Origin of the sequence: Mammaliicoccus sp. I-M35 (genome assembly GCF_022386455.1) — a bacterium.
Lineage (GTDB): Bacteria > Bacillota > Bacilli > Staphylococcales > Staphylococcaceae > Mammaliicoccus > Mammaliicoccus sciuri_A.
Genome location: NZ_JAJNIL010000007.1, coordinates 1 through 115,343 on the forward strand (window position 1 = coordinate 1; position 115,343 = coordinate 115,343).

Genomic DNA, 115,343 nt, shown 5'->3' on the forward strand with positions numbered 1-115,343 from the left:
CTGTTCCCATGCCGAACACAGAAGTTAAGCTCTTTAGCGCCGATGGTAGTTGGGCTTACGTTCCGCGAGAGTAGGACGTTGCCGGGCAAATGTTTATAAATGGATGCGATGAGCCGCACTCGAGACCTGTTAGGTCTCTTTTTTTATGTTTAAATTTAGTTGAAATAAAGTAGAAGATAAAGGGCATGTATACAGTATATAATAACTAAGCATATAGAATACGATTTATAACTAAAAAAACATCTCATTTCTTTCTGTAATAAACAGAGAAATGAGATGTTTTTATTTGGTTACGTACTTATATTAGTAATGAATAAAGCATTTTATTCTTATTAATATAGATGTATTTAGGATCAAATTCGCTAACGTTCTTATAAAGTTGGTCTAAATCATTATGATCTTTAAGTTGAATGCCTATAATAACAGAACCTGTATTTTGGCTCGATTTTTTTAAGTATTCAAATTTTGTAATATCATCATTTGGTCCAAGTACTTCGTTAACAAACTCTCTTAATGCACCTGGTCTTTGTGGGAAGTTAACAATAAAGTAATGTTTCATATCTTCAAATAAAAGTGAGCGTTCCTCAATTTCTTTCATTCGGTTAATATCATTGTTACCACCACTGACAATACAAATAACATTTTTACCTTTAATATCATTTTTATAATGATTAAGTGCAGTGACGCTTAATGCGCCAGCTGGTTCTGCAATAATAGCTTGTTTAGAGTACATATCTAGGATTGTACTGCATACTTCACCTTCATCTACAGCCACAAAGTCATCAACAACATTTTTTGAAATTTCGAATGTTAATTGTCCAACTTTTCCTACTGAAGCGCCATCTACAAATTTATCGATATCCGTTAATGTAACAATTTTATTAGCTTTAACAGATTGCGCCATACTACTTGCTCCAAGTGGTTCTACACCAATGACTTGAGTAGTAGGCATTGTATCTTTAAGATAAGTGCCTACTCCTGAAATTAAGCCACCGCCACCGATTGCAGCGAAGCAATAATCAAATTTGATGTTTTCTTCTTCTGCATAATCTACTATTTCTTTAGCAATCGTACCTTGACCAGCAATTGTATTAATATTATCGAATGGATCAATAAAGCTTAATCCAAATTGTTCAGTATAATCTAACGCATGTTTTAAGCAATCATCAAAAGTATCGCCAATTAATTCTATTTGTACAAATTCACCACCGAAAAATTTAACTTGATTAATTTTTTGAGCTGGTGTTGTTACTGGCATAAATATAACAGCTTTGATTTCGAGTTGTTTAGCCGTGAATGCGATACCTTGTGCATGATTACCTGCGCTCGCACAACTAACGCCATTTGCTCGTTCTTCGTCTGTTAACTGATTAATTGCATAGTACGCACCTCTTAATTTAAAGGAACGTACCCATTGCAAATCTTCTCTTTTTAAATATACATTACAGTCAAACTTCTGTGATAAATACATATCTTTTTCTAATGGTGTTTGTTTAACTGTATCTTTTAATTTTAAAAATGCTTCTTCTATATCTTCAGCACTTAAACGTGTTTTTAAGGTCATTCTACCACTCCCAATTAGTTGTGCATTTTTTCATATTGGTTGATCTGTTCTTCATAAGTTAATGTAATAGCAATATCATCTAAACCGTTAACCAATTTATTCTTCCATGTCGCATCTATATCAAAATGATATTTTGCTTCAGGTGTGATAATTTGTTGGTTAGGTAAATCAATCGTTATTTCACTATGTTGTGCTATTGCTTCTCTGTCTTCTTTATTTTCAATTACAATCGGTAACATACCATTTTTAGTACAGTTCATATAAAATATATCACTAAAACTACCTGCTATAATGATTAAGAATCCAAAGTCTTTTAATGCCCAAGCTGCGTGTTCTCTTGATGAGCCACAACCAAAATTATCACCTGAAATAAGTATGCTTGCACCTTTGTATTCTGGTTTATTTAAGTTGAAATCTGGATTATCAGAACCATCTTCTAAATAACGCCATTCGTCGAATAAGAAGGGGCCAAAACCAGTTTTAGAAATTCTTTTCAAAAAAGCTTTTGGAATGATTTGATCCGTATCAATATTATCATTGAGTAGGGGAACTGTTTTACCATTAAAAATATTAATTGGTTCCATTTAAATGACCACCTTTCTAGTATCTACAAATCTTCCGTTAATAGCTGCTGCTGCTGCCATTGCAGGAGATACGAGATGCGTTCTTGCGCCTTTACCTTGACGACCTTCAAAGTTACGATTACTTGTTGAAGCACAGTGAACACCGTTAGGAACTTGGTCAGGGTTCATTCCTAGACACATTGAACATCCAGGTTCACGCCAATCAAATCCTGCTTCTTTGAAAATTTTATCTAGACCAAGTGCTTCTGCTTGAAGTTTAACACTTCTAGAGCCAGGAACGACTATTGCTGTAATATCTTGATGGACTTTATGACCATCTACAATTTTACTTGCTTCAATAAGATCTGAAAGTCTTGCATTTGTACAAGAACCAAGGAAAACATAACCTAGAGGAATATCTCTAGCAGTTTGACCTGGTTGAAGGCCCATGTAATTATAGGCTCTTTCATCATTTAAATCTTTAATTTCTGGGAATGGTGTATTAAAACTAACACCCATTTCAGGACTTGTACCCCAAGTGACTTGTGGTTCAAGATCACTTACGTCTACAGTAATTACTTTATCGTAAGTAGCATCTTCATCTGAATACAAAGTTTTCCAATCTTCAATAGCTGCTTCAAAGTTCTCTGGTTGATATTTACGTCCTCTTACATATTCAAAAGTTGTTTCATCTGGCTTCATCATGCCATATTTAGCACCAGCTTCGATAGCCATATTACAAATTGTCATTCGCTCATCCATTGTCATATTAGAAATAGCTTCACCAGCGAATTCTAAAGCGTAACCAGTACCAAAATCAACTCCGTATTGATTGATTAAGTATAGGATAATATCTTTAGCATAAACACCAGTTGGCAATGTACCATCAACTTGAATTTTCAAGTTCTTTGGTTTAGTTTGCCATAGTGTTTGAGTTGCAAAAACATGTTCTACTTCACTTGTACCTATACCAAAAGCAATAGCTCCAAATGCACCATGCGTTGCAGTATGTGAATCACCACATACGATAGTTTTACCTGGTTGTGTTAAACCTGTTTCTGGGCCAACCATATGCACGATACCTTGTTCATCTGAACCCATATCAAATAACTTTACACCAAATGCTTCACAGTTTTTTTGCAAAGCACTAATTTGTTTATTAGCAATTTCATCTCTAATATTGAATATATCAACTGTAGGTACATTATGATCCAATGTTCCAAACGTTCGATCGGGACGTCTTACTTTCCTATTTTGTAATCTTAAGCCTTCGAATGCTTGAGGAGATGTAACTTCATGAATAAGGTGTAAGTCGATGTATAATAATTGGGGTTCACCTTCTTTACCAGCTATTATATGTCGATTCCATACTTTATCAAATAATGTTTGAGACATGTCGTTTTCCTCCTTCTAAATATTATTTTTGATTGCTTCGAAGACTTCAGATGTACTGTTATTTCCACCTAAATCTTTAGTTGCAATACCTTTCTTGATTGTGCTAAATACGATATCTTCTAAATACTGAGCGCATTCAGGTTGATGTAAACTTTCTCTAATACACATTGCTAATGATAGTAACATTCCACTTGGGTTTGCTTTATTTTGACCAGCTATATCAGGTGCAGAACCATGTATTGGTTCATATAAACTTGGTCCATTCTCACCAAAACTTGCAGAAGGTGAAAGGCCAAGTGATCCTGGGATAACTGAAGCTTCATCACTTAGAATATCCCCAAATAAATTTTCAGTTACAATAACATCAAACTGTTTAGGATTTGTAATTAAATGCATGCTACATGCGTCTACTAAAAGATGATTTAGTGTGACATCTGGATATTCTTTAGAAACTTGTTCTAATGTTTGTCTCCAAAGTTTTGAAGAGCTTAGTACATTTTCTTTATCTACTGATGTAACGATTTTATTTCGTTTAGTAGCTAATTGAAATGCAACGTGTGCGATTCTTGTAATTTCTTCTTTAGTATATGCAAGTGTGTCAATTGCTTTTTCATCATCAAAATATTTTGGTTCTCCAAAATACAAACCACCCGTTAATTCACGTACAATGATAAAATCAGTACCTTTTACGAGTTCTTCTTTTAATGGTGATAAATGTGCAGTTGATTCAGTAACAATAGTTGGTCTAATGTTAGCAAATAAATTTAATGCTTTTCTAATACCTAATAGGCCGTGTTCTGGTCTATTTTTTGGATCAGTCCATTTAGGACCACCAACGGCTCCTAATAATATTGCATCACTGTTTTGACAAGCAGTTAAAGTTTCTGGAGGTAAAGGCTCGCCATGTTTATCGATGGCGATACCTCCAAAATCTTTAGTATCTATTTCATAATCAAAATTAAATTTCTTTGATAATAATTCTAGTATTTCAATACTACCTTCTAAAATTTCTGGACCGATTCCATCACCGGGTAGGGCAGTGATTTTGTATGTCATGACTTTACGCCTTCTTTCAATTTGTTCTCACTGTGTTTAGCATGTGCTTCAACATATGCCTTACAAGAAGCATATAGAATATCGTAGTCAATACCGATACCTGTATATACTTCATCTTCGAATTCTACTTGAACGTGTACTTCAGCTTGAGCATCCGTACCTTCTGTAATAGATTCAATTCGATATTGTTGTAATTCAGGTGTGTAATCAAAAATTCTATCAATTGCATTATAAATTGATGTAATTGAACCTGAACCAATAGATGAGTCTTTATAAGTATTTCCTTCTTTATCTTCAATAACGACAACAGCGCTTTGTAAGCCATTTGATACAAATTGAAGTTGAAGTGCATTTACTTTATAGTATGCATTTTCTTCATGTTCACTACCTTGAAGGATAGCGTGTATATCTCGATCAGTTACTTGTTTTTTCTTATCTGCGACTGATTTAAATTGTTTAAATACTTCCACTTGTTCATCTGGTGAGAGATTGTATCCAAGTTCAATTAACTTTTCACTAAACGCATGTTTACCAGATAGTTTACCAAGTGGTAAAGAGTTTTTAACAACACCGACAAGTTGAGGTGTCATAATTTCATAAGTTTCAGGATTTTTCAAAATACCGTCTTGATGAATACCAGATTCATGACTGAAGGCATTTTGACCAACGATTGCTTTGTTTCTTGGGACTCGAAGACCTGAATATCTACTTACCATGTCGCTTGTGTTTTTAGTTTCAGCTAGATTGATATTAGTAGATAGGTTGTAATGATCTTGTCTAACGTGTAGTGCAAGTGCAATTTCTTCAAGAGCAGTATTACCAGCACGTTCACCGATACCATTAATTGCACCTTCAACTCTTCGTGCACCATTTTCAAAAGCAGATAGGGCATTTGCTACAGCAAGACCTAAATCATCATGACAATGAGAACTATATATCACTTCATGATCACTTTTAATTGTTTCAATAAGTGTCTTAAAGATTTGACCATATTCTGTAGGATAAGAATAACCAACCGTATCTGGAATATTGATAATATCTGCACCAGCATCAACTGCTGTTTGCACTGCTTTAATTAAAAATGGTAAAGGTGTTCTTGTAGCATCTTCAGGTGAAAATTGAACTTTTTCAAATAATGTTTTTGCATAAGTTACATTTTCTGTTATAGATGCTAATACTTGTTCTTCAGTCATTTTCAATTTATATTCCAAGTGGATAGGGCTAGTTGCTAAGAAAACATGAATTTGTCTATGTTGTGCTTCTTTTGTTGATTCATGTACAGCATCAATATCTGACTTTTTACATCTAGCTAATCCGCAAACTGCAGTTGTTGTTAATGCTTTAGCAATACTTTCTACTGATTTAAAACTACCTTCACTAGAAGCGGGGAAGCCAGCTTCTATTACATCGACTCCCCATTTTTCTAGTTGTATAGCAATTTTGAGGCGTTCATCAAATGAAAAACTGACGCCTGGTGTTTGTTCTCCATCTCTTAGTGTTGTATCGAATATTTGAATATGGTCTGACATAATAATCCTCTCCTTAAATTCTAGTACTTTTATTTAGTTTGAATACTTTTAGCTTTAACGAATGGCATCATGTCACGTAATTCTCTACCTACTGATTCGATTTGATGTCCTTGTTGCTCTTTACGCATTCTTAGGAATTCTTCGAAGCCATTTTCGTTATCTTTAATGAAGCGATCACTGAAAGCTCCTGTTTGAATATCTTTAAGTACTTCTTTCATATTTTCTTTAACATCAGGTGTGATAACACGTTCACCAGATACATAATCACCAAATTCTGCAGTGTTTGAAATAGAATAACGCATGTTTTCCATTCCGCCTTCATACATTAAATCAACGATTAATTTCATTTCATGTAATACTTCGAAGTAAGCAATTTCTGGTTGGTAGCCAGCTTCTACTAATGTTTCGAAACCTGATTGGATAAGTTTCGTTACACCACCACAAAGTACTGCTTGTTCACCGAATAAATCAGTTTCAGTTTCTTCTTCAAAGCTTGTACCGATAACACCAGCTCTAGTAGCACCGATACCTTTTGCATAGCTTAATGCTAATTGAGTTGCTTTGCCTGTAGCATCTTGATATACAGCGTATAGTGCAGGTACAGCACTTCCTTCAGTAAATGTACGTCTAACTAGGTGACCTGGTCCTTTTGGTGCAACTAAGAATACATCTACGTTTGCTGGTGGTTGAATAACTTTAAAGTGAATATTAAATCCATGAGCAAATACTAAAGCATTTCCTTCATCTAAGTTAGGTTCAATTTCTTCTTTATAAACTTGTCCTTGAATTTCATCTGGTAATAGAATCATTACAACGTCAGATTGTTTAACAGCTTCATCTACTGGATATACTTCAAAACCATCTTCTTTAGCTTGATCAAATGATTTACCTGGACGAATACCAATAACAACATCATATCCGTTGTCTTTTAAGTTCTGAGCATGTGCATGTCCTTGTGAACCATATCCAACTACTGCGATTTTCTTACCTTGTAATGCGTCCTCTGTTACCGTGTTGTCATAAAATACTTTAGTCATAATAAATGCCTCCATTAATTTGTTTTATTTTGTATTATAGTAATCCTGCAGAACCTGTTCGTGACACTTGTGTCACAGGATATATTTTTAAATCATCCAATAGATTTTCTATTGTTTGATGGGTTCCAATTGCTTGAATATAAATATAATCTTCTAAATCTTTTAAAATGGTTAATTGACCTTCATAAGGCTTAATGATTTTTTCGAACGTTTGATAATCGTCAGGATGTCCTAACTTGATTAAAATAAGTTCTCTATTAAATAGGTTGTTATCTGTAATATCTAGGGCAGATATTACATTTACTTGCTTTTCTAACTGCTTAATAATTGTTTCTGTACTACTTTCATCTGAAACATCCACAATAAATGTAATATTTGTAATGCCCTCTGTTTCAGTAGGCGTTGCAGAAAGAGAAACAATGTTGTATTGTCTCCTTACAAAAATACTTGTAAGTCGGTTGAGTGTACCCGCTCTATCGAGTACTTGAGTCTTAATTGTTCTTTTCATTATTCAACGCCCTCCATTTTGTAGTTTGGTTGTCCACTTGGAACCATTGGAAGTACTGGTTCAGAAGGGGAAATTCTAATTTCGATTAAGGCTGGGCCTTTATGAGCGAATGCTTCATCAAGCGTAGATTCTAATTTATCATTTGAATCGATCATGAAACCTTTAACGCCATAGCTTTCAGAAAGCTTCATAAAGTCAGGCTGCCCAGCAAATACTGAATGAGAAAAACGTTGGCTATAAAATTTATCTTGCCATTGTTTAACCATACCTAAAGCACCATTGTTGATTAATACGATTTTGATGTCATTATCAAATTCATTTAAAATGGCCATTTCTTGGTTAGTCATTTGGAATCCACCGTCACCAACAAAGGCAACAACTGTCTTGTCAGGATGTGCAAACTTGGCACCCATAGCAGCTGGGATACCAAAGCCCATTGTTCCTAAACCACCGCTTGTAATAATTTGACCATGTGTTTTAAATGGATAATATTGTGCAACCCACATTTGATGTTGACCTACGTCAGTTGCAACAAGGGCATCTCCGTTTGTAATCTTTCCGATATACTCAATTGCTTGTTGTGGCTTAATAAAGTCATCAGTTGGTTTGTCATATCTAAATGGATATGTTGCTTTATTAGATAAACAATGTTCATACCATTCATGATGGATAAGCTCATGAGCATCATATTCTAATAGTGCTTCTAATGTTTGTTTTGCATCGGCAATAATACCTAAATCTGTAGGAATGATTTTGTTAATTTCACATGGATCGATATCTACATGAATAACTTTAGCGTCTTTTGCGAATTCATCTGGGTTACTTGCTAGACGATCATCAAATCGGCTACCAAAGTTAATTAACAAATCACATTCTGTTAATGCCATGTTACTTGCATATGATCCATGCATACCGCCCATACCTAAGAATAATGGGTCAGAGTAGGGGATAGAACCTAATCCTAGCAAAGTGTTTACAACAGGAATTTTGTATTTATTAGCAAATGCTGTAAGTTCCTTTGAAGCTTCAGCATGGTTAACACCAGCACCAGCAAGTATAATTGGCTTCTTTGCTAAACGAATCATTTGGATAACTTGTTCAATCTCTTTATCTTCTGGCGTTAAGTTAATATGATATCCAGGTAAATTAAGCTCTCTTGGAGAAACTTCAACTGTTTCTAAAACACCGATATCTTTAGGAAAATCGATTACAACTGGACCTTTACGACCAGTTGAAGCAATATGAAATGCTTCATCAATAATCTTTGGAATATCTTTTACATCTGTAATTTGATAATTATGCTTTGTAATAGGTGTTGTCATAGAGAGTAAATCCGCTTCTTGGAAAGCATCTTTACCAATACCTGGTCTGTGAACTTGTCCTGTAAGTACAACTAGTGGAATTGAGTCACTCATAGCATCAGCTATTCCAGTAATTGTATTAGTTGCGCCAGGTCCGCTAGTAACGACTACAACACCAGGTTTACCTGTAACTCTTGCATATCCTTCAGCTGCGTGAACTGCACCTTGCTCGTGTCTCGTAAGAATATGAGGCACTTTACCTTCATAAAAGGCATCATATAAAGGTAAGACAGCACCGCCAGGATATCCAAAGATGTAATCGACTTCTTGATCAATAAATGATTGGACAAGTAATTCTGCCCCTGTGTAAGTTATTGTCTTTTCTTTAGTTGCTTCATCTGGTTCTTTGTATGATTTAGTAGTTAGTGCCATGCAAATCACTCCTTAAATTAGTTCGTCCGGTACTTTCAAGATGCCTCCTGTATTTGCACTTGTTACAAGGGCAGTGTATCTTGCAAGATAACCAGTCTTAACTTTAGCTTTAAATGGTTCAATGTTTTGTTTTCTAGCATGTAATTCTGCTTCAGAAACATTTACATCTAATGTACGATTCGTTAAATCGATGATGATTTCATCACCGTCTTGGATGAGTCCGATAGGTCCACCCGCGGCAGCTTCTGGTGAAATATGTCCGACAGCGATACCTCTTGTTGCACCTGAGAATCGACCATCTGTAATTAATGCAACATCTTTACCTAAACCTCTACCGACGATAGATGAAGTAGGTGCTAACATTTCCGGCATTCCAGGTCCACCTTTAGGGCCCTCATAACGAATGACAACAACGTGACCTTCTCTAACAGTGTGGTTATCAATTGCTTCAACCGCTTCATCATGTGAACTAAAGCAAATCGCTTTACCAACAAATTTCTTGATTGATGGATCAACACCACCAACTTTAATAGCAGCACCATCTGGCGCGATATTTCCAAATAACATTGATAAGCCACCAGTTTCAGAGAATGGATTATCTCTTGTATGGATAACTTCTGTATTTTTAATTTCACGATGTTCGTTATTTTCTCTTAATGTTTTGCCTGTGACTGTAATACGGTCAGGATGTAAAACATTATCGAGTTTGAGTAATTCACCGATGATAGCTGGTACACCGCCTGCTTCATGTACATCATGCATTGAGTATGAAGAACTTGGTGCAATTTTAGATAGGTAAGGTGTACGTTTAGCTATTTCATTTACTCTATTTAAGTCATAATCGATACCAGCTTCATTTGCTAAAGCTAAAGTATGAAGGACTGTATTTGTAGAACCACCCATTGCCATATCTAAAGCAAATGCGTCATCAATTGCATCTTTAGTAATGATGTCTTTAGGTTTAATGTCTTTTTTAACTAAGTCCATTAGTTTAAAGGCTGCTTCTCTAATTAATTCTCTTCTTTCTTCTCCTACAGCAATAGCTGTTCCGTTATAAGGTAATGCTAATCCTAATACTTCCATTAAGCAGTTCATTGAATTTGCTGTAAACATGCCTGCACATGAACCACAAGTAGGGCATGCGTTCTTTTCCATATCTAAGAATTCTTCTTTCGTCATTGAACCACCTTTGAATGATCCAACTGCTTCAAACATCGAAGATAAAGTTAATGCTTTACCAGTTGCAGATAGACCAGCTTTCATTGGTCCACCTGAACAGAAGATTGCAGGTACGTTTGTTCTAACAGATGCTAATAACATTCCTGGTGTAATCTTGTCACAGTTTGGCATGTAGAATACGCCGTCAAACCAGTGTGCGTTAATAACAGTTTCAGCTGCGTCAGCAATAACTTCTCTACTTGGTAATGAGTAGCGCATCCCGATGTGACCCATTGCTATACCATCGTCAACACCGATTGTATTGAATTCAAATGGAATACCACCTGCTTCTCTAATCGCTTCTTTTGCGATATCTGCCAATTCCCTTAAATGAACATGTCCTGGGACAATATCAATGTAAGAATTGCAAATCGCAATAAATGGTTTATTCATATCCGTTGGGCTCTTGATTTGTCCTGTTGCATGTAATAGGCTTCTTGCAGGTGCTTGGTGATCACCTTTTTTGATCATGTCACTTCTCATAATTACACTCCTCTAGAAAAATAAAAAAGCAACGTCCCAATAAATATGGGACGTTGCTTCGAGTCCCATTCAAGTAGAAATAGGACTTAAACCATACAGTAAATTGAAGCTTACTGTTGTTCGAGTCCTTCTGAGCGTAATAAAATCACTAATATGCTGTATTCGATTGTCGGTTTATTTGCCGTCATTGTGAAATTCATTACAACTCGTCCTTTCTTCTCAAATGTGAACCATATTTTTAGTTAAGATTTTTGAATAGTTAAAAAATTTATGTACTAAATTTAACGCATATCAGAATACATGTCAACAGAAGATTTAGATTTTTCTAAAAATTTAGATAATGAAAGCGCTTTACTGATAAATGAACCATTCATTACCCAATTAAATAAATATTTGTTATAATAGTTCAGTTAGTTTAAGTAAAGAAAAGGTAGGTGCCAAATTAGTGATTATTCAAGTTGACTCATTAGAAAAAACGCAGCAAATTGCTGAAAAATTAGCTCAAGTTGTAACTGAAAATGATATTATTTTGTTGAATGGAGATTTAGGAGCGGGTAAAACCACTTTTAGCCAATATTTCGGAAAGGCTTTAGGCGTTAAAAGAAACATTAATTCACCTACCTTTAATATAATAAAATCCTACAAAGGGAGATTGCCTTTTCATCATATGGATTGTTATAGATTAGAAGATAGTGACGAAGATTTAGGGTTTGATGAATACTTTAATGATAATGGTGTTACGATTATTGAATGGAGTGAATTCATTCAAGAATATTTACCTAAAGAGCGTTTAGAAATCAACATTAAGTATATTGACGCCGATAAAAGGGTGTTTGAAATTATTTCTAAAGGTGAACATTATAAACAGATAAAGGAAGTGCTAAATGATGACAACATTACTAATTGATACTTCTGATCAACCTTTAGCAGTAGCACTTGTTAAAGAGGGAAATGTATTAATCAATTATCAGTCCAATATAAAGAAGAATCATTCATTACAATTAATGCCCGTTATTGAATCATTAATGGATGAAGCGCAATTAACACCTCAAACATTGTCAGATATAGTCGTTGCTAATGGACCTGGTTCGTATACGGGGTTAAGAATTGGTATTACAACAGCAAAGACGATGGCATATACTTTGGATATTCCTTTATATGAAGTTTCATCTTTAAAGGCATTAGCAGCAACATATAACAACGAAAATGATCTTATTGTACCATTATTTGATGCTAGAAGAGACCATGTATTTGCTGGTGTTTATCAATATAAAGATGATAAATTAGAAACAATCAAAGAAGATAGTTATATTTCTATTGAAGCATTGAATCAATTTTTAAAATCACAAAATCATCCGTATATATTTATTGGTCACGATGTATTAAAGTTACAAGATAAGTTAGAAGGTAGAAGTCTTTCAAAATTACCTGATGCTTCAATAATGTATAAAATTAAGGAACAACCGGTGTTAAATGTTCATGAACTAAAACCAAGATATCTAAAATTATCAGAGGCGGAACAAAATTGGAAAAACAATCAAACGAAGCATTAGAAATTAGAAAAATGTCAATTGAAGATGTCCCTCAAGTATACGAAATAGAAAATCATAGTTTTACACAAAGTTCATGGTCTATTGACGCATTCTATCATGAGTTAGAGAAAAATGAATTTGCGCATTATTTTGTTGTATCTATAGGTGAAGAAATCATTGCATATTGTGGATTGTGGTTAGTTATTGATCAAGCACAAATTACGACAATATCTGTTGCCGAGCAATATAGAGGTAATGGAATAGGACAAATGTTATTAGAATATGCGATGACTTTTGCAAGTGCAACTTGTACAACGATGAGCTTAGAAGTAAGAGTGGATAATGAAGCGGCGAGACATGTTTATGAGAAAGCTGGCTTTACGTATGGTGGCGTTAGGAAAAATTATTATGGCGATGGAGAGGATGCTAAAGTGATGTGGGTGAGTCTAAAAAATGTCTGAATCAATTATATTAAGTATAGAAACAAGCTGTGATGAAACAGCAGCAAGTGTCATAAAAAACGGCAATGAAATTATCAGTAATGAAGTTGTTACACAAATGATGACACATAAAAAATTTGGCGGTGTAGTACCAGAAGTAGCGAGTCGTCAACATGTTGAAGTGATGACAACAGTGATTGATGAAGCTTTAAAAAATGCAAATATGCAAATGGATGACATTGATGCAATAGCCGTAACAGAAGGTCCAGGATTAATTGGTGCTTTACTTGTCGGTGTTGCAAGTGCTAAAGCTTTAGCATTTAGTCATCAAAAGCCACTTATTCCAGTTCATCATATTGCAGGGCATATTTATGCTAATCATCTCGTTAAACCATTAGAATTTCCTTTAATTGCATTAATCGTTTCTGGTGGACATACAGAACTGATTTACATGAAAGATCATTTAGATTTTGAAGTTATAGGTGAAACGCGTGATGATGCAGTCGGTGAGGCATATGACAAAGTTGCTAGAACAATAGGTTTACCATATCCAGGAGGTCCTGAAGTTGATAGACTTGCTCAAATCGGTCAAGATACTTTGAATTTTCCTAGAGTTTGGTTAGAAAAAGACAGCTATGATTTCAGTTTCAGTGGTTTGAAAAGCGCAGTTATTAATACATTGCATAATAAAAAGCAAAAAAATGAAGAAATCATAAAAGAAGATGTTGCGACTAGTTTCCAAAATAGTGTTGTTGAAGTACTTGTCGGCAAAACAATGGCTGCAGTTAAAGACTATGATGTTCAACATTTAATTGTGGCTGGTGGAGTAGCTGCGAATAAAGGGTTACGTCATGCACTAGAACAAGAATCAAATAAATTAGGAATAGATCTTAGTATTCCACCATTAAATTTATGTACAGATAATGCTGCTATGATAGGGTCAGTAGCTCATTTCTTATATGAAAATAACCGCTTTTCAAATATGAAATTAAACGGTAAAAGCTCTCTAGATATTGAAGCATTTTAATATACAATAATTTGTAATATTGCACTATAGACGTTATACTCAATATGATATAAAAAGATTGAGGAGGCGTTGTAAAGTGGAAGTTAATACTTATTTTAATTTTAAAAATAGTATTGAAGCATTAAAGTTCTACGAAGAAAAATTAGGTGCAACGGATATTATGAGAGTTCCGGGTAACCATGAGATGTTTAAAGATGCACCTGATGAATTTAAATTGCCCGAATCTTTTACAATGAACGCGAGCTTTAACTTATTAGGGAAGACATTTTTATGTAGTGACACTTGGCAAAATAAAGATATCAATAACGAAGGCGCTCAAGCATGTTTTCAGTTTAATTATAACGATGAGCAGGATAGAGAAGCTGTCATCGAATTGTTTAAGAAAGCTGAAGAAGCGGGTTGTAAAATTGATATGCCTTTAAACGAGGTAGAGTGGTCACCACTCTTTGGTTCATTCCAAGATCCATTTGGTGTAACTTGGATGGTAAATGCATATACAGAATAATATAAGAGGACGTTCAAAATTTTGAACGTCCTTTTTTATTTGCGTGCGTATTTGCCTTCACTATTCGTATAGTCAGTATAATCTTTTATACGTTGATCATATTCTTCTTTAGTTATAATTTTATGTTTCAATAGTTCCTTAGCTTTCGTTGTATAATTTTCAATGTTAGATTGTTTCATAAATCATCATCCCTTCTGTAGCATACACAAGACCAATTAATCAATGAAATTTAACTCTAAGCACATCATTAACTTCAAAATAAAAGTAGAATTTATAACTAAAGTCTATAAACAAGAAAATTGGTTACATAAATTATAAGTCTTAATTGATATTAAATCTAGCCTAATTGATAAATATATTAATATTTTAGTCATTTCAACATTTAGAATTTAAAATATTTACAAAAAATACATGAAGGTCACGTATTCATCATAAAGTCAATACAGAACATTTGTACTTGTGCACAAAGTCAAGCATGTTCGCCCAAACCCCTTGGTATCAAAGGGATTGAGCGTCGAATGAAATGACTTCCGACACTTCTTCCGACAGTATTTTTGAAAAAGCATCTGAAACGTCACGTTTGGCACTATCTATAATATGGCCATAAGTAGACTCAATCATCTTAGGTGTATTACCTAAACGTTCAGCAACATAGAATATAGACTGATTACCTTTTAATAGTAATGTAGCATGAGAATGCCTAAAAGCATGTGCATGGATTTTTATATTTAAATCCTCAGACATCTGATTGAATGCTTGATAAATGATTGTTCTAGAAATAGGCTTTAATCCATAATTACCAACAAAAATTGCTGAATGGATATCGATAGGTGTATTGCGATAAAAAGATTTATTCTCGATGTATTTTTGATATTCTTTCAACATTTTTATCAATTCAGGATCTACGTGAATAGTTCTTTTTGAACGTTTCGTTTTTGTTTTTGTAAAATTGTCATGGTCATTTCTAGATTCTCTAATACTGATCGTATTATTTTTGAAATCAATATCTGTCCATCTCAAAGCTTGTAATTCACCGATTCTCATACCAGTATAGGTAAGTGTATAAACAATGGTTTTATAAACAGGCTCCATACTATCAGCATAATGTAATATGCATTTTAAGGTACTTTGATTATAAAAAATTGGTTGGGTATCTTCTTCTTTAAAATGCATTTTTCCTGATATTTTATTTCGTTTTAATTTTTCGTTATCGACCATGAAATCCAGTATGGCAATAAAAGTACAATAGATGTTATAAGTTGTCCTATAATTCACTCTATCTTGAAGCGGATTGATTAGACTAGTTTGTACCTCATATGGTGTTAATCTGGATAAATAGGTTTTACCTATTAAAGGGATAATGTGATTATTAATATAGTTTTTGTTATTTCTTAACGTTGAGTTTGCCCAGCTGGGGCTTTTAAACTCGAAATACATTTCAGCCGCCTGTTTAACAGTAATCTTGTCTGCTTCTATAACTGAATAATCTTGTTCTTCTATATCTGTTTTTAATAACAAAACTTCTCTATATGCAGCTTTTTCAGTTAAGAATCCACTTTTTTGTTTCTCTTTTCGTTTACCATCCAAATAGTATTTGAGCCTATAGCAATAACGTTTATCACCATTTGTGGTCTTATAACTATATACATTTTCATATTTTTTCGACTTAATATATTTCATAGAAACTACCTCCAGTTAAGTTTGGAGACTTGGGGAGGTCGTTAAGTCTTAGGTTATCACCGCCTTTCAATGTATAAAACTACATTTATTTTTATAAGTAAAAATCACCTGTTATATGATTTATGTATAACTTTTACTTATGAACAAATAATTAATCTATTATTTGTTCTTATGTTATAATAGGGTAAAAAGTAGGTGATTGTATTGGAAATTATCTTGTTATTATCAAGTTCAGGTGTAGCCGGACTTCTAACTTATATTTATTTAGATTATTTGTCATTTTTTGATACAGAAAAAAATGAAATAAAGAAAATGATTTCTATTATGTTTTCGCTTGTTAACGTATCTATTTTCTTTCTAGTTCAAAATTGTATAAACGTACTCGAATGGGGAACATTAACTAAATATCTGGTTACCATATTATTAGCAATATTTATAATTATATTATTAAATATCTATGTTTATCCTAAAATGTTTAAGATGTTTAGGAAATATATGAATAAGCAAAGAATAGCTGAAGGCTATGCACCTTTTGTTAAGTCATCTGCAATAGATAGTATTTTACAAAAAAATGCTAAGTTTTATATAGAGCGGTATAATAACATAAAAGATGATCCTATTTATCAAGGAATATTGAATAAGCATGAATTAACAGAAAATCTTGATTCAATATTCATTATTGAACCGACTCCTAAATTAAAAGATAAATCGCATATATCTATTTCTTATATTTATCAACCAAACAATTCTGATTATTATTTTAAAATTTATCAAATTAACGATTAATCTTTGTTTTTATAATCATCACCAAATAAAGATTCCATTGTGGATTCTGAAGGACGTTGAAAATCAGAAGTTCTATTTCTATAATTTTTTCTTACATTGTCATTGTTTCTTTTTTCTCCATTACTTGGACCACTACCTAAATGACCAGGCTTTTTGTTATTACTATTTTGGTTATTATTTCCTTTACGCACACATAACACCACCTTTCAACGTCTAACATAGTTAGACGTTTTTATTTTCGTCTTTCATCATTTTGTCATAATCAGATGCAACCATCTCTAACCATTTATTTGTTTCCTTTTTGTTTTTATGGCCAGGATTTATAATCTTTAGTTGATGACCATCATTAGTCAAAATGTAAATGTGTGTAACTGTGTAGTTTAATACTTTCATATTTTACCTCCTTACAAGAAAACCTCACTAATTGTGAGGTTTATCAGATAGAATTTCATAATAAATAATATAGTTATCGATTTGATAGTCTTTTATAAGTTTCTTTGAATAACCAATAGCTTTTTCTTTTTTGAGTAAATGATAAAATTCCAATTCTAACTCTGTTGGTTTTTCTTCTTTAATTACGTCTTTTTTCTTCGCTACTCTGATAGGCTTATCTTCAAATACAAAATAACCAGAATGAGTATTTTTTGTATTGTTGACACCAACATATATTGATAATAGTAAGTTATAACCGTAATATGCATCACTTTGGTATTCTTCTTCAAGTTCATCAATTAGGAAAACGTGTTTATTAGTGTATATTTTTTTAATCATTTATAATCACCATTTATATAATTTAATAATTCCTTTTCGTTAATTAGTTGGATTTGACACCCTTTAGCTATAAGTTCTCTTGCTTTTCTTTGCTTTGAAACTAAGCCGTTCTCATCCATATATTTTTCATCTTGAACACCTTCAACTAAAATATGTGTTCTAGGCGATACGGTGCTGCGGATGTTTGCACCAATTTTTCTAGTAAGAATCATTAATTCTGATTTCGAAATATTGAATTCTCCTGTAAAAACAATGTTTTTGTTTTTTAATAATAGATTTTCTTCATTATCTGGAGTGATTTTGTTAATGTCAGATAGTTTCATATCCGGCTTGGTGAAAGCGACTTTTGAAAGTGACCTTTGTATATTAGTTAAATTACTAAAGCGTATATACTGTTTTTTCATACTTTGAATTAGTTCTAAAACACTTGAAGTTTCTTGAAATTTAGCAAGTTTTATTAAAATTGTAGATAAACTGTGAACATCATATTTTGCTGAATGCAACTTTGTTTTATCTATGTTATATAAATCACATAAACTATCCATACTCACAGATATATTTCCATGAAAATACTTAAATAAATTTACACTATCAATGTAAATAAAATTTTGTTTCTCTAAATTACATGTTTCTATAGTTGAATTTAATACTGAAATATCAAAGTTTGCATTATGTGCTATTACAATTTGGGCACTTTCTATTAAAGAAATAATTTTTGGATATATATTTTCAAATGTGGGAGAATTTAAAATTACTTCTTTTGATATTTTATGTATTTTAGCATTAGATAAACTATATTTATTATTAGGTGGATTAATATAAGTCGAAAATTCTTCTGAGATTTTTAAATCTTTAATCAACGAAATTGCTATTTCACAAGGGCTATTTGTATATTCGTTCATAGTTTCAAAATCTAGAACAGCAATATCATACTTTTTCATTCTACATTGCTCCTTTAATCAATATTTATATGTTTAAACACCTGCAATGGTTCAAATCTTATAACATAACCATTGTGATAAGTGGATAAGCCAAACTTCGTTTTATAATGCTCAATTACCTTAACTATGTATTTTTCTGTCACTTCAAAGTAATTAGCCATTTCATATAAATTGTGACAACTATTTTTATAAGCTTTTATAACTCCGTCTAAAGAAACAACTTGTTCCATAGAATATCTTCGGGCATAGTTCTCAAATTTTCTATTATTAAAATTGCTTTGATCTGTAATATTTCCGGCAGTTAATTTGTAATGAGCGAGCTCTTCAGCTAAGACTTCATGTTTTCTTGCTGTAGATAGAGTTTTATCAACTAATATAACGCCATTGTCATATAACCCTTCGAAGTTGCCTTCCAATTCAAAAGTATCTCCTATAGGAAGATGGTCATTTTTAATTAGCAGTTCTTCGTATCGTCCCATCAAATCCCCCTTACATATTACGGTGAGCTTTTCTAACCATTTCAGCATATTCTCTAATCTTTGCTAATTCTTCTTCTGTAAAGTCTCCGTCTAAGTGTGCTGCTAGGTTATCTAATTCTTCTTTATTTTCGTCTGTCAAATAAGACTTAGGAACATTGAAGAAGTCCGCTAATTGTTGAATATGTTGAATTCTAGGATATTTTTCTTCTCTTAACCAATTTGAAATAGTAGATTGGCTTAATCCCAGCGATTCAGAAAGTTTACTTTGGGTAACGTTATTATCGTCCATTAGTTTCTTTAAATTTTGAGATAAAATTTGTCTAACACTTTTATGTGACATGTAATTTTCTCCTTTAATATTACTTTTTGTAATATTAATTTATCACATTAGGCAAAATTAAACAACACTTTTTATTACTTTTACTCACTTTTTATCACTTTTTTGCTTGACTATGAACTTAAAGTGATATAAAGTGATATTCAGGAAGGGAGGTAAAGAAAATGCCAGAACAATTATCGATACGTAATTGGCGACAAATACGTGAAATGACACAACAAGATGTTGCAGATGTATTAAAAGTGAGCGTAAAAACGGTTGGAGAGTGGGAAAAAAACGATTCGAATGTTAAAGAATTAGTTATATATGCTCTTGCTAAACTATATGAAATTGAAATTGACCAAATTAAGGTCTAATTTTTTTAATATCAATATCACTTTTTATCACTTATGAAAACGGAGGTAACAAATGAACGAATTAAAAACGAAATCAAAAATCAGCGAAATGTTCAATATTCAAGAAAAAGAAAATGGAGAAATCGCAATAAGCGCAAGAGAGTTATACAAAGCGTTAGGTGTCAAAAAACGTTTTAGCGCATGGGCAGATATTAATTTAAAACATTTTAAAGAAAACCGAGATTTTACAAGTGTACTTACAAGTACGGTTGTTAATAATGGTGCTGTTAGACAACTAGAAGATTACGCTTTAACTCTTGATGTAGCAAAGCATATAGCGATGATGTCAGGTACTGAAAGAGGTTTTGATTTTAGAGAGTATTTCATTCAAATTGAAAAGGCATGGAACAGTCCAGAAATGATCATGCAACGAGCTTTAAAAATAGCAAATAGCACAATTTTTCAATTAGAAACACAGATTGAAAAGGATAAACCAAAAGTATTATTTGCTGATGCAGTTGCAACAACAAAAACATCAATCCTAGTTGGAGAATTAGCAAAGATAATCAAACAGAATGGTGTAGAAATTGGACAACGCAGGTTATTTGAATGGTTACGTCAAAATGGATTCTTAATCAAACGAAAAGGCATTGATTATAACATGCCAACACAATATTCGATGGAGCGAGAATTGTTTGAAATCAAAGAAACATCAATCACACATTCAGATGGTCATGTATCGATTAGTAAGACACCAAAAGTAACTGGTAAAGGCCAACAATATTTTATCAATAAGTTCTTAGGTGAACAGGCGTAGTAGATAAAGGAGGAAACACAGTGAATGAATTAAAGCTTAATTTGGAAGAAAGTGCAGTAGAACGTAAGATTTATCAATTAATTCACGAATACGGATTATCATATGAGCAATTTAAAAAAGTATTTTTGTTGGTTGATAGACGTATAGTACATCACATTCAAAACACCGAGATATCAAAAGAAAAAAGACCTCTTGATTTAACAAGAGGTCATGAAGGTTAGTTATTTAGCTCTAGGTCAAGATTGGAATCAACATAGCCCAATACTGGATGTAGCTTTTCTTTAAATTGATCGAAGTTAATCAAAGTATGTTGATGTGAATGATTGTCTCGAACACAATCTAGCGCCTCTTCATAGACTTCTGTAAAAGCTTTTACAACTTGAGTAAATTCGTAACGATATAAGTCTTCCTTACTTCTAACATAAGATTCTAAAGTTACAAAGTAAGAATTAGCTTTTGATAAGTAATGAAGTGCCAATAATTCATTGTCATTATCAACAATTTGTTCAATGGCTTCCTTTGTATCGTAATATCCAGTAACCACTAACTTTCTTAAATATTCTTTTTCTTCTGAGAAATCAAATATGCTCATAGTAAACACCTCCCTTCACATAGGGATAACTAAATTATACCAAAAGAAAAATAAAAGAGGATGTGATCTTTCATGCCGAAAGGAGACTGGCTAGTTGATGCAGAAGAAATTAAAGAACGAATGTGCATTGGAGAGAAATTCTTTAGAAATCACATCGTGAAAGATAGTCGGATGAAAGCAATTGAGATTAAAAAAACAAACAGAAAATCCTGGTGGCCATCTGACAAAGCAAAAGATATATGTATACAAATAATGTACGAGTATGATGCTTAAACAAATTGGAGACTTGGGGAGCATACTCTAAAGGAGAAAAAAGTATGAATATAGCATGGAACATTATCAAGTACCCAGCACTAACATTAGCAATTGTAGTTGAGTTTTTTATTATTTCGTCATTTAGTACAACACCTATTGAGCATTCGTTTCTATTTTGGATAGTGACAGTTGCAGGATTTGAAATGGCTGATCAAATATTTTTAGAACAGGAGGAAATGTAAATGTCATATTTTAAAATAGGTTCACAAGTCTCAAAGACAGAATATCATTATGGTTTTAAATTTTTGCATAGATATGAAGTTATAAACGAAGAATTAATTTTAGTGAAGGTATTTAGTACTAATCATGATTTGGTATTTGCTGCAGAAGTACATGTTGAAGATACAGCTGAAGGTCTTTTTGAAGAAATGAATGACACGATTATAAGTTGGATTGACGACAACACGAGTGAAGTAGATGCCCTAATGGTTGAAATACTAAAAGGCAGCAATAAACCTTATGACTTTAAAATTAAGACTCGATATTAAAAAAGCCTAATCCAACGGCAATTGGAAAAGGCACAATTTCAAATAAAAATACACGTACAGAATAACACGGAGGAGGACATTAAGCAATGCAATTAAAATTAAACAAATTAGTAATGGAGAATTTTGCAGGCTTTAAAAATCAAACTTTTGAATTTAATGGCCAAGATGCAGATATTTATGGCCAAAATGGTACAGGTAAAACAACAACGGCTACAGCATTACAATGGTTGCTATTTGATAAAGGATTAGATGGTTCAACAAAATCATTTAACCCAGTACCAGAAAATGAAAAAGGCGAAGAACAGTATGAGTTAATCCCTACAGTTATAGCTGAATTTGAGATTGATGATGGATTACTAACACTTAAGAAGGAATCACACCCTAAGTATTCAACGAACCAGAAAACAAATCGTAAAGAATACAACCGAAGTAGAACGAAGTATCAATATATAAATGATGAAAAAGTAAAGGTTACTGATTTTAAAAACAGGGTTGCTGAGATTATAGATGAAGATGTGTTCAAGCTTATTACAAACCCTGGTGCTTTCAATCAATTAGATTGGAAAGTACGTCGTAATTTATTATTCGAAATTGCTGATGATATTTCAGATGAAGATGTTATTTCAAGTGATCCAGAACTAGAAGGATTAAAAGAGTTACTAACTGAACACGATATCGAAACTAAGAAGAAAATCATTGCAGATAAGATTAAGCAAATTAATCAACAAATTAAAGATATACCAACACGTATCAATGAAGCATCACATTCATTGGTTGAAGTAGAACAATTGAACGAATCTGATTACAAGCAGCTTGAAGAGAATATTCAATCATTAGTAAATAAGAGATATGAATTACAAAATGGAAGTGCTGAAATTGAATTACGCAATCGAGTGAAAGATAAACAATCAGAATTAGAACGAATCAAAAGAGACCTCTCATCTACTACTGAATCAAAAATTCATTCACTTATGAATGAGTTTAATGCAGAAGAAAGTACTATTTTGAATTACAAGTCAAAAATGAAGAATAATCAAACTCAGATTCAATATGAAGAAGGTAGAAGAAAAGAACTTTTATCAGAGCATAAAAGATTAAAGGCTGATTTAGAAAAGGCTAAAAATCACAAGTTTGAACATGTAGATGAAAAAGTTTGTTCATGTTGTGGCCAAGAGTTGCCAACCGAAAAAGTGGAAGATGCAAGAGAAAATGCACTCATGAAATTCAATAAAGAAAAATCGAATGAACTTGAAGTTATTACTGGTTCTATTGAGCGAGTTTTGGAAGACGGTAAAAAGATTAAACCAATCATTGATGCACTAAACGAAGAAAATAATAAACATCAAAAATTAATAGATTTAGCTACAGAGAAGTCTAAAAGAATTAAAAGTAAGATTGATAACCTGAAATCACAAATAACAGATGTAACGCAATCAAGCGAATACCAAGAAGTTCAAAGAGATATTGACGAACTCAATAAGAAACGTATGAACATTCAAGAAGAAGTAGATGATCGCCTTGATGAATTAGATTCACAGTTAAATGAATTAAATGCTGAAAAAGAACATTTAGATAAATTGAAGTCTATTGCTGCATCTAATAAGAACATCGAAAAACGTATTCAAGAATTAAGAAATAAAGAAGATGAGTTATTAGACGAGAAAGAAATTTATTCTGGCCAACTTTACAAATTGAATAAATTCACGATTACAAAAATCAATAAGTTAACAGATAACATCAATCGCAAGTTTAAATATGTGACCTTCAAATTGTTCTATACACAAGTAGACGGAGAAGTTAAAGAAACGTGTGAAACGACTGTAAATGGTATTGAATATCACAGGGGATTAAATAGCGCTAAAAAGCTTAATGCAGGATTAGACATCATTAATACATTGTGTGATCACTACAAAATTAATGCACCAATCTTTATAGATAATGCTGAATCAGTAATTGATATTTTACCAACAAAATCACAACAGATTAGATTAGTTGTTAGTAAAGAAGACGATTCATTAAGAATGGAGAAAAGCGTATGAAATATGAATTAGGTGATTATGTACGGATTAACAAACGTTGGAAGAAGACGAATAACCATCCATTTAAATCTGAAGTGGATGATGACGGTTATCAAGAAGTAATTGTTAGAAAGAAAATTGACTGTAATGCGTCTGGATTCATCGCTGGATTCAGATATGGATTAAAACAATTAGCCACTTTTGAACTTAATGAAAATGACTTTATTGACGAAATGGTTGAAATAGAAACAAATTCAATTGATGTATACCTGGTAGCAACAAGAATGAATTGCATATATGAAGTAAGCAAAGAAGATATTCAATTAATTAAAGACGTTTCTGAGATTTATTGAAACAGTATAAAAAACAAACACTCTTAACCATATTATTAGCTACTGACTAAGAGTGTTATACCAAGTGCTATTCATCCACTAGTATAGCTTTAAAAAGTTCTTGGATAAGCAAACGTGTTGTAACGTCCCTAGCTTTCATCTGAGTCATGATTCGCAGCTCATTATCAGTTAAATTTGGAAAGTTAGAAACAGTACTCTCATAGAGAGTATTAAGGAATTCATCATCATTAAAAACTAAATCATCTACAAAATCAGATTTTGCATCGTATAAATTTTGAAATTGTTCTTCAGTCATGTTGTCACCACACTTTCATATGAAATTAATTTAATTATACACAATAAAAGGAGTTAGTATATATGACAAATAAAAATGAATTATTAGTAAAAAATCAAAAAATGGGAGATAGCGTATTAGCACGTGTTAAAAGTTTAGAAACACAGGGTGATCTAAAATTTCCTGAAAACTATTCTCCCGAAAATGCAATGAAATCAGCGATGCTAACTTTACAAGATTTAAAAGGTTCTAAGAAAGACGGTTATAAGCCAGCGCTTGAGTTTGCTAATCCAAATAGTATTGCTAATGCGTTAATGGATATGGTCGTACAAGGACTAAATCCAGCAAAGAATCAAGGTTACTTCATTATGTATGGAGATAAGGTTCAGTTCCAACGTTCATATTTAGGTACGATGGCTGTTACAAGACGAGTTACTGGTGCTAAAGAAATAAATGCTGAAGTTATCTTTGAAGGTGATGAAGTTAAATATAAAACAAAGAACGGTAAAATCGTCGATTTAGAACATTCTCAATCATTTGGAAACAGAGATAGTAAAAAAATCATTGGTGCATATGCAACAGTTGTATTTGAAGACGAAAGTAAAAACTATACAGAGATTATGAGCTTCGAAGAAATTGAAGAGGCATGGAAACAATCTCAAATGGTATATGATGGCAAGTTCAAGGAAGATGGAACGCATAGAAGATTCCCTCAAGAAATGGCCAAAAAGACTGTAATTAATAGAGCATGTAAGAAATTATTAAATAGTTCTGATGACAGTAGTCTATTATCGAGCGAAATTAAAAATAGAGACAACAGACAACGTAAAGAAATTTTAGATGCTGAAGAAGAAGCAAATGCCAATAAAGAATTATTAGAATTCGAAGAAGTACCACATAAAGAGGCAACAGATGTTACAGATTTTGAAGAAGTTGAAGAGATTAAAGAAGAACCTGCGCAAATAACAACAGAGGATGAAGAACCATTTTAATTGATGTTATAGCAACTGGTTCGAGTGGTAACTGCTATCGTATTTCAGATGGCAGAACCACACTTTTATTAGAAGCAGGAGTGAAGTTTGAAAAGGTGCAAAAAGCTCTTCAATACAGAACGAGAGACATTGCAGGTTGTCTCATCACTCATGAACATGGTGATCACGCTAAATATACAGATCAGTATTTAAAGAACGGAATTAATTGTTACATGACCAAGGGAACAAAGGAAGCAACGGAAATTCAAAGTCACAGACTGTATTCAGTAAAAGCTAAACAGGAAACAAGAATTGGGACATGGTCAATTTTACCTTTTGAAATAGAACATGATGCAGCTGAACCAGTTGGCTTTTTACTAAAAAGTACACAAGGTTACAAAGTCTTATATCTTACGGATACAAAATTTTGTAAGTACAGTTTTAAAGGTTTAACACACTTGATGTTAGAAGTGAATTATATCTATGAAAAAATGCAAGAGAATGTGCAAAAAGGCTTTGTTCATCAAGGATTGGCTAACAGGATAATGGATTCACATTTTAGCTTAGAATATGCATTAAAACTATTGAAGGTGAATGATTTAACACAGTTACAACAGATTCATCTAATACACCTTAGTAATACCAATTCTGATGCACAATTAATCAAACAGCAGGTACAAGAAGCGAGTGGTGTACCTGTCTATATTGGAGGTTTATAAATGGATAATAATGATTGTAAGTTTATTGGCCGAATAACAAAAGACTTAGAGATAAGAGAATCTACAAATGGGACAATGATTTTACCATTTGATATTGCCGTTCAAAGAAAATTTAAAAATAATCAAGATGAATATGAGAGTGACTTTATAAGTTGTATTGCCTTCAATAAAACTGCTGAATTTTTAACCAACTATGCAAAGAAAGGTTATTTAATAGGCGTTGAAGGTGAATTACAAAACAATAATTTTGAACGACAAGATGGCACGATGAATTACGGAATGCAATTAAAAGTAACCAAAGTTAATTCACAAATTCTATTTTTAAATAAAGATAAATCTACTAACAGTGCAAATCAAGAAGGTAGCACACAGCGTGGCCAAAATACAACAACTAACAATAATACTAGTCAAACTAGTAGCAATAATCCATTTACAAATGCTAATGGACCAATTGAAATAAACGATGATGATTTGCCATTTTAATTTAACCAGTTTTGAAAGTGAGGTGTGGAGTTATGGCTGGTTGGATTAGCTTGCATAGATCGATTGAGAATCATTGGTTGTACGAAGAAGAAAGAAAGTTTTCTAAGTTCGAAGCATGGATTGATTTACTTCTAATGGTTAATCATAAAGATAATAAAACAGTTATGGACGGTAAGTTAATCACTGTGAAAAGAGGTCAACGTATTACTTCACTCCGGAAACTAGGTGATAGATGGAAATGGTCATTAACTAAAGTTGATTCATTTTTAAGACTATTAGAAGAAGACAAAATGATAGTCGTAAAAAAAGACACCAAAAAAACGCTTGTAACCATTGTCAATTATGACGTTTACCAAAATGTGAATTTAGAAAAAAGACACAGAAAAGACAGTGAAAAGACAGAGAAAGAACACAGAAAAGACAGAGAAAAGACACAGAAAAAAACAAACAATAATGATAATAAGGAGAATAATGAAAATAATGATAATAAGGAGAATAAGAAGACGTCGAACGTCTACGACTTTTATCAAGAATCAGGATTCGGAATTATTAATCAATACACTGCACAAGATATCACTTACTATCTAGAAAGCTTTGAGAATGATTCAGATGAAATAGTGACAGCAGCATTAAAGTTAGCACTCGATAGAAATAAAGTGAACTGGGGATATGCTAAAGCTATTTTAAAAGATTGGTTAAAGTCTAATCTCAAATCAATAAGTGAAGTACGAGCATATGAACAACAAAAGTTGGCCAACTTCAAAAGTAGAAGTGGACAAAATAATAATCTCCAATCGAAAGAGAAAACACCTGAATGGTTATTAAGGCAAAAACAAAATAATCAAGATAATCACAATGAAGTAAATATAAATGCACCAGAATTTGAAGAAAAGAAAAAACAAATGGAAAAAGAAATAATGGAATGGAGTGAAGAATTTGGGCGTACTACTTAAAGGCAAAACTATAGGAGAAGTATTTGATTTACTACAAGAATTAAAATCAGTTAAAGCTGTTGCTGAAGAAATTGGTGTAACACCTGGAGCAGTTTATAGTTTTAGATCAGAACATCATAGAGCATTTAAAAAATTAAAAGATGAGTCGGAAGTTAAAGAAAATGAAAACAAAACAACTAATCCAGAATTAACTACAAAAATTATAGAACCAGAGAAGATAGTGAATAATCAACAAGATGATTCAACTAAAATAACTATTTCTAAAAAAGCCATTTTAGATGAGCAAAATAAATCACTTAATAAAAAAGTAAACAAGCTAACATCTGAAAAGAATCAATTGCATGGTCGGATTAATTTACTTGAAGATGAAATAAAAGTGATTAGTGATGAAAAGACGGAACTGAGAAATGAGTATGAAAAGCTGTCACGTGATTATCAGAAGATTAAAGAAGAAAAAGAGTCGTACAAGAAACAGTTAGATGAATTAGTTGAGGAATCTAATAATATTTTGGCAGAAGCCAAGAAATATCGTGAGGCAAACAAAGAATATCAAAATAAAATGGCGATGCTTAGCGAAAGAGACACAAGACAATCAGAAGTGAATATAGATCAAATACAAAAGGAACTAGCGTTTTATAAAGCACATGCGTTGTTATATTACCAGAAAGTAAATGAAGTATCATGACGGTTCATTCATTTACGATACTGTTCAAAAAAGACACAAAACATCTAGATAAACCAATGGCATCTCCTAGGCCGAGGTTTAGAAACGTTGGAAAGTTTATTCAAACATACATGCCAACTAACTACGTAAAACACAAACAATTTATAAAAGAACAAATGCCAGAACTAAATATCGATGATGCAATCAAGTTAACTTTACTGTTTGAATTTCCAATGAACAAGTCATGGTCAAAATCATTAATTAAAAGAATGATACATGCATTTAAAAAGAATAAACCTGACATCGATAATTTGGTTAAAACATTTATGGATGCAGCAAATGAAAAGATATGGACTGATGATGCATTAGTCGTTGAATTACATTGTGCTAAAAGATACGCAGAAGTACCAAAAATAAAAGTGAAAGTGGAGGAATTATGATGAGAAATATTCAATTTGCAGATGAATTAATTAAAAAGACTTTTGGAGAAAATGAACAAGATGGAGTAGTAAGAAAACAATTTAACGCTACTGATAAACATGTGACTTGGTCAATCGAGTTTTTCGCTTATGAAGCAACAATTGTGTGTACTGCAAGTAAAGCTGGAACTAAATTTAAAGTTTCTGGGGATAATGTTCCAAATGGTTTTATTACTCAACAATATCAAAGAGTTGAGTACATTAGACAAGAACTATTTAAAGATGAAGTAGAAAATCCAGATCAATTAACATTAGAAGATGTAGACAGTGAAGAAGAACAAGAGCAAACAGAAAATGAAACATTATTTGATGGCGGAGAAGAAAAAGTTGAAGAATTATCACAAGAAGAAATCGATTAATCAAAAGGGTGGCGAAAGTCACCCAGATATTTTAGATAAGGTAAAGGAAGTGTTGGGAAGATGATACCAAAGTTTAGAGCATGGGATAAAGTCAATAAAAAAATGATAGAAGACGTTGCTAGTATTCATTTTAAATCAGAAATGATAACAACAAGAAACTTGTGTTTTTATCCATTTAAGGATATTGAATTAATGCAATCAAGTGGATTAACAGACTATTACTACAGTGAATATTTTGAGGGGGATATTGCTCGAGATGTTACAAGCGAAGAAATCGGCGTTGTTGAATATGTAGATGGTGAATTTGTAATGAGGTTTGCCGGAGGAGATTCGGTGGATTTAAGCGACGTTAAAGATGAATTTGAAATCGTAGGTAATAAATTTGAAGATGGATATTTACTAGGGGAGGACTAACTTATGAAATCCTACAAGAAGAAACAAATCATTAAGCACGCGCTTATTCATTACATGAATAGAGAAGGTGCTACTAAATCAGATTTAAATACAGAAAATTTGGTATTGCGAGATATTGAAAGAGATATTGTATTGATGAAAGATGAATATGATATTCCGATGACAGATAGAGATAAACAAATTTGGGAGGAATTACAGCTATGAAACTTTACCTGTTCACATTAACACTTACTGCAATAGCATTATACACATTCATCAAACGATCATATAAGTATGCGAGTGTGCAAGATAGTATAGACGTCGAAAGTTACGCAAGTGATATGTCAGCACCAATCGATTATGATGACACACAAGCATATAAGGACAACGAAGTATGGTTCACAGGAATGGGGAGATGTTGAATGAAACGAGAACCAGTATTCGTAAAACCAACATATAAGTACAAAGGAGAAGTTAAAGAACATCCTATTGAACGATTAGAATTTAAAGATGTACCAGAGAACGATATCGAAAGTTTAGGGATAAGTTTAAGACGAGTTGGTAAGAAATTAAGCGAAGTATTTAGTGGAGTTGATAAACGATGTTAATCGCAGCAATATTGTTTGTGGTTATAGTATTATCACTAATTATTATTGCGCTAATGGAGGGATAAGGAATGCCATCAGTAGAAGAACAAATGAATAAAATTCAATCTAAAGATGAATTGATTAAATGGTTGAGTAATGAATATTTTATTTTATCTAACAAAGCATATGGTGATAATTTCGAAGAAGTAATAGTTTATGAAATAAATATCATTAAGTCTAAAGCTGAATTATTAATGAGGGATAAGAGGTGATCATAGTGAAGTTCCTTTTAGATGTATTATTGTTTATAATTTCGTTAATGATTGGTTTTATTATTTTAAATGTTAATGACACATTACTATTTGCATTTGCTGCATTTGGTGCTTATAAAATGATAGACTCATTTGTTAGAAATTTAATTAGAGGTGAAGCTTGAATGGAAAACAATATTTGGTACGCATTATCTACAGGAGTTTTTTTATACACAGTTAAAGAAATAGTAAGGCTTGGTATAGATACCAGAATTAATGTAATTAATTTTAATTTAGAGAAACTCTACCCTATTTATTCAGATGCTTTTGGAAAAGTGAAGTTTATGATTGGGCATCATAGAACACCTTTTTCGCAGAAAGACACCTTTCAGAATATTTATGATGATGTATTAAATAATATAGACAAAAAACAAAGAAATTTATACATTAACAATGATAATTATAGAAAAGTAATGAATTTATATAGACATATAGAAAAAATGGAGAATGCAAAATATGAATTCAATAACTTTTTTAGTGCCAATCAAGTCTTTTTTGAATATGAATTTGTAGTCGAAACAATTGTAATGGTAAATGAATTTGAGAGTGACATTTCATATTTAAGGTCCATGGTTAATAATTATATGAATAATTATGAAAATTTAATATGGAGCAATATCATAACTGACGCATATAAACATAAGGTTACACAATATGAAATTTATCTTGATAAATTTGAAGAAGAGTTTAGAAAGAAATTCAAAATTAAAAGAGAAAGTAGAATCAAAAAGTTTAGAAGAAATATTAAAAATAGGTTTAAGAGGTGACAATAATGGAGCTTAATAAGTATCAAGAGATAGCGTTAAGAACACATAACACTGATTCTAATTTGGCTGAGTCATTAACTAATTATACTTTAGGCCTAGCAGGCGAATCAGGAGAAGTAGCTGACATAGTAAAGAAACATATATTCCATGGCCATGAGTTAAACAAAGACGAAATGGTTAAAGAACTCGGCGATGTTCTTTGGTACTTATCTTCACTCGCTAGTATGTGTGACGTAACACTTGATGAAGTGGCAGGTCATAATTTAAATAAATTATCTAATAGATATCCAGGTGGATTTAATCAAAAGCATAGTATTAATCGAATAGAGAACATTTCACCAGGAGATAAAGTTTTATTTAGTAATAACCAATATATTGTGGATGATGTAATTGGAAATACATTATTGATTAGTAACGATAATGATGATCAGCAAGTTAATGTATATGATGTAAAGAAACTGTAAATGGTTTCTTCTTAAATAAAGGTGGTGAGATGTATTGTTCGAGTGGCTAGAGTTATACCAGAACTTGGATATGCAACAGCAGGCATTAGAGATAAAGAAAGATATATGCATTGAAGAAATGGAGAGGTGGCACTCAATAAGTTATGCACGAGCAGACTTAGGAAAGAAGCATGACTTTCATTCTCGCTTACAACAGGTCAGCCGTATTGAGGAGGAGTTAGAGGAATTGAATGAGAGGATAAAAAAGTTAGAAGAACAGAAGGAAAGAGTATTAAGTTTGTTGGACCGTTTCCAAGGTATAGAACACAAGATACTTAGAAAGAAATATGTAGATGGTATGACATTACAAGAGATTGCATATGACTTAGGTTACAGTGAACAATACATTAGAAAGAAACATGCTGAGTGTATTAAGAGAATCAAGTTCATTAGTTAGTAGTCAACGTTGTCAACAATCATGCTACACAAACTATTGATTAATCGTGATATTGTAATAACATAGAAAAATTATACGAAGGACTGACACATTGTGTTGGTCCTTTTATTATGCAACGAAGGAGTGATTGGTATTGGTATCATGAGACGTTGTAATCATCCAACATGCAACAAACTTATATCACACAATCAAACATACTGTGATGATCATAAGCAATACACTAACAAAGCATACAATGATGCAAGGCAAAGGAATAATCCTGAATACTTAAATTTTTATAAACGCAAAGAATGGTTAGATAAAAGAGAAATAGTATTAATCAAGAATGATTATATTTGTGCATCTTGTGGTGCAGTAGCTGAAGTAGTAGACCATATAATCCCAACAAAAGTAAATTGGTCGAAACGATTAGATGAAAAGAATCTACAGCCATTGTGCAATGAATGCCATAACAAAAAAACAAAAGAAGATTTAAAAAAGTACGGAATGTGAAAAAGATAAAAATAAAAATATGTAAAAAAATAAAAATAAAATACAAAAATTTTAAAAGTCCCCCACCAATTTTGACGGGGCATTGTCGAAATCTCTACGGAACGGGGCAGACCTTTCTTTCGGACTTTTTCCCTTTTTTAAACCGATTTTACAAAGGAGGTGGTTTGGTTGGCTGGAAGAAGACGTGTTGCGACTGATGTCACAAAAAAGAACTTAACAAAAGATGAAATCAGACAACGTAAGCAAGAAGAAGAACTTTTAAATGTCTTTGAGGGAGTACCCGAACGGCCACCGACTTGGTTGAGCAAATTGGCCAAAAAAGAATATAAGCGTATTGTTCCCTTAATGAAAAATTTGCCAATAGCAAACCTAGATTTACAGATTATATGTCATTATTGCGAACAAGTTTCAAGCTATTTAGAACTAACTAAAGACATACAAGAAAATGGATATAATATATTCATCAAAAATGATGAAGGGGAAATTATTAACGTTAAAATTAATCCTTCAGTATCTAAAAGACTAGAAGTGGCGAGAGAAATGAGAGCAGCAGCTAGTATGATTGGTATAAGTTTAGACAGCAGAATTAAAATTGTCGCACCAAAGAAAAACGAAGTTGTAGAGGACCCAATGGATGACTTCTTTAACTGACAATAAATTGATTGATCCAGTTACTTTTTATGCAAAAAAAGTGCTAAAAGGCGACATTTTAGCATCTAGGATGGTCAAAAAAGCGTGCAAACGTCACTTAAATGATTTAAAACGTGATGATTTAGCCTATAATTGGCAACCCAACAAAGCACTACATGTTATCAATTTCATTGAAAAGCTACCAGATATTAAAACAGGTGAACGTCATCCTTTAGCATTATTTCAAAAGTTTATAGTTGGTAGTATTTATGGTTGGCAGAATGATGAAGGACATAGACGATTTAAACGTGCTTATATTAGTATGGCCAGAAAAAACGGTAAGTCTATAATCGTTGCCGGTATTAACCTTTATGAATTGCTTTTTGGGGAAAATCCTAAATTAGGTAGACAGATATATTGTACGGCCAATGCAAAAGACCAAGCTAAGGTCGTATGGGAAATGTGCATGAAACAATTGAATTCATTACGAGAAGAATCGGCCAAAGTATACAACATTACTAAAATTACTGAATCTAAAAACCTGTTGGCAAATAAACGTGACGGTTCAATCTTAAAACCATTATCAAAAGATACAAAAAAACTAGATGGTTTTGATCCATACATTGGTATTCTCGATGAATATCACGAAGCTAAAGATGATTCAATGTTTGAAGTCCTACGTTCTGGTATGATTCAACAAGTTAATCGTTTAATAGCAATTATTAGTACTGCTGGGTTTAATTTGAATGGGCCGATGTATAAAGAATATGTATATTGCAAAGGTTTGATGAACGGAAAGTTTGAAAATGATAACTATTTTGTATATTGTGCAGAAATGGATAGCGACGAAGAAATAGACGATGAAAAGAACTGGATTAAAGCAAATCCTTTATTAGAAGTGGAATCATTTTATGATGTTGCATTACAAACTATTAAAGATGATATGCAAGAACAAATTGATAAAGGTGAAACACACAAAATTAAAACAAAGAACTTTAATATTTGGCAATCCAATAGTGAATCATCACTAGTTAATATAAAAGATTGGGAAAAAATAAGCGTTGATAGTGCACCTGATATTAAAAATCGGGATGTATATATTGGCGTCGATTTATCAAGATTAAACGATTTAACAGGTATAGGTTTTATTTATCCTATAGATAAAAAGTATTATGTTGATTCTCACGTTTTTGTTGGTACTAGAGGTGGCATAGAAGCAAAAATAAAACGCGACAAAATAGATTATTTGGAAATGGTCAACAGTGGCACTGCGACTTTAACACGTTCTGTTTATGGGATTATAGATTATGAACAAGTGATTGAATACTTAATAAATTATGTTGTCGAAAATAATTTGAATGTTTTAGGTCTTTGTTACGATCCTTGGCACTCAGAAACGTTTTTGACTGCTATAGAAAATCGGAAAGATATTAAATGGCCATTGATAGAAGTAGGACAATCATTCAAAGTAATGTCTCAACCTATTAAAGACTTTCAACTTGATGTAATTCAAGAAAAGATAATACATGCTAACAACCCAGCGTTGGATGTAGGGGTTAATAATGCAGTTCTTATTTTCGACAAAGAAGGTAACTGCAAAGTTGATAAATCTATGTATAGGGAAAAGATAGATAGTATTGTCTCAGTTCTTATTGCATGGACAGAAGCGAGAATGCATGAGTTCCAAGAAAATTGGGATGAAATTTATGCAAGTGATGAATTTGGATTTTAGGAGGTGCATCGATGAATTTAAGTAAAATTAAAGACTTCTTTTTGTTAATGGTTGCCAATTTAACAGGCATCCTTTTTTTATTAGGTTTAACCTTGGTTAATATTGCTATGTATTTAAGGTTTAATGAAACAATTGGACTTGTAGTGACAGGCTTAACATTAATTTTAATTGCATTGATTATTGACCATGAATCTAGACCAGAAAGGAGGTAAGATGATTGGGGATTTTTATTGGTAATAGAAATAGATCAATTGATATGGAACAAATAGATATAGTAAAAGCAACAAAGATATTTCCAGGAATTGAAGATGCTCCAGTACTAAATGAATATGACGGGGTAGATGCTATAAAAAATACAGACATTTTTACTGCTGTAAGTATGTTAGCAGGCGACTTAGCAAGAATGGATATTCAAATATGGAAGCAAGGTGTTCATGAAGAAAATAATTATTTGGAAAAGTTGATTAATGTACGACCAAATGACTATTACAATGGATATCTTTTCAAATTTATTGTTTTTGCTAATGCTATGTTAACAGGCCATGGATATTTCAGAATCATTAGGGATACAAAGTTTAATCCTAAAAAATTGGTATTCATGAAAACGTCAAAAGTAAATTTAAAAGTAGATGATAATGATACGCTCTACTTTGAATATAAACCAAATCATAAGGATGTTATAAAGTTAGATTACTATGATGTTGTTGATATTAAATTTCATTCATTAGATGGGTTTAAAGGTATCTCACTTTTAGAGTCCTTATTAAAGACTTTAGAAACAGATCATTACGGTAGACAATTTCTAGGTAATTTCTTAAAGAATGGTACACATGCAGGTGGAATTTTAAAAATGAAAGGTGTACTTGATAATAAAGCAGCAAGAGATAGAGCCAGAAAATCATTTCATGAACAATATAGCGGGACAAAACAAGCCGGAAAAGTCGTTGTTATGGATGAGTCGATGTCGTTCGATCAGTTAGAAGTCGATACAGAAATACTAAAGCTTATACGTGACAATAAATCATCAACACGAGAAATTGCAGGAGTTTTTGGAATCCCACTTCATAAGTTCGGTATTGAACCAACAAATATTAGTATTACAGATGCAAATTTAGAATACTTATCAACATTAGCACCATATATGAAAGCTAGTTGTTCAGCCTTAGAATTTTACTTTAATTCAGATTTAGATGATTTGGTCAAACGTTTTAGGTTTGATACTTCTGATTTGAGAGTAGTTGACTCAGAAACGCAGGCAAAAATAGATAAAATAGATCTTGAAGATGGCGTCAAGAACCTCGATGAAGTAAGAAAGACAAGGGGTTTGCCACCTATAGAAGGTGGATTTGGAGCAAAGCATAGAGTTGATTTGAATCATGTGAATATCGAAAAAGTTGATGAGTATCAAATGAATAAATCAATTGATAAGAAGCATAAAACTAATTTCGAAGGGGGGTGAGAAAGATGAAGGATGAAGAAAAAAGAACGATGAACAACATTGAAGTGCGAGCTAAACAAGATAATGAGAAGATGATTATTGGGGGCTATGCACTTAAATTCGATACCTGGTCTGAAGATTTAGGTGGTTTCAAAGAAACTATTTCTTCTAGTGCATTAAATAATACTAATCTAAATGATGTAAGATGTTTAGTTGATCATGAACCGAGTCAAATACTTGGTAGAAGTTCTTCTGGAACATTAAAGTTAGATATCGACGATATTGGTTTGAAGTTTGAATGTACATTACCAAATACTACATTAGCAAGAGATATATATGAAAATATTAAACTTGGTAATGTTAACCAATGCTCATTTGGATTTATGTTAGAAGATGACGGTGATGAGTGGATATTTGATGATGAGATACGTTCATATAAGCGTACTTTAACAAAATTTAAAGAATTAACTGATGTATCTGTCGTTACTTATCCAGCATATAGAGATACAGATGTAGCGCCAGCTTTAAGAAGTATTAAAAAAATGAATTTTAATTTCGAACAAGAAAAATTAAAAACTGAACTTGAATTATTATAAATCGGTGAAGGTTAACACCGTAAAAAATAGATCCAAAAGCTTGCTAAATATAGTGAAGCTTGTTTTTTATGCAATCAAAAATAAAATGAGGAGGTTCATTTATGAACAAGAAACAATTACTAGAAGCAATAAAAAAATTGAAGTCTCAACGTGATGAAAAGAGGAAAGAAGCATTAAAGTATGTAGAGTCTGACTTAAAAAAAGCAAAAGAACTTCGTGATGAAGTGAAGTCGTTTGATAAAAAAATAGCTGAGAAAGAAGAAGAATTAGCTATTATTGAAGATTTAGAAAATAAAAACTCTGACGAAGAATCTTCAAATAATGAGGAATCTAGTGATAAAAGTGCAGACGGTGGTGAAAAATCATCAGAAAATGATGAGAAATCAAGTGAACATCGTTCTATTAAACGCAATAATCCCAAAGCAACTAAGGATAAAGAAATTAGAAAACAAAAGGAATCTGAAGCGGTAATTAATTTCCGTAATTACCTTCTTACTCAAAATACACGTTCGGTAAAAACAACAGATGAAGGTGTTTTAGTACCTGAAGAAATTTCAAATAAAATAGAAGATTTTACAGATGAATTAGAAGCATTAGATAAGTTAGTAGATGTTAGAAACGTTAAAACACCAATTGGAAAATTCCCAGTCAGAACTGATGAAACGAAGAAAGCGGGATTACCTACTGTTCAAGAATTAGAAGAATCTCCTGAGTTAGGTTTAAGAAAGTTAGGAGAACAAAAATATGAAATCAATACTCACCGTGGACTTTTAAAAGTGTCTTGGGAAGCACTTGATGACGGCGTAGAAGTTGAAAATATTATTGTTGAAGAATTAGCTGAAGAAATTACCGCAACAAAAAACGTTAAAATTTTAGAAGCCTTAAAAGGGTTAACTCCTAAGTCAGTTACAACTATTGGGGAAGTTAAAACAATACTAAACGTTGAGTTGAAAAAACGTTATGCTAAAGAATTTGTTGTTTCATCTGATGTATATGATCAATTAGACCAAATGAAAGATAAAAATGGACGTTATTTATTACAAGAATCTATTACTTCAGCAACAGGATATAAAATGTTTGGTAAAGATATTAGAGTGCTTGATAAAGAAGTGATTGGTGAAAATACTATGTTTATTGGATCATTAAAAGATGCAGTAGTTTTATTCTTAAGAAAGCAATTATTAGTGAATTATGAAATTTGGAATCAATACGGAAAAGTATTCTCTCCAATTTTAAGATTAGATGCTCGATTAAAAAATGACAAAGCTGTTATCAAAGTAGACTTTAATGTTGATGGAGATAATCCACATGGTAATAGTGCAGCAGATGTTATTCCAGAGGCTTAATATTAAGCCTCTAATTTTAATAATTAGGAGTGGTTTAAATGGTTAAATTTAAAGCATTAGTAAAGTATAAAGATTTGGAAATGGATAAAGTAGTAGAAGTTGATGATGAATTAGAAATGACGGTAAAACGTGCAAATGAAATTAATAAAAAATTAAAAGAGCATGGGAAAGTACTTGAACGAGTTGAAGAATCGAAATAATGAGGTGATTTGAATGAAAATTACTGATCAAGATTTTGACTTGTTAAGAAAACATTGTAAGGTTGATCATCATTCTGAAGATGATTTGTTAAAAGCTTATTATGAATGGGCTTTTGATGATATAGCAAGTGCAGTTACTGATGATTATAAAAATCATATAGATTGGTTTGCTAATCAAACATTATTTAAAAGGGCGGTATTTCCTTTAGCTGCTTATTATTTTGAAAATAGAATTGCATATATTGAACGTAGTTTGAGTTATGCGCCTCATATGGTGTTAAGTACAGTGCATAAATTACGTGACATGTATGTGGTTGATATGGAGTTAGATAAAGATGAAAATAAGCATTAGGGATTTAAACGAAAGGGTTACTTTTAACGAAGATATCAGTAAATCAATCAATGGTTTACCTCAACGGCCAAAACGACGTGAATTATATAGTTGTTATGCGTGTATTCAAGATGCTAAAGAATCTGATACTCAAACTAGTATTAATAACAATAGTAAATTCATAAAAACGATTATTATACGTGACCCAAGAGGCGACTATAAACCTAGTAATAAGCACTATATTATACACGATGGTGTAAGTTACGATGTTAAGTATTATAAGCCTGATTATCGCGATAAGTCTTTCTTAAGAATATATTGTGAGGTGGTAATCTAATGGGTGCTAAAATCGAGAAAAACACAATGGAATCTGGATTAAGAAAGAAAATCCAAGAATTCCCTAGAATTCAAAACCGTGTTCTAAAAGCAGGGGCGTCGTCATTGATTCCAATTTTGGTAAAAAATACACCTAAAAGTGATAGAAGTAAGCATGCGAAAGAGCATGTAGCGATGTCTAATATTAGAACAGACAAAGGCACGTATGAAAAGTATGTGACGATTGGTTATGAAAAAGGTTATAGTCACAGGATGCACACCACTGAATTCGGAACTATGTACCAACGCCCACAATTATTTATCACTAAAAGTGAAAAAGAAGGAAGAAGTATTGTTAATAAGGCAATGGTAACAGCTATGAGAAGAGGCATGAGAAAATGAAAAACATTACAGATGAACTTTATCAACTAATTGTTAATAATGGAGATATTACAGTAAGTGATAATATTTTTAAATATGTTGTTCCACAAAATTTTCATGAAACAACTAATAAGCCCATCGTTAGGATTACACCTTTGCCATATACACCTCAAGATTATGCAGATGATCAGCAACTTTCAAGAGAATATGATTACCAGATTGATATTTGGTGGTCAGAGGATGAACCATTTGAACAAGCGGAAATGCTTGTTTTTTTATTGGAAAAAATGAATTTTCAAGCTTATTATCGTGAGCCTTTATATGAAGTAGAGACTTTTACATTTAGAGAGATTATTCGAGCTAAAGCAACGATAATTACATTAAAAACATAGGAGGCATTACAATGTTAAAAAACTTAAAAGAATCTGAAAGACTATTGAAATTAAATTTACAACACTTTGCAAGCACAGGTGTATCAGGTATCGCAATTGGGGTTTCAAACTTCTATTCGGCACCAATTGAGCAAGATGATGATAAAGGTATTAAATATGGCCCGGGTATGCGTACACGATTCCTTCAAGAAATTGAAGTTGATAGACCACAAGAATCAGAAGACGCATACGGCGATGATATTGTAGCAGCTACTGCTGTATCTAATGGTAAATTAGAGGTAAAAACGACATTTGTTACTGTTCCATCTGACCAAAAAGCATTCTTATCAGGTGCTAAAAAAGGTAAAGGTGGTTACAAATATAGTGCTGCGGATATTCCACCTGACGTAGGTGTAGTATTTGAACGTCGTAATCATGATGGTTCAAGCGAGTGGGTAGGATTATTCAAAGGTAAATTCACACGACCAGGAATTAAAGGACAAACAAAGCAAGATAAAGTCGAGTTCCAAAATGACGAAGTTGAAGGTAGCTTCATTGATCGCATTTTTGATGAAGCATCACATGTAACTGGATATGATGCAAAAGGTAAAACTGAAGGTCGCGATTATGTATTTATGGAAACATTCGGTAAAACGTATGAAGAGTTTATGAAAACTGTTGGAGAACCACAAGTAGAAGAAGCGAAGAACGCAATTGAAGCGTCTGGAGATGTATCAGAAGGAAGTACTGAGGAAGAAGGAAATACTGAAGGGGAAGGAATTCCTGAAGCATAAAAATAGGGGACGAAAGTCCTCTATTTATTTTTATTTTGGCCAAATTAAAAATTAGAAAGTAGGAAATCAAATGAAACGTACATCAATTGAATTAATTACAGGATTTACAAAAGCAGGGAAACCACAATATAAAAAGTATTTAGCAAAACCAATCCTTACATTGTTTGAAACAATTCAAGGCTCTAAATTATCTATGAAAATGCAAAAAGTATTTAAGGAGCCAGACTTCGATGAACTAACAGAGGAACAATACGAAGGATTATCTGAAACAGAGAAACGAGAATACGATAAGTTACGAGAAGAATATACAGAACAAGTAATGTCGCAAATGGACGTTCTAGATGAAGTGTTTGAATTCATAACTGAAGCATTTGATGAACAATTTACAACAGTTGAGTTACAAAAAGGTTTACCTAGTGGTCAAGAAGGTTTTGAATATTTAGGTTCTATATTGCGAAATATAACAAGTGGCGGAGAACCAAGTGAAACAAAAAAGTTTTTGAACGAGCAGAAGAAATAAATCCTGAAGATTTGACTGTTGAGGGTGCATATAAAAATTATATGAAACTTGCAAAGACGTTAATAGATGAAGGCATGGATCCTCAAAAAGTTGCTAATATGCCTATCCATTTCTTCTTAGAAGTAGTCGAATCACGTATTGAGACAAAACAAAAAGCTACAAGTTTTAAAGACATATTCTAGTCACTCAAAATGAGTGACTTTTTTATTTGCAATTTTTTAAAGAAAGGAGGAATTTTATGCCAAGTCCTATCGGGAATATGGTCATACGAGTTGATTTAGATGGTTCTGGATTTAATAAGGGCGCGACTGGATTACAGAGGCAGTTAAGAATGGTTAGTAAAGAAATGTCAGCTAATTTATCTAAATTCAGTCGTTACGATAACAGCTTAGAAAAATCAAAAGTAAAAGTTGATGGATTATCTAAGCGACAAAGGGTACAAAAAGAGCTCGTAAAAGAATTAAAGCAAAATTACGATAAATTAAGCGCAGAAACAGGAGAAAACAGTGCAAAAACACAAGATGCAGCATCTAAATATAATGAAGCAGCAGCTAAATTAAATCAATATGATCGCGAACTAGAAGATGCTACAAAGCACATGAAGGACCTACAGGCTCACCAAAATGCATTAAATACAACTTTGGGCAAGTTAGGGCATAGTTTTTCAAAGATTGGCCCACACCTTAAAAATGTAGGAGATGGAATGAAAAATGTCGGTCGTTCCATGGGAATGTATGTTACTGCACCAATTGTAGCAGGATTTGGTGCAGCAGTTAAAGCATCGATTGATTATGAGAGTGCTTTTGCAGGCGTTAGAAAAACTGTTAACGGCAGTGAAAAAGATTATAAAAAATTATCTAATGGCATTATCAACATGTCTAAAAATCTTCCTGTTGCAGCAACAGATATCGCAGAAGTTGGAGAAATGGCTGGTCAACTAGGTATTAAGAAAAGTAACATATTAGACTTTTCTAAAACAATTATTGATTTGGGTGAGTCAACAAACTTAACAAGAGAACAAGCTGCAACAGAATTTGCTAGGTTTGCCAATATCGTTGATATGCCACAAAAGTCATTCAGTAGATTAGGTTCAAGTATTGTTGCTTTAGGTAACAATATGGCTACAACTGAATCTGAAATCATGAGCATGTCTATGAGAATAGCTGCTCAAGGTAAACTAGTCGGGATGACTGAATCAGATATAACTGGTCTTGCTGCTACAATGTCTTCTTTAGGAATTGAAGCTGAAGCAGGTGGTACTGCTATGACAACTGTGCTTAAGAAGATTGATAAAGCAGTTGGTGCAGGCGGCAAAGAATTAAAAGCATTTGCTGATGCTAGTGGAGTTTCCTCAGCTGAGTTCAAGAAACAATGGGAGAAAGATCCGGTAAAAGCATTAGATACATTTATTGGTGGATTGGCCAAATCTAAAAAAGAAGGAGCCAATCTTTCTGAGATGTTAGCTGATTTAGGTATCAAAGGTATTAGAGAATCAGATACCATTTTAAGAATGGCCAATAACCATAAATTATTAGGAAAAGCAGTAAAAATTTCCGGCAAAGGTTGGAAAGAAAATAAAGCACTATCAAACGAAGCCAATCAAAGATACAAAACAATGGCATCTCAATTAAAAATATTGAAAAACAATGTCGTTGCTTTTGGTATTTCGCTAGGCGATGCTATCGCGCCAATCGTTGTAAAGTTAGCTAAGGGATTAACAGGCGTTCTAAAAAGTATGTCTAACATGTCAAATGGTATGAAGATAACAATAGCTGTTGTTGGTTCGTTAGTTGCTGCAATTGGACCGGTGGTGTTTATATTTGGTTCGTTTATTAGTGTCGTTGGTAGTGCGATGACAACATTAGGACCTCTATTAATTGGTATTTCAAAAGCAGGAGGACTAATGGCGTTTTTATCTGGGAAAGTCGCTACAGCAGTTAGACTATTTCCTGCTTTAGGAACAGCGATAAGTTTCGCAGGCGGTCCATTATTGTGGATTGTTGGTGGATTAACTGCTTTAGGTATTGGATTTACAATTGCTTATAAAAAATCTGAGACTTTCAGAAATATTGTCAATAAAGCCGTCTCAGGTGTTATGAACACATTTAAAGCAGCTAAGATTGCACTGCAAGGATTTTTCCAGTTATTCAAAGGCAATGGCCAAGATGGTGTCATTACCCTATCTAAGATATTTCCACCTAATGTAGTAGTTGGAATTACAAACTTTGCAGATAAAATTAAGCGTACCTTTATGCAAGTAGTAAATGCGATAAAAGGATTTGCTAATCAAGTTGGTAGTCAATTATCCACTTTTTGGAGTCAAAATGGTGCCCAAATTACAGAGGCAGTCCAAAATATAGCGAATGTTATATCGACTGTTTTCAAGTTTATTTGGAGTAACATAATACGTCCAATCATGACATTGATATGGAATCTCATGAAATTCATTTGGCCAGCTATTAAATGGCTAATAAAATCAGTTTGGGAAAATATCAAAGGCGTTATTAGTGGTGCTTTAAATGTCATCATGGGTACGATTAAAATATTTTCAGGTTTATTTACTGGCGATTTCAGAAAAATGTGGGAAGGTATTAAACAAATTTTTAAAGGTGCACTTCAATTAATCTGGAACGGCGTACAACTTATGCTCGTCGGTAAGATTTTAGGTGCTGGTAAAGTTTTTGTTCAACTGTTTAAAGGTGTAATCAGTGGTGGTTGGAAATTTATAGTTAATGTTTTCAGAAATGCATTAGGAACTATATACCGTGTAGTAACAGGTAGTTTTACGAAAACTTATAACTTCACCAAAACAATATTTTCTCTTATGAGAACAGCTGTAAATAAAATATTAGAATCTATGAGAAATGGAATTAAAAGAATAGTCCAATCTATATATACAAATATTAAAAATGCCTTCACAAGATCATATAATTCTTCTAAAAATATTTTTGGAAAACTTAAAGATTTCGCCGTTAATTTGTGGAGAAAATTACGCGACTCTGTATCTAATCAAGCAAATAGAATATATATAAATGTAAAAAATAGTTTTACAAGATTGTATGACAAATCGGCTAACTTATTCAGAAGGTTACGTAAATTTTTATCTGATTTATGGGACTCAATTAGAAGAAGAACAGTGGATAAAGCAGTTGCATTATACAGAGGAGTAAAAAGCCAATTCGAAAGATTATTCTCTAATAGTAAAACTATCAATCAGAGAATCAGAAGTTTTATGAGTAGTATATGGCAAGGTATAAGAAGCAAAACTACTGGTATAGCAACTAATATTAAAAATTCTGTTTTAAAAAGTTTTACTGTAATGAGAGATAGATTAAAAGGAATTATTGGTAAAATAAAAGGCCATATTGGTGGAATGGTCAAAGGTGTAAAAAGTGGTTTAAACAAATTAATTGATGGTGTCAATGCAGTAGCGACTAAAATCGGTATGGATAAATTCAAACACATTAAACTATCAACAGGTACTGTTCGACATAACCATGCTCTATCTGATAGCAAAGGAAGATTAAAACAGACAACTAGAGCAATTGTAGGTGATAAAGGACCAGGTAATGGACCAGGTGGATATAGGCATGAAATGATTGAGTATCCGAATGGACGCCTAGCAATGACACCTAAAACAGATACAGAGGTTATTTTGCCAAAAGGCTCAAAAGTTCATAACGGAACAGCAACTTATAATTATTTGAATACGCCACAGTTTAGCAGGGGTACATTACCAAGGTTTAGTCTAGGTAGTTGGCTTGATGACAAGAAAAAAGATGTAGGTAAATATGCTGGTAAGAAAATGGCTCAAGCAAATAATGCAGGTAAGCAAATTATTAATGGTACCAAAGACACTGCTAAAGCTTTGAAAAAAGGATTTGATAAAGCTATAGGTGATGTCTGGGACTTTGCATCCAATCCAGGAAAACTAGTAGATAAGGTCATGTCTCATTTTGGTGTAGATTTCGGTAGTCTACCTGAATTACCAAGAAAAATGATGGCAGGAATGTATAAAAAACTAAAAGAAGGCGTAAAAGATTTATTTGGCGGATGGCTTGAAGATAGTGGTGGTGGAGATGGTAGTTCATTCACGAAGTACGCTATTACAACACCATATAGTCCTAATAAAGCGGTAGCTGGATATGGATTTAACGGTGGACGTCATTATGGAATTGATTATGCAACACCAGTCGGTACAACACTGACAGCGCCAACTAGCGGTACTATTTCAAAATTAAGTAACTACGGTGGTGGTACAGTTGCTAAATTATTAAGTGGTAAGTTCACACAGTTCTTTATGCACTTAAAAGATATATTCAAGACAGGTAAGGTTAAACAAGGCGAAAAATTCGCACACACAGGTAACAGTGGTCATTGGACTACAGGACCTCACTTACATTATCAAGTAGAGAAAGGTCATTCAGCAGATATTACTAACAGAAATACAGTGGATCCTGCTAAATTCTTATCTGGAAAAAGTGGAGGTAAACAAGCACCTTCACAATGGCGTTCTACTATTCAAAGAGCAGCTAAAAGAATGAAAGTAAATCCAACCGCTGCTCAAATTAACGGTATTATTGCTCAGATTGAACGTGAATCTGGTGGGGATGCAGGCATTACCCAGGGTAATATCGGTGACATTAATAACATTCTAGGAACACCTGCCAAAGGTCTACTCCAATATGTACCTAGTACATTTAAAGCTTACGCTGTAAAAGGCCATGGTAATATTTGGTCTGGATATGATCAATTATTAGCGTTCTTTAATAACTCAAATTGGAAAAACGATATACAGTATGGTCGTTCAGGTTGGGGACCAAGAGGACATAGAAGGTTTGCTACTGGTGGCAAGGTATGGAACGGACTATATCATTTAGGTGAAGAAGGTTATCCAGAATGGATAGTTCCAACAGACCCAAGCAGAAGTAATGATGCCTGGAAAATACTAGCTTTAGCTGCAAAAGATTTAGAAAAAACATCACCTAGAAACAAACGGCCGAACAATCTTCCTAATCCTTTAAATCAATCAGGAACAGGAAATTCTAGCCTCGAACAAAAATTTGATGCATTAATAGGACTAGTGGCTAAATTAGTAGAAAGTAATAATGATATAGCAAATAAAGATTATGAGCCTGTAATAGATAAATATAGTTTGGAGAATGAAGTGTTTAAGTTGATTGATAAATATGAAAGAACAAAGCAAAGACGTAGCAGATATAATCCTGCAACGTAACAGGAGGTGTATAAATGCTTGATACAATTATTGTGAACAAGAAAAAACTTGATTGGTTGGTTGTAGAGAGAGGGTTTAATATACCCTCTTTTAATTTTATAACTGAACGAGAAAAAGTTAATGGTAGGGCAGGAAGCGTAAGAAAATCTAGAAATATTGAAGAATTAGAATTTGAGTTACCACTAATCGTGAGAAACGATTATTTATCGCCCGGAGGCAAGAAAAGTCATGATGAAATATTAAAGAAACTAGTCGATTTTTTTAAATATGATGAAGCGGTTGAATTAAGATTTAAATCACAATCTTGGTTTTGGAAAGCTTATTTTGATGGACCAATAGAATTACCTAAAAATCCAAGAGAATTTATTAAATTCACAATCAAAGTAGTACTTTTAGATCCATTCAAATATTCAACTAATGAATATGAAAACACAGCTATATCAGATGAAGTGGTCATAGTTAATAAAGGAACTGCTGATACACCTGTGACTATCGAGGCAAGAGCGCTTAAAAATGCGTCGTATTACATGATAACTAAAAATGATGAGGATTATTTTAAAGTTGGAGTAGACGATGTGAATGAGGTTGCTAAAGATTATTCACCTAACATATTAAGTGACGAATTTAGAACCACAACTGGTTGGACGAAAACTACAAGTGGCAATATACCCGACACACTTTTCGGAGGTATTGTTGGTGGAACATACAAAATAGAAAAAAACGGAGAAGGGTTCGAAGTATCAACTTTTCCTTCTGGAAGTGGATGGATTGGCTCGCAATATAAAAAAGCTTTCTCTAGACAAGCACAAGATTTCAAAGTGACTGTAAAAGCAATTATTTATCAATCAAACAGAGGCGCAGGTAAAGTAGCTTATCATTTGTATGACACAGATAACAGAATACTTGCATCACTAGGTTATATAAATACATCACCTGGTAATCCAAACGGTAAATTTGTGATTACCTTATTTAATCAGAGTGGCGGTGAATCAAAAGTACTTGAAGCAAGAAATGTGCCATTTGTTAACAAAATGAAAACTTTAATTATTTATATGAGCATTGAAAGAGTTGGCCAATTAATAAAATTAAAGACTTGGTTATTTGATCATAATAAAGACCCTAACAGAATAAAACCACTTCAAATTGTAAATAAGAGCGTAACGGATTCGGGTAATTTTTATCAACGTCCTGTATCGTCAATTGGTGTTTATCAAGCTAAGAGTACAACTATAAATAACTACATGAAAATGCATGCATTAGGCGCTTATGTGTCAGAAAAGTTACCAAAAAAGACTGGTGTAAAAGAACTGTTTATCAAACAAGGTGATTTAATTCAAATAGATACTGACTCTAAAGTCGTAATGTTGAATGAAGAACCTATTCTTGATAAAAAAACATTTGGTAGCGATTATTTTAATGTTGATAGTGGCAAATCTGAATTAATCATTTTCCCACAAGGGGTATTTGATACAACTGTAAAATGGCATGACAGATTTTTATAAGAAGAGAGAGGAGGTATATAGATGATTCATGTTATGAACTTTGATGGGGAAATAATTGATTTTATTTCAAGAAGTGATAATGCTTTAGTAAAAGCCCAGCATGTAAGAGATATAATAACCAGAGTAGAAACATTTGATTTTACTATACTTTCATCTCGCACTGAAAAAATGCAAGAAAAGAACAGAATTATCATTCAAGATAAGAACGGTCACTATCGTGAGTTTATTATTGAACGTATATCATCCGATATAGACGGATATACTGAAATTGAGACAGCCGCATCATATTTAAATGATATTTCTAAAGCTAAACCATATGGACCCGGTAAATTAGAAAAGATGACTACAGCACAAGCTTTGTCAGATGTGTTAAAAGACACTGGATGGAAAGTGTCTGACGATACAGAATACGGAGGAATAAGAACAACATCGTGGACTTCATATCAAACTAGATATGAAGTTCTTTTACAATTATGTACTACTTTTAACATGGTATTAGACTTTCATATCGATATAGGTGAGACTACTGTAAAAAATAGATATGTAACGTTAAAAAAGGCGAATCCGATATTTAATGGTAAGGAAATCACTTATGGTAAAGATTTAATAGGTTTAAATAGAAATGTTGATTTTTCAGAAATTAAAACAGCATTATTATGTATTGGTCCTGAAAAGGATGATGGTTCTAGGTTAGAACTAGTTGTAAAAGATGATATGGCTCAATCTTTATATGGATTACCTGGTCGATATAATTGGGGGATATATGAACCTGAATCAGACGACCAAGATATGACTGAAAGTCGATTGCGCACACTCGGTACTACAGAATTAAATAAAAGAAAATCCGAAGTTATTAGTTATGAAGTCACATCGATTGATATTGAAAAAGAGTTCGAGCATGAAGTAATTAATCTAGGTGATTTATTACGAATTAAAAATACAGATTTCACACCTCCATTATATGTAGAGGCAGAAGTGACATCAGAAGATTATGATTTGATCAGCAGAGACGTTACTTATAGTTTCGGAGAATATGTTGAATATAAAGAAGCAGATCTTCGAAATGAATTTATAAAGAAATTAAACGATATCCGTGAGAAATTGAACAATAATATAAGTAACTCAAATATGATTATTACTAACAGAATAGAAGAAGAGATAGAAAGATTACAAAAGAGCATTCATCGAGGTTCGACGCCACCTATAAATCCAGAAGAAGGAGATTTTTGGTACGATACAACGAATCCTAAAGTTGCAGTATTGCGTGAGTTTGTGGACGGAGAATGGCGCAATGCATCGGCTCATGATGTTGAACAAATTGGTGGAATGACAAAAGAATCTATTATTTTCAATGAAATAAATGGTACATTCATTTCTCTATCTGTACAACATGCTAACTTAACTAATGAAGTATACGAGACATTAAATAGTGAATACTTAGTTGATGAAGATATTAGAATATTGTTAAGCGATGAATTGGACGGTTTAAATAACATATTTGAAAGTATCAGCTCTTCAGTTAATAGTATGACATCTGAAACAGCAACGATAGGCAAATTGATGGATACACAATCTTTGATAGTTCAGTATCGCGAAAAAATATATACTCTTAATAACGCATTGCTAAATGCAAGAAAGGCAATTGAAGAACGTTTTAAATTACTACAATCACAATACACAGAACAAAAATACAACGAGGCAATGCAAAAAGTTGCAGATGTTATTGGGGGTACTTATAACGAAGAAACAGGACAATTAATTGCAGATATACCTAATAAAGAAATGCTTGAAGAAATGCGTGTGACAATCGAAAGTGCAATGGATGAAATGTCACAAGCCAATGAAGCGAAGTTACAGGAATTACAGAATGGTATTACTCAAACAAATCAACGTATAACCAACACAAACGAAGAATTAAGTGCTGGTATTTCTTCAGTTACCAGAAAAATTGAAGGTCTTAAAACAGATGGAAATAACTTAATTAGGTCATTTTTAAGTGACAGTCCAATGTTCGATAGAACAAGAGGCGCAATTTTTGAAAGTGAAACTAAAGCTATACTAAACAATGGTAAGAGATTAGATATTATGTTTTACGATGATTTTGAGAATGAGCTATTGCCTAACACAGATTACACTTTAAAAGTTGAAGAAAGTTCAAACGATATAGAAATGGGTGTGTTTTACAACAAAGGTGGAAATATTGTTGTGGGTTACGCTAACGTCAGAGAAATACAATTTAACACGAAAGACAAGAAAAATATTCTAATTGTTATTAGATCAAAAGCATCTAATCAATTTGTAAATAAAATTTCGTTATATAGAGGTTTAGTTGATTTAAGTTGGACACCTTCAAGTGATGATGTTGAGGAACAGATGAAAGAAATAAAAACATCAATAAAAGAGCAAAGTGCTGACATAAATATACTGAAAGACGGCATCAAATTAAAAGCAGATAGTAGCGAAGTAACGAAAATATACAATGAATATCTAGCACCAATTCAACATCAAGTAAATCAAAATAAAGCAGCGTTAGATATATGGCCAGATCAGATTAACTCGAAAGTATCTCGTGAAGAATATGTTACAAATTTCATGAACGTTGTAGAGATGTTGAATACCGCAAATTCAGAACGAACTCAACTAAGCAATCAGATTAAAGATAGAGTGACATTAAAAGATTATAAAGCAACGGAAGAAAAGCTAGAAACAATGGAAACTTCTATCGAACAAAATGGTCAGGAAATCAATTTAAAAGCAAGTAGTGAAGAACTAAACAAAAGCAATAAAACAATGTCACGTTTATTAGCTGATCTAACCATTAATACAACTACAGGATTATCTTTAGTTTTTGATGAAAACGGGACTATACAAAGTCATACAGTCGGTCCAAATGGAGTTAAAATTGATACTACCAAATTTGTAATTAATGATGGTGACGTAATTGTTCAAAATGGTAGAACTACAATTAAAGATGCTTATATTGATAAATTATTTAGTAAACAAGCCACAATAAATTATTTGAAAGCAATGGATGTTGATTTAAATAGAGCAACTGTTAGTGGTTCTCGTAATGGTGAATCAACAGTTTTAAGTGGTGGAAAAATTCGGTCGACTGGTTCGTTCGCACGAACATTTCCTCAAGGTAGTGTTACTTATGAGGCATTTACAGAATCATGGAATGGTGTTTACCGGTCTGGGTTGATATCGAAGCAGTTTGGGAATCGGAAATTAACTGATATTGAACGCTGGCTTGCTTTAACAGATAAAGGTATAACAACTCAAAGAGAAATTCATAGTCTGTCGCCTGACAAAAATGGCGCACGTTTTATAGATTTCTTTTCTGATGAAAGCTATAACAGTGACGTATACGGTCAAGGTATGCACATTTATTCAGGACAACAACTAACTATTGAATCTGAATATGGTTTGTATCTAAATGCTAACAAACGTTTTTATATTAGGACTGTTGACAGCGGGTTAGAAATAAATAGAGACGGTCAAAATCTAGTATTAAAAAGAACATCACCGTACACATCAGAAATCGGTTCTGGTGGTAGTTATATGGCGATTCAATCGTCTGACGGTGTAGAACAAGGTCATGTTGGTATCTTATCGAACAACCGTAATTTAAGTTTGTCATCTAGTTATGGAGAGGTTTTACTTAAAGGAAGCAAAGTTTTTGCGTTAGATAGTAACGGGAATAATCGAGTGCCTATGTATGCCCAATATTTTAGTGGCGAGAAAGTAATTGGTAACATTGAAGCTGCAGATACAAATATATACGCGATGTGCCATAGTGAATTAAGGGTGGTTAGTAAGGCAGGTTACAATGGTGGAGACATAACATATAAAAATATTCGTTTCAATTCATGGAACGCAATGTCTCATGAAAAATATAAATATGATATTGAAGAATGGAAGTACAACGTTTTAGATATTTATAAGAATGAACTTAAACTACATTCATATAAAGTCAACTCAGAAGCAGGCACTGAATATAATCGAATTCACCACGGAATTATCTTAAGAGAAAATAGTAAATTAGATACATTCCCAGTCGAATGGCGTAATTTAGATGGTTTTGATGGTAATGAAGTTATATGGTGGAATACAAAGGCAATTCAAGAACTTGCATTTGAAAACGAAGAACTGAAGAAACAAATTACAGATATGCAAGTGAAAATTGATGCAATATTGGAGATGATAAAATGATGAAAAAACTAGAAGAATTAACTAAGGAAGAACTTATCAAAGAAGTTCAGTACTTAAATGAATTAATACAAACCATGGTAAATAAAAACGCGCGACTTACATTAGAGGTTGCGAATTATGAAACACAAGAAAGAATGGCCGAACATAATAATCAAACGTCTAACAAATAAGTTAGGCGTTTTTTTATAAAATTAAAAAAGGAGTGTTTTAAATGGAACAATTCAAAGAATTTTATTTAGTTGAAGTAAATAAGAATGGTGAAGAAAGTGCATTAATGCAGAATTATTCAAACAGCTTTGTTAGAGGTGCTAATCCTAATACAGCATATAAATTTAAGGATGAGGCACAAGTCCAACAAGTATGTAAAATGCAAAACATGTTAGCTAGCATATTTCAAAATGGGACAAAAACTTATTATGTTGAACAAGATATAACACGAAACAAAAAACAAGAAGATGGACAAGAATACGTTGAGGATAAAGAAAAAACAGAAGAAACAGAATAATTTATAAGACACTTACCTTTTGGTAGGTGTCTTGTTATTTGTGAAAGTAGGTGCTTTAATGATGGGCAGAAAAGGATTAAACTTTTTTCATTTTTACGCAATCGCGTGGAATTTCGCTTTTGGAATATGTTGTATTGTTCGAGGTAGTTATTGGATTCTTTTTGCTGAGAAAGCACAATACGAAAGTGAACTCTACACAGCTATGCATAAGGTGATGCCTTTAACGATTTGGGGCATTCCATTTGTACTTGCTGGAATATTAATTATTCTTGCAGGAATCAAACTACCATATCATCAAACAAGTATTAGTTTTTATAGATTGACTGCATGGGGATATGCAATAGCATGTCCCTTTTATTATATTTTCTCAACGGCTGGTTTTGACAGTGGCTTAAATTTAGTCACACCAATTATGAATCTTTCCTTTTCTATCTTTGGCGGTGCAACTGCACTATTAGCTTACAAAAACGTTTCTGAAATGAAGTAAGAAAAGAGTAAGTAATGAACTATCTAACAACTGAGAAATATTATGAAGACGAACTACGCCGTGAGAAAGATAAAGGTAAATTACATGCAAGAATAAACGAAGTAGAAGATAAACACGATCAGAACTTTAATGCTTTGAATTTAACAATACGAACATTTATAGAAGGACAAAAACCAATTAATGAAAATATGAAAGGTATTCGTGATGATTTAAAAGAGGTTAATAACGTATTAATAGATTACGTAAAGAAAACAGACAGTATTGAAACTGAATTAAAACGAGTCCAAGAAAGCCAACAAGCAGGTGTTGTAGATAGAAACAAGTTTCTCATAACAATAATTACAGCTGGACTTGGGGCAGGTGGATTTGTGCCAGTTTTAATACAAGTCTTATTTAAATAAGGAGGCAATAGCATGAAAATTAACTGGAAAGTTCGTATTAAACAAAAATCATTCTGGATAGCCATTATATCGGCTATCCTTTTATTTGCTCAGCAAGTGTCGGGTGCATTCGATTATGACATCACAGTGTATACAGACCAAATAACGAATATCGTGAACAGTGTGTTAGGTGTGCTGGTGCTACTAGGTGTAGTGCAAGACCCTACAACAAAAGGGATAAATGACTCAACGCAAGCACAACAGTATAACGAACCAAAGTAATGTCGGCTAAATAGTCGGCTTTTAATTCTGCCTTGGTTATGACAGTGCAGTTATAACCAAGAAAAACTAAAACTTAAGGAGAGATTTATAATGAAAGATATTTTTTCAAAACACATTCAAGGTAGTAGATTAACAGGTAAAAAAGCTAGTATAGCTGGTGTTGTCATTCACAATGATTATGGTTCAATGACACCTAATCAGTATTTACCGTGGTTATACACGAGAGAACAAAACGGAACGCATGTTAATGGATGGGCTTCAGTTTACGTAAACAAAGATGAGACGCTTTGGTATCACCCAACAGATTATGTAGAATGGCATTGTGGTAATAACTGGGCTAATAGTAATCTGATCGGATTCGAAGTTTGTCAATCACACCCAGCAGCAGGTTTAACAGATGCCCAATTCAAATTAAATGAAGAGGCAACATTTAAAGTAGCAGCAGCTGTCATGAAGTCTTATGGTTTGCCAGTCAATCGCACGACAGTTAATCTTCATAGACAGTATTTTGGCACATCTTGTCCTCATCGTTCTTGGGATATGCATGTAGGAAAAAACGCACCAGATACGTTAGCTAATCGTAATAAGTTAAAAGATTACTTTATTTCTCGTATTAAACATTATTACAACGGTGACACAACAACTAAACCACCTAAAACAACTTGGAAATGGTCTGGTAAAGCGACAGCTAAGAAAGGTGTATCTCCAATCGCAGCTAAAAAGAAACCAGGTTTAAACGAACCGGCATTAGCACCACCAAATAACATCTTAGCTGGTCAATATATTAACTTCTTCTCGGTTACTAAAAAGGATAAATATTGGTGGGCAGAGTTTGAATATCCAACTAACCCTAAAGCTGGACGATTCTATTGTGCATTGGGGCCTATTACACACAAAGATGAGAAGTTAGAAAAAGAAACCAAATTATGGTTTGACTTGAAGATTACAAGTAAAAAGTAGTATTATATGTTTACCCTATTTAGTTTAACCGCTAGGTAGTTCATACACGCAAACCCCACTTCTTATTTGTAGAGTGGGGTTATTTTTTTATTATTTAATTTGTTTTGCAAGATAATTAATCGGGTATTTGTATCTTGTATCTATTATTAATACAAGATTAATTGAAGGGAATAAGTTTTATGAAAGAAATTAACTATCAAGATTTAAGCGATGATTTATTGTATGTTTCTATATTGTTAAATGAAAAATTAAATGGAGACTTCAACAATGATGTAGAAATAGCGATATTAGAAGAATGTATTACTAAATTAAAAAGTACTACCATACAAAGTCCTGATTTTAAAACAGAAGTGTGATTAAGTATGTTAAGATAACTTTAGACATATTAAACACAACTATACGGCGAGCCTGCTCATATAATTGAGTAGGTTATTATTTTGACTAGATTATCCATAGTGATATAATTAAATTAGTTTAAACCTATTATCTCCGTTTTAGTTTTAAACTCATATTTGGTAATACCTTTTTGCACCTCGCTAATAAGTGGGGTGTTATTTATTTGATTTAATACCTAAAGTGTAGTATTACTATATATAAGCACTTATATAGTGCTGGATTTTCATATATAAATAACCATTAACTTGCCCTGTCACTTTTTTGTGATGGGGTTTTTATTATGTTACAATGATTATAGGTTTGTTTCTCTTCCAAATATAAACAAATCTAATTAAGTTATCCTATGCCCTATCACAATAGTGGTAGGGTTTTATTTTTCAAAATACATTTTAGTTTTATAACAAAAAATTGTTCGATACATGTTCCGCCTTTTGTCCGATTTAATTTTAGTGTAATATGTATTTAATTAGACTAAAAAGGGGTAAAGAATATGGAAGAAAAAAATATTGAAATGAGTTTTACTAAAGAAGACGATTATATTCATGGTGAAAACTTTTCTATGTTTTATGCTAATTCGTTAGATGTACAAACTAGTATTACTGATTTTATTGTAAATTTTAAGCAAAGCACACCAAATGGCTTTCTTGATAATCAAAAAATAATTATGAATCCAAGTCTCGCTAAACAACTTAAAAATGCTCTTGAGCTAGGATTAAGAAGACATGAAGAAATACATGGAGAGGTAAAAGATATAGACACCCTTCAAGTTGAAATGAGTAATTTCTATTAAGAAGAATGATAATATTTATGTTATAAATAATCATCCTAAGTATAAGAAATATGGGGATAATTCTACAAGAACGTATACTTTAAATAAACAGACTGGTACTTTAGGCTTTCAAGAAGTGGAGGTAGATAGTATGAGTACAGATTATATAACTAGACCAGAATTCGAAGAACATAAAAAGCATATGGATACTAGATTTGATGGTATCGATCAAAAAATAAATTCTACAAAAGAAGTAATATCTAGAGATATAAAAAATGCAGTATCTGATTTAAAAATTGAAATAAATGATAAAAAAGTTACATCAAAGCGTTTTTGGATAGGTATTAGTGTACCAGCAATAATTAGTATTGTTGGTGTGGTATTACAATTTTTTACTTAAGTATAACTAAACCCACCTTAATTGGTGGGTTATTTATATGGATTGTTTTTAATATATTCTTGAGCCTTTTCTTGATTACCACCTGCAGCATTTATTGCTTCATATTGTTCAACTATTTTGTAATCAAAGTCTTTACCTAAACCATTTGCAATGTTTGTACGTGCAGTTTGTATAGTGCCATCATATTCTTTTTGTTCTCTACTTCCCTCAGGTAATGCATCTCTATTTAGTGTCATAAGTCTGAATGCATAATTTTTATCAGATAAGTGAGGTAAGTATTCGGGCTTTTCTTCTGACACTTCGTTGTTATCCTCTGCTATTTGTTCACTATTCATACTAGTATCGTTTTCGACAGTTTGATGTTGTTCATTAACACTGGTTGATACTTCATCCTTTTTTGTTATTGTGTTCTCATACACCATAAACGCAGCAAAAGATAATCCTATCATCAAAATAGCTATAACTAATAAAGACATTATAACTTTTAAAATGTTCATTCTACCATTCCCTTCATTTGTTTGAACTTCCATTATTATAATTTTACTCTATCTCCACAATACAATCCATATTTAATAACACTTTCTCACCATTCTCTAGTACCTCTAACTTGCTATGCTCACTATCAAACTTATTAATTTCACACTCATTAAACACCTCATATAGAATTAATAGTCACACTATAAGAACAAGTATTATTTTGATAGAATTTGATTCCTAATAGCAGCCTCATTTTTAACAAATCCCCAAGTCTCCGACATATTTTTTAAAATCTCATATTTAGCAAGCTCTTTTAATTCTAAGTGTGATGGTACTTATCAACAAACCCTATCTTACTTGTCCAAGTGACAATTGTGAATAAGTTTAGCTTCCGACAGTTGTTCCGACAGTTTAGGTATAAATAGGGGGTAAATAGGGATAAAATAAACATTTTGTTCGTATAAAAACGAACGCTTAAAAATCAATATAAAGACCGTTGTTATAAGGTTTTTAACGTATTCATGATAAAGTCAATACAGAACATTTGTACTTGTGCACAAGTTAACCACATTTTGTGGATAACATTAGTATAAGTTTTTAAATATTTGTGGATAAAATAGTTGATTCAGATCGATATTTTACATTTTACTTGTGGATAACTAGGATAACTTTGTGGATTACTTGAAAAATAAGACTTTTTGATGTGTATAAAGATGTGCTTAATTATTTCAGAAAAAAACGACTGAGGTGTAAAATTTACCTCAGCCGTTTTTCGTTAATTTAACTTACTTTCAAGTTCTTCCCATTTTTCCATATTTTCTTCGAGCAAACGTTCTGTTTCTATTCGTAACTTATTAATTTCATTGCTTTTTTCAATATCATTAAATATCTCTGGTAATGTCAGTTGATGTTCATAGTCAGAGATTTGTTCTTCATATGTCGAAATATTATTTTCAATTTCTTCTAACTGTCTTTCAAGTTTACGCTTTTCTTTTTTTAGTTGCTTTTGATTTGCGTAATATTGATCGTCTTTAGCCGTTTCAGTAGATTGGATGTCTTCTTGTTCATAACGACTAATAGCCTCACGTTGTTCTAGCTTTTCTAAATAATATTGGTAATCGCCTCTAAATAATTCATTTCCACTTTGTGTGATGTGGAAAATATTATTTGCTAGTTCGTTAATAAAATAACGGTCATGTGATACAAAGAGTAATGTACCTTCAAAATTTTGCAAAGCTTGTTCCAACATTTCTTTAGAATCGATATCTAAGTGGTTGGTAGGTTCATCTAGAATGAGTACATTGTTTTTTTCTAACATGAGTAAAGCGAGTTGAAGTCTAGCTTTTTCTCCACCAGATAAATCATTGATGACTTTTTTTACTTCTTCTTGAGTAAATAAAAATCTACCTAAAATCGTTCTTATATCTTTCTCGGGCATATGTGCATACTGATTCCAAACATAGTCTAAAATTGTCATATTAGAAGTGAATTCTGCTTGTTTTTGGTCGTAATAACCGATTTGAATATTAGAACCATAAACAATATTCCCGCCTAAAGCAGGTATTTTTTGTGCAATTGTTTTAATCAACGTAGATTTCCCAATACCATTTGGACCAATTATCGCAATACGATCATGTCGCTTCACTTCTAAGTTGATAGGTGGTGTAATGCTTTTAGAATAACCGATATCTAAATTTTGAACTTTAAGGACATCTTCACCTGTAGCTCTAGTTATTTCAAAATTTATTTGTGCACTTTTAGCATCAAGTCTCGGCTTTTCGATTCTTTCCATTCTTTCTAGTACTTTACGACGACTTTTTGCCATACCACTTGTTGAAGCACGTGTAATATTTTTTTCGACAAATGTTTCTAACTTTTTAATTTCATTTTGTTGTCTTTCATATTCAGCCATGACTTTTTCGTAATGTGCATCTCGTTCTTTTAAGAATTTACTGTAATTACCGACATACTTTTTAACAGAACCTAAAGCGACATCATATACTTGATTGACTATTTTATCTAAGAAGTATCTGTCGTGACTGATAATAACAATTGCACCTTTAAAGTGTGTTAAATAATTTTCTAACCATTCAGTTGTTTCCATATCTAAATGGTTTGTAGGTTCATCGAGTAACAGTAAATCAGGTTCACTTAATAACATTTGAGCCATAGATAATCTTGTTTTTTGGCCGCCGCTAAATGATTGAATTTGTCTATCAAAGTCAGATTCTTTAAAGTCTAAACCTGTTAATACGGTCTTAATTTTGCTTTCGTAATTATAGCCATCCATTAATTCATATTGATTAGATAACGCTTCGTATTGTGACAATTTTTCTTTATATATGTCTTGGTCATACTCATCAGCATGAATACTTAACCAATCTGTTAAAGTTTTCATTTTATCTTCAATATTGATTACGTCTTTAAATGGTTTTTTCATTTCATTCATAACAGTGTCATTAGAATCTAATGTCATTTGTTGAGTAAGGTATCCCATCGTAACTTGTTTACCTTTAGAAATATTTCCTTCATCATATGATTCAACACCAGCGATGATTTTCATTAATGTTGTTTTTCCCGCGCCATTTCTACCGACAATAGCGATTCTTTCACCGGTTTTTACTTCGAAATCTACATCAGAGAATATAACTTCTCCATCATAAGATTTCTCTAATTTATTTATTTGTAAAAGTATCATGTTTACACCTCTCTATTAGTTATTATTTTACATGAAAACGAGTGATAATTGTATGAAATCACATACAATATTTATATAGTTATTTTACGTGAAGTTTGTTATAATTAAGCCATTAGATGTGAACGCAATCACATTATTTTATATTGGAAAAGGTGAGGATTTTGGCAAAGAATGATGTGAAGATCCCTAAAGCAACTTTGAAACGTTTGCCTCTTTATTATAGATTTGTTAGCACATTGCATAATTCTGGCGTAGATCGTGTTTCATCGAAAGAATTAAGTGAAGGACTTAAAATTGATTCAGCTACTATTCGTCGAGATTTTTCGTATTTTGGTGAATTAGGTAAAAAGGGTTATGGTTACAATATTAGTTATTTACTTAAATTTTTTAGAACAACGCTTGAACAAGATGATATGACTAAAGTCGCAATCGTTGGTGTTGGTAATTTAGGTACTGCACTTGTGAATTATAACTTTACTGTTAATGATAGAATGCAAATTGTAGCTGCTTTTGATCAATCAGAAGATATCATTGGTAGTATGGTTGGTAAATTAACTGTAGATAGTATGGATGATTTTGAAAAGGTAGTTGAAGAAGTAGGTATACAAGTTGTAATATTAACAGTACCACAACAAGCAGCTCAAAAAGTTGCGGATCGTATAACATCTTCGGGTATTACTGGTATTTTGAATTTTACACCTCAAAGAATTAATGTACCTGAGAAAGTGCAGGTTCATCATATAGATTTAGGAATTGAATTACAATCTTTAATCTTCTTTATGAAGAATCAATAGGAGGGTATCAAATGGAAGCTTTAATGTTTATTAACACACTTGGTATTTCAGGACCAGTCAGTTTATTATTTATAGGGGTAGTTGCATTAATTATATTTGGACCAAAGAAATTACCACAATTCGGTAGAGCAATGGGTTCAACTTTGAAAGAATTTAAAGATGCGACTGATGGCATGACAAACTTTGATGAGAAGAAAAGCACTCCAGAAGATGGCAAAGATAAAGAAGTTAAATAGAATTTTATTTAACAGATGTTCCCAAGAATGTGGCGGGTTTCCTGCCACATCTTTTTTAGATTGGAGGTAAGATGGTGGATAAAGACAATTTAACATTTGTCGAACACTTAGAAGAACTTCGTGGACGTATTATGATTATTGCATATTTCCTTGTTGGTGGTCTCATTGTTGGCTTTTTCGTAGCTAAACCCGTTATTTTTTATATAACAAATGATGATTTTACACAAACATTAGAACTCAATGCATTTAGAATAACGGATCCATTAACGATATACATAACAATGATAATTGTGATTGCATTTATCATTGTATCGCCTGTCATTTTATATGAATTATGGGCATTTATATCTCCAGGTTTACATCCGAAAGAACAAAAAGTGACATTAAGTTATATACCATTTAGTTTAATTTTATTTGTAGGTGGTTTATTATTCTCATACTTTGTGATTTTTCCGTATTTAATTTCGTTCACAATGGGATTAGCTGATGATATGGGAATTAAGCAAACAATCGGGATTAAAGAGTACTTTAGTGAAATGTTTAAATTTACCATACCATTCGGATTTGTCTTTCAATTACCTATTTTATTACTATTTTTAACACGATTAGGTATCGTTACACCAATGTTTTTAAAGAAAAATAGAAAATATGCGTATTTTATTTTACTTGTTGTGGCTGCGTTAATCGCACCACCTGACTTTATGACACATATGTTGTTTACATTACCAATGATTTTACTTTATGAAATCAGCATTGTTATTTCAAAAATAGGCTATAAAAAATATTTAAAAGCCGAACAAAAATTAATGGAAGAAGAACTTGGGATGGATGAAGATGATAAGGAGCAGCTGTAGCTTATTGCTATGGCTGTTTTTTTATTGAATTGTCTGATATTTGTAATCAAATGTTAACTTGAATATGTGTTGTATATGATATATTATTATTCCTATCATTGTAATAGGAATAAGGAGTTGTTTATATGGTTTGGATGATTATAAGTGGACTTATAGTCGGAATATTACTTGGCTTTGTTATGCAAAGAACACGTTTTTGTTTAACAGGCGGGTTTAGAGATATGTATGTACAGAAAAATAATAAAATGTTTTATGCTTTATTAATTGCAATCTCTATTCAAAGTATTGGATTATTTACACTAGTAGGATTAGGTGTATTTAAGCTAGAAGCAGAAACATTTCCATTAGTAGGTACGATATTTGGATCTTTTGTATTTGGTATCGGAATTATCTTAGCTGGTGGATGTGCGACTGGGACTTGGTATAGAGCAGGCGAGGGATTAATTGGAAGCTGGATAGCCTTAGTATTATATGGTGTAACAGCAGCAATTATGAAATCTGGACCATTAAACCCTGTTCAAGAAAAAATTAATTCATATAGTGTTGTTAACTCAAATATGGCAGAAACACTTAATGTACCTGTATGGGTATTGATTGCTATTTTAGTGATTGTTACAGTTTATTTTGTTACAAAAACACTAAAAAAACCAAAAGTAGCAATTCCTCAATTAAAACAAAAATATACAGGTATTCGTCATATCTTATTTGAAAAAAGATATCACCCGTTTGCAGCTGCAATTGCAGTAGGAATAATAGCATTAATTGCTTGGCCAATGAGTGCTTCAACAGGAAGAATTGCTGGCCTTGGTATTACAACACCTTCAGCAAATATCGTACAATACTTAGTTACAGGTGATGCTTCATTAATAAACTGGGGCGTATTTTTAGTACTTGGTATATTTATCGGTTCATATATTGCAGCAAAAGGTTCAAGAGAATTCAAATGGAGAATGCCAGATACTAAAACAATAAGAAACAGTGTTATCGGTGGTGCTTGCATGGGTGTTGGTGCATCATTAGCAGGTGGCTGTTCAATCGGTAATGGTTTAGTTTCAACAGCAGCTATGAGTTGGCAAGGTTGGGTTGCTTTACCATCAATGATTTTTGGTGCATGGTTTATGAGTTATTTCATCTTTGTTAAACCTAGAAAAGCAAGACAAACAAAAGCACAAGTTAGCACACAAAGTATTTAATAAAAGGAGTCAATATATATGGTACATGAATTAGGTACAGTAGGAATGGTATGTCCGTTCCCATTAATAGAAGCACAAAATAAAATGGATGAATTACAAGTAGGCGAACAATTGAAAATTGATTTTGATTGCACGCAAGCGACAGAAGCACTTCCAAATTGGGCAGCAGAAAATGGCTATCCAGTTACGAATTATGAACAACTTGGAGATGCTTCATGGACAATAACAGTTGAAAAACAATAAATTATATTTAACCTAGAAACAAAGACATTTGGCTTTGTTTCTAGGTTTTTTTGTTTAAAACTGTATTTTATTTATAAAGTATTGGAAACGGTTTTATGATAAAATAAATCACTGAGAGGTGTATACATGAAGACGATTAAAGATATTGCTAATATGGCAGGTGTTTCTAAAAGTACAGTTTCTAGATATTTAAATGGCGGCTCCATTAGTAAAAGTACAAAAGAAAAAATACATAAAGTAGTAGAAGAAACAGGATATAAACCGAATCAATTTGCTCAAAGTTTAAAGGCTAAGAGAACAGGTCTGATCGGTGCAATTGTACCTAGGCTAGATTCTTATGCAACAACTGAAACGTTAAAAGGTATTGAAACAACTTTACTTAAACAAAATGTTCAAACAATGATTGTGAATACAGATTTATCAAAAGATAGAGAAATTGATTCTATTTATATGTTAGCTAAGCGTAAAGTGGACGGCATTATTTTGATGGCAACGAACATTTCTGAAGAACATATGAAAGCAATTGAGTCAGTTGAATGCCCGATTGTTATTGTTGGTCAATCTCATGAATCACTTTTATCGATTGTTCACGATGATTTCCAAGCAGGTAATCAAGTTGCAGAATGGTTATTGAAACATCAAAAGCACAATATTACATATATCGGTGTTTCTGAACATGACATTGCAGTCGGTAAAACTAGAAAAGAAGGTCTGTTTATTCCACTAAAGGAACAAGGCATCGAACCAACATTTATTGAAAGTAGTTTCAGTATTAAAGATGCACAAATATTAGGTAATGATATTAAGTTAAGAGAAGACGAAGTAATTGTCGCAGCTACGGATAATATAGCTTTAGGTATATACCATACACTTTTAAAAAGAGAAGTTGATATGCCAACGATTATTGGATTTGGCGGAAATAAGATGACAGAAATTGTGGCACCACATATTGGGACTGTAAAGTTTAATTATTATTTAGCTGGTGAGACAGCAGTTCATGTATTAAATAAAAGTATAAATCACGAAACGGTAGAAAAATTAAATATTATTGAAACACAATTTGAATGGTTAAAAAATTAAGCCTTTCAAGTATGCTAAAATATATATATTATGGAACCGGTCTAAATCGGATGTAAGGAGAATGATAATGGTAAATTGGACACGAGAAGAAAGATATAAAAAATTATCAGACATATCTGATGAAGAATATAATGAATTAATAGATAAAGTGAATGCGTCAAAATGGCGTCAAACTTTTCATATTCAACCAAAAACAGGATTGTTAAATGATCCAAATGGTTTGGTTTATCATAATGGCGTTTATCATATATTTCATCAATGGTTTCCGCTTGGCGCAGTACATGGTTTGAAGTATTGGTATCATTATACAAGTAAAGATTTATTAGAATATAAAGATGAGGGAATCGCTTTAGCGCCTGATACAGAGTATGATTGTCACGGTGTATATTCGGGTAGTGCCTTTGATTATGATGGTAAGTTATATTTAATGTATACGGGAAATGTGCGTAATGAAAATTGGGATCGTAAATCTGTCCAAATGATTGCTGAACAATTGGAAGATGGCACTTTTAAAAAGTTTGATCAACCAGCTATTCCAAACAAGCCAGAAGGATATACTGAACATTTTAGAGACCCTAAAGTATGGTTTGAGAACGGAAAGTACTACGCAATATTTGGGATTCAAAGAGAGAATGAAACAGGTACGGCTGTTATATATGAATCTGAAAATATTCAAGATTGGAACTTTAAAGGGGAGATTGAAACACAACTGCAAAACTTTGGTTATATGTGGGAATGTCCAGATTTATTTAAGTTAAATGATAAAGATGTATTTATCTTTTCACCTCAAGGTATTGAAGCGGAAAATAACCAATTCGAGAACATCTATCAATCTGGTTATTTAATTGGTGATTTTGATATAGATACGTTGAAGTTTGACCACCAAGACTTTGTTGAATTAGACCAAGGATTTGACTTTTATGCACCACAAACATTTTTAGATGAACATGGTGATAGAATTTTAATTGGTTGGATGGGACTTCCTGAAATAGATTATGCTACAGATGAAGAAGGTTGGGCACATTGTTTAACGATTCCAAGAGTACTAACAATTGAAGATGATAAACTGAAACAAAGACCTATAAAAGTACTAGAAAAATTAAGAACAAATAAAGAAACTGCTGAAGGTTATGCTAATAAACATTCAGTTAAACTTCACCCATATGAAGGTAAACAGTTTGAATTAATGATTGAGATTCTGGAGAATGAAGCTAGCGAAATATACTTTGATTTAAGAGTTTCTAAAAAATGTTCAACACAAATTATTTATAATACACGTTCTAAACAACTTACTTTAGATCGATTTGAAAGTGGTATTGTGAGTGAAGCGGTTGAGAAGACAACTCGTTCAACAACGTTAGATAACGACTTAAAAGAACTGAGAATTTATAGCGATACATCTAGTTTAGAAATTTTCGTTAACGATGGTGAAAAAGTATTAACAACGAGAATATTCCCTGATGAAGATGCTGTTAATTTCAGAACTTCTACAGAGTCTGGCCAAGTTTACTTGAAGTTTACGAAATATGACTTACAACTAAATAATTAAATGAATCAAAAACACTTGTTGTTCTGATACAGCAAGTGTTTATTTTAATATCAGTAAATTGTAAGAAATATGAATAAGTTATTACAAAATATTAATTCTGTGTAACATATGGCGTTCAAGCATAGAAAACAAAGAAACATTCCTTTATACTTTAACTATTAATTAATGTAGAGGAGGGGAAGAATTTTTATGAAGATATTTAAAAATGCTATGATTTCAACATTACTATTATCTTCTATGGCATTTGGAGTAGCACACGGGAATAATACAGATGCAATAGAAAGCAATGAATCTAGTACAAAAGATACTTCTCCGAACACAACTCAAGAACAATCGAATCAAAATATAGAAGCACAGCAATCCAAAGAAACTGATTCAAATAGCGAACAAAATAGTAAAACTGAGGAAACAACTACTGAACCGAAGTCAGAAGAAGATTCAAGCACTGAGGAACAGTCATCAGAAGAACCTACTAGAGATAAAAAGTCTGAACAAAAATCAGATGAAAAGCCAAGTAAAGAAGAACCAACAACAGAAGAACCAAGTACAGAGCCGAAATCAGATCAGAAACCAAGTACAGAAGAACCGAAGACTGATGAAAAGCCTAGTACAGAGGAGCCATCAACAGAAGAACCGAGCACTGAAGAGCCAAAAACAGATGATAAACCAACAACAGAAGAGCCAAGTACTGAAGAGCCAAAGACTGATGATAAACCAACTTCAGAGGAACCAACAACTGAAGAGCCAAGTACTGAACCAAAGTCTGGTGAAAAACCGAGCACTGAAGAACCTTCAAGTAATGATAACAATCATCAAGTACCACCACCGAACCAATCCAATAGTGGAAAACCATCTTCTGAAGAACCTAAAACTAATGAACCAAATTCAAATACCAATAACGAACAAAATGTAAATCAATACAAACAAACAATGCCAGCATATCCAAATACAAATGAAGTAGGGGATGGATATTACAATCCGCAATACACTGATGAAAAGGCGCCTAAATTTATACCTGGCCATTCAGAAGCGTATTATAGTAAATTGGATGAAGATGTACTAGCGCTCGTAACAAGTAAAGTTGGTAGTAGACCTGATTTAGCACAGCCAAAATTTAAAAAGACTAATAAAACGACGGAAACAACTTCTGTAGATGATGATGATACTAAAACAGAAACAACTCAAACAACGACAGAAAGTTTTGAAACAGCTTCTGACGACAAAGGTATTTCTAAACCATTCATCATTGGTATTTCAATCGCAATTGTACTAGCATTAGGAGCCATCATATTATTCATAATGCGAAGATTTTCAAAATCATAAATATAATAAAAGTATAAGTGAGTCTGGGACAGAAATGTTCTAGACTCTTTTTCATATTTTTAGAAATAGGGAGGCTGAACATTGCAAGTGAGGCGTGACAAGCAATGTTGGAGGTCTGAATATTGCAAGTGGGGAATGACTAGCAATGTTGGTGGTCTGAATATTGCAAGTGAGGTGTGACTAGCAATGTTGGGAGGCTGAATATTGCAAGTGGAGCGTGACTAGCAAAGTTGGAGGTCCTTGTATTTATCAAGACAGGCGAAACAAGATAAATATGGACTTTGTATTTATCAAGACTAGTGAAACAAGATAAATAGGGGCATTGTATTTATCAAGACTGCCCAAACAAGATAAATAGCCACTTTGTATTTATCAAGACTGGTAAAACAAGATAAATAGGGGCATTGTATTTATCAAGACTACCCAAACAAGATAAATAGGAGCGTTGTATTTATCAAGACACATCAAACAAGCAACATAGAACTCCTGTATGTTGCAGGACTCCCTAAACTAGCAACATAGGGATCCCGTATGTTGCAAGACAATGAAAACAAGCAATATAGAAACTCCCACTAATATTGGTTTTTCCAAATAAAAGAGACTGGCACATAATGAAATGTCTCAGTCTCTTCTATTATCTTGGAAGTAGATTTCTGTCCGGCTTCCACTTTTATTAAAATTCACTTTGATCAATATTCTGTGTTGCTTTGTATAATGTTTCTATAATGGATTTTACAGTACCTTCTTCAAATGGAGATTGTAACTGAACAGATGCCATAATATCAATAAATGATTGTGAACCGCCGATTTGACATATTTTTAAGTAATCAGACCATGCTTGATCTGGATCAGCTTCTTGTTTAATGAAAAATTGCATTGCACAAATTGTCGCTAATGTATAATCAATATAATAAAATGGTGATGCAAAAATATGACCTTGTCTATGCCAGAATGCACCATTTTCAAGATGTTGAATATTGTCATAGTCTACACTTGGGAAGTATTTATTTTCTAAATCTGACCAAGCTTTTCTTCGTTCTTCTGAAGAAATGTCTGGGTTCTCATAAACAAAGTGTTGGAATTCATCCACTGCTACACCATATGGTAAGAATTTAATATTGTCTTCTAAGTGTGCTAATTTAAATTTATCCGTATCTTGTTTGAAAAATAATGACATCCATGGATAAGTTAAATATTCCATACTCATTGAATGAATTTCACATGCCTCTGATGTAGGGAAGTAATATTCTGGAACAGAATACTTCAAGCTTTCATATACTTGGAAAGCATGTCCAGCTTCATGTGTCATAACTTCAATATCACCTTGTGTGCCATTAAAGTTTGCGAAAATGAATGGTGATTTAAAATCATTTATGATTGTACAATATCCACCACTTTCTTTTCCTTTTTTAGCTTCTAAATCAAATAATTGTTTATCAATCATAAAATCTATAAAATGACCAGTTTCTTTAGAACGTTCATGGTACATTTTTTTAGCATTTTTCACGATTTCCTCTGTTGATATTTGTGGTTTAGGCGATCCCGTTTTAAAAGTGAAATTATTATCGTAAGCTTTTAAACTGTCAACGCCAATACGTTTTGCATGCTGTGATTTGATGTCTTCAGTAATAGGTACGACATGTTCTTTAACTTGCTCTCTAAAAATTTTTACATCATTTGCGTCGTATCCAATTCTTTGCATTCTATCATAGCCAAGTTGAACAAAGTTCTCGTATCCTAATTTTAAAGCTATTTCATGTCTTGTTTTTACAAGATCATCATATATACGATCTAAATCCTCTAGATGATCTGCAAAAAACTGTTCTCTTGCTTTAAAAGCATCTTTTCTAATTTCTCTATCTTCATTGATTAAGTACTTACTGAATTGTGATAAGTTCAAATGTTCGCCGTTATATTCAATATCTGCTGAAGCAATTAATTTATCATATTCGCTTACTAATTTATTTTCTTTAACAAGTAAGTCATTAATAGAAGGATTATATGTATTGAGAGCAACTTCTGCTAAAGAAAATAGTTGTTGTCCAAAATGCTCAATTAAATCATTTTTAAATTTAGATTTTAATAAAGATTGATAGAATAAGTGGTCTAAATGTTGTATTTTAGGCATTGTTTCATCAAAGAAATCTCTTTCTTTATTATAATATTCATCATTTGTATCGATAGATGCTCTTATGTAAGCTAGGTTATAATGCGTATCTGTATGGTTTCTAATCTTATTAATTTCATTAATCGCCTCAATTGCTTGATCGACCGTTTCTGCATTATCGAATTCATTTAATAATGATTTGGTTTGTTTTTCTTTTTCTTCAATATTGATTTGTTCATATTGATAATCTTTAAAAGTTAACGTCATGTTAAAACCTCCCTTAATAAATTTATTATAACATTTCTTTGTTGTAATTTTATTGAAAATTGCGAAAATAAAGGTAAAAGCATATAATATGAAATGAAAAGAGGTGTATATAAATGACTAAAAATAATGAGCAATTATCTTTAGAAGTAGCAGCATTAACGAGGAAGACAAAAGAACTTGGAATTCCTATCATGATTGTATTTGAAGGTGTTCCCGCATCAGGTAAGACGAGACTATCAAATGAACTTCTTTTAACACTTGATGCTAAATACACACACTTTGTACCGATGAAATCACCTTCAGAAGACGATCTAAGATATCAATTTTTACAGAAATATTGGAACAGTTTACCTTCAAAAGGTGACATCAATATTTATTTTAGAAGTTGGTATGCATATTATATAGAATATCAAGCAAACAAAATAAAGCATTCTATATACAACAAATATCATGCTTTACGCAGACAAATCCAAGACTTTGAAACTATGGTCCAAGATGATGGCTACGAAATTATTAAGTTTTATATTGAGATTAGCGATAAAAAGAGAAAAGAACATTTAAAAGAAATGAAAGAAAATCCATTAACAAGTTGGAAAGCGCAAGAATACGAAAGTGCCATTAATGATGACGTATATCATAAAGAAATGCACAAAATACTTAAAGCTTCCCCTGATGAATGGGAAATCATTGATTATACGGAGAGAGAAGAAGCTATCAATTTGATGTATAAACATATCATCGATCGATTGAACAACGCGATTAAACTACATAAAAAGAAAGACAAAGTAATTGATGGCGATTTTACGGAAGATTTTAAAACAGACCTATTTGATCAATCTATAGATAAAGTAAATAAAAAGACATATAAATCTCTTATAGGTGACTTACAAGATAGACTGAAAGAATTGCAATTTGCATTATACGAAAGAAAAATTCCGTTAATATTAGTATACGAAGGCATGGATGCAGCCGGTAAAGGTGGTAATATTAAAAGAGTTAGAGAAAAATTAGATCCAACTGGTTATGAAGTAAATGCAATAAGTGCCCCAACAGATGTTGAGTTGAATCATCATTACTTATGGAGATTTGCTAAAGACATGCCAAGAAGCGGCCACATTGAAATATTCGATAGAAGTTGGTACGGAAGAGTATTAGTAGAAAGAGTAGAAGGATTTGCTACTAAAAAAGAATGGAAACGTGCCTATGAAGAAATCAATCAATTTGAGAAAATGTGGACGGACGAAGGTGCAATTATTCTAAAATTCTTCTTAACTTTAGATAAAGATGAACAATTAAGAAGATTTAAAGAACGAGAAGAAACACCAGAAAAACAATGGAAAATTACAGACGAAGATTGGCGAAATAGAGAAAAATGGGATCAATATATCGAAGCAAGTCATGATATGATTAAATTCACAAACACAGATCATGCACCATGGCTTGTCGTACCAGCTGACAATAAAAAATCAGCTAGAATCGAAGTTATCAAATACATTATTAAAAAATGTGAAGAAGTATTATGGGGTGTCAAACAATATTAGAGTATATTAGGGACAGAATTGTGAGAAATGTCCGTAAGAGCTGTCGTTAGGGACAGAATTGTGAGAAATGTCCGTAAGAGGTGCTGTTAGAGACAGAATTGTGAGAAATGTCCGTAAGAGGCGTTGTTAGGGACAGAATTCCGAGAAATGTCCGTAAGAGGTGCAGTTAGGGACAGAATTCCGAGAAATGTCTCTAAGAGGTGCTGTTAGGGACAGAATTCCGAGAAATGTCCGTAAGAGGTGCAGTTAGGGACAGAATTCCGAGAAATGTCCGTAAGAAGTGTCGTTAGGGACAGAATTGTGAGAAATGTCTCTAAATGAGCGCACATCTAACAACCACAATTCAGAATAATGGAAGTAACAGCGTTCTAACAACCACAATTCGGAATAATGGAAGTTACAGTGTTCTAATTACCAGAATTCAGAATAATGGAAGTTAGCCGCCCTCCAAATACAAAAAAATAAGCATATCACTTAAGACTGAGTTCTTCAGTTCGGTGATATGCTTATTTATTTACGCTTAGCTATACATGCTCAAGATTGTATGATATATCAGTTGTGAAATTTGAGATTGTTTCTCTAATTGTTCGTTTACTTGATCTTTAAATACAATTTGTCCTAAAACAACTATTCCGTTCATTCCCATATGTGCAACCATTGGTACGATGATACGTTTCGTTAATACATAAAGGCCGCTAAATACAGTTCCCATTACAACATATATTAATGTATGTTCTGGATCTGAATGTGCTAATGAGAAAATAAAAGAACTGACTAATACTGCTACGATAAAGCTTAACCACTTAGGTGCTTTAATCATATTGTATATTTCTCCGAAAATTAATTTACGGAATATTAATTCTTCTAATATTGGACCTGCTAATACGATATAAACGATTAATATATGTGATTGTTGTGCAATCTTCATGAGATTTTGAGTATTACCACTTTCTACTGGTTGATTAAATATATATGTATTAATCAAAGCGGCGATGATTTGTCCAAGCATGGCCATTATAATACCTGCAACACACCAGAAAATCACGTATACCCATGGTTCTTTCTTCTGTTGTTCTAATCGAGTTGGATTTTTAATATTTGAGTTCATATACCATAATAATAAAACAGTAATGATAGCTGTTGTTGCCATCCATGTTAAGCTGATTTCTAATCTTGTGACTTTAGATAATCCTGAATCAGCGTATAAACTATTTGGAATAATTGCGATTGTTTGTACAACACCAAATAGTAATAGGGTAGCAATATTAACAGTTAATCGATTAAATTGCATTTTCAATTCCTCCAAAAATAAACATGTAAACATTGTACCTTATTTAGCAGAAAAAGAGAAAAATTTAAGTTATATTGCTTGTAATTTTGACCAAATTTGATTATTATAAAAATGTAGTTAGCACTTAAGTATAAAGAGTGCTAACATTATTAGCGCCAAGGAGGATTTTATAAATGTTAAAACCATTGGGAGATAGAATTATTATTGAGAAAACAGAAACAGAACAAACTACAGCTAGCGGGATTGTATTGACAGATTCAGCTAAAGAATCGTCTAACGAAGGAAAAGTTGTTGCTGTTGGACCAGGTAAGCGTCTAGAAGATGGTACAAGACTTACTGTAGATGTTGCTGTAGGTGATCAAGTTGTATATCAACAATACGCAGGAACAGAAGTTAAACGTGATAAAGAAACATATATTATCCTTTCAGAAGATGACATTTTAGCAGTTATTGAATAATTTAGATAATATTTTTGAAGATATTTTATGGAGGTTTTTATAAATGGCTAAAGAACTAAAATTTTCAGAAGACGCTAGACGTTCTATGCTTGCTGGTGTTGATAAATTAGCAAATGCAGTTAAAGTAACTTTAGGACCTAAAGGACGTAACGTCGTTTTAGATAAAAAATTCACTTCACCATTAATCACAAATGATGGTGTTACAATCGCTAAAGAAATTGAATTACAAGATCCATATGAGAATATGGGTGCTAAATTAGTTGCAGAAGTTGCGAACCAAACAAATGATGTTGCAGGTGACGGTACAACTACAGCAACTGTCTTAGCTCAAGCGATGATTCAAGAAGGTTTAAAAAACGTAACAAGTGGTGCAAATCCAGTTGGTATTCGTGAAGGTATTGATAAAGCAGTTAAAGTAGCTTTAGAAGAATTACACAATATCTCACAACCAGTTGAGAAAAAAGAAGAAATTGCACAAGTTGGTTCTATTTCTGCTGCTGATGAAGAAATTGGTAAATTTATTTCAGAAGCAATGGAAAAAGTAGGTAATGACGGTGTTATTACAATTGAAGAATCTAAAGGATTCAGCACAGAATTAGAAGTTGTTGAAGGTATGCAATTTGATAGAGGATATACTTCTCCATACATGGTGACAGATTCAGACAAGATGACTGCTGAATTAGAAAATCCTTACATCTTAATTACAGATAAAAAGATTTCTTCATTCCAAGATATTTTACCTATCTTAGAAAAAATCTTACAAACAAATAGACCAATTTTAATTGTTGCTGATGATGTTGATGGAGATGCATTAACAAACTTAGTATTAAACAGATTACGTGGTACATTCACAGCAGTAGCAGTTAAAGCGCCTGGATTTGGTGACCGTCGTAAAGCTATGTTAGATGACTTAGCAATTTTAACTGGTGGTCAAGTGATTACTGATGACTTAGGTTTAGACTTAAAAGAAACAACTTTAGATATGCTTGGTGAAGCAGGTAAAGTTCAAGTTACTAAAGACGACACTACAATTGTTGAAGGACAAGGTGACTCAGTAAACATCGACGCTCGTGTTGGTCAAATTAAAGCTCAAATTGAAGAAACAACTTCAGACTTTGATCGTACGAAATTACAAGAACGCTTAGCTAAATTAGCAGGTGGCGTTGCAGTTATTAAAGTAGGTGCTGCAACTGAAACAGAATTAAAAGAACGTAAATTAAGAATTGAAGATGCTTTAAACTCTACACGCGCTGCAGTTGAAGAAGGTATTGTAGCAGGTGGTGGTACAGCATTAGTATCTATTTATAATAAAGTAGCTGAAGTTGAAGCAAAAGGCGATGTACAAACTGGTGTGAACATTGTGTTGAAAGCTCTTGAAGCACCATTACGTCAAATCGTTGAAAATGCTGGCTTAGAAGGCTCAATTATAGTTGAAAAACTTAAAAACGCTGACGAAGGTATTGGTTACAATGCAGCAACAGACGAATGGGTAAATATGTTAGACGCAGGTATTGTCGATCCAACAAAAGTTACACGTTCAGCACTACAAAATGCAGCATCTGTAGCTGCAATGTTCTTAACTACTGAAGCAGTAGTAGCAGACATTCCAGAAGAAGAACCAGCAGCACCAGATATGGGCGGCATGGGCGGAATGCCAGGTATGATGTAATTCGGTGAATATAACCGACATTACAAACTAAGAGATATGTATAATCCCCTTTCTAAATGGTATTAAACCATATGGAAAGGGGATTTTTATGTTAAAATGAATCTAATTTGTATTAAAGGAGTAGAAAATATGATTAGACCTGCTGTTAAAGAAGATGCAAAAAAATTAAGTGAGTTAATGTTTATGATTTGGCATGATATGGAGCTACCTTTAGTTGTTCAAAATGATAAAGAAACTGTTTTAAGATTACTTGAACAAGCGAGTGTTGAAAGTGAATATAGAAACCATTATAAACATAGTCAAGTATATGAAGTCGATGGAGAAGTAGCAGGCTTTCTTAATTGCTATAGTGGCAGTGACGAAAAACAACTTGAAGAAAATTGGCACAATATTGCATTTAAAGATTCATTTAAATTAGAAGGAACGCCGTTACCTGAACAAGAAGCGGATAATGGTGATTTATATATTGATTCAGTTGCGGTCTTTTCAGAATATAGAGGTAGAGGTATTGCCTCTAAACTTATAGAAGATGCTTTTGTACGAGCTAAAGAAAGAGGGTTTAAGCAAGTATCATTAAATTGTGAATTTGATAATGAAGGTGCAATGAAATTATATGAAAAACTTGGTTTTAAACCATCATATGATCGAAAACTAAGCGGACATGACTACAAATATATGATTAAACATTTATAACAAATTAAAAAAGTAACATCGGTTGAAAATATTAGCCGATGTTACTTTTATTTTTCTCAATATCAAGCAAGATTTCTTTACGCTCTATGCCACTAGAATATCCACCAATTGATCCATCAGCAGCTATCACACGGTGACAAGGTACAAGAATCGTAATAAAGTTCTTACCATTTGCATTAGCGACAGCACGAAAAGCAGTAGGTTTACCGATATTTTCAGCTAACTGCTTATAAGATATCGTCTCGCCAAACGGAATATCACATAAAGCACGCCACACTTTTTGTTGAAAAGGTGTGCCAAAGTTAAAATATATAGGTGTTGTAAAAGTAGAAAGATTACCTTCAAAATAAAGAGCTAATTCTTCCTCAAGTTTATCTAAAACATGATTACTTTCATCATTAATTTCTGAATTAAGTTGTTTACGTACAATATGTAATTCATCTTCTAACGAAGGTTTATTCGTAAAATGTAACATTAATAAATACTCATTATTAGCAATTGCTAACATTTCACCAGCATTCGTTTGAATTAACTTTTGATATAAAGCCATAATCATCACTCCTAATGAGAGTTTAACATATAGACAACTCATACTTTATGAATTTGAATAAAAATATATGTTCATATACAATTATGGTAATAAGTTTGAAAGGGTGATGTATTATGATGGATTTAAATCAATTGTTTCTTGTTAACTTAAGTATGGGTGGCCATAATTCCTAATTTATATAAATGGGGAGTTAAATGAAAATAGAACAATTAGGTATTAAAGAAGAACAATTATCATATTATAAGAATAATTTTAGTGATGAATTTAAAATTGGAAGAATATCTTTCGTCTCTAAAAATCATTTTAAAGTCATAACAACCACAAGTCAGTATAAAGCAGAAATTACACAAAAATTAGTTAATCAAAATTTGATACCTGCTATAGGAGACTGGGTTGTCGTTAATGAACTAGATGATTTTAAATTGATAATTGATATATTACCAAGAACTAGTGAGCTAAAACGGCAATCTAAAAAACATGAATCACTTGACCAATATATAGCAACGAATATTGATGAAGTGTTTATTGTAATGGGACTAGATGGCGACTTTAATTTAAACAGGTTAGAAAGATACGTGATTCAAATTAAAGAAAGTGGTGCATTACCTGTTATCATTTTGAATAAGATGGACACTGCTCACGATTATAAAGAAAAAGTTCAATTAGTTAGTAGAAGATTAAGTAATGTCCCAATTATCACAACTAGTGTGCTTGAAAATATTAATATGGATCAAATTACGAAAAGGTTCTATAAAGGTATGACAGCAACACTAGTAGGTTCGTCGGGTGTCGGAAAATCGAGTATAGCGAACTATTTAGTTGGCAAAGATATTTTAAAAACTCATTCAACAAGAGAAGACGACCAAAAAGGGAGACATACAACAACTCATAGAGGTTTGTATTTGATTCAGCCTAACGGTGTAATAATTGATACACCTGGAATGAGAAGCTTAGGTCTTTCAGTGGACCAAGATAATATAATAGACAGTTTTGAAGAAATTAAATTACTCTCACAAAACTGTAAGTTTAGTGATTGTACACATGAAACTGAACCTGGATGTAAAGTTCAAGAAGCTTTAAAAAATGGTGATTTAGATATAAGTCAATATAACAACTATTTAAAACTTAAAAAAGAAATTGCTTATAACAATTCGAAAGTATCTAAAAAAGCGGCTTCTGAAAAGAAAAATCAATGGAAATCATTAACTAAAATGAATAGAAATAAACCAAAATATTAAACGTACTAATAAACAGAATTCTTCAATAGAGGATTTCTGTTTTTTTATTATGTTATAGGTACAGTCATTTCACCAGCATTCGTTTGAATTAACTTTTGATATAAAGCCATAATCATCACTCCTAATGAGAGTTTAACATATAAAAATTTGATTGACTTTAGAATAGTAAATGATAATATAATAATTAAACAGATTAGTTTAGTCGGAATTAAGGGAGATGTTTTTATGAAGAGATACATATTTTTAGCTTTGACACTTATTTTATCAGTTGTGGTAGCAGCTTGTGGAAATAATGATGACAAAGAAAAGAAGGAAATTACTATTGCTACATCACCGGGACCTTATAGTGAATTATTCATAAAAGGTATTAAGCCTGAGTTAGAGAAGAAAGGTTATACTGTTAAAGATAAAGACTTCACAGAATTACTTCAAGCTGATGTTGCTTTGCAAGAAGGTAGTGTGGATGTTAACGTTGATCAACATAAAGCGTATATGGATACGTTTAATAAAGAAAGAGATGCTGATTTAACGAATATTACTAAAATACCAACTGTGCCTGCACAAATATTCTCTAATAAAAATAAAAATCTTAAAGGTATTAAAAAGGGAGATACAATAGCTATACCACAAGATCCATCAAATGCAGCTAGAGCGTATCGTTTATTAGAAAAAGCAGGATGGATTAAATTAAATGCAGATAAAAATGATATTAAAATCACGAAGAAAAATATTTCTGATAATCCAATGAATCTTAATATTAAAACGATGGATTCTGCAAATATTCCTAGAATTTTAGACGAAGTTGATTATGCAGTTATACCAGGTTCAATTGTTTACGCTTCGAAAGTTGATCCAGCTAAAGGACTTCTAAAAGAAGATTTAGTAGAAGATTTATATTTACAAGTTGTTGTAGATAGTAAAAATAAAGATGCTAAATGGGTTAAAGATATAAAAGAGGCATATCAATCAAAAGGATTTAAGAAAGTATTAGATAAAGAAAATAAAGATGATTATTGGAAAATACCAAAGCAATCATAATATAAATATAGAGACTAGGACATTACCTTATGTTCCAGTCTCTATATTTTTTACTTCTTTTTATTAGCTTTTTTACGGTCGCCATTTCTACTTATAAATGCGGCTATTAAAAATAATATTGAAGAGAATGTAAATTGAATGCCTGAGTTGCCGCTTATTTGAATGCCTATTCCGATAATTAAGCAGATTATAGCTAACCCAACGAGAACTTTTGTAATTGTAGACATATGTTTTGCTCCTTTACTTTATTTATTATATCAATTATTTCTTTGTTATCCAAAAAGGGATGATTTTCTAAAATTAAATGATGAAATTTAGTGAACACACTTTTAATTTTCATAATTCTCGTCTAGTATAGAAGTATCATAACAATGAAAGAGGATGACTTTCTATGAACCCACTAGCATTAGAATTAAATGAACAACTGAAAAAAGAATATCCTGTTGTATTAGATATGCTTTCCGATTTAGGTAAATCTATTTATTATCCAAAGGGTATTTTATCACAATCTGGAGAAGCAAAAGGTACTAAGTATAATGCAACAATCGGTATGGCAACTACTGATGAAGGTATTATGTACACAGATGCTTTATATAATCAATTTGGTGACCAAGATCCAAGTGATATATTCCCATATGCACCGCCACAAGGTGATGAACGTTTACGTACATTATGGCAACAGAAAATTTTAAAAGACAATCCTGATTTAAGTGTTGATGATATTTCTAAACCAGTCGTAACAAACGCATTAACACATGGATTATCTTTAGCTGGAGATTTATTTGTAGATGCCCAAGATACAATTTTATTACCTGAACATAACTGGGGTAACTATAAATTAGCTTTTGGTGTAAGACATAGTGCGAACATTGAAACTTACAAAGCATTTGAAGAAGATGGTAGTTACACTTTAGAATATTTCAAACATGCTTTAGAACAATATAATAAAGAAAAAGTTATTCTCGTGTTAAACTTCCCAAATAACCCAACTGGTTATACACCAGTAGTTGAAGAAGTTAAAGAAATGGTTGAAGCTATTAAACAATTAGCTGACAAAGGTACGCAAGTGATTACATTAGTTGATGATGCTTATTATGGATTGTTCTTTGAAGATGTTTATAAACAATCTGTCTTTACAGCATTAACAGCGTTAAATCACGAAAATATTATGCCAGTTAAAGTTGATGGCGCAACTAAAGAATACTTCTCATGGGGCTTCCGTGTTGGTTTCTTAACATTTGGTAGTCAAAATGAAGTTGTTAAAGATGTATTAGTTGCTAAATTAAAAGGTTTAATTAGAAGTAACTTATCAAGTTGTTCTTTACCTAGCCAAACTGCAATAATTCATGCAATGGAAGATCCTTCTTTCCAAGATCAAGTTGATCATAACGTGAATATTCTAAAAGAAAGATATGAAGTAACGAAAGAAGTCGCATATCGTGATGAATTTAAATCATTATGGACGCCATATGCATTTAATTCAGGTTACTTTATGGCACTTAAAGTGTTAGATGTAGATCCTGAGCAATTGAGATTACATTTAATTGATAAGTATAGTATTGGTATTATTGCTTTAAATAAAACTGATATTCGTATTGCATTTAGCTGTATTGAAAAATCTGATATAGAACATGTATTTGAATCTATTGCTAAAGCAATCAATGACTTAAAATAATAAAATCAAACAGAGTGTGTATATACAATGAGTATACACACTCTGTTTTTTTGTGTCTAAGAACATTGATTTATAAGCTTTTTAGTAAATGAGTTTGACAAATATGTATATAGTGTATATACTGTTTATACACAGTTAAAGAGAGGGAGGTTAAACATGAAGATTCTACTTCAAAATAATAGTAATCAGCCAATTTATGAACAGATTAAAGAACAAATCAAAGCACAAATATTACAAGGTAAAGTAGAACCGGGTGCTTCATTACCTTCTATGAGAGAGCTAGCAAGTGATTTAGGCGTCAGTTTAATAACAACTAAACGTGCTTATGTTGATTTAGAACAAGAGCAATTTGTCACGACGATAAGAGGGAAAGGTACTTTTGTAAAATCACAAGATCCCTCAATCATGAAAGAAAAACAATTTATTGTCATAGAGGATTTAGCAAGAGATTTAACTAAACAAGCAAAGTTAATCGGAATGGATGTTAAAGAACTCAATGAAATCGTTAATTTGATTTATGAGGAAGGTGAATAAAATGGACAATGCGATAGAAGTTAAAAATCTAAATTTTAATCATAAAAATCTTAAATTATCAGATGTTAACTTTGAAGTACGTAAAGGTTATGTAACAGGATTTATTGGTGCGAATGGTGCAGGTAAAACAACGATTATTCGTATTATTATGGGTCTACTTAAAGAACAAAGTGGAGATTTAAAAATACTTGGAGAATATTTAAGTGAGAACCCAGTTGATATTAAAAATAAAATCGGCTTTGTCTATTCTGAATTATATATGTATGAAAAATGGAATATTAAAACAATCGAGAAAGTCATCAGTAAATATTATAAACAATGGGATCACGAAATATTTCAAGGTTATATTAAAGAATTTAAATTACCTTATAAACAAAAGATTAAGCAATTTTCAACAGGTATGAAAATGAAATTGTCATTAGCAATCGCATTAAGTCACCATGCTGAACTCTACATTCTAGATGAACCAACTGCAGGACTTGATCCAGTCGTACGTAATGAAGTGCTTGAAATTTTACAAAGAGAATTAATAGATGAAGAAAAAACAATCTTTTTCTCGACACATATTATTTCAGATTTAGAGAAAATCGCTGATTATATTGTCTATTTGAAAAATGGATCCATTGTTATTAATGAAAGTGTAGAAGATTTAACAGATGGTTATCGAATTATTAAAGGAGACCAATCTATACTTGATGATGAATTAAGATCGTTATTAATCAGTGTGAAAGAAACGAAAACAGGTTTCTCAGGATTAACAAGACAAAGTTCAGTATTTGTTGAGTTATTTGGAAATGAAGTAGTCGTTGAAACGCCATCAATAGAGGATATCATGGTAAGAATTGAGAAAGATCAATTCGATAAGGAAGTGGTATAAATGAAAGCTGTTTTCTACCGAAACTTTCAATATGAGAAAGGGTATTACTTACTTTATTTAATTTGTTTCGGATTAGTATTGTTAACGAAATTTACTGTGTCTTTTCAAAGTATAGAACTCATGAATGTATTAGCGGTATATTTTGTCGCAGTCGTTTCAGTTCACAGTATTAATCACGCAATATTTTTAAATAAACAAAGTAGTCAAATCTTTTATATGAGTTTACCAATTTCTAAAGTTGATATTGTAAGAGGGCATTATTTATATAACTTATTAGTAACAGGTATTTCATTTATCATGATTATGTTCATAGCATTCGTAAAACAAGACACAATATTTATTCAAGCTGGGTTATTTATTGTAGCAACGAACTTATTTACTTTAAGCATCGTTTATCCAACATTTGCACATTTGAATATTAATCAATTCGGTGCTTGGATATTAGTTGCTATGTATGGCATATTCACAATGTTTTACTTTGGGATATATTCGAATCGGCATTATCCATTTGCTGAGGCATTTGGTTGGAAAATATTTTTATACTATACACCAGCAGTCATATTGTTAATCGTTGCAATCATATGGTCGATTCAGTTTAGCAGAGCTATCAAACAAGCGAAACAAGATCAAATTACGGTTTATGGAGGTATAAAATGAAGGCAATCTTATATAGAAACTTAATTTTATCAAAATCATACCTAAATTTAATGTTAGTTACAGCATTGTTATTACCATTAATAGTCGTATTACCTCTTAATGGCTTTATTAAAATAGGTATATTAGGCATACTCGTCGTTATGATCCATATTGTGTTCTTAGTACCAATGTATTTTCTATTCAATAAAATCAATAAAAATCATTCTGAATATACATTTCTAAGTTTACCTGTTAAGCAATCAACAGTGATTAATGCTCATTATTTAACAGGATTAATATTTATTTTATTCACACAATTACTACTTGGTTTATGTACAATTGTAGCATTTTTAATACAAGAACCAGGTATGGATGTCTCATATGATATTTCAGGCATGTGTTTAAGTATTGCAGGGAATTTGTTGACGATTAGTTTAATCTTGCCATTTGCTGAGTATAAAAGATTAATCAAAATTCCTATTATATTTTGGATGATTATAGTCGGTGCAATTGTACCAAACTCAATACAGTTTATAGATTATGTGCTTAAATTCTTCTCAGTACAATCGCATATATTCAAGACACACGACATGTCTATATTCTTAGGCTGTTCCATCATTTTATTTATCGTGAGTTATATCATTTCAATTATTAAAGCACGAAAGCATGCAATTACAATTTAAAGAAGAGGTGAATAATCGTGAAATTAAATAATATACAAAAGTATTATGGTAAGCAACATATCCTCAAAAATATTGACTTTGATTTTGGGGATAGCCAAATTGTCGGATTAATAGGTAAAAATGGTGTAGGTAAAACAACATTAATGAAAATTATGAACCAGAATATTATGAAGTATGAAGGAAATTTTAACAAAGAAAATAGTGACAAAGTGGGTTATTTAATAGAAAATCCTAAATTATATTTAAATAAAACAGGCTATTATAATTTGAACTTCTTTAGAAAGGTATTAGGGACTAATGTAGATGATGATTATATCAATATGTTAATTGAGTCATTTGGCATTAAGCCTTATATCGACAAAAAAGTAAAAAAATATTCAATGGGTATGAAACAGAAGCTATCTATTGCAGTTGCACTTATGAATAAACCACAATATTTGATTTTAGATGAACCGACAAACGGGATGGACCCAGACGGTTCGATTGACGTCTTAAAAACGTTAGAAAAAGTAAGTAAAGATTTGAATATTAAAGTACTCATTTCAAGTCATAAGTTAGAAGATATTGAATTAATATGCGATAGAACGGTATTTATGAAAGATGGTGCAATCGTTGAAGATTACGATATGAAAGCCCAATCTAAAGACGTGACCAAATTTATTTTTGACCATTCAAACTATAATGAAGCACTTAATCTTCTTACGATGAATTACAAAGTAGTAACAAGTAATAAACAAGAATCGATTATTTCAGTAGAAGCGCTAGAAGATTATCAAGACGTGTTAAAAGCGTTAAGCGCTAAAAATATTTATCCTAAGTTTATTCAAAATAATAAAACGACTTTAAGAGATCAATACTTTAATATTAACAAAGGAGTTGAAGTATCATGAATATCGCCCAACATGTAAAATATGATTTAACGAGAATATTTAAAAGTCCATTAGGCTATTTAGGATTTCTTATTTCATTGTTTCCAGGAATAGCTATCATGATTTCTGTTAAAACGTTAGATGGACCATTTGATGCACAAGTTGTATTGGCTATGTTCTTCGTATTTGGTGGACTTGTATTATTAATGTTCTCTATTAGAACGATAGTACGTGATATGCAGTATGGTACGATTCAGTTGTTCTTAAACTCTAAAACAAATAGAGTGAAGTATTTATACGCCAAGTTACTATCTATTATCGGCATTGTTATTATATTTACGATTTTAGGTACGTTATTTACATTATTAGCATCAACTATAATTGATGCAGGCGAATTAAGTGTATCTGACTATTTCAAAATGTTTGGTGAATTTCTACTTATCATGCTATTTTATGGAACATTATTAAATATCCTTAATTTACTTACTGGTAAATCAGCAGTTGTTTATACTACTGCCATCATATTAATATTATTTTTACCTAACATCTTTGATGCATTGATTTTTATTCCTGAAATAGGTGAAGATTTATCAAAAATGATGAAATACAATCCTTTAGACTTTTTACCAAAAATATTGAATCAAGGTTTACTCTCAATGAAAGTAACACAAATTTGGATATCTGTAGCATGTATTGCTGTATTCACAGGTATCAATCATTACATGATAAGAAATAAGAATATTTAATGGTTTATCCCTCATTTCTATGTTAAATTTAAATTATTAGACATAAGAATGAGGGATATTTTTGGGTAAAAAATTTATTAAACATTATATCATTATTGGTATAATATGTATTGTTGCAAGTTTCTTTTTCCACGGCACACCAAGCTCATTAATGATTGGAGCTGGACTAGGATTTTTCCTAACAGCCGTATTAGCAAAATTTGAAAAAGAAGATAAAGTTGATGAACATCCAGATAAATTAAAAGATAAAAACGAAAAAAAGTAGCTACTACATCTTGTGGTAGTTACTTTTTATGAAATTGAGGGGGTGAATCTATGTTACGTAGTTTACTATTCAAAAAGCTTGAACAAAAAGAGCAAGATATGATTAAGCATTATCAGTATTTACATCAATATCCTGAACCGTCATTTAATGAAGTGAAGACATCACAATATATAGAAGCGTTTTATGAAAATAAAGACGTCGTTATACATAAACGCATTGGTGGTAATTACGGGCTGATTGTAGAAATTGAAGGCAGTTTACCGGGAAGAACAATTGCATTACGAGCAGACTTTGATGCTTTAAATATTACTGAAGATACGGGATTACCATTTAGTTCTAAAAATAAAGGTTGGATGCATGCTTGCGGGCATGATGCACATACTGCATATTTGTTAATACTTGCGGAATGTTTGATTGAACTTAAAGAGCATTTACCAGGTAAGATTATGATTATCCATCAACATGCAGAAGAGTTAGCACCAGGTGGCGCAATTGACATGATGCAGTCTGGATATTTAAATGGTGTGGATGAAATCTATGGTATTCATTTATTCCCAGATTATACACCTGATGTTATTTCATATAGGAAAGGTCCTACAATGGGTGGTCGATCATTATTTCACCTTAAAGTTAAAGGAAAAGGTGGTCATGGATCAAGTCCACACCTTGCGAATGATGCAATTATGGCAGCAAGTACTTTCGTAACGAATGTTCAAACCGTTGTATCGAGAAGGTTGAATCCATTTGATATGGGTGTTGTTACGATTAGTTCATTCAATGGTTTAGGATCATTAAATGTTATCCAAGATAGTGTTGAATTAGCTGGTGATGTAAGATATATGGAAAGTCGTATAGGTCATCAAATCCATGATGAAATCGAGCAGTTAATTAAAGGATTAGAAGATACTTTTAATATTCAATGTGAGTTTAAATATGAATTAGATTGTATTCCACTAGTCAATCACTATAAACAAACAGATTATTTAATAGATATTTTGGCAACGAGTCAAGGTGATTATTTTGAATCTTTAAAAGAACATGAACAATTAACGAGTTCTGAAGACTTTGCGATATATCTTGAGAAAATACCAGGTACATTTTTCTTTGTCGGATGTAAACCATATGGAATTGATAAAGCGCACTTTAACCATAGTCCAAAATTTGTCGTAAATGAAGATGCTTTATTAACGGCGAGTAAAGCATTAGGGGAAGTTGTATTAAACAGATTATCAATAGAATAGCGTTATATTTATGAGAGTTTAGGATGAAAAAATATCCTGAACTCTTTTTTTGTATTTTAAAAAATAAGCAGTAACCGTTTACAAATAATTCGAAAACGTTTACAATAACTTGTATACAAGTATACGAAGTTTGGAGGTATTTTATGAAACATCATTATCATTATCCAAGCGAATGGTTAAAGCATCGTTCAACGGGAGAGCAAGTAGCGAGTGAACTTAGGCTAGCAATTATAAGTAAGATTATAGAAGAAGGCGATAAGTTAAGTGAAAATAAAATTGCTCAACAATTTGAAGTGAGTCGATCACCAGTAAGAGATGCACTTAAACTCCTGCAACAAGATGGTCTAATATCATTAGAACGTATGGGAGCAGTTGTTATGGGGTTATCTAAAGCAAACCAAAAAGAAATATATGACATTAGGTTGATGTTAGAGTCATTTGTATTTGAAAGATTACTAGTTGAAAATAATGAAGAAGTGATTAAACAGCTGAATAAAATATTAAAAATGATGACTGTAGCTGTTGAATTTGAAGATGCAGATGAATTCACGAGATTGGATTTACTATTTCATGAATCAATGATCACTGCTATTCACCATCAATACATTGAAATGATATGGCACAATTTAACGCCAGTTATGGAATGTTTAGTTTTAATTTCGATGAGAAAAAGAATGCAAAATGAACCAGAAGATTTTAAAAGAGTGATACACAACCATAAAGTATATATTGAAGCGATTGAAAATAAAGATAGAAATAAAATGAAAGAAGCATTTCATTTAAATTTCGATGACGTTGATGAACAAATTGATATCTTGTGGAATTCTCAAACTAATATAGATAGAAAGTAGGATTTTGTAATGAAATATATGATTGGTGTAGATATTGGTACAACGAGTACTAAAGCTGTTATTTATGATAGCGAAGGGAACTTTTTGAAAAAACATAATATAGAATATCCAATGACGACCCATGAAATCGGCGTTGCAGAAGAAAGTCCTGCAGAAATATTCGACGCTGTACTATTTACAGTAAAAAAAGTGATTAGAGAAGTTGGCGCTAAGCCAGAAGAAATCAAATTATTAAGTTTCAGTAGTGCCATGCACAGCTTGATAGCAATGGATAAAAATAATCAGCCATTAACGGAATGTATCACTTGGGCAGATAATAGAGCAAGTGAATACGCAGATAAGATAAATAATGAACATAACGGATTAGAAATATATAAAAGAACGGGTACACCCATTCATCCAATGTCTCCATTATCAAAAATTTATTGGTTAAAACATGAACATGCCGATATATTCAAGAACACTGAGAAATGGATAGATATTAAGACTTATGTATTCTATCAATTATTTGAAACATACGTTATGGACCACTCAATTGGTTCAGCGACGGGTATGATGAATTTGAATACATTAAATTGGGATAAAGATGTCTTGAACTTGCTTGAAATTAGTGAAGCGCAATTACCAGAATTAGTGTCAACAACACATATTATGAAGCAAGTTAAAAAGAATTATGCTGATATTATGGGTATCAATGAAGATACACCGATTGTAATCGGCGCTTCAGATGGCGTATTGTCCAATTTAGGTGTTAATAGTTATCGTGAAGGAGAAGTAGCCGTAACGATTGGAACGAGCGGTGCTATTAGAACAATTATTGATAAACCAAAGACTGATGATAAAGGAAGAATATTCTGTTACGTATTAACAGAAGATCATTATTGTATCGGTGGACCAGTGAATAACGGTGGTGTTGTTCTAAGATGGTTAAGAGATGAATTGTTAGCAAGTGAAGTTGAAACAGCTAAAAGACTCGGCGTTGATTCATATGATGTTTTAACTAAGATTGCAAGTAGAGTAAAACCTGGGGCAAATGGTTTGTTATTCCATCCATATTTAGCCGGTGAAAGGGCACCGCTTTGGAATGCAAATGCAAGAGGTAGTTACTTTGGTTTGACACTGTCTCATAAAAAAGAACATATGATACGTGCTGCGTTAGAAGGCGTTCTACTTAATTTATATACAGTATATCTTGCTTTAATAGAAGTGATGGATAAAGCGCCTGAACAAATTAAAGCAACAGGTGGATTTGCTAAGAGTGAAGTATGGCGCCAAATGATGGCAGATATATTTGATACTTCTGTTGAGGTACCAGAAAGTTACGAAAGTTCATGTTTAGGTGCTTGCATATTAGGATTAAAAGCTATTGGGGAAATAGAGGATTTTGAAGTTTTAAACAAAATGGTCGGTAAAACATATCAACATGAACCTAATCAAGAGAATGTCGATATTTACCAATCGTTAATTCCGATATATATCAATTTAAGTCGTAAATTAAATGAAGAATACGATTTAATTTCAGAATTTCAATCAACACATTCATAAGGAGATGTTTATATGTTTTCAGATATTGCACCATTATTAATTGTAGCACTTGCAATTGTTATATTATTAGGTTTAATTATGTGGTTAAAACTTAACACATTTGTATCTCTGATTATCACAGCTATGTTAACAGGTATTATGCTCGGTATGCCACTAAGCAAAGTCATCGGTACAATTGAAACAGGTATGGGATCTACACTCGGTCACATTGCTTTAATATTTGGTCTCGGTGCTATGTTAGGTAAGTTATTAGCAGACGGGGGCGGTGCAACTAGAATAGCACATACATTGATTGATAAATTTGGTCAAAAACGTATTCAATGGGCAGTTGTAACAGCATCATTTATTATTGGTATAGCTTTATTCTTCGAAGTAGGGTTAGTATTATTAATTCCGATTGTCTTTACAATTGCTAAAGAGTCTAAAGTTTCAACATTATACTTAGGTATTCCAATGACAGCTGCATTATCTGTTACACATGGATTTTTACCACCTCATCCAGGTCCAGTCATGATCGCTAAAGAATTTGGTGCAGATATTGGTCAAGTATTACTATTCGGCTTTATTGTTGCAATACCAGTAACAATTATTGCAGGTCCTATTTTTACAAGATTTGCGAAAAAAGCAATTCCAGAAGCATTTACTAAGTCAGGTGACTTAGCTTCATTAGGTAAACAAAAAACATTCAATATAGATGAAACACCTAGCTTTGGAATTTCTGCTTTAACAGCTTTATTACCAGTATTTATTATGCTTATTTCAACTATTGTAGATTTATTGACAGGCTCACCAGAAAACCCACAAGGTATTTTAGGATTTATTAGTTTTATTGGTGAAGCGGGTACTGCAATGTTAATTTCAGTATTATTCGCTATTTATTCAATGGGTCTTAAACGAGGATATAAAGTTACAGAAGTTATGGATACATTAACAAATGCCATTTATCCAATCGGTATGATGCTCTTAATCATCGGTGGTGGTGGAGCATTTAAGCAAATATTAATTGATGGTGGCGTAGGTAAAACAGTTGAGTCACTATTTACAGATACAGCAATGTCTCCAATATTATTAGCTTGGATCGTTGCAGCAGTCCTAAGATTAGCATTAGGTTCTGCAACAGTTGCTGCTATTTCAACAGTTGGTATTGTTATGCCATTATTAGAATCATCAGATGCTAATTTAGCATTAGTCGTATTAGCAACTGGTGCTGGTAGTGTAATCGCGTCACACGTGAATGATGCAGGTTTCTGGATGTTTAAAGAATATTTCGGTTTAACGATGAAAGAAACATTCTTATCATGGACGCTTCTTGAAACAGTTATCTCAGTTTCAGGTATTATCTTTATACTATTTATAAGTCTATTTGTATAATATATTTAAATATGAATATAAAAACCTCCAAATCTGTAAATAATCAGATTTGGAGGTTTTGTTATGTGTTTTTATTTGATGTTTACTGTGCTTGCATTTCTTTAATTCTTTTAATATCTACTCTGATTAAGAATGAAATCGCTAAAGCTACTACAAAGAATGCTGCGAAAATATATAATGTTGCCATGTAACTTTGTGTAACTTCTCTGACAGTTGCTGATATAAAAGGTCCAACTAATCCAGCTGCTGCCCACGCAGTTAATATATAGCCATGTATGGCACCGAGTTGTTTCGTACCAAATATATCACCGATATAAGCGGGGATAGAAGAGAAACCACCGCCATAACAAGAGATAATGATGAACAGAATAATTTGAAATAGCATTGGATTATCAACGATTGGTAACCATAAGAATAATGCGATTTGTATGACAAAGAAAATTGTATAGACATTTGTTCTGCCAATAAAGTCAGATATACTTGCCCAAATGAGTCGACCAAGACCATTAAACACTCCTATAATGCCAACCATTGTTGCAGCTTGAGCAGGTGTTAAGTTTACAATTTCTTGTGCCATTGGACTTGCGACAGATAAAATCGCTATACCACAAGTAACATTGATAAAAAGCATTAACCATAAATAATAAAACCTTTTAGTTCTAACGGCCTCATTAGCAGACATTTGAACTAAGTCTGGTTTTTTCTTTTTATCTTTTTGAGGATTAAAACTATTAGGTCTATAATATTCTGGTGGTCTTTCTAAATATAAACTAGAGATCAGCATGATAACACAATACACGACTGCTAAAATGATAAAAGTCGAGACAAGATTAAAATGTGTAATGAGAAATTCTATAACTGGACTGGCGATCATTGATGCGAATCCAAATCCCATAATGGCTAATCCTGTAGCCATACCACGCTTATCGGGGAACCATTTTACTAATGTAGATACAGGTGCAATATAACCAATACCAAGTCCAATACCTGATAATACACCATATCCTAAGTAAAGTAAGGGTAAGCTCTCAACGGAAATCGCATAACTAGAAAGTAACAATCCTGAGATGAAAAATATCGTAGAAACAAGTCCAGATAAACGTGGACCAAATTTCTCAACGAAATGCCCCATAAAAGCTGCAGAAAGACCTAAAAATAATATTGCAATACTAAATATTCTAGATACTTCACTTAAAGTAAAGCCTAAATCATTTTGAATATGTTTCGTGAAAACACTCCATGAATAAACAGATCCTATTGAAATATGTATTCCAACAGCTGCAACAGCAATGAGCCACCTGTTTTTGATTTTCTTGTTCATCATATTCCCCCTATAGTAATTGTGTCCAATTGATGTCATTATAGCTAAATTCAGAATATTCAGCAATCAAAATTTTGAAAAAAGTGACATTATTGAACAGTTAGGCAGCATGAATGCATGTTGATTTCATCGCCTTTTTAACAGTTAGGCATTCCTAACTGTTAAAAAAATAGTTGTAAAATACACTTAAGAAATGAAATATTTGAGTTAAGAATGAATCAACAAAAATTCCTATCTCACTGATATACTTTAGTCATAGATAACACAACACGAAGCACAATCCATTCAATTCCTCAAAACTATTTCGTATATGTTTTTTTCATGATTGTAAATGACTTTGTGTAGAACGTGTTTTGATAGTTATCTGTAATTGTAACGTTGAAATGGATCATAAAATGATTCAAGATATTTTTATAAAGTTTCCCGGCTTTATAAAAATACATGTTTCCTTAATTAATAACCCTTCCCCGAAAAGCGCTCGTTAATTCCCGGACGAGCGCTTTTCACTTGCCAATTTTTATATGTTAACTTTAATAACATGAATTTTCAGTTTTTGTTGATTTGAAGTATAGTTATATTAGTAGCCATGGGGATGGCGAGAAATTCTCCTAAGTGAATAGGGGCATTCATACATAAATAAGGCTCGGACTAAATGTCCGAGCCTTAATACTTTTAATTATGAAATTGAACTAACGATTGATTCGTATACGTCATCCCAAAATTCTGTTTTATTTTGATAAGTTTCATGGATGCTATGATGTACTTCTTTTTCTTTTTCAGCATATGTTGGATCGTCTTTACTTGGTAAATCTTTGCGAATATTTTCTACAAATTTTTGGACGCTGATTGCTCTTGGTCCCCAAACATGTTCTTGTTCATGTTTGTCATTTAAAAATACAAAAATAGGTATAGAGCGAGCAGTACCATTTGTTAAGTATTGATCAATTAAGTTTGTATCTTCATCACGATGGAAAGCTTTCACTTCTATATTAGCGTAATCAGCAATGTTTAATAGAACAGGTATGTTCATCATTGCATCTCCACACCAATCTTCAGTAATCACAAGTACTTTATAATTTTTATCTTTAATTTTATCTAATCGTTCATCATTTTTCGGTAATTGGAAAGATTGATAAATATCGAGTAATTGCTCTTTATTTGTTGTCATCTCATTAACATATTCTTTAATGGGTTGTGCCTGTTCATAGTATGTAGCTAACTTTGTCATTGTAAAAATCCCCCTTTGATATACTTAATATTATAACAATTCTGAAATATTTCGCAAAGTACAATACTTTAAAATGAATAATTAATCTACTGCATTATCGATTATTGTAAATGTCTTATTATCGACATCTAATTCAGCTTGTGCACCGTATGGAATAATGCATTTTGGTTCATTATGTCCAAAACTAGCATTATAGAAAACAGGCATATCTTCTTGATGCCACTCTTTTAACATTTTAACCCAGACTTCTTTATATTCTTCATAATATACATCGTCTTGTGGTCTTCCGATAATAACGCCATTAATTCTATCAAAAATACCCATAGAACCAAATGCACGAACATAATCTTCCATCAACCATGGTGGGGCATGAACTTCAGCAGTCTCAATGAAAAGAATTGCACCATCAAAGACATCTTTATTAGGGAACACGTCAGTAGCTTTTAAGGAATGGAATAATTCCATACAACCGCCAATAAGATGTCCAGTAGCTTTGCCAGAACCATTTAGAATTTCATATCCGTTATTGTCAAAAGATTCCCGGTTAATATTTTTATTCTTTTCATCCCACTGTAAACCGTATTTTCTAATTTGTGGTGAAGTAGGTACATTACCGACAATTCCATTTTGGAACCACGTTTGATTGATCGATTGAACAGTGTAGTCATCCATCTGAACATTTTCTGCAAAATCAGTTAATAACAATGGTCCGTAAAAGCTAGAAACACCTGCTTGATAAAACATAAAATGAAGTGCAGTCGTGTCAGAATAGCCACTGAAAATTTTAGGGTTATCCTTAATAATATTTAAGTCTATGTATGGCCACAATCGAACAGAATCGTCTCCGCCTAATGTACAGATAATAGCTTTAACTTCTGGATCTTGAAGTGCTTGATGTAAATCTTCTACACGTTTTTCTGGATGGTTATATGTATAGTCAGCACCTTTTAATGCGTGTGGCATGACTTTGACATTTAATCCGAACTCATCCTTTAATCTTTGTATACCAACTTCAGTTCTCCATAATATGTCTTTTTCGCCAGCTAATCCTGAAGAAGGCGAGACAATTGCTACAGTATCGCCTTTAGAAAGCTTACTCGGTTTTATTAATTCTTTCACATCATTACCCCCTTATTTGTATATTGAAATTAGTATAGCATACGGGTATAACTTGAAATCAAATAATTCAAATGATAATATAAGTTTGTTTGTAAAAAGAATGGTAAAATAATGAATAATGTAAGGTTAACTTCAGAAAATAAGGGGTATTTCTATGGATAAAATAACCTTCCTTAATTACCTTGAGGATGAATTATCTCGACTGCCTAAAGTAGAACGAGATAAAATAATGTACGAATATGAAACGAAATTTTTTGAATCAGAAGATGAACAAAGTTTAATACAAGAACTTGGTGAACCTAAAGCAATCGCCAAGAAAATATATGCAACAAGTGCCATTCATGATGCAGAGTTATCACCCAATTTTAAGAATGTATTTCAAGCAATTTTAGCTACATTAGGATTGAGCTTTTTTAATATAATTTTTATAATTATTCCATTTCTTATCATTGCCTTTGTACTGCTCATTGTAGTTGTAATCGGCGCTTTAATGATGCTAGGTCCTATCGTTAGTGTGATTAATGTATTTGTTCACGGTTTTTATTGGGTAGATATTACTAATATTATTTTTTCAATCTCTTTCTTAGGATTAGGACTGATGTTGTTAATAGCAGGGCTTAAATTAATAGAAGTGAGTTACAAAGGTATCTTAAAATATTTAAGATGGTGTGTGAAACTCGTTAAGGGGCGTGCTGAATCATGAAGAAGTTATTTTTATCTGGTCTAGGCATCTTCTTAATTTTTGGCATTTTAGGAACGATACTTTGGTTTACGGTTAATAATAAATATGAAAAGCAAGAAACGTATGAAAAAGTATATAAAAACAATCAAATAGAACAAGTTATCGTGAACGGGCAAAATACAAATGTTGAAGTTAAGAAAGGGAAATATTTAAGTATTAAATATAATGGTAATCAAGACGTAAATGCGAGCATAGAAAATAATTTATTGCATTTTACGGAGAGAAAAAATAAATACAAATTTAATGCTAATTTTATTCCATTTAGAAAGACGGTCAATCACTTAGTGATCACACTACCACCAAAAAATTACGAATCATTTAACATTACTACGAATACTGGAAACATTTCAGTACGTGACGCTAAAAGCAACAATAGTAATATGATTACGGATACAGGTGACATTGTTTATCATAATGTAAACTTGAAACATGCTAAAGCGATGACTGATTTAGGTAGTGTTAAAGTTAAACATTCAGATTTAACGGAATTCACAGGCGAAATTAAAACGGGTAATATATCTGTAGATAAAAGTAGTCTCGTTAATAGTGAAATGATTACATCATTAGGTAATATAAATATTAGACAACTGAAAAATGAATGCGATATTAAATCTTCAACAGAAGATGGAGATATTTCAATTTCTTATATGAATCCACCTAAGAATACTTTATTACAACTTCAATCTGAATCTGGAAATACAAAAATTGAAAATAAAGCATTTAATGGCGAAAAAGTAGGTAAAGGGAAACACGTTATTGAAAGTTATACAGATAATGGAGATATTTATATAAAATAATATGAAAATAGGCTGAGACTTCTAAGTCTCAGCCTATTTTCATTCACTCACTAGCAAATAGAATGTCTGAATCAATCTGACCTGTTATTGTAGGGAGGGTAATGGATTTACCATCTAACCATTCTTTGAAATCAAATGTATGTATGGTGCCATTTTCACCAAGAGCAATTTTCATTTTTAATTGGCTAGGTATATATGCTGATGTATGTATCGTACCTGACCAACTTTTGAATAACTTGCTGTAAATTTCATATTGAGGATCATTAAAATATCGAAAAGCATCTTCTAAAGACATTTGATCATTTGTGATTTGGTCAATTCGATTATATCTTTCGACAGACTCTTTAATATAATTTCGATTCTCATGACTTAATATTTCAAAATGATTAGTACATAAATTGTTTTGTTTAGTCACAACTTCTCTTGGTGTCGCTTCTACAGTAATTCTCTTGTTTGTTTTATCCATTAAAATATAGCTAAATGAACTGCGATGAGGAATTTCATTTAATAGTCTAACAGCATCATCGACATCTTTACATGTTTCTAAGATCAGTCTTCCAATCATATAGCATACAAATCCATCACCAGGTTTTTTACGATGCATAAAATTATAGCCCATTGCTAGACCATGTTCATTCATGCCATCCATTCTGCCAGTTACTCTAGAAGTAGGGCCGATTTGTGCGTATCCACCATCTGTAGGTTGAAATAGACTAAATCTACCATCATATGTAGCTGGACTATAATCATAGTTTCTAACCATATAATCTTCTCCTAAGAAAATAGAACAACCACTATCTTTAGCATAAACTCTATAATGACCGTAGTTTAACAAGATTGTTTCTAACGGGAATTTTAATGTATCTTGAATACCCATCAGTTCGTCCCAAATTTTTGGTGCGAATTTTTGATATATATTTTTTGTTTCATCTATATTAATATCGAAGCGGGGTCTTCTAATTCGCCATTCTTTTTCTCTATTTTGCAACATTTTAGTAGACTTTAACCATTCTGCTTGGGCAACACCATAATCATAATGGTTACCTCTAAACTCTAATGTTTGCATCTTAACATTTTGCACATTATCACTCCTCTTATATTTATTTTGATTGAACTTATGAACTTTGTCACGTAAATCCTCTCATATAATTGGAAATATGATGTTAAAGAGATTGTAATAATCGCTTAACCTATGTAATTTATTACCATGTTATATTTGAATTACCAATTATCTCACAGATTATGTGAGAAGGGGGTATGTAAAATGTGGAATCAAGGATATATTTACGTAAAGAAAATATGGCAAGAATGGTATAGAAGATAATCTATTAAATGACGCTTATAGAACAGCTAGAATATATATTTTTGAAATAAAGGAGCAAGAGACGATTTAATGTCTCTTGCTCCTAAATTTTTATATTTGATCTGTTGATGTTCTATAAGATTGCGCTTTGTTTGTCTTTTTAGTTTGGTTAGACCATATAATAGCAATTGTAGGTCCGGTGATTAAGTGGATAAAGCTGAATATTGCACCTGGAACAGCGGATAGGGGATTGAAATGTGCTGTTGCGAGTGACACAGCTAGTCCGGAATTTTGCATACCAACCTCTATAGAAATTGCTCGTTTATCTGGTCTGTTAAGTTTGAATAATTTAGCTAATAAGTATCCGATTGTTAAACCACTGACATTATGAAGTAAAACAACGCCGAACATAATAAGACCAGTTTCAATGATTTGTGTTTTATTACCTGCGACTACGCTTGCAAGAATAAGTGAAATAGATACAACCGAAATAATAGGTAAAATATCAATAGATTTTTCAGCTACTGGTTTAAAGAATCTTTGAACGATGAAACCTAAAATAATTGGAATCAATACAACTTGAACTACTGATATAAACATAGATGCAAATGATACTTGTAACCATTCTCTTGCAAATAAATATATTAAACTAGGTGTAACAATAGGTGCTAATAATGTAGAAACAGTTGTGATAGAAACGGATAACGCAGTATTTGCTTTAGCTAAATAGCTAATAACATTTGATGCAGTTCCACCTGGACAACAACCTACTAAGATAACGCCTAATGCTACGTCAGGACTTAAATTAAGCCCTTTAGCGATTAAATAAGCAGTGACAGGCATTACGGTATATTGAAGAATAACACCAATTAATACGCTTTTGGGTGATTTAAATACTTCTTTAAAATCATTTGTAGAAATAGTCATGCCCATTCCAAACATTACAATTCCTAATAAATAAGGAATGTAAGGTGCTATTTGAGCAATGGCATTTGGAAAGCTAAACCCTAGCACTGCTGCCAAAAGCATCCAAAATACAAATGTTTTATTGATAAACTGACTGAACTTCTTAATATTACTCATATATACACCTTCCAATTAAATAATAATCAGAATATTAACAATAATACAAAAATTTTTCAATACTTTATTTGAATTAATTATTTATTTCACTTATTAATGATGAAATGATACATATATTAAGTGAAATTATACTAAAATATCTATATATCGATAATATCTCGCTTAGAAAAGGATAATATCTTTTATGTATTTTAAATATTATGTTATGATGAAAGAGGTAGAAAATGATGAATGAGGTGACTTCAATGGATTGTATTAAAGGGATATTCAAATTCTTTTTCATCTTAATTGCTATAACAACAGTTGCTGTTGGGGCAGGTATTGCTGTCTTAGCATTTGTGTTTAAAAAAGACTTTGAAGAATTAGAACAAAAAACAAAAGAAATTGTATCTGAAATCGAATCTAATAATTAAAATAAAGGAGCAATCACAATATTTCTGTGATTGCTCCCTTTTTTATATTTAAAAATTAGGAGGGTTTATATTTGCGATATGAGCGTAATGTTTTAATATCCCCAAGACTAGAAAATGACAAATGTCATCAATTAAAAGCTTTATCTCATAATCTCAAAGTACCAAGCGAAGATGAATTATATGCCATACTTGAAAGCATTGAATATGACCAACCATTTTTAAAATCGATTACAATTGGAACGAGTAATGAAAAAGAGATGATTAATACAGCATTTCATTTAAAAGCAATCATAGAGTATATGTGGTACGAACGAAAAAAATCTGAAGTATATGTTAATATCGTCATTTGGAAGAATCATGTTGGTTCTTCTAAAAAATATGTTGATAAATTTATGAAGTATGAACCAGATGCGTGGATAATATTAGGATCTCATATAGGTTTCTGCAATTTGTTAAAAAGATTATATAGATTTGAAAATTGGGATGCTAATCGAACATATTGTTCAAATGCGTTATTGTCCCAAACGATGTTTCAAATAGTAGGTGAAAAGTATTTCGAACATATTAAAAGTATCAATCATCTCGGTAAACCAATAATAATCGAAGATGGTAAAATCATTTCAAAATTCAACGCTATTGTTTAGACCGCTTCTTTTTGAATATAAAAAATAGAATTGATGAAATACATATGAGTAATGCACTTATTAAATAATTCAAGAAATGTTTTGAACTTTGACCAGTTTCAGGAAGCTTTGATGTTTCTGATTTGGTCTTTTTTTCTTTATTAGTGTGATCGTTAGTAAGTTTATTAGGGTTTGGAATTAAAGAGTCTTTAATAACTGAGATTTGATATGTCTGATTTTGACTTGGAATATGATTAGAATTCGGATTATCAGTAATTTGACTTTGACTTTGTTGTCCTTGATCTATTTGAGTAGGTTGATTTGTACTTTGTTCAAAAGTTGAAGTAGTCCTGTCGTCAGAATTAAATGTATAATATTTATCCTCTCCTAGTGAAATTGTTGAGTGGCTATCTACGCCGTTAATCTTCACATTAAATTTAGTAGACTTAGTAAATGTAGTGGGTATATTGATTGAAGTATTACCGTTCTGATCTGTTATGCCAGAAAGTTCTTGGTTATCTGCAATGAGTTTAACTTCGACATTATTTAAAGGGTGATAGGTCTTTGAAAGTACATTAATTGAAATGAATTGATTATTTGTATTTGTTATATTGCGTTGGATATTGCTAGAAGAAGTTAATCTATATAACTTATTAGGTTCAACAGTAAAAGTTTGATTATTTGAAGTGGTTAAAGTGTAATGAGGTTTAATATTCTTATTAGGAATTTCTATAAATGCTAAACCATCAGATTTAGTTGTTAATGATTTAACTTCTTGATCTAACTGTAATTGGAAAGTTTCATTAGATATCGGGGTATTATCAGAAGCATAAAATTGAAAACCAATAGGTGTCATATCATTATGAGCGTGTGCAGTTCGTGACGTATTGAATGAAGTAGCGACTATACAAACAATACTAAATAAAAAGATTGGGAAAGGTTTCATATTGACCTCCTTTCATCTTATTAATGGTTAGATGATCATCTGATATCATTATGCCATAAACTCAAGTGATATGCCACTATTATTTTATGCTTTTTATATAAAATTTTTAATACAACTAAAATCTTCCTATATATATGTCATTCAAAATTTTTGTGAATGGACGTTTGAATCTTTTTGCAAGTGATAAAATAAAAGAGTAAAATATAATCAGAAAGAGCATAATCTAAAAGGGGATGTCTTATATGAAATGTGCAAGTTGTAATCAAGAAATGGTAGATGATCTTCGTACGAATGTTCCAGGCACTCTAGTTGATGTTAGATTAATAAAAGAAGAAGAGAATGAAGATATTTTAAACAAAGCGATTGCAATACCGAAAGCAGCAGTATGTTTACAATGCGGCGAAGTGAAATATTACATAGAAGATATTGAATCATTTAGAAATGCTATTAACCATGAATAAAAAAGAAAATCATTAATAAAAAACAGCGTACATTTGAAAAAATCATGTACGCTGTTTTGTTTATATTTTTTTAATATTTCGTACAGATGCATAGCAATGCTCACCATTACTAAAATATACTGCACGGTCTTTCGTGTTAATAGTATCAACGTTATTACGATTAATGACATAGCTGTTATGACATCTGAAGAAGCGGTCATCTAAATTAGATAAATCTTTTAAACTTCCATAGAACTCAATTTGTCTATTGTCTAGATGAGCAATTAGTCGATGTGATTTTGATGATGACTCAAAGAACATAACGTCATCATATTGAACATATACAGAATTGCTACCTCTCGTTAATTCTATCTTTTCAACGTTTGTATTTTTTGAAAGCATACCTAATCTTATGTATGCAGTGTCTAAACAATCTAACACTCTAGTCTTCAGTTGATCTGGATCATCTTTAAAAATAAAATCCATCGCAGCAACTTTATAAACAAATGTTAAATAAGTCAGTTCACTGTGACTTGTGACAAAAACAATATTACCAATAGGATCATACTTACGTATTTCACTTGCTAATGTAATACCATTAATATCAGCGTCTAATTGAATATCTAAAAAGTAACAACCTATATCATTTGAAGATTTAACGTGCTCCAACAATTCGTACGGATCACGTGTTGCAAGTTCAATAGACATTTCTTTTTCTTCAATCATAATATAATTATTGATAATCGTCTGCATGCGCTCTAATTGTTTCGGGTCATCTTCACAAATGATGATTTTCATTGAATCACTTCCTCATTGCTATCATTTAAAATTTCAAGCTTTTGAATAAAGTATTGATTATTAATAAAAGTATCTAAGAAAACATGGTCTGTCTTCTCAGTAATTTCTTTCAACGTAGTTAACCCTATACCACGCTTACGACCTTTAGTAGAATAATGATTTTCAAATAGTTTATGTACCTTAGGCGTATCTTTAGAACATTTATTCATGAATACAAGTAAAATCGATTCCTCATTTTTAATAAATGCAATTTGAATCGTTGGATTATCAACAAACTCAGAAGCCTCAATTGCATTATCCATAATGATGCCAATACATCTACTTAATTCAACAATGTTCATATTTATATGATCAATCTGTTCAGTAATCTCAACACTAATATTGATATTCTGTTCTTGAGATTGAATAATTTTCGTCGTTAATAAACCCTTAATTTCTCTAACGTGTAAATTTTGAAGACCATTAATTTTTATCGCATTTAATTTCATATCATCATGAAGATGTGCAATATTTTGGTCAAAGTATGTTCTTAAACCATCCATATCATCTTCTCTAATATATTCAGATAACGTCGCTAAAATATTTACATAATCATGACGAAACTTACGCATCTCATTATTAATCTGCTCAATCTGCAACGTATACTTATAATACTGATTAATTTCTTTCTTCGTACGCTGCAAAGCCATCTCTCTAATAACCGTGAAAGAAATTAAAATAATAAAAATAGCCGCAACACATACATAAATCACATAAAATAAAGTTTGGAATTCAAACTCTTTTTCAGTATTGTAAGACTTTGGCATGTATACATAGAACACCGTAAATGAAAGACCTAAAAACGCTGCTAACAATAGTAGGTAAATACGGTTGTTATATAAATAGCTTAATTTAAGTCTATTCATTAATTGTCTTATTATAATCGCTATTGATACTGAGATTATAAAATGAAAGACAAAATAAAATACATGTGTTGATATTGCAGAAGGTTCTATATTAAAGATGAGTCTAATTAATAAGGATGATAAATAATCTGAAACTACTGAAATGATTATGACCAGTAATGTATTTATAATCCCAAATATTCTAAATTTAAAGTAGAAAAAGACTCCCAAAAAAGTTATAACAAATATTATAGATGCTACACCAACTATAAAATATAAAGCAAGAGAAGGGATCATGTACCCTAATAATAGGATGACATAATCCCTTTTTGAATATCGATAGTTTTGAGTTAGTGCTAATAAAACTACAAATAATGATGTTTGAAACAAACCATATATAATAGTCTCTGTAATTGATAATTGTGCCATATACTTACACTTCCCAAATTATATATTACTTATTGTTTTTCGTTTAATAATTCTTGTGGTACTTCTGTTTCATCTAAGAATACGTTACAACCTCTAATTACCGCTTTTTCACCGATTGCTGAAAGGATATTTGATACTGATTTTGAAAATAGGCTAGATAATAAATTCATGATAATGTTTCCTCCTCTTTGTAAAATATAGGTAATAGTGATACTGCTTCAAAGATTAATCCTAAACATATTAATTGTTGATAGGGTTCTTTAAGGAATAAAGTTAATACTATCAAAATTGTTGCTGCTAGGATTGATCTTAGTTTAAGTCCTTTTTTCCATTTGCCTAATATTGGGTGTTTCTTTGTTTGCATTGGTGCGTACTTTATAATGATAAGATAACCGACTAACGCTATGGCTAAGAATGGCCAGTAGGGTATGTTGGTATTTATAATTATAAGTGGTGCAACGACAAACATGATTAGGCTTTGTATCGTACATAGAAATGTGGACTTAGCGTGCGCGCCAAACGCGAAATATCGAATGGCAAAATAACTAAGATGTACAATAAGTGTGTATAAAAATATATGGCATAGAAGGGCAGCGCCGTATATAACTATGGTCTTCATCATATTCCCTACAAATACTTCTAGTCCATACTTTACCTTTAAATAACTAACATGATCTAGATTATTTGAATTTTGAAGACTTGCAGCAATTTTATCTATTTGTGTTTGGACAGGTTGATACATAGCGCCCCTCCTTCATTATGATTATAGAACATATTGATTTACATTTTACTTCTTTTGCCTAACTGTATTATTTCAATGCCTAACTGTTTGAATTTATAATATATTTGTATTTTAACATAATTTTAATGCAGTTAAGAACTTAAATTAACGACTTAGGGAAAATATAAAATTCTATTATTGAAATACTATAATATATTTAGTGAATATTTAATTTTTTATGATAAATTAAAAAGTTTAAATATAAAGGAGGATCCTTTATGGCAGGCGATATCGTCAATGCTATTTGTAGTATTTTTAATTGGTTAGTGGAACTTTTTAATGGGTTGTTTACTTAAATATCTGCTGTGATTGATACGTGGTTATTCATATAATAAATATTTTAACGTGTACCATTTGGTATGCGTTTTTATTATAGTTATTGAGCGTTTTCATGTAGAATGATATTAAAGAACAAATTAGGGAGGAATTTAATTTTATGAAAACGAAAGGTTATATTGGTAGTTATACGAAGAAAGAAGGAAAAGGGATTTATCGTTTTGATGTTGATGAGAATGATCAAACAATCGAGAAGGTTGAAGTTGGTTATGAAATTGAAGCATCTACATATTTAACACAACATGGTCAATTTTTATATGCTATTAAAAGAGATGGCGATGATTGCGGTGTTGCAAGTTTTAATATTAATGAAGATGGTAGTTTAACATATATAAATGATTGCTTAGCTTCACAAGAAGGAACGGGTTGTCATATTTCAGTTTCTGAAGACGGTCAATATTTATTTGAAGCTGTTTATGGTAGTGGTTATGTAAGACTTTATAAATTAAACGCTGAAAATGGCGAAATTATTGAATTAATAGATGTGTATAAAGGTGAAGGTCATGGACCAAATGAAGCAAGACAAGAAGGTAGCCATATACACTTTGCAGAACAGACACCAGATTTAGATTATATCGTTACAGTTGATTTAGGTGCAGATGTGATCAGAACATTTAAATTCTCTGATGAAGGATTGGAATTATATGAAACGTTAGAAGTCCAAGCTGGAAGCGGTCCAAGACATATTGCGTTCCATCCAAGTGGTGTTTACGCATACTTAGTAAATGAACTGAGCAATACGATTCAAGTGTTGTCATATAAAAATGGAGTGTTTGCGACAATCAGTCCAGCACTATTAACGATTCCAGAAGACTTTGATTTAAATTCACAAGTTGCTGCTGTTAGATTAAGTCATGATGGTCAGTTTATTTATGTTTCTAACAGAGGACATAATAGTATAGCTGTTTATAAAATATTAGGTGATGGTGCAAATGTTGAATTAGTTGAAATTGTAACAAGTGGTGGAACTTGGCCTAGAGATTTAAATATCACACCAAGTGATTCATTTATAGTTGTTGCACATGAACATTCATATAATTTAGTATTATTTAGTCGAAATAAAGAAACTGGTAAGCTGACAGAAATAGAGAATGAACAAAAAGCTGCAGAAGGCGTTTGTGTTCAATTTATATAATGGTAGGTGATGAACGTTGAAAATAGCACTATATCAGATGCATGTAATACCTGGAGAGCCTGAAAAAAATATTGAAAAAATTAATCAATGGTTAGATGAGTTAGATGATGAAATTGACATAGCAGTGTTACCTGAAATGTGGAACACTTCTTATCGATTAAATGAGTTAACCGAACTTGCTGATGAAGATGGTCAAAGAATTTTACCTTTCTTAGAGCAAAAAGCAAAAGAAATCCATAAACATATTGTGGCTGGTTCAATTGCATATAAAAAAGGAAATGAAATTTATAATCGAACAATTGTCGTCAATAACGAAGGAAAGTGCATTAATACTTACGACAAAGCACATCTTGTACCAATGTTTAATGAACATCATTTCTTAACTTCAGGTAGTAAGAAATCAACTGTATATGAGTTAGATGAAATAGAGATGGGAACGATTATTTGTTATGATTTAAGATTCCCAGAATTAACACGTTCATTAGCTTTAGAAGATGCAAAAGTAATTTTTGTTCCGGCACAATGGCCGAAATCAAGAATTGATCATTGGAAAGTATTATTACGTGCTAGAGCAATTGAGAACCAAGTGTATATTATTGCTTGTAATAGTGTGGGGACTTGTGATGATAACGAATTTGGTGGGCATAGTTTAGCATATGCACCAGATGGTACATTAATTGATAGTTTATACTATGATGAAGATACATTAATCGTAGATATAGACTTTGATTCGCAAGAAAAAATTCGAGAAGCTATTCCTATTTTCAATAGTTTAAGAACAGATTTATAATAGGTAGATGTAGTTAGAGACTGGGATATTATATGATATTCCAGTCTCTTATTATTATCTTACAAATGTCATATTGAACATTTGTAGAAAAAGTATAAAATCAATTATAAGACAGAAAATAGTTAAGGCATGGAGATGATCTATTTGGAAAGTAGTATAGCAGTCCAATTTAAAAATGTAGAATATGAAATAGAACAGTCTCGTATTTTAAAAGGTGTTACAGGTGACATTTATAAAGGTAAACTCACTTCTATAATCGGGCCATCAGGTGCAGGAAAGTCAACACTACTCTCTTTAATTAATTTGTTAAAGTCTAGTACAAGTGGCGAAATATTCATTGATCAACAATCTATTCAAACATATAATCCAATGGAACTTAGAAGAAAAGTACAACTGGTTTCTCAAGAAGCGACGATGATTAAAGGAACTGTAAAAGATAATTTAGAACTGCCATTAATACTTCAAAATAAAAAAATGACAGATGAAGAAGCTAAATATTATTTGAAGATAGTCGATTTGCCAGATACTTTCTTGAATAAAAATAGTAAAGAATTATCAGGTGGAGAAAAACAAAAGTTATCATTAGCACGATCACTCGTTAATAAACCTAAAGTGATATTGCTAGATGAAGTGACATCGGCATTAGATAGAAACTCAAAGCGTGCAATTGAAGAGCTATTAAAAAAAATTATTAAAGAACACGAAGTTACGATGATATGGATTACACATGATATTAATCAAGCCTTTAGAATGAGCGATTACATATGGGTTATGATCAATGGAGAAGTTGCACAAGCTGATACAACTGAAAATGTTAAAAATTCAGAACAACCAAATGTCAGAAGCTTTATAGGAGAAAAATTAATATGAGTATAACATCAATCGTGTTAATGTTTATTTTTATAATTATTCCGATCGTTATTTCGAAAAGTTTTAATTTAGGCTTAGAGAAAGATACATTAATTGCAGCTATTCGATCATTTGTTCAATTATTAATTGTAGGGTATATTTTACAATTTATATTTGATCAAGAGAGCCATATTTTTATCATTTTAATGGTCATGCTCATAATAGGTGCTGCAACACAAAATGCACGAAAAAAAGGTTTGGAAATACCAGGCATCACTTGGAAATTATTACTCGCTTTTGTAGCAATAGAAGTTATTACACAAGGTATCTTATTAGGATTTAAAATAACACCACCAACAGCACAATACATCATACCAATAAGTGGCATGATTGTTGGTAATGCGATGGTATTAAGTATATTGTTCTTAAATAGATTTATGTCAGAAGTTAAACAAAATGAAAATGTGATAGAGCTTGTTCTATGTTTGGGAGGAACTCCTAAACAAGCTATACATAAGCAACTGATCACTTCTATACAGTCTAGTGTTATACCAACTATAGAACAACAAAAGACAATTGGTCTTGTTCAATTACCCGGGATGATGAGTGGTCAAATTATAGGTGGGGCAGATCCAATTGAAGCGGTACTCTTTCAAATATTAATCGTATTTATGTTATTAACAAGCGCTACAATGACGAGTGTAATATTAGGCTTCTTGTCATATCCAACTTTATTTAATAAAAAGCAGCAACTCATTGAAAGTCAATATAAATAAAAATAAGCATATGGTTAAGACGTTAAAGAATGTCTATACCATATGCTTATTTTATATGCTTAAATTTAGTTTTGTCGCTATTAGTAACAATTCAGAATTACTTTTTAAACATGGCTCTCACGTATTTAGCTTTTCCTTTATAAGGTGGGAAAAGGACACCAGTTTCTAGTTTAGTTGTTTTAAACATGATGCTCTTTTCATTGCTAAAGAGTTCAAATGAAGCTTTGCCATGATATTTACCAATACCTGAATGACCGACGCCACCAAATGGTAAGTTATGATTACCTAAATGTAAAAGTGTGTCATTGATACAACCGCCACCGAATGATATTCTTCTGACGACTTCATCAGTATGATTTTCGTCTTCACTAAATAAATATAATGATAGTGGTTTTGGCTTATTCTTGATAAATTGAATGGCGTCGCCGAATGCTTCATACGTCATAATAGGTAATATTGGACCAAAGATTTCATCTTCCATTAGAATATCATCAAATTTAACATTATCGACAATAGTCGGTTCTATATAGCGATTCTCTCTGTCCGAGCTACCACCGTAAACGATGTCACCATTAGTTTGATTAAGTAAATTCACTAATCGATCTGTATGACGTTCATTTACGATTCGGCCATAATCTTCACTATTTTGTGCTGATGAGGTATAAAACTCTCGAATAGTTGTTTGAATCGCTTTAATGAATTGTTGTTTAATCGATGCGTCGATGATGACATAATCTGGTGCTACACATGTTTGACCGGCATTAATGAATTTACCAAATGCGATTCTTTCTGCTGCTACTTTAATATTTGCAGTCTTATCTACAATTGCAGGACTCTTTCCACCTAATTCAAGTGCTACTGGAATCAGTTGTTTACTAGCTTGTTCATAAACAATTTGTCCAACTTTTGTAGAACCCGTAAAGAATATAAAGTCGAATGGATAAGTTAACAGTTCTTCAGTTACAGTTTGATCACCAGTTATACAAGATACATATGAAGGGTTAAATGCTTCTTGTATAATTTTTTCTATAATAACACTAACATTTGGTGTAAGTTCTGAAGGCTTGATAACTGCACAATTTCCAGCAGCAATGGCGCCGATTAAAGGTTCGATAACTAGTTGAAACGGATAATTGAACGGACCGATGATTAAGACTGTGCCATATGGTTCGTTAATTGTGTAACTTTTACCTGGGAATAAAAATACAGGTGTGTTCACGTTTCTTTTACTTGCTAAACTCTTGACTTCTTTTAGCATGAAAGAGATACTTTTGTAAATGTAACCTATTTCAGTAGCATAAGATTCAACAGAATTTTTACCTAAATCTTGTTGCAATGCTGAAATCAAAGCACTTTCATTTGATTTAATGGATTTTCTCAGTGCTCTTAACTGTTTTTTTCTAAATTTAATATCTTTTGTTACATCACTATCAAAAAGTGATTGCAAGTTTTCGAATTGAGTCGCGATAGTCAATATGGATGTCTCCTTTATACTTCTATTGTTTATATTTTAACAATAGTTATAATTAAAAGCGAAGTGTTTATTTATGAAATTTTTATTTTTAAAAAAATAACGAAAAGGTGAAATAATATGAGATTTGGATTTATAGGTACCAATTGGATAAGTGATAAATTTATAGAGAATGGTTTAGAAGTTGAAGCGTTTGAACCATATGCTGTCTATTCACGTACTGAAGAAAGAGCAAACTATTATAAGGAGAAACATCAACTTACTGAAACATTCACAGATTTAGAGTTATTTTGTCAATCACCTAATTTTGAAGCGGTATACATAGCATCACCAAATGCGTTCCATTTTGAACAAGCAGAAATAGCGATTAAAAATAAAAAACATGTCTTGATCGAAAAGCCAGCGACAATTGTGCAAGAGCAATTTGAAGCATTATCTAAACTTGCTTATGAATATAATGTTACTGTTATGGAAGCGATGAAATCAACATTATTACCGCCATTTGTAGAATTTACAAATGATCAAATTGATATTGGTGAAATAAGATATGCTGATTTTCATTATCACCAATATTCTTCAAGATATGATAACTATAAAAAAGGCATCATAGAAAATGCGTTTAAACCTGAGTTAGGGAACGGCGCTTTAATGGACTTAGGTGTTTATGCGGTAGCACCGATGATACATTTGTTTGGTATGCCACAAAGTATTAAAGCAAATGGTTTTAAATTAGATACTGGAGCAGATGGACAAGGTAATGCGATATTGGATTATCATACTTTCCAAGCAACGATTAGTTATTCAAAAATATGTGACCGCCCCAGTCCTTCAGAAATAGTAGGGGAAAATGGTTATGTATTAATTGATAAAATAAGTGCACCTTCAAATATAAAAGTATTTAATAGAGAAGGTGTATTACAGAAAGAATATAATAATGATTCACCGTTAACAATGAAAGATGAAATAATTGAATTTATTAAGTGTGTACAGAATCATAAGGTAGAGTCATCTATTAATACACATCAAAGATCATTAGAAACGATTAAAGTATTAGATGAAATTAGACAGCAAATTGGAGTTCAATTTAATGTCTAAAAAGTACTTCATCATTACGGCTATGATTATTATCGTTTTACTGTTAGTCGTGGCATTTGTGCCATTTAAACAAAATCCATCTTCGACATCAAGAGTGGTCGTTGATCACTTTAATCATAAGTATGCATTTCCGAGTTGTTATGATTACGAAAAAGCATCAAATTATATCGATGAAGTAACATATAAAGATGCTCAAGATTTAAAATATCCACCTATGAATACGTGCACAGAAGAAAAGGCAAAGCCTCAATATAAATCATTGCTTAAACGGTTATTAGAAAGTACAGAAATATAAAAAATCCTGACGAAATGATATCATTTCGTCAGGATTTTTTGATTATTTCTTTAATACATCATGTGTGCTTTCATCTTTAGTCATAACATCTTTAACGTACGGACAAACTGGATCAATTACTTTCTCTTCAGATCTTGCTTTTTCAATAACAACATCAACCAATTTTCTAGCAATACCTTGTCCTCGTAGTGAAGGATCTACAAATGTATGATCGACCACAAGTGTCTTGCCATCTAAGTCTTGATACGTGATTTCTGCTTCAAAATCATTCTCAGAATTGCCTACATAAAATTTGTTTGTACCTTGTTTGATTTCCATTTAAAGCACACTCCTTATAAATTATTTACCTAATAATTCATCAATAGGTGGAACGACTTGTTTCTTACGAGAAACAACGCCAGGTAATACAGCGACATTTCCATTTAATTCAGTGTTGAATGCTTTTGTTACGACTTGTTGTTCTTTACCTAAAGCAATAGCAGTTGAGTCACTGTTTAAGATATCTGTAATAACAAATACAAATAAGTCATATTGTTCTTTAGCAATAATTGCGTTGATTTCATTTTCAACGTCTTCTTGAATTTCAAGAACTTCGTTTACATCAACAGTATTAACTTGTGCAATACGTACGACTTTATCACCCATGTTGAATGATTTAGCATCCATATTTAAAAGGAATTCAGGTGATTTACCTTTTACTGAAGCACCAGCTTTTAACATTTCTAAACCATATTCATTTAAATCAACATTGGCAATTTTAGCTAATGCTTCACAAGCTTTTTTATCTTGTTCTGTGCATGTTGGTGATTTAAATAGTAATGTATCAGAGATAATAGCTGAAATCATAAGACCAGCAATTTCAGGTTTAATTTCAACACCATTTTCTTCATACATTTTTTTAAGGATTGTAGTCGTACAACCAACTGGTTCAGCTCTGTAATATAAAGGTGCTGCTGTTTCAAAATTACTGATACGGTGGTGATCAACAACCATTGTAATTGTAGCATCTGAAATGTCATCTGCACTTTGTTGGAATTCATTGTGATCGACTAAAATAACGTCTTTATCTTTTAAAGGTGTTTCTAACAATGCAGGTGCTTGAACTTTGAAATAATCCAATGCAAATTGTGTTTCGTCTGAAACGTCTCCAAGTCTTGCAGCTTGAACGTCATTTCCAAGTTCTTTTTGTAAATCTTCCATTACTAATGCTGAAGCAATTGTATCTGTGTCAGGATTCTTATGTCCAAATATAAATGTGTTTACCAATGTAATTTCTCCTTTTGCTTTGAATATTCTGTCACTTTATTTTAACATGAACACCTTGTCTATTCTACAACTGCGCCTATACTATTTTCAAAATGTGTAAGTGCCCATTCATGTCCAGCTTGATTAAAAGAAGCGACACAATTCTTCGGTATAATAATTTGATAATTTAAATTGTAAGCATCGACAGCAGTATGTAACACACAAATATCTGTACAAACGCCAACAATTTCAACAGTATCAATATGTCGTTCTCTTAATAAACTATCAAGATTTGTACCGAAAAATGCACTATATCTTGTCTTATCTATCCAAAATACATGATTAGAATGTTTGATTGAATCGTATTGAGGCTTTAATGAGTTATATAAATTTCGACCTTCTGTACCTACAATATTATGAGGTGGAAATAATTTTGTTTCAGGATGATATGGATCATTCTCATGGTGATAGTCCATTAAATAAAAAATTAAATCTTCATTCGAATTGTATGTTTCAATTTTGTGGTGAATATTTTGTTCAATTTCTTGACCAGGTTCTCCGCATGTTAACTTACCATCTGTCGCAACGAAATCATTTGAATAATCAACGATAATGAGTGCTTTCTTCAATTATATTCCCCCTAATTGTTTATAAAATGTTTTCAGTGTAATATAAATATACATGCAAGTATACGCTATATTAAGGTGGTTATGAAGTATGAAGCATATTGTTAATGTAAATCGTTATGGTGCTAAAGGTGGTTGTGGAATAACGGATACAGTTGGTATTCAATTAGCTTTGTTACAAGCTAAGAAAGGACCAGTAACTGTTTATATACCTAAAGGTGTTTATCATATTATTTATGAATTAGTGATATATGAAAATACAACGCTTATTTTACATGATGAAGCAGTGTTAATCAGAAAATCGCATACAGCTATGCTGAAAAACGGACATAGATTGAAAAAATACTATGGCTATGAAGGTCATGGTAATATCAATATTATCGGTGGGACATTTGATGCATATGGACATACAAATAATACAAATAACACAATCATGTCTATTGGTCATGCACGAAATATTCAAATACATAATGTGACATTTAAGAATGTTGTTGGTGGGCATGCGATTGATGCATGTGGCTTAGATGGCTTTTATGTAAATGAATGTAAGTTCCTTGGATTCCGTGACGATAGTGGAACAAGGTTATTTAGTGAAGCTGTACAAATAGATATTCAAACTGAAGGGGCATTTCCTAAATTTGGGGCGACAGATGGTACGATAACTAAAAATGCACTGATCGAAAACTGTTATTTCGGAAATTCAGGTGATCCGAACATGTTACCTTGGAATAGAGCAGTCGGATCTCATGCAAGTATGTATGATGTGTTTTATGAGAATATAAATATTCAACATAATACTTTTGAAGGGTTAGGGGATTTCGCAGTTACTTTATTAAAAGCGAAAGATTCAACTGTTACAAACAATCAATTTATAAATTGTGAGGGTGGCATACGCTATTTAGCAGTACCAACAGGTAAATATTCTGTAGATATCCATAAATTAAATAGAGGCGGACAAGCAGGGTCAACTATTTTGATAGGTGATAATACATTTAAAGATATTAAAAGTAAACCAAGTATTTTAATTAAAAGTTATGAAGACGTTATGAATAAAGATATTTATATTTATAATAATCATTTTGAAGGAGAATCTTCAAATAATATTAAATTCATTAAGACGACAGATATTTATTTATACAATAACCGTAATTTAAGCAATATCAAACAAGATCAAGTTGAGAATCTTATTCATATTTAATTAAAATGGAGGACATGATGAATAGCATAGACCGTTATATTGAACAAATAGATGAAAAGAAAAAAGAAACATATATTCATTTGCTAGATACAATCAAAACACATTTACCACCAGGATATGAACTAGTCATGCAATACGGTATGCCGACATTTGTAGTACCTTTAGATAAATATCCAAAAGGTTATTTAAATAGAGCAGACGAACCACTTCCGTTCATTAGTCTTGCTGCTCAAAAAAATCATATTGCCTTATATCATATGGGCTTATATGGGATGAAAGAATTGAAAGAATGGTTTGAAGACAGATACAAAGAGCAAGTACCAACTAAATTAAATATGGGGAAAAGTTGTATTAGATTCACAAACAATAAAAACATACCCTTTACTTTAATAGGTGAGTTGAGTGAAAAAGTCACTGTAGATGAATGGATACAAAAATATGAATCAGGACATAGAAATCAAAAATAATAGTTTTAGTGATGATTACTTGAATTATACGAGAATGCTTTATTTTATGCATAAAATTGGAGATTTGTATCGATTTTGCAAAGTGCTGACGCCTGAGGGAATAGTATGAGTGAGAGACTATAGGCTCGAGCCATACCCTAGGCAAGCATGCACGAGCAAAATCGTAGATTATAAAATAACACCCTATTTACTGAATAAATCAGTAAATAAGGTGTTTTTTAATTTTAGTTAGGAATTATATCCCAAACTATTTATTTATGTAATTCGCTTATCAAAATTACCTAGCACTTTTACATTAAAGTCTAATGTTTTTAGGATTGTAATTACTTTTTTCATTTCTACATCTTCAGCGCTACAATCTGCTTGAACAAAGAAATGATACATGCCGAGTTGCGTTTTGAGTGGTCGTGACTCAATCCATGATAAGTTGATATTAAATAAAGCAAATGTATTTAATATACTTGCTAATAAGCCTGGTTTATCTTGGTCAGGAGTAATTAATAAAATACTATCTGTTGCTTTTTCAACATGTTTTTCTTCAGCTGATAAAATTAAAAATCTTGTTGTATTATGTGGATAGTCTTCGATGTGTTCATGCAATGCTTCAACATCGTCATTAGTTTTTTCTAAACCAATTGGTGCAATTGCGCCAGTATGTGCATCTATTTCATCTAAACTTTGAACGGTACTATCAGAATATCTGTATGCAAAGTTATGATTTTTAATAAATTTAGATGTTTGATTGATCGCAGGGGCAATAGAAACAACTTCTTTAATATCTTCTAATTTTGCGCCTTTTTGAACATAAAGAGAAAATGATATATCTAGATGTAATTCGTCTATAACGTGGATTTTCTGTTCTGTTAATGAATCGGCAATGATGTTGATCGTACCTTCGATAGAATTTTCAATTGGTGCAATTGCGATGTTTTCTGGGTCAGCTTCAATTGCTTTAACCACTTCATACAAATTTGACTTAGGAATATATTCATTGATTTCATCTGGCTTATATTTAAGTGCTGCCATATGAGAAAATGTACCTAGTGGTCCTAAATAATATAACTTCATAAATGACTTCCTTTCTAATGCATTGGACAACCTTGTTGATTTTGTCTATATAAAAAGTTTGGACTTCTCATCTCATTATCATAGCCTTTATGATAATTATGTACAAGTGAAGGTGAAAGAGGAGGTGCAAGCCAACTCCATTTTCCGGTCACTTTTCTATTAGCTTTACATTCATTTTCTTCAAATTTCTTAAATTGTTTAGAGGCATTATAATGATCAACAATTGCAACACCCGCTTCTTTATACGAATGATAAATAGCATAATTAAACTCTACTAAAGCTCTATCTCTCCAGTAACTTGATGTTGTCGTCGTATCAAAATCAAATGCTTCTGCAATATCTTTTAATTTATTATAGCGATATTCATCAGTAAAATTTCTAACGCCTATTTCAGTTTCCATGTACCACCCGTTGAATGGGGCAGTATGATAATATATACCACCAATTTCTAAATCCATATTTGAAATGATGGGTACTGCATACCATTTCAGTTGTAGTGATGCTAACTTAGGATACTGTTTATGAGTGATGTCAATTTCTTTAATGAGTTCTTGTGGATATTGATGGATTTTAGGGCGTTGTTGATTAATTCGATACATTAATGGAAGTACATCAAAATCAGTTTGAGGACTTTGCCAATTTAAATGGCGTGCTAATTTCGTCATTTCAATAGATTTAGGGTCGCCCTTATCTCCGTATCCTGCATATCTAATCAATTGTTCATTCATAATTTCTATTTGGTTGTTATATATGCTGATCATGGGTTTGATTTTTCCATCATTTGTAGCATCTTTAATGTGATCTTCAATTGAAGCGATAAATGTTTGTTCATCTTGAATATGTCTTAAATCTCTAACCGTCAATTTATCCCAAAATAGTCTACCAATACATCTATTTGAATTTCTCCAAGCTACTTTCGCACCATATTCTAATTCCTCGGTAGTGTGGGTATAAGTACCAGTTTGTGAAATTTCATGTTCTATTTCTTGTATTCTTTTATTCATTTGTAATTCTGATATTTCTAATTCTTTATACATATCGTTAATAAAAGCAGTCGCTTTATCTCGTAACATAAATACACCTCTATGTACTAGTATAAGCGACTGCTAATTTTTGACAATATATGAATTATGACAATTTACCAATTATTAATGTCTTGTCGTTCACCTTTAAAGTTACCTGACTTTTTATGACGTTCTTTCAATACTGATATGACATCTTCAAATTTAACGCCTCTATCATGTAGTAATACGAATAAATGATAAAGTACATCAGCGACTTCATTTGTGAGTTCTAATTTGTCATTTTTCATAGCTGCAATAACGACTTCAAACGACTCTTCTCCATATTTTTTAGATATTTTATCTATACCTTTATTAAGTAAATAATTTGTATATGATTTTGGATTATTAGAATCAACACTTTCTTGAATAGTCGTTTCTAATGATTCAAGCGTGTAAGGTTCTTCAGTATTAAAGCAACTAACAGATCCAGTATGGCAAGTAGGGCCATCAGGATTGACTTGTAATAAAATCGTATCTTGGTCACAATCTAATTGTATCTCGATAACATGCTGGATATGATTGGACGATTCGCCTTTTTTCCATAGACGATCTTTACTTCTTGAATAAAACCAACAGACTTTATCTTGAATGGTTAAGTTATAAGCTTCTTCATTCATATAACCTAACATTAATACTTGTCCAGTTTGGTAATGTTGTAGGATGGCTGGTACAAGACCTTTAGAAAAATCAGGTGCTAATTCACTCATCGTACATTCACTCCTTCATTAGATAAATGTGTTTTGACTGCTTGTATCGTTGTTTCTTTATCGTGAAAAATACTTGCAGCGAGAC

At 32.0% G+C, this 115,343-nt stretch carries 139 protein-coding genes and 1 rRNA gene (1 of these 140 running past the window's edge); 97 read left to right on the forward strand and 43 right to left on the reverse strand.

What is annotated here, in order from left to right; translation table 11 throughout:
• Positions 1 to 87: ribosomal RNA gene (gene rrf, locus LQ679_RS08835) — 5S ribosomal RNA — on the forward strand; the annotation flags it as partial.
• A gap of 211 nt (positions 88 to 298) precedes the next feature.
• Here rrf and ilvA read toward each other — a convergent pair.
• The 9 genes from ilvA to ilvD are packed head-to-tail and all read right to left on the reverse strand — an operon-like array spanning position 299 to position 11,086.
• Positions 299 to 1,564: a threonine ammonia-lyase IlvA gene (gene ilvA, locus LQ679_RS08840; RefSeq protein WP_239762512.1), complete on the reverse strand. Its 1,266-nt coding sequence runs from the start codon at positions 1,562 to 1,564 to the stop codon at positions 299 to 301.
• 14 nt (positions 1,565 to 1,578) lie between these two features.
• Entirely contained in the window at positions 1,579 to 2,148 is a 570-nt protein-coding gene (leuD, locus tag LQ679_RS08845; protein WP_107577066.1) for a 3-isopropylmalate dehydratase small subunit, read from the reverse strand.
• Positions 2,149 to 3,522, reverse strand: coding sequence for a 3-isopropylmalate dehydratase large subunit (gene leuC / locus LQ679_RS08850; RefSeq protein WP_239762514.1), 1,374 nt, complete (start codon positions 3,520 to 3,522; stop codon positions 2,149 to 2,151).
• Positions 3,523 to 3,537: 15 nt separating this feature from the next.
• On the reverse strand, positions 3,538 to 4,578 hold the full coding sequence (gene leuB / locus LQ679_RS08855; protein ID WP_191836004.1) for a 3-isopropylmalate dehydrogenase: 1,041 nt from the start codon (positions 4,576 to 4,578) through the stop codon (positions 3,538 to 3,540).
• Positions 4,575 to 6,107: a 2-isopropylmalate synthase gene (locus tag LQ679_RS08860; RefSeq protein ID WP_126477222.1), complete on the reverse strand. Its 1,533-nt coding sequence runs from the start codon at positions 6,105 to 6,107 to the stop codon at positions 4,575 to 4,577. Before LQ679_RS08860 ends, leuB begins: the two co-directional genes overlap by 4 nt.
• A 29-nt stretch (positions 6,108 to 6,136) precedes the next feature.
• Positions 6,137 to 7,144 carry a ketol-acid reductoisomerase gene (gene ilvC, locus LQ679_RS08865; RefSeq protein WP_025905047.1) on the reverse strand — a complete coding sequence of 336 codons (1,008 nt, stop codon included), beginning with the start codon at positions 7,142 to 7,144 and terminating at the stop codon, positions 6,137 to 6,139.
• A 34-nt stretch (positions 7,145 to 7,178) separates the two neighbouring features.
• Positions 7,179 to 7,652: an acetolactate synthase small subunit gene (gene ilvN, locus LQ679_RS08870; RefSeq protein WP_025905048.1), complete on the reverse strand. Its 474-nt coding sequence runs from the start codon at positions 7,650 to 7,652 to the stop codon at positions 7,179 to 7,181.
• The gene (ilvB, locus tag LQ679_RS08875; protein ID WP_025905049.1) at positions 7,652 to 9,385 is read right to left on the reverse strand and encodes a biosynthetic-type acetolactate synthase large subunit; all 1,734 of its coding nucleotides are present in this window, start codon (positions 9,383 to 9,385) and stop codon (positions 7,652 to 7,654) included. The genes ilvN and ilvB overlap by 1 nt, the downstream gene beginning before the upstream one ends.
• A 12-nt stretch (positions 9,386 to 9,397) precedes the next feature.
• Positions 9,398 to 11,086 (reverse strand): dihydroxy-acid dehydratase, encoded by a 1,689-nt coding sequence (ilvD, locus tag LQ679_RS08880; protein ID WP_025905050.1) that lies wholly within the window; start codon positions 11,084 to 11,086, stop codon positions 9,398 to 9,400.
• 448 nt (positions 11,087 to 11,534) lie between these two features.
• On the opposite strand from ilvD, the gene tsaE reads away from it, so the two are divergent.
• From tsaE to LQ679_RS08905, 5 genes are all read left to right on the forward strand, one after another.
• Complete coding sequence (gene tsaE, locus LQ679_RS08885; RefSeq protein WP_025905051.1) at positions 11,535 to 11,993, forward strand: tRNA (adenosine(37)-N6)-threonylcarbamoyltransferase complex ATPase subunit type 1 TsaE; 459 nt, start codon at positions 11,535 to 11,537, stop codon at positions 11,991 to 11,993.
• Complete coding sequence (tsaB, locus tag LQ679_RS08890; RefSeq protein ID WP_239762520.1) at positions 11,974 to 12,639, forward strand: tRNA (adenosine(37)-N6)-threonylcarbamoyltransferase complex dimerization subunit type 1 TsaB; 666 nt, start codon at positions 11,974 to 11,976, stop codon at positions 12,637 to 12,639. Before tsaE ends, tsaB begins: the two co-directional genes overlap by 20 nt.
• Positions 12,612 to 13,079, forward strand: coding sequence for a ribosomal protein S18-alanine N-acetyltransferase (gene rimI / locus LQ679_RS08895; protein ID WP_049320460.1), 468 nt, complete (start codon positions 12,612 to 12,614; stop codon positions 13,077 to 13,079). Before tsaB ends, rimI begins: the two co-directional genes overlap by 28 nt.
• Positions 13,072 to 14,085: a tRNA (adenosine(37)-N6)-threonylcarbamoyltransferase complex transferase subunit TsaD gene (tsaD, locus tag LQ679_RS08900; RefSeq protein WP_239762523.1), complete on the forward strand. Its 1,014-nt coding sequence runs from the start codon at positions 13,072 to 13,074 to the stop codon at positions 14,083 to 14,085. The genes rimI and tsaD overlap by 8 nt, the downstream gene beginning before the upstream one ends.
• A 76-nt stretch (positions 14,086 to 14,161) precedes the next feature.
• Positions 14,162 to 14,590, forward strand: a complete 429-nt coding sequence (locus LQ679_RS08905) for a VOC family protein (RefSeq protein WP_037589607.1) — start codon at positions 14,162 to 14,164, stop codon at positions 14,588 to 14,590.
• 35 nt (positions 14,591 to 14,625) lie between these two features.
• On the opposite strand, the gene LQ679_RS08910 is transcribed toward LQ679_RS08905, so the two are convergent.
• Together LQ679_RS08910 and LQ679_RS08915 are read right to left on the reverse strand one after the other, a co-directional pair.
• Positions 14,626 to 14,769 carry a hypothetical protein gene (locus LQ679_RS08910; protein ID WP_164961626.1) on the reverse strand — a complete coding sequence of 48 codons (144 nt, stop codon included), beginning with the start codon at positions 14,767 to 14,769 and terminating at the stop codon, positions 14,626 to 14,628.
• Positions 14,770 to 15,088: 319 nt separating this feature from the next.
• Positions 15,089 to 16,270 (reverse strand): tyrosine-type recombinase/integrase, encoded by a 1,182-nt coding sequence (locus LQ679_RS08915; protein ID WP_239705733.1) that lies wholly within the window; start codon positions 16,268 to 16,270, stop codon positions 15,089 to 15,091.
• Positions 16,271 to 16,465: 195 nt separating this feature from the next.
• On the opposite strand from LQ679_RS08915, the gene LQ679_RS08920 reads away from it, so the two are divergent.
• A complete protein-coding gene (locus tag LQ679_RS08920) occupies positions 16,466 to 17,056 on the forward strand; it encodes a hypothetical protein (RefSeq protein ID WP_239705734.1) in 591 nt (196 codons plus the stop codon).
• Here the strand turns inward: LQ679_RS08920 and LQ679_RS08925 are convergent.
• The 6 genes from LQ679_RS08925 to LQ679_RS08950 are packed head-to-tail and all read right to left on the reverse strand — an operon-like array spanning position 17,053 to position 19,587.
• Positions 17,053 to 17,247, reverse strand: coding sequence for a hypothetical protein (locus LQ679_RS08925; protein WP_239705735.1), 195 nt, complete (start codon positions 17,245 to 17,247; stop codon positions 17,053 to 17,055). The two genes, LQ679_RS08920 and LQ679_RS08925, sit on opposite strands and share 4 nt — an antisense overlap.
• Before the next feature lie 31 nt (positions 17,248 to 17,278).
• Positions 17,279 to 17,449, reverse strand: a complete 171-nt coding sequence (locus tag LQ679_RS08930) for a hypothetical protein (protein ID WP_239762525.1) — start codon at positions 17,447 to 17,449, stop codon at positions 17,279 to 17,281.
• Between the two features lie 27 nt (positions 17,450 to 17,476).
• Positions 17,477 to 17,827 (reverse strand): hypothetical protein, encoded by a 351-nt coding sequence (locus LQ679_RS08935; protein ID WP_239748943.1) that lies wholly within the window; start codon positions 17,825 to 17,827, stop codon positions 17,477 to 17,479.
• A complete protein-coding gene (locus LQ679_RS08940) occupies positions 17,824 to 18,768 on the reverse strand; it encodes an exonuclease domain-containing protein (protein WP_239748942.1) in 945 nt (314 codons plus the stop codon). Before LQ679_RS08940 ends, LQ679_RS08935 begins: the two co-directional genes overlap by 4 nt.
• Positions 18,769 to 18,782: 14 nt before the next feature.
• Positions 18,783 to 19,247: an ImmA/IrrE family metallo-endopeptidase gene (locus LQ679_RS08945; RefSeq protein ID WP_239748941.1), complete on the reverse strand. Its 465-nt coding sequence runs from the start codon at positions 19,245 to 19,247 to the stop codon at positions 18,783 to 18,785.
• Between the two features lie 10 nt (positions 19,248 to 19,257).
• Positions 19,258 to 19,587, reverse strand: a complete 330-nt coding sequence (locus LQ679_RS08950; RefSeq protein WP_239748940.1) for a helix-turn-helix domain-containing protein — start codon at positions 19,585 to 19,587, stop codon at positions 19,258 to 19,260.
• A 161-nt stretch (positions 19,588 to 19,748) separates the two neighbouring features.
• On the opposite strand from LQ679_RS08950, the gene LQ679_RS08955 reads away from it, so the two are divergent.
• The 3 genes from LQ679_RS08955 to LQ679_RS08965 are packed head-to-tail and all read left to right on the forward strand — an operon-like array spanning position 19,749 to position 20,957.
• Positions 19,749 to 19,940, forward strand: coding sequence for a helix-turn-helix transcriptional regulator (locus LQ679_RS08955; protein WP_239748938.1), 192 nt, complete (start codon positions 19,749 to 19,751; stop codon positions 19,938 to 19,940).
• 52 nt (positions 19,941 to 19,992) lie between these two features.
• Positions 19,993 to 20,736, forward strand: a complete 744-nt coding sequence (locus LQ679_RS08960) for a phage antirepressor KilAC domain-containing protein (protein WP_239748937.1) — start codon at positions 19,993 to 19,995, stop codon at positions 20,734 to 20,736.
• Between the two features lie 20 nt (positions 20,737 to 20,756).
• Positions 20,757 to 20,957: a hypothetical protein gene (locus LQ679_RS08965; RefSeq protein WP_239705741.1), complete on the forward strand. Its 201-nt coding sequence runs from the start codon at positions 20,757 to 20,759 to the stop codon at positions 20,955 to 20,957.
• Here the strand turns inward: LQ679_RS08965 and LQ679_RS08970 are convergent.
• Positions 20,954 to 21,328 (reverse strand): hypothetical protein, encoded by a 375-nt coding sequence (locus LQ679_RS08970; protein WP_239748935.1) that lies wholly within the window; start codon positions 21,326 to 21,328, stop codon positions 20,954 to 20,956. The two genes, LQ679_RS08965 and LQ679_RS08970, sit on opposite strands and share 4 nt — an antisense overlap.
• A 72-nt stretch (positions 21,329 to 21,400) precedes the next feature.
• Between LQ679_RS08970 and LQ679_RS08975 the strand changes: the two genes are divergently transcribed.
• The 5 genes from LQ679_RS08975 to LQ679_RS08995 all read left to right on the forward strand — a co-directional run bounded on the left by LQ679_RS08975 (position 21,401) and on the right by LQ679_RS08995 (position 24,502).
• Complete coding sequence (locus tag LQ679_RS08975; RefSeq protein ID WP_070369236.1) at positions 21,401 to 21,601, forward strand: hypothetical protein; 201 nt, start codon at positions 21,401 to 21,403, stop codon at positions 21,599 to 21,601.
• Positions 21,602 to 21,645: 44 nt separating this feature from the next.
• Entirely contained in the window at positions 21,646 to 21,825 is a 180-nt protein-coding gene (locus LQ679_RS08980; RefSeq protein WP_218697272.1) for a hypothetical protein, read from the forward strand.
• A complete protein-coding gene (locus LQ679_RS08985; protein ID WP_239748934.1) occupies positions 21,826 to 22,131 on the forward strand; it encodes a hypothetical protein in 306 nt (101 codons plus the stop codon).
• 86 nt (positions 22,132 to 22,217) lie between these two features.
• Entirely contained in the window at positions 22,218 to 24,170 is a 1,953-nt protein-coding gene (locus tag LQ679_RS08990) for an AAA family ATPase (protein WP_239748933.1), read from the forward strand.
• Positions 24,167 to 24,502, forward strand: coding sequence for a hypothetical protein (locus LQ679_RS08995; RefSeq protein WP_239762526.1), 336 nt, complete (start codon positions 24,167 to 24,169; stop codon positions 24,500 to 24,502). Before LQ679_RS08990 ends, LQ679_RS08995 begins: the two co-directional genes overlap by 4 nt.
• A gap of 67 nt (positions 24,503 to 24,569) precedes the next feature.
• On the opposite strand, the gene LQ679_RS09000 is transcribed toward LQ679_RS08995, so the two are convergent.
• Positions 24,570 to 24,797 (reverse strand): hypothetical protein, encoded by a 228-nt coding sequence (locus tag LQ679_RS09000; protein WP_239705747.1) that lies wholly within the window; start codon positions 24,795 to 24,797, stop codon positions 24,570 to 24,572.
• 62 nt (positions 24,798 to 24,859) lie between these two features.
• On the opposite strand from LQ679_RS09000, the gene LQ679_RS09005 reads away from it, so the two are divergent.
• From LQ679_RS09005 to LQ679_RS09215, 43 genes are all read left to right on the forward strand, one after another.
• A complete protein-coding gene (locus LQ679_RS09005; protein ID WP_239762527.1) occupies positions 24,860 to 25,768 on the forward strand; it encodes a recombinase RecT in 909 nt (302 codons plus the stop codon).
• A gap of 80 nt (positions 25,769 to 25,848) precedes the next feature.
• Positions 25,849 to 26,466, forward strand: a complete 618-nt coding sequence (locus LQ679_RS09010; protein ID WP_239762528.1) for an MBL fold metallo-hydrolase — start codon at positions 25,849 to 25,851, stop codon at positions 26,464 to 26,466.
• Positions 26,467 to 26,949, forward strand: a complete 483-nt coding sequence (locus tag LQ679_RS09015; protein ID WP_239748929.1) for a single-stranded DNA-binding protein — start codon at positions 26,467 to 26,469, stop codon at positions 26,947 to 26,949.
• 32 nt (positions 26,950 to 26,981) lie between these two features.
• Complete coding sequence (locus LQ679_RS09020) at positions 26,982 to 27,902, forward strand: DnaD domain-containing protein (RefSeq protein WP_239748928.1); 921 nt, start codon at positions 26,982 to 26,984, stop codon at positions 27,900 to 27,902.
• Complete coding sequence (locus LQ679_RS09025; protein ID WP_239748927.1) at positions 27,886 to 28,587, forward strand: hypothetical protein; 702 nt, start codon at positions 27,886 to 27,888, stop codon at positions 28,585 to 28,587. The genes LQ679_RS09020 and LQ679_RS09025 overlap by 17 nt, the downstream gene beginning before the upstream one ends.
• Positions 28,588 to 28,643: 56 nt before the next feature.
• Complete coding sequence (locus LQ679_RS09030) at positions 28,644 to 29,006, forward strand: RusA family crossover junction endodeoxyribonuclease (RefSeq protein ID WP_239762530.1); 363 nt, start codon at positions 28,644 to 28,646, stop codon at positions 29,004 to 29,006.
• Positions 29,006 to 29,404: a hypothetical protein gene (locus LQ679_RS09035; protein ID WP_239748924.1), complete on the forward strand. Its 399-nt coding sequence runs from the start codon at positions 29,006 to 29,008 to the stop codon at positions 29,402 to 29,404. Before LQ679_RS09030 ends, LQ679_RS09035 begins: the two co-directional genes overlap by 1 nt.
• A 60-nt stretch (positions 29,405 to 29,464) precedes the next feature.
• Positions 29,465 to 29,818, forward strand: a complete 354-nt coding sequence (locus tag LQ679_RS09040) for a YopX family protein (protein ID WP_239748923.1) — start codon at positions 29,465 to 29,467, stop codon at positions 29,816 to 29,818.
• Positions 29,819 to 29,821: 3 nt separating this feature from the next.
• Complete coding sequence (locus LQ679_RS09045; protein ID WP_239748922.1) at positions 29,822 to 30,022, forward strand: hypothetical protein; 201 nt, start codon at positions 29,822 to 29,824, stop codon at positions 30,020 to 30,022.
• Complete coding sequence (locus tag LQ679_RS09050; protein ID WP_239762532.1) at positions 30,019 to 30,219, forward strand: hypothetical protein; 201 nt, start codon at positions 30,019 to 30,021, stop codon at positions 30,217 to 30,219. The genes LQ679_RS09045 and LQ679_RS09050 overlap by 4 nt, the downstream gene beginning before the upstream one ends.
• A complete protein-coding gene (locus tag LQ679_RS09055) occupies positions 30,220 to 30,405 on the forward strand; it encodes a hypothetical protein (protein WP_239748920.1) in 186 nt (61 codons plus the stop codon). It begins immediately after the preceding gene.
• Positions 30,406 to 30,473: 68 nt separating this feature from the next.
• A complete protein-coding gene (locus tag LQ679_RS09060) occupies positions 30,474 to 30,656 on the forward strand; it encodes a hypothetical protein (protein ID WP_239748919.1) in 183 nt (60 codons plus the stop codon).
• Between the two features lie 5 nt (positions 30,657 to 30,661).
• The gene (locus tag LQ679_RS09065) at positions 30,662 to 30,820 is read left to right on the forward strand and encodes a hypothetical protein (protein WP_239705762.1); all 159 of its coding nucleotides are present in this window, start codon (positions 30,662 to 30,664) and stop codon (positions 30,818 to 30,820) included.
• Positions 30,821 to 31,462, forward strand: coding sequence for a hypothetical protein (locus tag LQ679_RS09070; RefSeq protein WP_239705763.1), 642 nt, complete (start codon positions 30,821 to 30,823; stop codon positions 31,460 to 31,462).
• 5 nt (positions 31,463 to 31,467) lie between these two features.
• Positions 31,468 to 31,926, forward strand: a complete 459-nt coding sequence (locus tag LQ679_RS09075) for a nucleoside triphosphate pyrophosphohydrolase family protein (protein WP_239705764.1) — start codon at positions 31,468 to 31,470, stop codon at positions 31,924 to 31,926.
• Between the two features lie 226 nt (positions 31,927 to 32,152).
• Complete coding sequence (locus LQ679_RS09080; protein ID WP_229412506.1) at positions 32,153 to 32,362, forward strand: sigma factor-like helix-turn-helix DNA-binding protein; 210 nt, start codon at positions 32,153 to 32,155, stop codon at positions 32,360 to 32,362.
• Positions 32,363 to 32,494: 132 nt separating this feature from the next.
• On the forward strand, positions 32,495 to 32,854 hold the full coding sequence (locus LQ679_RS09085) for an HNH endonuclease (protein ID WP_239705795.1): 360 nt from the start codon (positions 32,495 to 32,497) through the stop codon (positions 32,852 to 32,854).
• A gap of 168 nt (positions 32,855 to 33,022) precedes the next feature.
• On the forward strand, positions 33,023 to 33,505 hold the full coding sequence (locus LQ679_RS09090) for a phage terminase small subunit P27 family (RefSeq protein ID WP_239705765.1): 483 nt from the start codon (positions 33,023 to 33,025) through the stop codon (positions 33,503 to 33,505).
• On the forward strand, positions 33,489 to 35,216 hold the full coding sequence (locus tag LQ679_RS09095; protein WP_239705766.1) for a terminase large subunit: 1,728 nt from the start codon (positions 33,489 to 33,491) through the stop codon (positions 35,214 to 35,216). The genes LQ679_RS09090 and LQ679_RS09095 overlap by 17 nt, the downstream gene beginning before the upstream one ends.
• An 11-nt stretch (positions 35,217 to 35,227) precedes the next feature.
• The gene (locus LQ679_RS09100) at positions 35,228 to 35,428 is read left to right on the forward strand and encodes a hypothetical protein (RefSeq protein ID WP_239705767.1); all 201 of its coding nucleotides are present in this window, start codon (positions 35,228 to 35,230) and stop codon (positions 35,426 to 35,428) included.
• Between the two features lie 5 nt (positions 35,429 to 35,433).
• Positions 35,434 to 36,675, forward strand: a complete 1,242-nt coding sequence (locus tag LQ679_RS09105) for a phage portal protein (RefSeq protein ID WP_239733706.1) — start codon at positions 35,434 to 35,436, stop codon at positions 36,673 to 36,675.
• A gap of 5 nt (positions 36,676 to 36,680) precedes the next feature.
• Positions 36,681 to 37,250: an HK97 family phage prohead protease gene (locus tag LQ679_RS09110; RefSeq protein ID WP_239705769.1), complete on the forward strand. Its 570-nt coding sequence runs from the start codon at positions 36,681 to 36,683 to the stop codon at positions 37,248 to 37,250.
• Positions 37,251 to 37,351: 101 nt separating this feature from the next.
• On the forward strand, positions 37,352 to 38,596 hold the full coding sequence (locus LQ679_RS09115; RefSeq protein ID WP_239705770.1) for a phage major capsid protein: 1,245 nt from the start codon (positions 37,352 to 37,354) through the stop codon (positions 38,594 to 38,596).
• A gap of 38 nt (positions 38,597 to 38,634) precedes the next feature.
• Positions 38,635 to 38,796: a hypothetical protein gene (locus LQ679_RS09120; RefSeq protein ID WP_239705771.1), complete on the forward strand. Its 162-nt coding sequence runs from the start codon at positions 38,635 to 38,637 to the stop codon at positions 38,794 to 38,796.
• A gap of 13 nt (positions 38,797 to 38,809) precedes the next feature.
• Entirely contained in the window at positions 38,810 to 39,148 is a 339-nt protein-coding gene (locus LQ679_RS09125) for a head-tail connector protein (RefSeq protein WP_239705772.1), read from the forward strand.
• Positions 39,132 to 39,464: a phage head completion protein gene (locus tag LQ679_RS09130; protein ID WP_239705773.1), complete on the forward strand. Its 333-nt coding sequence runs from the start codon at positions 39,132 to 39,134 to the stop codon at positions 39,462 to 39,464. Before LQ679_RS09125 ends, LQ679_RS09130 begins: the two co-directional genes overlap by 17 nt.
• A complete protein-coding gene (locus LQ679_RS09135) occupies positions 39,464 to 39,844 on the forward strand; it encodes an HK97-gp10 family putative phage morphogenesis protein (RefSeq protein ID WP_239705774.1) in 381 nt (126 codons plus the stop codon). Before LQ679_RS09130 ends, LQ679_RS09135 begins: the two co-directional genes overlap by 1 nt.
• Entirely contained in the window at positions 39,841 to 40,215 is a 375-nt protein-coding gene (locus LQ679_RS09140; RefSeq protein WP_239705775.1) for a DUF806 family protein, read from the forward strand. Before LQ679_RS09135 ends, LQ679_RS09140 begins: the two co-directional genes overlap by 4 nt.
• A gap of 11 nt (positions 40,216 to 40,226) precedes the next feature.
• The gene (locus tag LQ679_RS09145; protein WP_481817032.1) at positions 40,227 to 40,988 is read left to right on the forward strand and encodes a major tail protein; all 762 of its coding nucleotides are present in this window, start codon (positions 40,227 to 40,229) and stop codon (positions 40,986 to 40,988) included.
• Positions 40,989 to 41,058: 70 nt separating this feature from the next.
• A complete protein-coding gene (gpG, locus tag LQ679_RS09150) occupies positions 41,059 to 41,508 on the forward strand; it encodes a phage tail assembly chaperone G (protein ID WP_239705776.1) in 450 nt (149 codons plus the stop codon).
• 11 nt (positions 41,509 to 41,519) lie between these two features.
• Positions 41,520 to 41,690: a hypothetical protein gene (locus LQ679_RS09155; protein ID WP_239748916.1), complete on the forward strand. Its 171-nt coding sequence runs from the start codon at positions 41,520 to 41,522 to the stop codon at positions 41,688 to 41,690.
• A gap of 56 nt (positions 41,691 to 41,746) precedes the next feature.
• Positions 41,747 to 46,744 (forward strand): phage tail tape measure protein, encoded by a 4,998-nt coding sequence (locus LQ679_RS09160; RefSeq protein WP_239748915.1) that lies wholly within the window; start codon positions 41,747 to 41,749, stop codon positions 46,742 to 46,744.
• Positions 46,745 to 46,758: 14 nt separating this feature from the next.
• On the forward strand, positions 46,759 to 48,246 hold the full coding sequence (locus LQ679_RS09165; protein ID WP_239733701.1) for a phage distal tail protein: 1,488 nt from the start codon (positions 46,759 to 46,761) through the stop codon (positions 48,244 to 48,246).
• A 21-nt stretch (positions 48,247 to 48,267) separates the two neighbouring features.
• Positions 48,268 to 52,458, forward strand: a complete 4,191-nt coding sequence (locus LQ679_RS09170) for a phage tail spike protein (protein WP_239762534.1) — start codon at positions 48,268 to 48,270, stop codon at positions 52,456 to 52,458.
• Positions 52,455 to 52,628 (forward strand): hypothetical protein, encoded by a 174-nt coding sequence (locus LQ679_RS09175; protein WP_239705781.1) that lies wholly within the window; start codon positions 52,455 to 52,457, stop codon positions 52,626 to 52,628. The genes LQ679_RS09170 and LQ679_RS09175 overlap by 4 nt, the downstream gene beginning before the upstream one ends.
• 41 nt (positions 52,629 to 52,669) lie before the next feature.
• Positions 52,670 to 52,963: a hypothetical protein gene (locus LQ679_RS09180; RefSeq protein ID WP_191836046.1), complete on the forward strand. Its 294-nt coding sequence runs from the start codon at positions 52,670 to 52,672 to the stop codon at positions 52,961 to 52,963.
• Positions 52,964 to 53,003: 40 nt separating this feature from the next.
• Positions 53,004 to 53,450, forward strand: a complete 447-nt coding sequence (locus LQ679_RS09185; RefSeq protein WP_239705782.1) for a hypothetical protein — start codon at positions 53,004 to 53,006, stop codon at positions 53,448 to 53,450.
• A 14-nt stretch (positions 53,451 to 53,464) separates the two neighbouring features.
• Positions 53,465 to 53,851 carry a hypothetical protein gene (locus LQ679_RS09190; protein WP_239705783.1) on the forward strand — a complete coding sequence of 129 codons (387 nt, stop codon included), beginning with the start codon at positions 53,465 to 53,467 and terminating at the stop codon, positions 53,849 to 53,851.
• A gap of 12 nt (positions 53,852 to 53,863) precedes the next feature.
• Entirely contained in the window at positions 53,864 to 54,112 is a 249-nt protein-coding gene (locus LQ679_RS09195; protein WP_239705784.1) for a phage holin, read from the forward strand.
• Between the two features lie 90 nt (positions 54,113 to 54,202).
• Positions 54,203 to 55,072 (forward strand): peptidoglycan recognition protein family protein, encoded by an 870-nt coding sequence (locus LQ679_RS09200; RefSeq protein WP_239762536.1) that lies wholly within the window; start codon positions 54,203 to 54,205, stop codon positions 55,070 to 55,072.
• Between the two features lie 179 nt (positions 55,073 to 55,251).
• Positions 55,252 to 55,428 (forward strand): hypothetical protein, encoded by a 177-nt coding sequence (locus tag LQ679_RS09205; RefSeq protein WP_155403652.1) that lies wholly within the window; start codon positions 55,252 to 55,254, stop codon positions 55,426 to 55,428.
• Positions 55,429 to 55,958: 530 nt separating this feature from the next.
• Positions 55,959 to 56,258, forward strand: coding sequence for a DUF3467 domain-containing protein (locus LQ679_RS09210; RefSeq protein ID WP_239705786.1), 300 nt, complete (start codon positions 55,959 to 55,961; stop codon positions 56,256 to 56,258).
• Positions 56,259 to 56,388: 130 nt separating this feature from the next.
• The gene (locus LQ679_RS09215) at positions 56,389 to 56,637 is read left to right on the forward strand and encodes a hypothetical protein (protein WP_239705787.1); all 249 of its coding nucleotides are present in this window, start codon (positions 56,389 to 56,391) and stop codon (positions 56,635 to 56,637) included.
• A gap of 29 nt (positions 56,638 to 56,666) precedes the next feature.
• Here the strand turns inward: LQ679_RS09215 and LQ679_RS09220 are convergent, their stop codons facing one another.
• Positions 56,667 to 57,167 (reverse strand): hypothetical protein, encoded by a 501-nt coding sequence (locus LQ679_RS09220; protein ID WP_239722859.1) that lies wholly within the window; start codon positions 57,165 to 57,167, stop codon positions 56,667 to 56,669.
• Positions 57,168 to 57,889: 722 nt separating this feature from the next.
• Complete coding sequence (gene abc-f / locus LQ679_RS09225) at positions 57,890 to 59,812, reverse strand: ribosomal protection-like ABC-F family protein (RefSeq protein WP_126477689.1); 1,923 nt, start codon at positions 59,810 to 59,812, stop codon at positions 57,890 to 57,892.
• A 161-nt stretch (positions 59,813 to 59,973) separates the two neighbouring features.
• Here abc-f and LQ679_RS09230 point away from each other — a divergent pair, with 161 nt between their 5' ends.
• The 8 genes from LQ679_RS09230 to LQ679_RS09265 all read left to right on the forward strand — a co-directional run bounded on the left by LQ679_RS09230 (position 59,974) and on the right by LQ679_RS09265 (position 67,084).
• A complete protein-coding gene (locus tag LQ679_RS09230) occupies positions 59,974 to 60,606 on the forward strand; it encodes a redox-sensing transcriptional repressor Rex (protein WP_025905057.1) in 633 nt (210 codons plus the stop codon).
• 11 nt (positions 60,607 to 60,617) lie between these two features.
• Positions 60,618 to 60,842 (forward strand): twin-arginine translocase TatA/TatE family subunit, encoded by a 225-nt coding sequence (tatA, locus tag LQ679_RS09235; RefSeq protein ID WP_025905058.1) that lies wholly within the window; start codon positions 60,618 to 60,620, stop codon positions 60,840 to 60,842.
• A 71-nt stretch (positions 60,843 to 60,913) separates the two neighbouring features.
• Positions 60,914 to 61,696, forward strand: a complete 783-nt coding sequence (gene tatC / locus LQ679_RS09240) for a twin-arginine translocase subunit TatC (RefSeq protein ID WP_239762538.1) — start codon at positions 60,914 to 60,916, stop codon at positions 61,694 to 61,696.
• A 125-nt stretch (positions 61,697 to 61,821) separates the two neighbouring features.
• Positions 61,822 to 62,889, forward strand: a complete 1,068-nt coding sequence (locus LQ679_RS09245) for a YeeE/YedE family protein (RefSeq protein ID WP_037589605.1) — start codon at positions 61,822 to 61,824, stop codon at positions 62,887 to 62,889.
• Positions 62,890 to 62,907: 18 nt separating this feature from the next.
• Complete coding sequence (locus LQ679_RS09250) at positions 62,908 to 63,132, forward strand: sulfurtransferase TusA family protein (protein WP_025905061.1); 225 nt, start codon at positions 62,908 to 62,910, stop codon at positions 63,130 to 63,132.
• 126 nt (positions 63,133 to 63,258) lie between these two features.
• Positions 63,259 to 64,212: a LacI family DNA-binding transcriptional regulator gene (locus LQ679_RS09255; protein WP_126477687.1), complete on the forward strand. Its 954-nt coding sequence runs from the start codon at positions 63,259 to 63,261 to the stop codon at positions 64,210 to 64,212.
• 67 nt (positions 64,213 to 64,279) lie between these two features.
• Positions 64,280 to 65,761 (forward strand): glycoside hydrolase family 32 protein, encoded by a 1,482-nt coding sequence (locus LQ679_RS09260; RefSeq protein ID WP_126477686.1) that lies wholly within the window; start codon positions 64,280 to 64,282, stop codon positions 65,759 to 65,761.
• Between the two features lie 189 nt (positions 65,762 to 65,950).
• Entirely contained in the window at positions 65,951 to 67,084 is a 1,134-nt protein-coding gene (locus LQ679_RS09265; RefSeq protein ID WP_204188884.1) for an SdrH family protein, read from the forward strand.
• Positions 67,085 to 67,757: 673 nt separating this feature from the next.
• Here LQ679_RS09265 and LQ679_RS09270 read toward each other — a convergent pair.
• Positions 67,758 to 69,458 carry a M3 family oligoendopeptidase gene (locus LQ679_RS09270; RefSeq protein ID WP_239748829.1) on the reverse strand — a complete coding sequence of 567 codons (1,701 nt, stop codon included), beginning with the start codon at positions 69,456 to 69,458 and terminating at the stop codon, positions 67,758 to 67,760.
• Between the two features lie 113 nt (positions 69,459 to 69,571).
• On the opposite strand from LQ679_RS09270, the gene LQ679_RS09275 reads away from it, so the two are divergent.
• Positions 69,572 to 70,999, forward strand: a complete 1,428-nt coding sequence (locus LQ679_RS09275) for a phosphate--AMP phosphotransferase (protein WP_239762539.1) — start codon at positions 69,572 to 69,574, stop codon at positions 70,997 to 70,999.
• A 520-nt stretch (positions 71,000 to 71,519) separates the two neighbouring features.
• On the opposite strand, the gene mroQ is transcribed toward LQ679_RS09275, so the two are convergent.
• Positions 71,520 to 72,290, reverse strand: coding sequence for an intramembrane glutamic endopeptidase MroQ (gene mroQ / locus LQ679_RS09280; protein WP_025905067.1), 771 nt, complete (start codon positions 72,288 to 72,290; stop codon positions 71,520 to 71,522).
• Between the two features lie 173 nt (positions 72,291 to 72,463).
• Between mroQ and groES the strand changes: the two genes are divergently transcribed.
• From groES to LQ679_RS09295, 3 genes are all read left to right on the forward strand, one after another.
• The gene (gene groES / locus LQ679_RS09285) at positions 72,464 to 72,748 is read left to right on the forward strand and encodes a co-chaperone GroES (RefSeq protein ID WP_025905068.1); all 285 of its coding nucleotides are present in this window, start codon (positions 72,464 to 72,466) and stop codon (positions 72,746 to 72,748) included.
• Positions 72,749 to 72,791: 43 nt separating this feature from the next.
• A complete protein-coding gene (groL, locus tag LQ679_RS09290) occupies positions 72,792 to 74,417 on the forward strand; it encodes a chaperonin GroEL (RefSeq protein WP_037589599.1) in 1,626 nt (541 codons plus the stop codon).
• 129 nt (positions 74,418 to 74,546) lie between these two features.
• Complete coding sequence (locus LQ679_RS09295) at positions 74,547 to 75,110, forward strand: GNAT family N-acetyltransferase (protein ID WP_196307705.1); 564 nt, start codon at positions 74,547 to 74,549, stop codon at positions 75,108 to 75,110.
• A 31-nt stretch (positions 75,111 to 75,141) separates the two neighbouring features.
• Here the strand turns inward: LQ679_RS09295 and LQ679_RS09300 are convergent, their stop codons facing one another.
• The gene (locus LQ679_RS09300; RefSeq protein WP_107577514.1) at positions 75,142 to 75,660 is read right to left on the reverse strand and encodes a methylated-DNA--[protein]-cysteine S-methyltransferase; all 519 of its coding nucleotides are present in this window, start codon (positions 75,658 to 75,660) and stop codon (positions 75,142 to 75,144) included.
• Between the two features lie 194 nt (positions 75,661 to 75,854).
• Here LQ679_RS09300 and rsgA point away from each other — a divergent pair, with 194 nt between their 5' ends.
• Positions 75,855 to 76,898, forward strand: a complete 1,044-nt coding sequence (gene rsgA / locus LQ679_RS09305; RefSeq protein ID WP_191836628.1) for a ribosome small subunit-dependent GTPase A — start codon at positions 75,855 to 75,857, stop codon at positions 76,896 to 76,898.
• Between the two features lie 225 nt (positions 76,899 to 77,123).
• Positions 77,124 to 77,936: a MetQ/NlpA family ABC transporter substrate-binding protein gene (locus tag LQ679_RS09310; RefSeq protein ID WP_107577452.1), complete on the forward strand. Its 813-nt coding sequence runs from the start codon at positions 77,124 to 77,126 to the stop codon at positions 77,934 to 77,936.
• A gap of 50 nt (positions 77,937 to 77,986) precedes the next feature.
• Here the strand turns inward: LQ679_RS09310 and LQ679_RS09315 are convergent, their stop codons facing one another.
• Positions 77,987 to 78,163, reverse strand: a complete 177-nt coding sequence (locus tag LQ679_RS09315; RefSeq protein ID WP_239748826.1) for a hypothetical protein — start codon at positions 78,161 to 78,163, stop codon at positions 77,987 to 77,989.
• Between the two features lie 164 nt (positions 78,164 to 78,327).
• Between LQ679_RS09315 and LQ679_RS09320 the strand changes: the two genes are divergently transcribed.
• From LQ679_RS09320 to LQ679_RS09375, 12 genes are all read left to right on the forward strand, one after another.
• Positions 78,328 to 79,611 (forward strand): aminotransferase class I/II-fold pyridoxal phosphate-dependent enzyme, encoded by a 1,284-nt coding sequence (locus LQ679_RS09320; protein ID WP_239762540.1) that lies wholly within the window; start codon positions 78,328 to 78,330, stop codon positions 79,609 to 79,611.
• 156 nt (positions 79,612 to 79,767) lie between these two features.
• Positions 79,768 to 80,145, forward strand: a complete 378-nt coding sequence (gene pmtR / locus LQ679_RS09325) for a PSM export ABC transporter transcriptional regulator PmtR (protein WP_025905075.1) — start codon at positions 79,768 to 79,770, stop codon at positions 80,143 to 80,145.
• Position 80,146: 1 nt separating this feature from the next.
• Positions 80,147 to 81,022, forward strand: coding sequence for a phenol-soluble modulin export ABC transporter ATP-binding protein PmtA (pmtA, locus tag LQ679_RS09330; protein WP_159315385.1), 876 nt, complete (start codon positions 80,147 to 80,149; stop codon positions 81,020 to 81,022).
• A complete protein-coding gene (locus tag LQ679_RS09335) occupies positions 81,023 to 81,679 on the forward strand; it encodes an ABC-2 transporter permease (protein WP_239762545.1) in 657 nt (218 codons plus the stop codon).
• A complete protein-coding gene (gene pmtB / locus LQ679_RS09340; protein ID WP_239762546.1) occupies positions 81,676 to 82,341 on the forward strand; it encodes a phenol-soluble modulin export ABC transporter permease subunit PmtB in 666 nt (221 codons plus the stop codon). Before LQ679_RS09335 ends, pmtB begins: the two co-directional genes overlap by 4 nt.
• 17 nt (positions 82,342 to 82,358) lie before the next feature.
• On the forward strand, positions 82,359 to 83,231 hold the full coding sequence (pmtC, locus tag LQ679_RS09345; RefSeq protein WP_204188892.1) for a phenol-soluble modulin export ABC transporter ATP-binding protein PmtC: 873 nt from the start codon (positions 82,359 to 82,361) through the stop codon (positions 83,229 to 83,231).
• Positions 83,228 to 83,956, forward strand: a complete 729-nt coding sequence (locus LQ679_RS09350) for an ABC transporter permease subunit (RefSeq protein ID WP_204188893.1) — start codon at positions 83,228 to 83,230, stop codon at positions 83,954 to 83,956. The genes pmtC and LQ679_RS09350 overlap by 4 nt, the downstream gene beginning before the upstream one ends.
• A 61-nt stretch (positions 83,957 to 84,017) precedes the next feature.
• Positions 84,018 to 84,221, forward strand: a complete 204-nt coding sequence (locus LQ679_RS09355; protein WP_025905081.1) for a hypothetical protein — start codon at positions 84,018 to 84,020, stop codon at positions 84,219 to 84,221.
• A 50-nt stretch (positions 84,222 to 84,271) separates the two neighbouring features.
• The gene (locus tag LQ679_RS09360) at positions 84,272 to 85,462 is read left to right on the forward strand and encodes an amidohydrolase (RefSeq protein ID WP_239762548.1); all 1,191 of its coding nucleotides are present in this window, start codon (positions 84,272 to 84,274) and stop codon (positions 85,460 to 85,462) included.
• Between the two features lie 143 nt (positions 85,463 to 85,605).
• Positions 85,606 to 86,313, forward strand: a complete 708-nt coding sequence (locus LQ679_RS09365; RefSeq protein ID WP_159315379.1) for a GntR family transcriptional regulator — start codon at positions 85,606 to 85,608, stop codon at positions 86,311 to 86,313.
• Between the two features lie 9 nt (positions 86,314 to 86,322).
• The gene (gene gntK, locus LQ679_RS09370) at positions 86,323 to 87,858 is read left to right on the forward strand and encodes a gluconokinase (RefSeq protein ID WP_191836620.1); all 1,536 of its coding nucleotides are present in this window, start codon (positions 86,323 to 86,325) and stop codon (positions 87,856 to 87,858) included.
• Positions 87,859 to 87,870: 12 nt separating this feature from the next.
• Positions 87,871 to 89,229, forward strand: coding sequence for a gluconate:H+ symporter (locus tag LQ679_RS09375; protein WP_191836619.1), 1,359 nt, complete (start codon positions 87,871 to 87,873; stop codon positions 89,227 to 89,229).
• Positions 89,230 to 89,311: 82 nt separating this feature from the next.
• Here LQ679_RS09375 and LQ679_RS09380 read toward each other — a convergent pair whose 3' ends face one another.
• The 3 genes from LQ679_RS09380 to LQ679_RS09390 all read right to left on the reverse strand — a co-directional run bounded on the left by LQ679_RS09380 (position 89,312) and on the right by LQ679_RS09390 (position 92,897).
• Positions 89,312 to 90,550 carry an L-lactate MFS transporter gene (locus tag LQ679_RS09380; RefSeq protein ID WP_204168745.1) on the reverse strand — a complete coding sequence of 413 codons (1,239 nt, stop codon included), beginning with the start codon at positions 90,548 to 90,550 and terminating at the stop codon, positions 89,312 to 89,314.
• A 676-nt stretch (positions 90,551 to 91,226) separates the two neighbouring features.
• On the reverse strand, positions 91,227 to 91,778 hold the full coding sequence (locus tag LQ679_RS09385; RefSeq protein WP_025905087.1) for a thioredoxin family protein: 552 nt from the start codon (positions 91,776 to 91,778) through the stop codon (positions 91,227 to 91,229).
• A gap of 81 nt (positions 91,779 to 91,859) precedes the next feature.
• Positions 91,860 to 92,897 (reverse strand): S66 family peptidase, encoded by a 1,038-nt coding sequence (locus tag LQ679_RS09390; RefSeq protein WP_206180846.1) that lies wholly within the window; start codon positions 92,895 to 92,897, stop codon positions 91,860 to 91,862.
• A gap of 154 nt (positions 92,898 to 93,051) precedes the next feature.
• Here LQ679_RS09390 and LQ679_RS09395 point away from each other — a divergent pair, with 154 nt between their 5' ends.
• Together LQ679_RS09395 and LQ679_RS09400 are read left to right on the forward strand one after the other, a co-directional pair.
• Entirely contained in the window at positions 93,052 to 93,600 is a 549-nt protein-coding gene (locus LQ679_RS09395) for an HAAS signaling domain-containing protein (RefSeq protein WP_159315373.1), read from the forward strand.
• Entirely contained in the window at positions 93,597 to 94,436 is an 840-nt protein-coding gene (locus tag LQ679_RS09400; RefSeq protein ID WP_159315372.1) for a DUF4097 family beta strand repeat-containing protein, read from the forward strand. Before LQ679_RS09395 ends, LQ679_RS09400 begins: the two co-directional genes overlap by 4 nt.
• Positions 94,437 to 94,479: 43 nt before the next feature.
• Here the strand turns inward: LQ679_RS09400 and LQ679_RS09405 are convergent, their stop codons facing one another.
• Together LQ679_RS09405 and LQ679_RS09410 are read right to left on the reverse strand one after the other, a co-directional pair.
• Entirely contained in the window at positions 94,480 to 95,517 is a 1,038-nt protein-coding gene (locus LQ679_RS09405) for a C45 family autoproteolytic acyltransferase/hydrolase (protein WP_037589549.1), read from the reverse strand.
• 333 nt (positions 95,518 to 95,850) lie between these two features.
• Positions 95,851 to 96,822 (reverse strand): bile acid:sodium symporter family protein, encoded by a 972-nt coding sequence (locus tag LQ679_RS09410; RefSeq protein ID WP_126477666.1) that lies wholly within the window; start codon positions 96,820 to 96,822, stop codon positions 95,851 to 95,853.
• A gap of 224 nt (positions 96,823 to 97,046) precedes the next feature.
• On the opposite strand from LQ679_RS09410, the gene LQ679_RS09415 reads away from it, so the two are divergent.
• Together LQ679_RS09415 and LQ679_RS09420 are read left to right on the forward strand one after the other, a co-directional pair.
• A complete protein-coding gene (locus LQ679_RS09415) occupies positions 97,047 to 97,235 on the forward strand; it encodes a hypothetical protein (RefSeq protein ID WP_037560030.1) in 189 nt (62 codons plus the stop codon).
• 71 nt (positions 97,236 to 97,306) lie between these two features.
• The gene (locus tag LQ679_RS09420) at positions 97,307 to 97,879 is read left to right on the forward strand and encodes a hypothetical protein (RefSeq protein WP_126477626.1); all 573 of its coding nucleotides are present in this window, start codon (positions 97,307 to 97,309) and stop codon (positions 97,877 to 97,879) included.
• Here the strand turns inward: LQ679_RS09420 and LQ679_RS09425 are convergent.
• Positions 97,869 to 98,804 (reverse strand): LPXTG cell wall anchor domain-containing protein, encoded by a 936-nt coding sequence (locus LQ679_RS09425; protein ID WP_239762553.1) that lies wholly within the window; start codon positions 98,802 to 98,804, stop codon positions 97,869 to 97,871. The genes LQ679_RS09420 and LQ679_RS09425 overlap by 11 nt on opposite strands.
• 242 nt (positions 98,805 to 99,046) lie before the next feature.
• On the opposite strand from LQ679_RS09425, the gene LQ679_RS09430 reads away from it, so the two are divergent.
• The gene (locus tag LQ679_RS09430; protein WP_025905095.1) at positions 99,047 to 99,265 is read left to right on the forward strand and encodes a hypothetical protein; all 219 of its coding nucleotides are present in this window, start codon (positions 99,047 to 99,049) and stop codon (positions 99,263 to 99,265) included.
• A gap of 60 nt (positions 99,266 to 99,325) precedes the next feature.
• Here LQ679_RS09430 and agrA read toward each other — a convergent pair whose 3' ends face one another.
• From agrA to LQ679_RS09450, 4 genes are read right to left on the reverse strand one after another with little or no spacing between them, the layout of a single operon-like run.
• Positions 99,326 to 100,042 carry a quorum-sensing response regulator AgrA gene (gene agrA / locus LQ679_RS09435; RefSeq protein WP_037589542.1) on the reverse strand — a complete coding sequence of 239 codons (717 nt, stop codon included), beginning with the start codon at positions 100,040 to 100,042 and terminating at the stop codon, positions 99,326 to 99,328.
• Positions 100,039 to 101,355, reverse strand: coding sequence for a quorum-sensing sensor histidine kinase AgrC (agrC, locus tag LQ679_RS09440; protein WP_107596810.1), 1,317 nt, complete (start codon positions 101,353 to 101,355; stop codon positions 100,039 to 100,041). Before agrC ends, agrA begins: the two co-directional genes overlap by 4 nt.
• Before the next feature lie 29 nt (positions 101,356 to 101,384).
• A complete protein-coding gene (agrD, locus tag LQ679_RS09445) occupies positions 101,385 to 101,525 on the reverse strand; it encodes a cyclic lactone autoinducer peptide AgrD (protein WP_107565491.1) in 141 nt (46 codons plus the stop codon).
• A complete protein-coding gene (locus LQ679_RS09450) occupies positions 101,522 to 102,097 on the reverse strand; it encodes an accessory gene regulator AgrB (RefSeq protein ID WP_048540629.1) in 576 nt (191 codons plus the stop codon). The genes agrD and LQ679_RS09450 overlap by 4 nt, the downstream gene beginning before the upstream one ends.
• A 475-nt stretch (positions 102,098 to 102,572) precedes the next feature.
• Between LQ679_RS09450 and pglS the strand changes: the two genes are divergently transcribed.
• The 4 genes from pglS to LQ679_RS09470 all read left to right on the forward strand — a co-directional run bounded on the left by pglS (position 102,573) and on the right by LQ679_RS09470 (position 106,022).
• Positions 102,573 to 103,607, forward strand: coding sequence for a 6-phosphogluconolactonase (pglS, locus tag LQ679_RS09455; protein WP_204188902.1), 1,035 nt, complete (start codon positions 102,573 to 102,575; stop codon positions 103,605 to 103,607).
• Positions 103,608 to 103,623: 16 nt separating this feature from the next.
• Complete coding sequence (locus LQ679_RS09460; protein ID WP_239762554.1) at positions 103,624 to 104,397, forward strand: carbon-nitrogen family hydrolase; 774 nt, start codon at positions 103,624 to 103,626, stop codon at positions 104,395 to 104,397.
• Between the two features lie 129 nt (positions 104,398 to 104,526).
• Positions 104,527 to 105,267: an ABC transporter ATP-binding protein gene (locus tag LQ679_RS09465; protein ID WP_239762555.1), complete on the forward strand. Its 741-nt coding sequence runs from the start codon at positions 104,527 to 104,529 to the stop codon at positions 105,265 to 105,267.
• Positions 105,264 to 106,022 carry an ABC transporter permease gene (locus LQ679_RS09470; RefSeq protein WP_107576939.1) on the forward strand — a complete coding sequence of 253 codons (759 nt, stop codon included), beginning with the start codon at positions 105,264 to 105,266 and terminating at the stop codon, positions 106,020 to 106,022. The genes LQ679_RS09465 and LQ679_RS09470 overlap by 4 nt, the downstream gene beginning before the upstream one ends.
• 97 nt (positions 106,023 to 106,119) lie before the next feature.
• Here the strand turns inward: LQ679_RS09470 and LQ679_RS09475 are convergent, their stop codons facing one another.
• The gene (locus LQ679_RS09475) at positions 106,120 to 107,499 is read right to left on the reverse strand and encodes an aldehyde dehydrogenase (RefSeq protein ID WP_424355183.1); all 1,380 of its coding nucleotides are present in this window, start codon (positions 107,497 to 107,499) and stop codon (positions 106,120 to 106,122) included.
• A gap of 114 nt (positions 107,500 to 107,613) precedes the next feature.
• Here LQ679_RS09475 and LQ679_RS09480 point away from each other — a divergent pair, with 114 nt between their 5' ends.
• Together LQ679_RS09480 and LQ679_RS09485 are read left to right on the forward strand one after the other, a co-directional pair.
• Positions 107,614 to 108,588: a Gfo/Idh/MocA family protein gene (locus tag LQ679_RS09480; protein WP_239762556.1), complete on the forward strand. Its 975-nt coding sequence runs from the start codon at positions 107,614 to 107,616 to the stop codon at positions 108,586 to 108,588.
• Positions 108,581 to 108,883 (forward strand): hypothetical protein, encoded by a 303-nt coding sequence (locus tag LQ679_RS09485; protein WP_239762559.1) that lies wholly within the window; start codon positions 108,581 to 108,583, stop codon positions 108,881 to 108,883. The genes LQ679_RS09480 and LQ679_RS09485 overlap by 8 nt, the downstream gene beginning before the upstream one ends.
• A 42-nt stretch (positions 108,884 to 108,925) precedes the next feature.
• Here the strand turns inward: LQ679_RS09485 and LQ679_RS09490 are convergent, their stop codons facing one another.
• From LQ679_RS09490 to LQ679_RS09500, 3 genes are read right to left on the reverse strand one after another with little or no spacing between them, the layout of a single operon-like run.
• Positions 108,926 to 109,201, reverse strand: a complete 276-nt coding sequence (locus tag LQ679_RS09490) for a GNAT family N-acetyltransferase (protein ID WP_025905106.1) — start codon at positions 109,199 to 109,201, stop codon at positions 108,926 to 108,928.
• Positions 109,202 to 109,222: 21 nt separating this feature from the next.
• A complete protein-coding gene (locus LQ679_RS09495; RefSeq protein ID WP_037589529.1) occupies positions 109,223 to 110,149 on the reverse strand; it encodes a manganese-dependent inorganic pyrophosphatase in 927 nt (308 codons plus the stop codon).
• A gap of 59 nt (positions 110,150 to 110,208) precedes the next feature.
• Entirely contained in the window at positions 110,209 to 110,757 is a 549-nt protein-coding gene (locus LQ679_RS09500) for a cysteine hydrolase family protein (protein ID WP_239740495.1), read from the reverse strand.
• Positions 110,758 to 110,845: 88 nt separating this feature from the next.
• Here LQ679_RS09500 and LQ679_RS09505 point away from each other — a divergent pair, with 88 nt between their 5' ends.
• Together LQ679_RS09505 and LQ679_RS09510 are read left to right on the forward strand one after the other, a co-directional pair.
• The gene (locus LQ679_RS09505; RefSeq protein ID WP_126477120.1) at positions 110,846 to 111,952 is read left to right on the forward strand and encodes a glycosyl hydrolase family 28-related protein; all 1,107 of its coding nucleotides are present in this window, start codon (positions 110,846 to 110,848) and stop codon (positions 111,950 to 111,952) included.
• Positions 111,953 to 111,966: 14 nt separating this feature from the next.
• Entirely contained in the window at positions 111,967 to 112,419 is a 453-nt protein-coding gene (locus LQ679_RS09510) for an iron chaperone (protein ID WP_308193329.1), read from the forward strand.
• 255 nt (positions 112,420 to 112,674) lie between these two features.
• Here LQ679_RS09510 and LQ679_RS09515 read toward each other — a convergent pair whose 3' ends face one another.
• From LQ679_RS09515 to hisF, 4 genes are all read right to left on the reverse strand, one after another.
• Positions 112,675 to 113,487: a prephenate dehydratase gene (locus LQ679_RS09515; RefSeq protein WP_126477119.1), complete on the reverse strand. Its 813-nt coding sequence runs from the start codon at positions 113,485 to 113,487 to the stop codon at positions 112,675 to 112,677.
• A gap of 14 nt (positions 113,488 to 113,501) precedes the next feature.
• The gene (locus LQ679_RS09520; protein WP_206166859.1) at positions 113,502 to 114,560 is read right to left on the reverse strand and encodes a nitric oxide synthase oxygenase; all 1,059 of its coding nucleotides are present in this window, start codon (positions 114,558 to 114,560) and stop codon (positions 113,502 to 113,504) included.
• Positions 114,561 to 114,625: 65 nt separating this feature from the next.
• Positions 114,626 to 115,258 (reverse strand): bifunctional phosphoribosyl-AMP cyclohydrolase/phosphoribosyl-ATP diphosphatase HisIE, encoded by a 633-nt coding sequence (gene hisIE, locus LQ679_RS09525; RefSeq protein ID WP_126477117.1) that lies wholly within the window; start codon positions 115,256 to 115,258, stop codon positions 114,626 to 114,628.
• Positions 115,255 to 115,343: the final stretch of an imidazole glycerol phosphate synthase subunit HisF gene (hisF, locus tag LQ679_RS09530; protein ID WP_126477116.1), read on the reverse strand. 670 nt of this gene lie beyond the right edge of the window; the window shows 89 of its 759 coding nt (coding positions 671-759); its start codon lies beyond the right edge, outside the window; its stop codon occupies positions 115,255 to 115,257. The genes hisIE and hisF overlap by 4 nt, the downstream gene beginning before the upstream one ends.

Coding starts and splice junctions, on each gene's coding strand:
- ilvA (WP_239762512.1), bottom strand. CDS start 1,564: ATGACCTTAAAAACACGTTTAAGTGCTGAAGATATAGAAGAAGCATTT.
- leuD (WP_107577066.1), bottom strand. CDS start 2,148: ATGGAACCAATTAATATTTTTAATGGTAAAACAGTTCCCCTACTCAAT.
- leuC (WP_239762514.1), bottom strand. CDS start 3,522: ATGTCTCAAACATTATTTGATAAAGTATGGAATCGACATATAATAGCT.
- leuB (WP_191836004.1), bottom strand. CDS start 4,578: ATGACATACAAAATCACTGCCCTACCCGGTGATGGAATCGGTCCAGAA.
- LQ679_RS08860 (WP_126477222.1), bottom strand. CDS start 6,107: ATGTCAGACCATATTCAAATATTCGATACAACACTAAGAGATGGAGAA.
- ilvC (WP_025905047.1), bottom strand. CDS start 7,144: ATGACTAAAGTATTTTATGACAACACGGTAACAGAGGACGCATTACAA.
- ilvN (WP_025905048.1), bottom strand. CDS start 7,652: ATGAAAAGAACAATTAAGACTCAAGTACTCGATAGAGCGGGTACACTC.
- ilvB (WP_025905049.1), bottom strand. CDS start 9,385: ATGGCACTAACTACTAAATCATACAAAGAACCAGATGAAGCAACTAAA.
- ilvD (WP_025905050.1), bottom strand. CDS start 11,086: ATGAGAAGTGACATGATCAAAAAAGGTGATCACCAAGCACCTGCAAGA.
- tsaB (WP_239762520.1), top strand. CDS start 11,974: ATGACAACATTACTAATTGATACTTCTGATCAACCTTTAGCAGTAGCA.
- tsaD (WP_239762523.1), top strand. CDS start 13,072: ATGTCTGAATCAATTATATTAAGTATAGAAACAAGCTGTGATGAAACA.
- LQ679_RS08910 (WP_164961626.1), bottom strand. CDS start 14,769: ATGAAACAATCTAACATTGAAAATTATACAACGAAAGCTAAGGAACTA.
- LQ679_RS08915 (WP_239705733.1), bottom strand. CDS start 16,270: ATGAAATATATTAAGTCGAAAAAATATGAAAATGTATATAGTTATAAG.
- LQ679_RS08930 (WP_239762525.1), bottom strand. CDS start 17,449: ATGAAAGTATTAAACTACACAGTTACACACATTTACATTTTGACTAAT.
- LQ679_RS08935 (WP_239748943.1), bottom strand. CDS start 17,827: ATGATTAAAAAAATATACACTAATAAACACGTTTTCCTAATTGATGAA.
- LQ679_RS08940 (WP_239748942.1), bottom strand. CDS start 18,768: ATGAAAAAGTATGATATTGCTGTTCTAGATTTTGAAACTATGAACGAA.
- LQ679_RS08945 (WP_239748941.1), bottom strand. CDS start 19,247: ATGGGACGATACGAAGAACTGCTAATTAAAAATGACCATCTTCCTATA.
- LQ679_RS08950 (WP_239748940.1), bottom strand. CDS start 19,587: ATGTCACATAAAAGTGTTAGACAAATTTTATCTCAAAATTTAAAGAAA.
- LQ679_RS08955 (WP_239748938.1), top strand. CDS start 19,749: ATGCCAGAACAATTATCGATACGTAATTGGCGACAAATACGTGAAATG.
- LQ679_RS08960 (WP_239748937.1), top strand. CDS start 19,993: ATGAACGAATTAAAAACGAAATCAAAAATCAGCGAAATGTTCAATATT.
- LQ679_RS08970 (WP_239748935.1), bottom strand. CDS start 21,328: ATGAGCATATTTGATTTCTCAGAAGAAAAAGAATATTTAAGAAAGTTA.
- LQ679_RS08975 (WP_070369236.1), top strand. CDS start 21,401: ATGCCGAAAGGAGACTGGCTAGTTGATGCAGAAGAAATTAAAGAACGA.
- LQ679_RS08980 (WP_218697272.1), top strand. CDS start 21,646: ATGAATATAGCATGGAACATTATCAAGTACCCAGCACTAACATTAGCA.
- LQ679_RS08985 (WP_239748934.1), top strand. CDS start 21,826: ATGTCATATTTTAAAATAGGTTCACAAGTCTCAAAGACAGAATATCAT.
- LQ679_RS08990 (WP_239748933.1), top strand. CDS start 22,218: ATGCAATTAAAATTAAACAAATTAGTAATGGAGAATTTTGCAGGCTTT.
- LQ679_RS08995 (WP_239762526.1), top strand. CDS start 24,167: ATGAAATATGAATTAGGTGATTATGTACGGATTAACAAACGTTGGAAG.
- LQ679_RS09000 (WP_239705747.1), bottom strand. CDS start 24,797: ATGACTGAAGAACAATTTCAAAATTTATACGATGCAAAATCTGATTTT.
- LQ679_RS09005 (WP_239762527.1), top strand. CDS start 24,860: ATGACAAATAAAAATGAATTATTAGTAAAAAATCAAAAAATGGGAGAT.
- LQ679_RS09015 (WP_239748929.1), top strand. CDS start 26,467: ATGGATAATAATGATTGTAAGTTTATTGGCCGAATAACAAAAGACTTA.
- LQ679_RS09020 (WP_239748928.1), top strand. CDS start 26,982: ATGGCTGGTTGGATTAGCTTGCATAGATCGATTGAGAATCATTGGTTG.
- LQ679_RS09030 (WP_239762530.1), top strand. CDS start 28,644: ATGGCATCTCCTAGGCCGAGGTTTAGAAACGTTGGAAAGTTTATTCAA.
- LQ679_RS09035 (WP_239748924.1), top strand. CDS start 29,006: ATGAGAAATATTCAATTTGCAGATGAATTAATTAAAAAGACTTTTGGA.
- LQ679_RS09040 (WP_239748923.1), top strand. CDS start 29,465: ATGATACCAAAGTTTAGAGCATGGGATAAAGTCAATAAAAAAATGATA.
- LQ679_RS09045 (WP_239748922.1), top strand. CDS start 29,822: ATGAAATCCTACAAGAAGAAACAAATCATTAAGCACGCGCTTATTCAT.
- LQ679_RS09050 (WP_239762532.1), top strand. CDS start 30,019: ATGAAACTTTACCTGTTCACATTAACACTTACTGCAATAGCATTATAC.
- LQ679_RS09055 (WP_239748920.1), top strand. CDS start 30,220: ATGAAACGAGAACCAGTATTCGTAAAACCAACATATAAGTACAAAGGA.
- LQ679_RS09060 (WP_239748919.1), top strand. CDS start 30,474: ATGCCATCAGTAGAAGAACAAATGAATAAAATTCAATCTAAAGATGAA.
- LQ679_RS09070 (WP_239705763.1), top strand. CDS start 30,821: ATGGAAAACAATATTTGGTACGCATTATCTACAGGAGTTTTTTTATAC.
- LQ679_RS09075 (WP_239705764.1), top strand. CDS start 31,468: ATGGAGCTTAATAAGTATCAAGAGATAGCGTTAAGAACACATAACACT.
- LQ679_RS09095 (WP_239705766.1), top strand. CDS start 33,489: ATGACTTCTTTAACTGACAATAAATTGATTGATCCAGTTACTTTTTAT.
- LQ679_RS09100 (WP_239705767.1), top strand. CDS start 35,228: ATGAATTTAAGTAAAATTAAAGACTTCTTTTTGTTAATGGTTGCCAAT.
- LQ679_RS09110 (WP_239705769.1), top strand. CDS start 36,681: ATGAAGGATGAAGAAAAAAGAACGATGAACAACATTGAAGTGCGAGCT.
- LQ679_RS09115 (WP_239705770.1), top strand. CDS start 37,352: ATGAACAAGAAACAATTACTAGAAGCAATAAAAAAATTGAAGTCTCAA.
- LQ679_RS09120 (WP_239705771.1), top strand. CDS start 38,635: ATGGTTAAATTTAAAGCATTAGTAAAGTATAAAGATTTGGAAATGGAT.
- LQ679_RS09125 (WP_239705772.1), top strand. CDS start 38,810: ATGAAAATTACTGATCAAGATTTTGACTTGTTAAGAAAACATTGTAAG.
- LQ679_RS09130 (WP_239705773.1), top strand. CDS start 39,132: ATGAAAATAAGCATTAGGGATTTAAACGAAAGGGTTACTTTTAACGAA.
- LQ679_RS09135 (WP_239705774.1), top strand. CDS start 39,464: ATGGGTGCTAAAATCGAGAAAAACACAATGGAATCTGGATTAAGAAAG.
- LQ679_RS09140 (WP_239705775.1), top strand. CDS start 39,841: ATGAAAAACATTACAGATGAACTTTATCAACTAATTGTTAATAATGGA.
- LQ679_RS09145 (WP_481817032.1), top strand. CDS start 40,227: ATGTTAAAAAACTTAAAAGAATCTGAAAGACTATTGAAATTAAATTTA.
- gpG (WP_239705776.1), top strand. CDS start 41,059: ATGAAACGTACATCAATTGAATTAATTACAGGATTTACAAAAGCAGGG.
- LQ679_RS09160 (WP_239748915.1), top strand. CDS start 41,747: ATGCCAAGTCCTATCGGGAATATGGTCATACGAGTTGATTTAGATGGT.
- LQ679_RS09165 (WP_239733701.1), top strand. CDS start 46,759: ATGCTTGATACAATTATTGTGAACAAGAAAAAACTTGATTGGTTGGTT.
- LQ679_RS09170 (WP_239762534.1), top strand. CDS start 48,268: ATGATTCATGTTATGAACTTTGATGGGGAAATAATTGATTTTATTTCA.
- LQ679_RS09175 (WP_239705781.1), top strand. CDS start 52,455: ATGATGAAAAAACTAGAAGAATTAACTAAGGAAGAACTTATCAAAGAA.
- LQ679_RS09180 (WP_191836046.1), top strand. CDS start 52,670: ATGGAACAATTCAAAGAATTTTATTTAGTTGAAGTAAATAAGAATGGT.
- LQ679_RS09190 (WP_239705783.1), top strand. CDS start 53,465: ATGAACTATCTAACAACTGAGAAATATTATGAAGACGAACTACGCCGT.
- LQ679_RS09195 (WP_239705784.1), top strand. CDS start 53,864: ATGAAAATTAACTGGAAAGTTCGTATTAAACAAAAATCATTCTGGATA.
- LQ679_RS09200 (WP_239762536.1), top strand. CDS start 54,203: ATGAAAGATATTTTTTCAAAACACATTCAAGGTAGTAGATTAACAGGT.
- LQ679_RS09205 (WP_155403652.1), top strand. CDS start 55,252: ATGAAAGAAATTAACTATCAAGATTTAAGCGATGATTTATTGTATGTT.
- LQ679_RS09210 (WP_239705786.1), top strand. CDS start 55,959: ATGGAAGAAAAAAATATTGAAATGAGTTTTACTAAAGAAGACGATTAT.
- LQ679_RS09215 (WP_239705787.1), top strand. CDS start 56,389: ATGAGTACAGATTATATAACTAGACCAGAATTCGAAGAACATAAAAAG.
- LQ679_RS09220 (WP_239722859.1), bottom strand. CDS start 57,167: ATGGAAGTTCAAACAAATGAAGGGAATGGTAGAATGAACATTTTAAAA.
- abc-f (WP_126477689.1), bottom strand. CDS start 59,812: ATGATACTTTTACAAATAAATAAATTAGAGAAATCTTATGATGGAGAA.
- tatA (WP_025905058.1), top strand. CDS start 60,618: ATGGAAGCTTTAATGTTTATTAACACACTTGGTATTTCAGGACCAGTC.
- tatC (WP_239762538.1), top strand. CDS start 60,914: ATGGTGGATAAAGACAATTTAACATTTGTCGAACACTTAGAAGAACTT.
- LQ679_RS09245 (WP_037589605.1), top strand. CDS start 61,822: ATGGTTTGGATGATTATAAGTGGACTTATAGTCGGAATATTACTTGGC.
- LQ679_RS09250 (WP_025905061.1), top strand. CDS start 62,908: ATGGTACATGAATTAGGTACAGTAGGAATGGTATGTCCGTTCCCATTA.
- LQ679_RS09255 (WP_126477687.1), top strand. CDS start 63,259: ATGAAGACGATTAAAGATATTGCTAATATGGCAGGTGTTTCTAAAAGT.
- LQ679_RS09260 (WP_126477686.1), top strand. CDS start 64,280: ATGGTAAATTGGACACGAGAAGAAAGATATAAAAAATTATCAGACATA.
- LQ679_RS09265 (WP_204188884.1), top strand. CDS start 65,951: ATGAAGATATTTAAAAATGCTATGATTTCAACATTACTATTATCTTCT.
- LQ679_RS09270 (WP_239748829.1), bottom strand. CDS start 69,458: ATGACGTTAACTTTTAAAGATTATCAATATGAACAAATCAATATTGAA.
- LQ679_RS09275 (WP_239762539.1), top strand. CDS start 69,572: ATGACTAAAAATAATGAGCAATTATCTTTAGAAGTAGCAGCATTAACG.
- mroQ (WP_025905067.1), bottom strand. CDS start 72,290: ATGCAATTTAATCGATTAACTGTTAATATTGCTACCCTATTACTATTT.
- groES (WP_025905068.1), top strand. CDS start 72,464: ATGTTAAAACCATTGGGAGATAGAATTATTATTGAGAAAACAGAAACA.
- groL (WP_037589599.1), top strand. CDS start 72,792: ATGGCTAAAGAACTAAAATTTTCAGAAGACGCTAGACGTTCTATGCTT.
- LQ679_RS09295 (WP_196307705.1), top strand. CDS start 74,547: ATGATTAGACCTGCTGTTAAAGAAGATGCAAAAAAATTAAGTGAGTTA.
- LQ679_RS09300 (WP_107577514.1), bottom strand. CDS start 75,660: ATGGCTTTATATCAAAAGTTAATTCAAACGAATGCTGGTGAAATGTTA.
- rsgA (WP_191836628.1), top strand. CDS start 75,855: ATGAAAATAGAACAATTAGGTATTAAAGAAGAACAATTATCATATTAT.
- LQ679_RS09310 (WP_107577452.1), top strand. CDS start 77,124: ATGAAGAGATACATATTTTTAGCTTTGACACTTATTTTATCAGTTGTG.
- LQ679_RS09315 (WP_239748826.1), bottom strand. CDS start 78,163: ATGTCTACAATTACAAAAGTTCTCGTTGGGTTAGCTATAATCTGCTTA.
- LQ679_RS09320 (WP_239762540.1), top strand. CDS start 78,328: ATGAACCCACTAGCATTAGAATTAAATGAACAACTGAAAAAAGAATAT.
- pmtR (WP_025905075.1), top strand. CDS start 79,768: ATGAAGATTCTACTTCAAAATAATAGTAATCAGCCAATTTATGAACAG.
- pmtA (WP_159315385.1), top strand. CDS start 80,147: ATGGACAATGCGATAGAAGTTAAAAATCTAAATTTTAATCATAAAAAT.
- LQ679_RS09335 (WP_239762545.1), top strand. CDS start 81,023: ATGAAAGCTGTTTTCTACCGAAACTTTCAATATGAGAAAGGGTATTAC.
- pmtB (WP_239762546.1), top strand. CDS start 81,676: ATGAAGGCAATCTTATATAGAAACTTAATTTTATCAAAATCATACCTA.
- LQ679_RS09350 (WP_204188893.1), top strand. CDS start 83,228: ATGAATATCGCCCAACATGTAAAATATGATTTAACGAGAATATTTAAA.
- LQ679_RS09360 (WP_239762548.1), top strand. CDS start 84,272: ATGTTACGTAGTTTACTATTCAAAAAGCTTGAACAAAAAGAGCAAGAT.
- LQ679_RS09365 (WP_159315379.1), top strand. CDS start 85,606: ATGAAACATCATTATCATTATCCAAGCGAATGGTTAAAGCATCGTTCA.
- gntK (WP_191836620.1), top strand. CDS start 86,323: ATGAAATATATGATTGGTGTAGATATTGGTACAACGAGTACTAAAGCT.
- LQ679_RS09375 (WP_191836619.1), top strand. CDS start 87,871: ATGTTTTCAGATATTGCACCATTATTAATTGTAGCACTTGCAATTGTT.
- LQ679_RS09380 (WP_204168745.1), bottom strand. CDS start 90,550: ATGAACAAGAAAATCAAAAACAGGTGGCTCATTGCTGTTGCAGCTGTT.
- LQ679_RS09385 (WP_025905087.1), bottom strand. CDS start 91,778: ATGACAAAGTTAGCTACATACTATGAACAGGCACAACCCATTAAAGAA.
- LQ679_RS09395 (WP_159315373.1), top strand. CDS start 93,052: ATGGATAAAATAACCTTCCTTAATTACCTTGAGGATGAATTATCTCGA.
- LQ679_RS09400 (WP_159315372.1), top strand. CDS start 93,597: ATGAAGAAGTTATTTTTATCTGGTCTAGGCATCTTCTTAATTTTTGGC.
- LQ679_RS09410 (WP_126477666.1), bottom strand. CDS start 96,822: ATGAGTAATATTAAGAAGTTCAGTCAGTTTATCAATAAAACATTTGTA.
- LQ679_RS09415 (WP_037560030.1), top strand. CDS start 97,047: ATGATGAATGAGGTGACTTCAATGGATTGTATTAAAGGGATATTCAAA.
- LQ679_RS09425 (WP_239762553.1), bottom strand. CDS start 98,804: ATGAAACCTTTCCCAATCTTTTTATTTAGTATTGTTTGTATAGTCGCT.
- LQ679_RS09430 (WP_025905095.1), top strand. CDS start 99,047: ATGAAATGTGCAAGTTGTAATCAAGAAATGGTAGATGATCTTCGTACG.
- agrA (WP_037589542.1), bottom strand. CDS start 100,042: ATGAAAATCATCATTTGTGAAGATGACCCGAAACAATTAGAGCGCATG.
- agrC (WP_107596810.1), bottom strand. CDS start 101,355: ATGGCACAATTATCAATTACAGAGACTATTATATATGGTTTGTTTCAA.
- agrD (WP_107565491.1), bottom strand. CDS start 101,525: ATGAATTTATTATCTAGCCTATTTTCAAAATCAGTATCAAATATCCTT.
- LQ679_RS09450 (WP_048540629.1), bottom strand. CDS start 102,097: ATGTATCAACCTGTCCAAACACAAATAGATAAAATTGCTGCAAGTCTT.
- pglS (WP_204188902.1), top strand. CDS start 102,573: ATGAAAACGAAAGGTTATATTGGTAGTTATACGAAGAAAGAAGGAAAA.
- LQ679_RS09465 (WP_239762555.1), top strand. CDS start 104,527: ATGGAGATGATCTATTTGGAAAGTAGTATAGCAGTCCAATTTAAAAAT.
- LQ679_RS09470 (WP_107576939.1), top strand. CDS start 105,264: ATGAGTATAACATCAATCGTGTTAATGTTTATTTTTATAATTATTCCG.
- LQ679_RS09480 (WP_239762556.1), top strand. CDS start 107,614: ATGAGATTTGGATTTATAGGTACCAATTGGATAAGTGATAAATTTATA.
- LQ679_RS09485 (WP_239762559.1), top strand. CDS start 108,581: ATGTCTAAAAAGTACTTCATCATTACGGCTATGATTATTATCGTTTTA.
- LQ679_RS09490 (WP_025905106.1), bottom strand. CDS start 109,201: ATGGAAATCAAACAAGGTACAAACAAATTTTATGTAGGCAATTCTGAG.
- LQ679_RS09505 (WP_126477120.1), top strand. CDS start 110,846: ATGAAGCATATTGTTAATGTAAATCGTTATGGTGCTAAAGGTGGTTGT.
- LQ679_RS09510 (WP_308193329.1), top strand. CDS start 111,967: ATGATGAATAGCATAGACCGTTATATTGAACAAATAGATGAAAAGAAA.
- LQ679_RS09515 (WP_126477119.1), bottom strand. CDS start 113,487: ATGAAGTTATATTATTTAGGACCACTAGGTACATTTTCTCATATGGCA.
- LQ679_RS09520 (WP_206166859.1), bottom strand. CDS start 114,560: ATGTTACGAGATAAAGCGACTGCTTTTATTAACGATATGTATAAAGAA.
- hisIE (WP_126477117.1), bottom strand. CDS start 115,258: ATGAGTGAATTAGCACCTGATTTTTCTAAAGGTCTTGTACCAGCCATC.